Source organism: Myceligenerans crystallogenes, from assembly GCF_039529775.1.
Classification (GTDB): domain Bacteria; phylum Actinomycetota; class Actinomycetes; order Actinomycetales; family Cellulomonadaceae; genus Myceligenerans; species Myceligenerans crystallogenes.
The window spans coordinates 1-95,114 of sequence record NZ_BAAANL010000011.1 but is presented as its reverse complement, the minus strand read 5'-3'; the positions used below and the strand labels follow the sequence as shown (position 1 = coordinate 95,114).

Genomic DNA, 95,114 nt, shown 5'->3' with positions numbered 1-95,114 from the left:
CCGGTCGGCCGCGGCCCCCGCGCAGGGCCCGGCCGTGACCCCGCCCGCGGCGGCGCAGCCGCCGGCGTCCTCGCCCCCGGCGCCGGGCTACCCGGCCCCGGGAGGCCGGCCCGCCACGGGCGCCACGCCGTCGGGCAGGATGATGACGCGACGTGAACGGCGCCTGGCCGAGCAGGCCGGCCGGGGCAACACTGCCGCGCAGCCCGTGGTCCCGCCGCCCGTGCAGCCCGCCCCGGAGCAGCCGCAGCAGCCGGACCAGAGCCAGTCGGGCCGCGCCGCGGCCTGGCGCGCGGCCTGGGGGATCAAGGACGAGGACGGAGACGACCGATGAACCACCGCCGCAGTGTCACCGGCACCCGCGGGCGCCGGACGGCCCGCCGCGTGACGGCCGCCGTCGCCCCCGTCCTCGCCGCCGGGCTGCTGGCCGGCTGCGCCCAGGAGCTCCCGGTCCCCGAGGCCGAGCCCGCCGTCGTCGGCGCGGTCGTCACGGAGGAGCAGGAGAAGACGATCATCAGCCGCGTGGCCGAGTCCGTCGACAAGGCGTCGAAGGAGAAGGACGCCGGCGCGCTCGATCGCATGACCGGCCCCGCCAAGGAGCTGCGTACCAGCGAGATCGAGGTCGCCAGGATCCTGGGCAAGGAGGGCGAGGCGCAGCCCCTGCCGATGACGATGCAGTCGGTCGTGCTGCCGTCCGAGCCGACCTGGCCCCGCACGAGCTTCGCGGTCAGCACGCAGCCGAAGGACCTCACCCCGCCGGTGCTGTACGCGTTCACGCAGAACTCGGCGCGTTCCGACTACCAGATGTGGGCGTGGGCGGACCTGCTGCCCGGCGTGACGCTCCCGCAGTTCGCGTCCACGGACACCGGCACCGAACGCGTGGCGCCCGACGACGCCGACTCCCTGGTGATGTCCCCCCAGAAGGCCCTGGCGGCCTACGCGGACGTGATCGGCGAGGACAAGGACTCCAAGTACGCCAAGCAGGTCGAGGACGACGAGTTCCGCGCCTTCCTGCGCGACCAGGAGACGCGGCAGGAGAAGGCGGACGGCTGGAAGGAGGCCGAGGGCAAGTACTCCTTCAGCGCGTCGGCCGACGACGACCACGGCGTCGAGGGCATGCGCACGGTCGACGGCGGCGCGATCGTCATGGGCGCCGTCAACTCGATGCAGGTCATCCAGCTGCAGGACGGCGCGGAGGCCCCGCCGTCGAAGAGCCTGCCCACCCAGGTGGCGCTCTTCGGCGATCAGGACGTCACGAACGTGCAGCGCACCAAGTACTTCGACATCGTCGGCCTCTACATCCCGCCGGCGGGTTCCTCGGAGAAGGTGCGCCTGGTCGGCTTCGAGCACGTCGCGGTCTCGGTGTCCAACGAATGACCTGGTCCCATCACGCTGCGGGAGCGGGCGCCGTCGTGCTCACCGCCGCGCTCCTGCTGGCGGGCTGCACGACGGCGCTGCCGCGGCCCGAGGCGGAGCCGCCGGTGATCGGCGCCGTCGTGTCCGAGGACCAGGAGACCCAGATCATCGCGCGCGTGGCGGGCGCCGTCGGCCGGGCCACCACGGAGCGTGACGTCGCCGCGCTGGCCGCGCGGACCGCCGGGCCGGCCCGCCAGATGCGCACCAGCCAGATCGAGGTCGCCCGCCTGCGCGGCGACGACGAGCTGGTCACCAGCCTGCCGATGACGATGCAGGCCGTGATGCTCCCCTCCGACGCGGCCTGGCCGCGTACCAGCCTGGCGGTCAGCACGCCGTCGGACGACAAGCTGACACCCCTGCTGTACGCGTTCGAGCAGCGCTCGGCCCGCGAGGACTACAAGCTGTGGGGCTGGGTGCAGCTGCAGCCCGACGTGACGCTGCCGCGGTTCGCCTCGACGGACACCGGAGCCGGGAGCGTCCGGGCCGACGACGCGGAGACCCTCGCGATGTCGCCGAAGGCGGCCCTGGCCGCCTATGCCGCCGTGCTGTCCGACCCGGAGGGGAAGTTCGCGGACACGTTCGACGACGACGTCCTGCGGCAGTTCCTGCTGGAACAGGAGCGCGAGCAGACCTCGGACGAGAAGTTCACGGCGGCTGGGGGCCGGTACGACTACGACGCGAAGCCCGGCGCCGCGGGCCTGCGCGCGATGCGCACCGTGGACGGCGGGGCGATCGTGCTGGGCGCGCTCGACTCGGTTCTCGCCGTCGCCGTCGAGGAGTGCGGGAAGATCCGCGCGGAGAGCCTGGCCCCGTCGCAGCGGGCGCTGTTCGGCGACCAGGCCGAGAGCAACGTGCTGCGCACGCGGTACCTCGACACGGTGGCGCTGCACGTGCCCCCGGCGGGCTCCGGCTCGCGGGTTCGCCTGGTCGGTTTCGACCACGTGGCGGTGGCGGTGGAATCCGCGGGGGATACGTCCGGCTGCGGCGCCTGAGTTTCCCTAAGATTGAGGCCATGACCACGTCCGATCAGCCGACGCCCCCTCCTGCCAGCAATCCTGTGTTCGCCGGTGCGCGCGGCGCCGTCGACCTCTCCGCCCTGACCCGCCCGCAGGCACCGCCGCCGGGGGAGCCGGGCGGCGCGCCGGAGGCCGGCGGGTTCGTCCGGGACCTCACCGAGGCCAACTTCGAGCAGGTGGTCCGCGACTCGACGCAGTATCCGGTGGTGGTGCTGCTGTGGGCCCCCACGGACGCCGCGAACGCCGAGCTCGGCACCACGCTCGCGAAGCTCGCCGCCGACTACGCCGGGCGCTTCCTGCTGGGCCGGGTCGACGCCCACCAGTACCCGCAGATCGCCGCCGCCTTCCAGGTGCAGGGCGTGCCCGCGGTGGTCGCGGTGCTCCAGGGCCAGCCGCTCCCGCTCTTCGCCGGGAACGCGTCCGAGGAGCAGGTGCGCCAGGTGCTCGACCAGGTGCTCGCCGCCGCCGAGCAGAACGGCGTCACCGGCCGGGCGCCGTCGGCCGGCGGGAACGACGACGCCGCGGCCGCCCAGGAGCCGGCCGAGGAGCCCGAGAAGCCGCTCCCGCCCCTGCACCAGGAGGCGTACGACGCGATCGAGCGCGACGACCTCGACGCCGCCGTCGCCGCCTACGACAGGGCCATCAAGCAGGACCCGAAGGACGCCGACGCCTCGGCGGGCCTGGCGCAGGTCAAGCTCATGCAGCGCACGCGCGACGCCGACCTGGCGGCCGCCCGCAAGGCCGCCGCGGACGCGCCGTCCCACGTTCCGGCGCAGCTCGCCGTGGCCGACCTGGACGTGCTGGGCGGCAAGGTGGAGGACGCCTTCGCCCGCCTCCTGGACCTGCTGCCCGGGCTGGCGGCCGACGACAAGGAGACGGTCCGGGTCCGGCTGCTGGAGTACTTCGAGCTGATCGGCACCACGGACCCCCGCGTCAACAAGGCCAGGCAGCGGCTGGCGATCTCCCTGTACTGAGCCCCTACGGCCTGAGATCGCGCGGGGCAGCCAAGCGGTCGGCCGGTTGCCGGGGGAGATCGGTTCGATGTCGAGAAGTCGGCCCCTCGAGGGGCCGACCGCACCGACAGGAGGCCGACCGCCCGACGACGGGCCGACCGCCCGCGCGATCTCAGCGTTCCGGGGTGAGGATCAGGGCGCCCAGCGGGGGGACCCTCACCGCCGCCGAGTACGGGCGGGCGTAGTGGGGGATCGGTTCCGCCGTGACCCGGCCCAGGTTGCCCACGCCCGAGCCGCCGTACGCCTCCGCGTCGGTGTTGAGGGCCTCGCGCCAGACCTGGGCGGCGCCGGGGATCTCCGGGAGGGGGAGGCGGTAGCCCTCGTGGGGGACGCCCGCGAAGTTGACCACGACCACCGCCGGGTCGCCCGACGCCGAGCGGCGGACGTAGGCGAGCAGGTTGCCGTCCGCGTTGTCGGAGTCCAGCCACTCGAAGCCCTCGTGCGTGAAGTCCTTCTCCCACAGCGCGGGGGTCGCGCGGTAGAGCGCGTTCAGGTCGCGGACCAGGTGCTGGACGCCCGCGTGCAGGCCGTCGGCCAGCAGGTCCCAGCGTAGGCTGCCGCTCTCCGACCACTCCGAGTCCTGCGCGAACTCGCAGCCCATGAACAGCAGCTGCTTGCCCGGGTGCGTCCACTGGTACGCCAGCAGCGCCCGCACCTGCGCGAGCTGCTGCCAGCGGTCGCCCGGCATCTTGTGCGGCAGCGACCCCTTGCCGTGCACCACCTCGTCGTGGCTGATCGGCAGCACGAACTGCTCCGAGTACGCGTACACCATGGAGAACGTGAGCTCGCCGTGGTGGTACTTGCGGTGCACCGGGTCCTCGGCGAGGTAGCGGAGGGTGTCGTTCATCCAGCCCATGTTCCACTTCAGGCCGAACCCGAGGCCGTGCGACGACGTCGGCCGCGTGACGCCGTCGTACGCCGTCGACTCCTCGGCCATCATCATCACGCCGGGCGTGCGCCGGTACGACGTCGCGTTCGCCTCCTGCAGGAACGAGATCGCGTCGAGGTTCTCACGGCCCCCGAACTCGTTCGGGTGCCACTGCCCGGGTTCGCGCGAGTAGTCGAGGTAGAGCATGGAGGCCACGGCGTCCACGCGCAGCGCGTCGGCGTGGAACTCCTCGAACCAGTAGGTCGCGTTCGCGACGAGGAAGTTGCGCACCTCCCGGCGGCCGAAGTCGAAGATCAGCGTGCCCCAGTCCTGGTGCTCGCCGCGGGTGGGGTCGGGGTGCTCGTACATCGGCGTGCCGTCGAACCGCGCGAGCGCGAACTCGTCGCGCGGGAAGTGCGCCGGCACCCAGTCGATGACGACGCCGATCCCGGCCTGGTGCAGCCGGTCCACCAGGTGGCGGAACTCGTCGGGCGACCCGAAGCGCGAGGTGGGCGCGTAGTACGAGGTGACCTGGTACCCCCAGGACCCGCCGAACGGGTGCTCCGCCACCGGCATGAACTCCACGTGCGTGAAGCCCTGCTCGGCCACGTAGGCCGTGAGCTGCTCCGCGAGCTCGCGGTAGGACAGCCCGGGCCGCCACGAGCCGAGGTGCACCTCGTAGACGCTCATCGGGCCGGAGTGCGGGTCGGACGTGGTGCGCGCGGCGATCCAGGCGTCGTCGGACCACTCGTAGGCCGATTCGGTGACGATGCTCGCCGTGCCGGGCAGGCGCTCGGTCTCCCGGGCCATGGGGTCGGCCTTGGCCCGCCAGACGCCGTCGGCCCCGAGGACCTCGAACTTGTAGGCGGTGCCGGGCCCGACGCCCGGGACGAACAGCTCCCACACGCCCGTGGAGCCGAGGCTCCGCATCGGGTGCACGGGCGTCCAGAGGTTGTGGTCGCCGATCACGCGCACGCCGCGCGCGTTGGGGGCCCACACGGCGAAGCCGGTGCCCTCGATGTCGCCGCCGGGGCCGGGGTAGCGCCGGACGATCGCGCCGAGCGCCTTCCACAGCTCCTCGTGGCGGCCCTCGCCGATCAGGTGCAGGTCGATCTCGCCGAGCGACGGCAGGAAGCGGTACGGGTCGTCCGTGAGGGACTCCGTGCTCCCGTAGCGGGTCCGGACGCGGTAGTCGGGCGCGGTCCACGGGACGGCGGGCCGGCCGGGCGCGGTGGCGGCGCGGGCCGCGGACCGGCCGGGGGCCCCGGCGCCGGGCGCCGCGGAACGCTGCCGGGCGCCGGACTCCGCGGGACGAGGCGTGGTCGTGCCGGCCGTGCTCGCGCCGGGCGCGACCGGCGCGGGCGCCGGCGCGCCGCCGGGCGGCGGCACCACCGCGGCCCAGACGCCCGCGCCCTGGTGCTCGCACGGGTACTCGCCGTCGGCCGTGACCACGGTGACCTCCTCGGCGAGCGGGCGCAGGGCGCGCACCACCGAGAAGGGACTGTCGCCGTCCAGCGGGTGGGGCCCGAGCACGGAATGCGGATCGTGGTGGGTCCCTTGCGCGACGGCGGTGAGAGCCTCGAGGTCAACGGGGGGCAGGTCGGCCATGTCCTCACCCTTCCACGTTCGAGGTGTGGTTTGCGACACGTACGTTGCGACACGTACGACGAGTTTCGCGCGGATGGGCCCAGGTTGCCTGCCGGAACCGCGAGTCGGGGCGGCAACCGGTGCTGTTGGGTCATGATGTCCCTCATGGCCCGGATCACCATCGCCGACATCGCCCGCCGCGCGGGTGTCTCGACCGCTGCCGTCTCCTACGCCCTGAACGGGCGGCCGGGGGTCTCGGACACGACCCGCGAACTCGTGCTCCAGATCGCCGCGGAGCTCGGCTGGGCGCCGAGCTCGGCGGCGCGTTCGCTGTCCGGCGCCTACACCGAGACGGTCGGCCTCGTGCTCGCCCGCGCGCCCGAGACGCTCGGGTTCGAATCGTTCTACATGCAGTTCGTCGCGGGCATCGAGTCGGAGCTCGCCGCGCGTGACTACGGCCTGTTGCTGCAGGTGGCGCCCGACGTCGACGCCGAGCTGCGGACCTACCGCAAGTGGCGGGCGGCCCGGCGGGTCGACGGGATCGTCATGGTCGACCCCCGGGTGCCCGACCCGCGGCTCGACCTGCTGGTGGGGGAGGACGCGCTGCCCGCCGTCGTCGTCGGCGACCCGAGCTTGTCCGGCGGCCTGACGAGCGTGTACACGGACGACGCCGCCGCGGTCCGCTCGTGCGTCGCCTACCTCGCGGAGCTCGGGCACCGCGCCGTGGCGCACGTGACCGGGCCCGCCGAGTTCGGGCACACGCACATCCGCGACGACGCGTTCGCGCGGGAGGCCGCGGCCCGCGGGCTGACCGTCGAGGTGCGGCGTACCGACTACACGCCCGAGGCGGGCGTCACCGCGACGCGCGACCTGCTCGCGCGGGACCGGGGGGCGCCCGGGGGCGTGACCGCCGTCGTCTACGACAGCGACGCGACGGCGTTCGCGGGCCTGGGCGTGGCGGCGGAGCTGGGCCTGCGCGTGCCCGACGACGTCTCGCTGGTGGCCTGGGACGACTCGCCGCTGTGCCGCGCGGCGTTCCCCCAGCTGACGGCGCTGAGCCACGACGTCGCCAAGTACGGCGCCCACGTCGCCCGGCGCCTCTTCGAGCGCATGGCCGGCGAGCCGGCGGCGTCGTACCGCGACCAGACGCCCGAGCTCCGGATCCGCGCCAGCACCGCCCCGCCCGCCCTCGCCGGGTAGGGCCCCGCCGGCCGGAGCCGGCGCGTCCCCGGCAGGTCCCAGAACCGCTCATCGGCCCGTTGGCGCAGGCAGATCACAACTTGATCGCGCCGCGGGGAGCACGTTGACTTATGAATACTTAACCGCTTAATGTCTCGTGGTCCCCAGTCAACGACGACGGATCGAGATTCCGATGAACCACAAGCACCACGCGCGCGGCGCAGCGTTGCTCGCCGCGGGCGCCCTGGCACTGACCGCCTGCTCGGCCCCCGCGAGCGGCGGCGGCGAGGACGGCGAGATCGCCGGCGAGCTCACCGTGATCACCCAGCGCACCGACCTCGTCGACACGGTCTTCCAGGACTACAAGGCCGAGTTCGAGAAGAAGTACCCCGAGGTCACCGTGAACTTCGAGGCGATGACGGACTACGAGGGCGAGATCGCCGTCCGGATGAACACGAAGGACTACGGCGACGTCCTGCTCATCCCCAACAGCGTCAAGCCCGACCAGTTCGCGACCTTCTTCGAGCCGCTCGGCTCGGTGGACGAGATGGCCGAGGAGTACCGGCTCGTCGACGAGAAGGCCTACGACGGCCAGGTCTACGGCGTCTCGATCACGGTCAACACGCAGGGCCTCGTCTACAACAAGAAGGTGTGGGAAGAGGCCGGGATCACCGACCTGCCGACCACGCCGGACGAGTTCCTCGACGACCTGCGCGCGATCGACGAGCAGACCGAGGCGATCCCGTACTACACGAACTACGCCGACGGCTGGCCGCTGAGCCAGTGGGACGGCAACCGCGGCGCGATGGGGGACCCCGCCTACCAGAACACGCACGTCGCCCACTCCGACACGCCCTGGGCCGAGGACGAGTGGCACGGCATCTCCGACGGCCTGCTGTTCGACGTCGTCGCGGAGGGCCTGACCGAACAGGACCCGACCACCACGAACTGGGAGGAGTCCAAGACCCTGCTCGGCACGGGCGAGGTCGCCACGATGCTGCTCGGCTCGTGGGCGATCACCCAGATGCAGCAGGCGGCCGAGGACGCCGGCGGTTCCGCCGAGGACATCGGCTACATGCCGTTCCCGTACCAGGTGGACGGCACGTTCCACGCGCAGATCGCCGGCGACTACAAGAACGCGATCAACGTGAACAGCGACAACAAGGCCGCCGCGCGGGCCTGGATCGACTGGTTCGCGCAGGAGTCGGGCTACGCGTACGACGAGGGCGGCATCTCGCCGCTGGTGGACGGCCCGCAGCCGGAGACCCTGGGCGACTTCGAGGAGGCCGGCGTCGAGTACGTCGAGATGGAGCCGGCCACGGCAGGCGAGGAGTCGCTCGAGGCCGACGTCGTCGAGGCGTCCGAGATCGACCTGTACGGGCAGATCTACCGCCAGGAGCTGGTCGACGTCGCGCGCGGCGCGGCCGACGGCGACAAGGAGTCGTTCTTCGCCGACCTGAACACCCGCTGGGCCGAGGCCCGCGCCTCGATCGCGGAGTGACGGTCCCGAGATGACTTCCGAACTGCGTACCGCCACGGTCGCAGGTCGATCCGGATCCGCCGAGGCGGGAGGTTCCGCGCGGAACCTCCTGTCCCGGCGGGGCGGGCGGCCCGCCGCCCGCCGCGGCCGGGGCGGCGGCCACGGCCTGCCGGTCACCCCGTGGCTGTTCCTGATCGCGCCGCTGGGCCTGCTGATCCTGTTCACCTACGTGCCCGTGGCGAACATGCTCTGGTACAGCTTCACGTCCTGGGACGGGATCGACCCGGTCAAGGAGCCCGCGGGCCTGGAGAACTACGTCCGGATCTTCACCGACCCGGACATGTGGCAGGTCTTCCTCGTCAGCGTCTACTACCTGGCGGGCGCCGTCGTGCAGATGGTCCTGGCGCTGTACTTCGCGACGATCCTCAGCTTCAGCACCCGGTTCCGGAACCTGTTCAAGGGCATCCTGTTCTTCCCGTACCTCATCAACGGGGTCGCGATCGGGCTGGTGTTCCTGTTCCTGCTGCGGCCGGGCGGCACGCTGGACGCGCTGCTCGCCGTCGCCGGCGTCGCCGAACCGCCGCAGTGGCTCGGCGACCCGTCCATCGCGAACGTCTCCCTCGCGGCCACGAGCGTGTGGCGGTACATGGGGCTGAACTTCGTGCTGTTCCTCGGCGCGATCCAGTCCATCCCGACCGAGCTGTACGAGGCCGCGGACCTGGACGGCGCCACGAGCTGGCAGAAGTTCCGGTTCATCATCGCGCCGGCCATCCGGCCCATCATCGGGCTCACCACGATCCTGGCGATCTCCGGGTCCCTCTCGGTCTTCGAGATCCCCTGGATCATGACCAACGGCGCCAACGGCACGACGACGTTCGTGATCCAGACCGTCCAGCAGGCGTTCCAGTTCGGCAAGTTCGGCCTGGCCTCCGCCATGGCGGTGGTACTGCTGCTCATCGTCCTGCTCATCACCTGGGTCCAGCGGTGGCTGTTCCCCGAGGAGAGAACGGACCTGACATGACCCACTACGCCACGCCCCTGATGACGTCGACCACCCCGCCGCCCGCACCCGGGCGGCTGGAGTCGGCCCGGACGCGGCTCTCCCGGCGCCTGCGCGCCCTGAGCCCGCTCACGACGCCGATCGGCATGGCCCTGAAGTACACGAGCCTCGTCATCGCCGCCGCCTGCGCGGTGATCCCCCTGGCCACCGTGTTCATGGCGGCGTTCAAGACCAAGGAGGAGTTCGCGACGTCCGACCCGCTGGCGCCACCCGCCAGCTGGCTCCACCTGGAGAACTTCGCCGTCGCCTTCACCCGGGGCGGCATGTTGCAGGGCTTCCTCAACACGACGATCATCCTGGCCGTGTCCCTCATGGGCACGATCCTGATCGGCACCATGACCGCGTACGCCGTCGACCGGTTCGACTTCCGCGGGCGCAAGCTCGTCATGGGCGCGTTCCTGCTGGCCACGCTCGTGCCCGCGGTCACCACCCAGGTCGCCACGTTCCAGGTGGTCAACGGCCTCGGCCTGTTCAACACCCACTGGGCCGCGATCGTGCTGTTCATGGGCACCGACATCGTCTCGATCTACATCTTCCTGCAGTTCATGAGGTCGATCCCCAGATCGCTCGACGAGGCCGCCATGCTCGACGGCGCCAACCGCCTGACCATCTACGCGCGCGTCATCTTCCCCCTGCTGCGACCGGCCATCGCGACGGTCGTGATCATCAAGGGCATCGCGATCTACAACGAGTACTACATCCCGTTCCTGTACATGCCCTCGCGGGACCTCGGCGTGGTCTCCACCTCGCTGTTCCGCTTCATGGGCCCCTTCGGCGCGCAGTGGGAGATCATCTGCGCCGGCGCCGTGCTGGTCATCATCCCGACCCTCGTCGCCTTCCTTCTCCTGCAGCGCCAGATCTACAGCGGACTGACTTCCGGAGCGACCAAGTGACGAATCTTCTCCAAGCGGCAGACCTCCACACCGGCTGGACCGTCCGCTGTGCCGGCGGGCCCGTGCCCGCACATCTCGGCCCGGCGCTCACCACGGCGCTCGCGGCCGACGGCCCGGGCGTCCCCGCGACCGTCCCCGGCACCGTGCACACCGACCTGATGGCGGCCGGGCTGATCCCCGACCCGTACCTGGACGACAACGAGAACCTGCTCGCGTGGATCGGCCGGTGCGACTGGGAGTACCGCACCACGTTCGCGGGGCCCGCGGCCTCCGCGGCGTCCGGCCCGACCCGGCACGACCTGGCCTTCGACGGCCTCGACACGGTCGCGACCATCACCCTGAACGGCGCCGAGGTGGGCCGCACGGCCAACCAGCACCGTGCGTACCGCTTCGACGTGACGTCGCTGCTGCGCACCGGCGACAACGAGCTCACCATCCGCTTCGCGTCCCCGGTGCGCCACGCCGACGCCCAGTCCCTGGAGCTCGGCCAGCGCCCGCAGGTGAACCACCACCCGTTCAACGCCATCCGCAAGGCGGCGAGCAGCTTCGGCTGGGACTGGGGGATCGACACCGCCACGTCCGGCATCTGGCGTCCGGTCCGCCTCGAGTCGTGGTCGACGGCCCGTCTCGCGGCCGTCCGGCCGCTCGCCTCGGCGGACCTGTCGGGGCCGACGCCGGTCGGCGTGCTCGACGTGCACGTCGACGTCGAACGGGCCGACGACGCCGCGCGCCGGCCGCTGGAGGCCTCCGTCGTGGTGCGCCCGGGCGCGGGCACGTCGGCCGGCTCGCCCGCGGGCGCGACCGTCGTGATCGAGCCCGGCCGCACGTCCGGCGTCGTCCACCTGCGGCTGCACGACGCCGAGCTGTGGTGGCCGCGCGGGTACGGCGAGCAGCCGCTGTACGACGTCGAGGTGACGCTGGCGCCGGCCCCCACGGCAGCCGGGGTGCCGGGCACGTCGTCGCCGGGCCCGGCGTCGTCGGACACGTCGGCAGGCGCGGCGTCGTCGGACACGTCGCCAGGTGCGGCGTCGTCGGACGGCACGGCGGGGGAGAGCGAGCGGCCGCAGGCCGCGCTCGGTCGCTGGACCGGGCGGACGGGCTTCCGGAGCGTCTCCCTCGACATGTCGCCCGACGACGACGGGACGGCGTTCACCGTCGTGGTGAACGGGACGCCGGTGTGGGTCAAGGGCGCGAACTGGATCCCCGACGACGCGTTCTTCCACCGCGTGGACCGCGCGCGGATCGCGCGGCGGCTCGACCAGGGCGAGGTGGCGAACCTCAACCTGCTGCGGGTCTGGGGCGGCGGGCTGTACGAGTCCGACGACTTCTACGCCGAGTGCGACGAGCGCGGCCTGCTCGTGTGGCAGGACTTCGCGTTCGCGTGCGCGGCCTACAGCGAGGGCGAGCCGCTGCGCTCCGAGGTCGAGGCCGAGGCGCGCGACGCCGTCACCCGGCTCGCGCCGCACCCCGCCCTCGTGATGTGGAACGGCAGCAACGAGAACATCTGGGGCTACCACGACTGGGGCTGGGAGCTCCGGCTCGACGGGAAGAGCTGGGGCCTCGGCTACTACACCGAGCTGCTGCCCGCGGTCCTGGCCGAGCTCGACGGGACGCGGCCGTACACGCCCTCCAGCCCGTGGTCCGGCAGCCTGGAGATCCACCCGAACGACGTCGACCACGGGTCGATGCACTCGTGGGTGGTGTGGAACCAGACCGACTGGACGCGCTACCGCGACGACGTGCCGCGGTTCATGGCCGAGTTCGGCTGGCAGGCGCCGCCCGCATGGACCACGCTGCGGCGCTCGATCGGCGACGTGCCGCTCACGCCGGAGTCGCCCGGGATGCAGGTGCACCAGAAGGCGATGGAGGGCAACAAGAAGCTGTCCGCCGGCCTGCTGCCGCACGTCCCGCTGCCCGACGACATGGAGGACTGGCACTGGGCCATGCAGTGGAACCAGGCGGTCGCGGTCCGGACGGCCGTGGAGCACCTGCGGTCCTGGGCGCCGCGCTGCATGGGGTCCGTGGTGTGGCAGCTCAACGACTGCTGGCCGGTGACGTCGTGGGCGGCGGTCGACGGCGACGAACGGGCGAAGCCGCTGCTCTACGCGCTGGCCCACGCGCACGCCGACCGGATGGTGACGGTGCAGCCGCGCCGGACCGGGGTCGAGATCGGGGCCGACGGGGAGACCGGGCTGGCCGCCGTCGTCGTCAACGACACGGCCGAGCCGTGGACCGGCGAGCTGGTGCTCCGGCGCCTCGCCTACGACGGGTCCGAGCTGGCCGTGACCAAGGCGCAGTTCGACGCCGGCGCCCGCGGCGCGACGACGGTGAGCATCCCGCTCGACGTCGCGACGCCGGGGGACGCCGGGCGCGAGCTGGTCGTGGCGAGCATCGACGGGGTGCGGGGGACCTGGTTCTTCGCGGAGCCGCGGGACTCGGCGCTCGCGGCGGCGGAGCTGGAGACGGCTGTCGAGCCCCTCGGTGACGGCCGGGTCGCGGTCCGCGTGACGGCCGGGAACCTGGTCCGGGACCTGACCCTGCTGGCGGACAAGGCCCACCCGGACGCCGTCGCGAGTACCGCGCTCATCACGCTCCTGCCGGGCGAGAGCACGACGTTCGAGATCCGCCTCCCGGCGGGAACGACGCCGGCCACGGACCTGGACCCGTCCCTGCTGACGGCCCCGAGGATCCTCCGCTCCCTCAACCAGCTGGTCGGCTGACTGGGGCTGCCCGGGCGACCACGAGCTTTGCTGGTCGGCCACGAGCTTTCCGGCATCGGTTCCCGGCCGATGCTCGACAAGCTCGTGGCCGCCTACCGAACCTCGTGGTCAGCGGAAGGTGCCCTGGGCCACCGAGCCCTGGAGGCGGCGCTGGAACAGGACGTAGACCACCAGCACCGGGATGACGGTCATGACGACGCCCGCGTAGAGGGCGCCGAAGTCGATCTCGTAGCCCGCCTGGGACGAGAACTGGGCCATGCCCTGCGTCAGGACGTAGTTGTCCGTGTCCGTGTTCAGCGCGACCGGCAGCAGGAACTGGTTCCACAGACCCAGGAAGTTGAAGATCGCGACGGACGCCATCCCGGGCCGCGCCATCGGCAGCATGATCTGGAAGAACGTGCGCCACTCGCCCGCGCCGTCGACCTGCGCGGCCTCCCCGACCTCGTGCGGCAGGCTCCGGAAGAACGAGAACAGGAAGAACACGGTGAACGGGAAGGCGAACGCCACGTACGTGACGATCAGCCCGGGCAGCGTGTTCAGCAGCCCGGCGTTCCGCAGCACGAAGAACAGCGGCACGATCGCCAGGAACACCGGGAACGTCAGCCCCGCGAGCATCAGGTTGTAGATCAGCCGGTTGCCGGGGAAGTCGAACCGCGCCAGCACGTACGCCGTCAGCGCCCCGAGCAGCATCACGAGGATCAGCGCGCAGGTCACCACGACGAGCGTGTTCAGGAAGTACTTCCCGATCCCGGCGTCCGTCCACGCGTTGACGTAGTTCTCGATGCCGGGGTTCGCGGGCAGGGAGAACGGCGAGGCCAGGATCTCCTTCGTCGTCTTGAAGGACGACAGGAACACCCACAGGAACGGCACGACGACGAGCACCGCGCCGAACCCGAGCAGGACATGGCTGGTGACGGCGTGCGCCCGGTCACCGGTTCGCGTGCTCATGCGCGCCGCCCTTCGTCGCCGGCCCCGCCGGTCAGGCGGTCGACCAGGAACACGAGCCCCGCGAACAGCAGCGTGACCGCGGCCAGCACCACGCCCATCGCCGTCGCGTAGCCGAACTGACCCTTGGTGAACGCGGTCTGGTAGAGGTCCTGGCTGATGACGAACGTCGCGTAGCCGGGGCCGCCGCCGGGGTTCATCGCCTGCATGTAGACGAAGCAGTCGATCGCGGCGATGCCCAGATAGATCCAGGCGGTACGGACGTTGTCCCGGATCAGCGGGACCGTGATGGAGACGGCGGTGCGGAACCGCCCGGCGCCGTCGATCCGCGCGGCCTCGTAGATCTCGGCGGGGACGCCCTTGATCGCGGCCACGAACAGCACCGTGTAGAAGCCGACGAAGCTCCACACGATCACGAACATGGAGGCCGCCATGGCGGTCCGCGGATCGCCGAGCCAGGGGAAGTCGGCCATCCCCTCGAAGCCGAGTCCGACCAGGATGCCGTTGAGCAGGCCACGAGCCGGGTCGTAGACCTGCGCCCAGACGAGACCGACGACGATCGCGGGAACGCAGTACGGGAAGAACGAGATCACGCGGTAGAAGCCGGCGCCGCGGATGCCGCGCACGCCGCCCGTCGTCGGCCCGCCGACCGTGACCATCGAGGCCACGGCCAGCGCCAGCACGACGGTCACGGCGGGCACGACGAGGGCGAGCAGGACGCTGTTGGCCAGGGCGCGCAGGAACTTGTCGTCGCCGAGCAGCCTGGTGAAGTTGTCGAGGCCGACGAACGCCATCTCGGGCGTGAACCCGGTCCAGTCCGTCATGGCGAAGTAGACGGCCTGCGCGAACGGCGAGATGACGAAGACGACGTACACCGCGAGCGGCAGCAGCAGCGCGACGGCGAAGAAGCTCAGCCTGTCGAACGAGAGGCGGCGACGGCGACGGCGGCCCGAGGCCGGGCTGGCACCCGACGGCGGGGCGGCCGTCGCCGGGGACGACGACGTACGGGGGGAGGACATCGGTTCAGCTGACCTCGATCTTCTCGACCGAGTCGTCGGCGGCGATGTCGTCGCTGATCCGCTGCAGGCCCTGCGTGAGGCCCTTGGCGTCCAGGCCGCCGGAGAGGAACTCGTTCCAGACCACGAGCTGGTCGGGGTTCATCCCGTAGTAGTCCACGAACTGGTAGTTGAAGGTGTTCTCGCCCGCGGCGTCGAGCATCGCGGTCTGCGCGGCCAGCGCCGTGGAGCCGAAGCCGTCGGCCGGCACGGTGCCCTTGACGATCGTGGGTGCGAGCTTGGTCTCGGAGAAGTGGGTCGCCGCGGCCGTCGACAGCATGGCGCGCAGGATCTCCTTGCCGCCCGCCGGGTTCTTGGCCTGGCTCGGCACGATGAACGGCTCGCCGGAACCCGCGCGGACCGCCTCCAGGCCCAGGGCCGGGCTGTCCGAGGTGGCCGGGGTCGGGAAGCCGGTCATCTCGAAGCCCTCGGCCGTGGCGTCCTTCATCTCGTTCTCGATCCAGCCGCCCGACGGGTACAGCAGGGCGTCCTGGTCGTTGCTCCAGCGGGCCTGCGCGGCAGTGAACTGGGTGCCGGCGCCGCCGGGCACGAAGTAGCCCTTGGCGACGATCTCCTCCAGGGCCGTCAGCGTCTCCTGCATCGCGTCCTGCGACCAGGCGTTCGGCTCCAGGTTCTCCAGGGCCAGGCGCACCTCGTCGCCACCGGACTTGATCGCGGAGTCGAGCGCCATGGTCTGGTAGTAGGTGGCCGCCTCCTTGCCCCAGACGAAGAGCTTCTTGTCCGCCTTCTTCGCCTCCGCACCGAGGTCGATGGCCTCCTGCCAGGTGGCGGGCGGGGCCCAGCCGTTCTCCTCGAACAGGGACGCCGAGTACCACACGGCGTACAGCGTCATGACGTAGTTCAGGGCGACGAACCGGCCGTTGTACGTGCCGGTGTCCTGCACGCCGGGGTACAGCGTGTCGGCGATCCTGGTGCCCTCGTAGTTGTTCGCCTCGAAGACGTCGTCGAGCTCCTCGAGCTGGTCGGCGATGGTGTTGAAGCCGATCGCCCCGGCGCCGGAGTTGTCGACGAGGTCCGGCGGGGTGCCGCCCACGAACCGCGGCTGGAGCTCCTGGGCGATCTGGGTCGACGGCGCCACCTCGAAGGTCGCCTCCGGGAACAGCTTCCCGGCCTCGCCAGCGGCGAACTCGACGTAGTCGAAGCCGTAGCCGCCGTTGAAGATGACCGCCTCGACCTCGGCGTCGGACGCCAGGCCGAACGGGTTGTCGGCGCTGACCGCGCCGCCGGTGGCCGCTCCGCCACCGCCGCCGCTGGGGACCGCGCAGCCCGCGAGCGCGCCGCCGAGCGGCGCCAGCAGGGCGGTGGCGACGGCGCCGCGCACGAAGGTCCGACGGTCCAGCGCGGCCTGCGCCAGACGGGAATCGGTGAACTTGCTCGTGGACATCCAAGGCTCCTTCGGTTCGATCCACCGGTCGCACTGCCGTGTGCGTGTGTGCGCGTGTAACGGCCGTGTCACCGCGCAGGACGAATATGTTAGCCGTCCTACCACTTAGGGTGAACCTAGTCACAGCCCCACGGATCCGCAACCACCGGTCCATCACGGCTGCATAACGAGGTTCGGTCGGCGAGCACGAGGTTTCCGTCGAGCCCACTCGGGCGATGCACGCGAAGCTCGTGGTCGCCGACCTACCCTCGTCGGCGTCAGCGGGACAGGGTGCGGGAGACCGCCGTCAGGGGGATGGGGAGCCAGGCGGGGCGGTGGCGGGACTCGTAGACGGTCTCGTAGAGGGCCTTGTCCAGGGTCAGGGCGCGGAGCAGCAGGGAGGCCGTCGTGACGTCCAGGGCCGACGACGCCGGGGCGTCGCCCGCGGCCTCCCGGTAGCCCTCCAGGAACGAGAGCTGGGCGTCCCCCGACCAGTCCGGGTCCTTCGCCTCGCCCACCGCCGCCGCGTAGTCGAACGAGCGCAGCAGCCCGGCGACGTCGCGCAGCGGCAGGTCGGGGGCCGTGCGCTCGGCGACCGGGCGCTGCGGTTCGCCCTCGAAGTCGAGCACCTTCCACCCGTCGCGCGCGTGCAGCACCTGCCCGAGGTGCAGGTCCCCGTGGATCGCCTGCAGCGGGATCGGGCGCTCGGCGGTCACCGCCGACAGGCGGTCGCTGACCTCGTCGTAGAAGGCCGTGATGCCGCCGCGGTGCGGCGCCAGCTCCGTGACGTCGGCGATCGCCTCCGCCGCCCGCCGCCTCAGCACGCCCATGAAGCCGCTCGCGTCGAGGGTCGCGTCGGTCGGCCGCGCCACGGCCAGGGCCGCGTGCAGGTGCGCGACGGCGGCGCCGAGCGCGGCCGCCTGCTCGTCGAAGGCCACGCCCTCGCTGGCGTGCGCGCAGGCCAGCTCGAACCCGTCGTCGGCCTCGGTGATCAGCTCGGCCACGACGGCGAGGTGCGCGACGGGCGCGTCGTGCGGCTCCGCCGGGTTCTCGTGCGGCAGCTCGACGGCGCCCAGGTAGCGCGGGACGCCCTTCCAGCCGGCCCGGGTGAGCGCCTCGGGGACGACGACGTCCGGGTGCGGCCCGAGCGGCACCGTGCGCAGGATCTTGAGGATCACGCCGTCGGCCAGCTCGCCGGGGAACCCCGGGATCGGGGGCCGCAGGCCGGGCACCAGCACCGAGGAGTTCGACTGCTCGCCGCCGAGCGGGTGCGCCTCGGCGAGCTCGGCGTCGCTCGGGCCGGGGGTGTACTCCTCCGGCCCGCGTCCGGCGAGCGCCGCGGCGAGGTAGGCGCGCCAGGCCGCCGGGTCCGCACCGCCGTCGTACACGGACACGGGCCCGGCGGGCGTGTCGACGACGCCGATCAGGCCGGGCTCCTCGGCCGGCTCCCCGTCCGGCTCCTCCGGCGGAACCCCGGCGGAACCCCCTGCCGGTCGCCCGCCGGCCGGCCGGAGCACCAGCGGTACCTGGATGACCAGCGCGCCCTCGTCGGACGAGTCGGGCAGGCCGGGCCCCGTCAGCCGCAGGAGGGGGACGACGACGTCGGCCGGGGCGTCCGTCTCCGTCGTCGTCCCCGAGGCGAGGACCACCGTGCACCACGGCACGTGCCGGACGCCGTTGCCCGGGATCGGGTACCAGCGGCGTCCGGGCAGCCAGTCCTCGAGCAGGCGCAGGACCCCGCCGGGAAGGGGGCCGGTGCCCTCGTGGACGTCGACGTCTCGCGCCTGGCCGATGACCGTCACTCTCCTCCTGCGGACCGGTTCCGGGGCGTCGCCCGTTCGGACGACTCGACAGGCTCTCCCACCCGTGCCGCATCCGCCACCGCTGCCTGTGGTGCGGCCTGGGGCTTGACCCCGTTCTGCGCCAGTGAGAGCCAGTAGAAGTCGCGCGCCCCCCACGTCATGGTGACGGTGCCGCCGTCCCCGACGTCAGGGAACCCGGCCCCTGCGAACACGTCGGTGAGCGTCCAGCCCGTGTACCGCGGCAGCTTCAGCGTCGCGGAGCGGGCCGTCGCCGACAGGTTCGCCGCGACGAGGATGGTCTCCTCCTCGGTGGTGAGCGTGAACGCGATCACCGACTCGCTGTCGCAGTCCACCTGCTGGTACGCCCCCGTGCCGAACGCCGGGTGCAGCTTGCGCACCGCGAGCATGCCGTGCACCCAGTGCAGCAGCGACGTCGGCTGCGCGAGCTGCGCCTCGACGTTGACGTGCTGGTAGTGGTGCACCAGCGACTGCACGAGCGGCAGGTACAGCTTGCCCGGGTCCGCGTGCGAGAACCCTGCGTTGCGGTCCGGCGTCCACTGCATCGGCGTGCGCGAGGAATCGCGGTCCGGCAGCCAGATGTTGTCGCCCATGCCGATCTCGTCGCCGTAGTACAGGCACGGCGAACCGGGCAGGGACAGCAGCAGCGCGTGCGCGAGCTCGATCTCCTTGCGCGAGTTGTCCAGCAGCGGCGCGAGCCGCCGCCGGATGCCGACGTTGGCGCGCATCCGCGGGTCCGGCGCGTACCAGCCGTACATCGCGGCGCGCTCCTCGGTGGACACCATCTCCAGGGTGAGCTCGTCGTGGTTGCGCAGGAACGTGCTCCACTGCGCGCCCGCCGGGATGGCCGGGGTGTCGCTGAGGATCTCGTGCAGCCGGTTCGCGCGCTGGTCGCGGATCGAGTAGAAGATGCGCGGCATCACGGGGAAGTGGAAGCACATGTGGCACTCGGGCTCGTCCTCCGTGCCGAAGTACTCCACGACGTCCTGCGGCCACTGGTTCGCCTCCGCCAGCAGGATCCGGCCCGGGAACTCCGTGTCCACCATCTTGCGCATCTGGCGCAGGAAGCGGTGCGTCTCCGGGAGGTTCTCGCAGTTGGTGCCCTCGGCCTCGAACAGGTACGGGACGGCGTCGAGCCGGAAGCCGTCCACCCCGAGCTGCAGCCAGAACCGGGCGACGTCGTGCATCGCCTCCTGGACGCGCGGGTTCTCGAAGTTCAGGTCCGGCTGGTGGCTGAAGAACCGGTGCCAGAAGTACTGCCGGCGCACCGGGTCGAAGGTCCAGTTCGAGGTCTCCGTGTCCACGAAGATGATCCGGGCGTCCCGGTAGCGGTCCGGCTCCTCGCTCCACACGTAGAAGTCGCCGTACGGCCCGTCCGGGTCCGAGCGCGACGCCTGGAACCACGGGTGCTGGTCGCTCGTGTGGTTCATGACCAGGTCGATCACCACGCGGATGCCGCGCTCGTGCGCGGCGGCGACGAGGTCGCGGAAGTCGTCGATGCTCCCGTACTGGGGGGCGATCGCGGTGAAGTCGGCGACGTCGTACCCGCCGTCGCGCAGCGGCGACGGGAAGATCGGCGGGATCCACAGGGCGTCGATCCCGAGCCACTCGATGTAGTCGAGGCGGTCGATGAGGCCGCGCAGGTCACCCGTGCCGGTGTCGCCCGGGTCGGAGAACGCCCGCACGAGCACCTCGTAGAACACCGCCTTGCGGTACCACTCGGGATCCTGCGAGAGCCCGGGCCGCCGGGCCTCCACCCGCGGCTGCCGCCGCGCGGGCAGCGCCTGCACGGGGATCGGAGCGGTCGTGGGACGCGGCACGTCCCGCAGCCCGCTCTCGGTGCCCGACGGCGCCGGGCGGGGCGTGTCGGGCGGGCCGACGGCGGGGCCGCCGGGACCGAACGTCGTCATGAGATCCCTCCCGTTCCACCGCGGTCCATGCCGGCCGGCGTCACGTGCAGCACGTGGGCCACCCGGTGTGCCGGGTCAAGCCGTACGAACGGCGTGGCTCCCCAGCCGTAGGTCTCGTTCGAGAGCAGGTCGTGCGCCACGTAGAACGGGGCGTCGTCGTCGCCCGACGGCGGCGTCAGGCCGAGGGCTTCCAGGTCCAGGTGCACCAGCGACTCCTGTGAGTTCCAGGGATCAAGATTCACCACGACCACGATCACGTCGTCGTGAGAGGGGGTGGCGACGGACCCGGTTCCGGTGCCGCCTTCGGCACCGGCCGGTACTGCTCCCGCATTTCCCCCTGGCACCATCGTGCGCCCGTTCGAACCGTTTCGCAGGGTGGGCAGGAATTCTGCGCTGATCCGTCGCGAAAACGCCACGACCTGGTCGTTCGTGGTCGGGTGCACCGCAAGGTCGCGCAACTGACGCAACGCCGGGTGCTCGGCGCGAATCTGGTTCAGCCGCGTCACGAGCGCGCGCACGCCCAGCTGCTCCGCGCGGTCCCAGTCCCGCGGGCGGTACTCGTACTTCTCGTTGTCGATGTGCTCCTCGGCGCCCGGGCGCGGCACGTTCTCCACGAGCTCGTACCCCGAGTACAGGCCCCACGACGGCGAGCCCAGCGCCGCCAGCACCGCGCGGATCGCGTGCCCGGCCGCGCCGCCCTGCTGGACGTACGGCGTGAGGATGTCGTGGGTGGTGGGCCAGAAGTTCGGCCGCATGACCGAGCCGAGCGGCCCGGACACCTCGGCGAGGTACTCCTCGAGCTCCTCCTTGGTGTTGCGCCACGTGAAGTACGTGTACGACTGGTGGAACCCGATCCGCGCCAGCGTCTGCATCATCGCGGGCCTCGTGAACGCCTCGCTGAGGAAGATCACCTCGGGGTTGGTGCGGTGCACCTCCGCGAGCAGCCACTCCCAGAAGTTCAGCGGCTTGGTGTGCGGGTTGTCGACGCGGAACAGCGTGACGCCGCGGTCGATCCAGACGCGCAGCACGCGCAGGATCTCGTGGCTCAGGCCCACCGGGTCGCGGTCGAAGGCGAGCGGGTAGATGTCCTGGTACTTCTTCGGCGGGTTCTCCGCGTAGGCGATGGAGCCGTCGGCCCGGACGGTGAACCACTCCGGGTGCTCCGTGACCCAGGGGTGGTCCGGCGAGCACTGCAGCGCGATGTCGAGCGCCACCTCCAGGCCCTCGGCGCGCGCGGCGGCGACGAAGTCCCGGAAGTCGTCCTCGGTGCCGAGGTCGTGGTGGATCGCGTCGTGGCCGCCGTCGGGCGAGCCGATGGCGTACGGGCTGCCGGGATCGCCCGGCCGCGCCTCGAGCGTGTTGTTGCGTCCCTTGCGGAAGGTGGTGCCGATGGGGGAGACGGGCGTCAGGTAGACGACGTCGAACCCCATGCCGGCGATCTCCGGCAGGCGCTTCGCGGCGGTCGCGAACGTGCCCGAGACCCAGGTCCCGTCGGCCTTCTGGTACGCGCCCTCCGACCGCGGGAACAGCTCGTACCAGGCCCCCGCGAGCGCGAGCGGGCGCGAGACGCGCAGCCGGTAGGTGTCCGACGACGTCACCAGCTCGCGGTGCGGGGACCGGGCCAGCGCCTCCGTGACCTCGGGCGACGTCGCGGCGGCGAGGCGCGCGCCGGCCGGGCGCGTGTCGTCCTTGAGCGCGGCCAGGGTGCCGGCCAGGAGGCGGGAGTCCGCCGGGGTGCGGTCCGCGGCGACCAGGGTGTCGCGGTGCAGCGGGTTGAGGATGCGGGTGAAGAGCTTCGCGCCCTCGGCGAGCATGAGGTCGACGTCGATCCCCGCCTCGATCTTGATCGTGGCGTCGTGGACCCAGGTGGCGTACGGGTCGCTCCACGCCTCCACGCGGAACGACCAGTCGCCCTCGGCGTCGGGCTGCACGAAGCCCCGGAACCGGTCGAGGCCCGGCGCGACGTCGGTCATCGGCACCCAGGAGTGGTCCGTGCCGTCGGGGGCGACGAGCACGGCGGTCGCGGCGACGGCGTCGTGCCCCTCGCGGAAGACCGTCGCCTCGACGGGGATCACCTCGCCGACGGCGCCCTTGGCGGGCCAGCGCCCGCCCTCGACCACGGGGGACACCTGGATGACGGGAATCCGGCCGATTTCCTGCGGCGCGGCGGGCCCGGCGGCGTGCCGGGCGGAGGCGGGGCGGGCCGAGCCCGCACCCGTCGCCCGGCGAGCGGGATCAGGGGTCTTCTCGGCCCGGCGGTTGACGACTTTGGGGCGGCCCGTGCCGCCTTGAGGGATGCGCGCGCTGCTCACGGACCCACGCTATCCACGACCTGTCACCAGATGCACTACGGGCGTGTAACAGGTTCGCGCAAGCTTCACGCAGGGTCCATGTCCGCGAGCGCAACCGTGCGAGGGCGGCCCCCGGGGGGACCACCCTCGCACGGGGGCGTCCTCAGGCGTTGACCACCAGCCCGAGGTCGGCGACGTTCGTCTGGCCCGGGTGGCGGGGGACGATGCGGACGGTGTAGCCGAACGGGCCCGAGGAGTCGAGGGCGACCTCGCCCGCGAAGGCGTGGCGGCCGGCCTCGTAGGAGTCGGCGTGGGCGAGCGGGTCGGCCTGGAAGTCCTCGATGACGTCGGACTCGTTGACGTGGCCGTGGACCACCTGGACGTCGACGTCGTCGGGCGTGAGGGAGCCCAGCGAGACGTAGGCCTTGACCGCGAGCCGGTCGCCCACCTGGGCGGCGTCGGCGATGCCGCCCGACTCGACGTGGTCCACCCGCACGTGGTGCCAGCCCTCGCGGACCCGGGCCTTCCAGGTGGCGAGGTCCCGGGCGGAGCCGTAGCTGCCCGCCGCGAGGGTGCGCCCGGCCTCCGCCGCCGGGGCGTAGAGGCCGTGCACGTACTCGCCGACCATCCGGGTGGCCTGCACCTTGGGGCCGAGGGTGGCGAGGGTGTGGCGCACCATCTCGAGCCAGCGGCCCGGGACGCCCTCGGGCCCGCGGTCGTAGTAGAGCGGGGCGACCGTGGTCTCGACGAGGTCGTAGAGGGCGGCGGCCTCGAGGTCGTCGCGGCGGTCCGGGTCGTCGACGCCGTCGGCGGTCGGGATGCCCCAGCCGTTCTCGCCGTCGTACCACTCGGCCCACCAGCCGTCCTCGATGGACAGGTTGAGGCCGCCGTTCAGGGCGGACTTCATGCCGGACGTGCCGGACGCCTCCAGCGGCCGCAGCGGGTTGTTGAGCCAGACGTCGCAGCCCGGGTAGAGGGACTGGGCCATGCCGATGTCGTAGTTCGGGAGGAACACGATGCGGTGGCGGACCGCCGGGTCGTCGGCGAAGCGGACGAGCTGCTGGATGAGGCGCTTGCCCTGCTCGTCGGCGGGGTGGGACTTGCCGGCCACGACCAGCTGGACCGGGCGCTGGGGGTGCAGCAGCAGGGCGCGCAGCCGCGCCGGGTCCCGCAGCATCAGCGTCAGGCGCTTGTAGGTCGGCACGCGGCGGGCGAAGCCGATGGTCAGGACGTCGGGCGAGAAGACGTCGTCGATCCAGCCGAGCTCGGCCGGGGACGCCCCGCGCTCGCGCCAGGACTTGCGCACCCTCAGGCGCACCTCGTCCACGAGCTCGGACCGCAGCTCCGAGCGGATCGACCACAGGTCGGCGTCGGACACCTTGCCCGGGTCGAGCCATCCGGCCGACGCCTCCGGCGCGGTGAGCTGGTCCAGCCCGAGCCGCTCCTGCTGGAGGCGGACGAGCTGGGGGGCGACCCAGGTGGGCGAGTGCACGCCGTTGGTGACCGAGGTGATCGGCACCTCGCGCGCGTCGAAGCCGGGCCAGAGCCCCTCGAACATCTCGCGGGAGACCTGGCCGTGCAGCAGGGAGACGCCGTTGGCGCGGCCGCCGAGGCGCAGGCCCATGACGGCCATGTTGAAGACCGTCGGGTCACCGCCCTCGTAGTCCTCGGAGCCGAGCGCGAGCACCCGGTCCACCGGGACGCCGTCCATCTGGTTGTCGCCGCCGAAGTAGCCGCTCACCAGGTCCTTGCTGAACCGGTCGATCCCGGCCGGGACGGGCGTGTGCGTGGTGAAGACCGTGGCGGCGCGGACCGCCTCCAGGGCCTCGTCGACGCTCAGGCCGACGGACACGAGCTCGCGGATGCGCTCGACCCCGAGGAACCCGGCGTGGCCCTCGTTGGTGTGATAGACCTCGGGCTCCGGCGCGCCGGTCAGCCGCGACCAGATCCGCAGCGCGCGCACGCCGCCGACGCCGAGCAGCAGCTCCTGCTGCAGCCGGTGCTCGCCGCCGCCGCCGTAGAGGCGGTCGGTGACGGCGCGGGACGCCTCGTCGTTGGCCGGGATGTTCGAGTCGAGCAGCAGCAGGGGCACCCGGCCGACGGCGGCGACCCACACGTGCGCGTGCAGCCGGCGCCCGCCGGGCAGGCCGAGCGAGACCCGGGCGGGCGTGCCGTCCTCCTCGCGCAGCACGGCGAGCGGCAGGCCGTCCGGGTCGAGCAGCGGGTAGTTCTCCAGCTGCCAGCCGTCCCGCGTCAGGGACTGGCGGAAGTAGCCGGCCCCGTACAGGAGGCCCACCCCGACGATCGGCACGCCGAGGTCGGAGGCGGACTTCAGGTGGTCGCCCGCCAGGATCCCGAGGCCTCCGGAGTACTGCGGCAGCACCGAGGTGATGCCGAACTCGGGGGAGAAGTAGGCGATCCCGCGTGGCAGCTCGGCGCCCGTGGCGGAGCGCTGCTCCTGGTACCAGCGTGGGTCGTGGAGGTAGCGGTGCAGTTCGTCGGCGGCGGCACGGGTACGCCCCACGAAGCCCTCGTCGGCGGCCAGCGCCTGGAGGCGCTCCGAACCGAGGGCCGCGAGGAAGGCGACGGGGTCGCCCTTCACGTCGGCCCACAGCTCGCGGTCCACCCCGGCGAACAGCTCGCGCGTCGGGGCGTGCCAGGACCAGCGGAGGTTGTGGGACAGCTCGTCGAGTGCCGCGAGGGGCTCCGGAAGGACGGTGCGGACCGTGAATCGGCGGATCGCTCTCACCCGGAGAACCCTACGCACTTGTGGCCCGCGACACACCTGCTGACGAGTGTTCCTGCCGGACAGTGCGCACAGCCCTCACGATTCAGCCACGCACCGGCCGCGGCGGGACGGGTTTCACCGAGGTGATCAGCGCCGCCGCCACCACGATCTCCTCGGGTTCCCCGCGTCCGGGACGCGGGTCCGTGCGCAGCACGACGCCGTCGTCGGACACCGTGACCACGTGACCGATGACGTCCGTCCAGACCGCGCCACGGCGCTGCGCGCGGGCGGCGGCGGCCTCGCCGGGCGTCAGCCGGCGGCGGACGACGACGCGCGTGCCCGGCGGGATGCCGCGCCACACGGGCCGGCCTGCAATACCACGGTTCACGAGCTGCCCTCGCCGAGGAATGAGACGGAGTACACGACGATGCCGTCGCTGCTGGAATACTAGGGTCAGTCCGCCCGCGGCCCGCCAGTGATCAGCCAGTGATCCGCCGGTGAGCCGCGAGGACCGCATCAGGATTTCCCTCCCCGAGGAAGGCCCCGCAGTGACCTACGTGATCGCTCAGCCGTGCGTCGACGTCAAGGACAAGGCGTGCATCGAGGAGTGTCCCGTGGACTGCATCTACGAGGGCAAACGATCTCTGTACATCCACCCGGACGAGTGCGTCGACTGCGGCGCCTGCGAGCCGGTGTGCCCCGTCGAGGCCATCTACTACGAGGACGACGTCCCCGAGGAGTGGAAGGACTACTACCGGGCGAACGTCGAGTACTTCGACGACATCGGCTCCCCCGGCGGTGCCGCCAAGATGGGTCTCATCGACAAGGACGACCCGATGATCGCCGCGCTCCCGCCGCAGGCCTGACCGGCATACGGCGCATGGGGCTCGCAGACCTCTCCGGGATCGACTTTCCCTGGGACACGCTCGCCGGCCTCAAGGCCCGCGCGGCCAAGCATCCCGGCGGGCTGATCGACCTGTCGATGGGCACGCCCGTCGACCCCACGCCCGAGCTCGTCCGCGAGGCCCTGGTGGCCGCCGCCGACGCGCCGGGGTACCCGCTCACGGCGGGCACCCCGGCGCTGCGCGCCGCGATCGCGGAGTGGTTCGCCCGACGACGCCGCGTGCCCGGGCTCGAGCTCGACCAGGTGCTGCCCACGGTGGGCTCGAAGGAGCTCGTCGGGCTGCTGCCGTCCCTGCTGGGTGCGGGGCCCGGTGACGTCGTCGTCCATCCGCGGATCGCCTACCCGACGTACGCGGCCGGCGCCGCGGCGGCGGGCGCGACGGCGCTCGCGACCGACGACGTCGACGAGTGGGCGGGGCGCGACGACGTCCGCCTCGTCTGGGTGAACAGTCCCGCCAACCCGCACGGGCGGGTGCTCGGGGTCGAGGAGCTGCGGGGTGTGGTGGCGGCCGCGCGGGAGATCGGCGCCGTCGTCGTCTCCGACGAGTGCTACGCGGAGCTCGGCTGGGGGCAGTGGGGGCCGGACGACGCCGGCGCGGGCGTGCCGAGCATCCTTGATCCGCGGGTTTGTGACAATTCCCACGACGGTCTTCTGGCGGCGTACTCGCTGTCCAAGCAGTCGAACCTGGCGGGGTACCGCGCGGCGTTCGTGGCGGGCGACGGGCGCCTGATCGGGGACCTGCTGCAGCGGCGCAAGCACCTCGGGCTGATCGTCCCGGCGCCGGTGCAGGCCGCGATGGTCGCGGCGCTCTCCGACGACGCCCACGTGGCGGCCCAGCGGCGGCTTTACGCGGCCCGGCGGCGTGCGCTGACGGAGGCGCTGGCCCGCGCGGGCCTGGCCGTGGACCACTCCGAAGCGGGTCTTTACCTGTGGGTGCGCTCCGACCCGGAGTGGTTCGCGGACCGCGGCATCCTCGGCGCACCTGGTGCGCTCTACGGTCCGGCGGGTGCCGGGCACGTGCGGATAGCGCTCACCGCGACGGACGAGCGGATCGCCGACGCTGTGTTCCGCCTCACAAATTCTTGACCGATGAGTTGGAATCACAAAGCCTTGACACGATACGGTCTTGTCTAGGATCGACGCTGCGCTCCAGGTCGATGCCGCCCTGTTCCCCCACCAGGGGTAGCGCACCGCGTGCTTCAAGGAAGGAAGTCATGACGTCCACCACGCCGGCGAACGCCAGTCCCACCGTCGAACTCGTCGTCGACGGCACTGCCCGACCTCTGTCCGTCGTCGAAGCCAGTGACGGTGCCAGCGGCTTCAAGGTGAACACGCTTCTGCGGGACACCGGTCTCGTCACGCTCGATCCCGGGTTCACCAACACGGCGTCGTGCGAGTCGGCCATCACCTACATCGACGGCGACCAGGGGATCCTGCGGTACCGCGGGTACCCGATCGACCAGGTCGCCGAGGGGGCCACGTTCCTCGAGGTCGCCGCGCTGCTCATCGACGGCGAGCTGCCCGGCACCGAGGCGCTGGAGGCGCTGGAGAAGCGGGTCGCGGAGCACGCGCCGCTGCCCGGCGGCTTCGAGGCGTTCCTCGCGGCACTGCCCGCGCAGGCGCACCCGATGGCCACGCTCGCCGCCGCGGTCAACGCGCTCGCGGCCTGGTACCCCGAGGTCGTGGACCCGCGCGATCCGGAGCAGGTCGACACCGCCACGGCCATGCTGCTCGCCAAGACCAGCACCATCACCTCGGCGCTGCACCGCCGGCGGACGGGCCAGGCGCTCGTCGCGCCGGACGCGTCGCAGGGCTTCGTCGCGGACTTCCTGCGCCGCACGTTCGGCTCCGAGGGCGGCGAGTACGCCGCCGAGCCCGCCATCGTCGACGCGCTGGAGAAGCTGCTCATCCTGCACGCGGACCACGAGCAGAACTGCTCGACGTCCACCGTGCGCGTGGTGGGTTCCTCGAACGCGAACCTGTTCGCGTCGGTGGCAGCGGGCGTGAACGCGCTGTCCGGCCCGGCGCACGGCGGGGCCAACGAGGCCGTGCTCGTGATGCTGGAGAAGATCCGCTCCGGCGGCGAGACCGTCGAGACCTTCATGAACAAGGTGAAGAACAAGGAGGACGGCGTCCGCCTGATGGGCTTCGGGCACCGGGTCTACAAGGCGTACGACCCGCGCGCCGCGATCGTGAAGAAGTCCGCGGACGAGGTGCTGGAGAAGCTGGGCGCGAAGGACGAGCTGCTGGAGATCGCCCAGGGGCTGGAGCAGATCGCGCTGAGCGACGAGTACTTCGTGTCGCGGAACCTCTACCCGAACGTGGACTTCTACACGGGCCTGATCTACAAGGCGATGGGCTTCGAGCCGGCGATGTTCACGCCGCTGTTCGCGCTCGGGCGGATGCCGGGCTGGATCGCGCAGTGGCGCGAGATGGTGAACGACCCGTCCACGAAGATCGGGCGCCCGCGCCAGGTCTACACGGGCGCGACCGAACGCCGGTTCGTGCCGATCACCCAGCGCTGAGTTCTTTTCCGGGCCCGTGGGTCCCGGGGTACCACGGCCGAGGTGCCGCCCTTGCGGGGCGGTGCCTCGGCCGTCGTCGTGCCCGCCCGATCCGGTGCTCGGGGGTCGCCCGACGACGGCGCGACGGGGTGCGTGAACGTGATTCGGTAATGGGGCAAAAAGGGCGGACTGCGCCGATTTTCGGCGGTGGCGGATTGCCGCCAGGAGGTGGCAGGAATGGCGGCTTGCTGCCAATCCGCAGGTCACAGTACGGTCAAGAACCCAGGCTGGGCAGGAGAATCCTTGGTGGCACGTGTTTCATGGTGTTACGAAGGGATACCGAAACGGTCACGACCGCGGGCCTGCCGCTGTGAGGCACTCTCGGCGTCGCATTGTGGGCAGGTAATGTAACGGCCCACAGCCGGGCGCAACGCCGCGTCCGATGCAGCGCCGCAGGCAACCCGCGATGCGGCGTGACTCATACGATCCAGGAGGACACGTGACACCTCGTAAGCGACTTGTGGGAGTGGGAGCCGCTGTGCTCGCCACCGCCCTGGTGCTGTCTGCCTGCGGCGGAGGCTCCGGCGACGATCAGGGCGACGGCGCCACCCTGGTGACCGTCGGGAACGGCGAGCCTCAGAACCCGCTGATTCCGTCGATGACGAACGAGACCTTCGGATCGAAGGTCGTCTCGAACATCTTCTCCGGCCTCGTCTACTACGACGCAGAGGGTGTCGTCCACAACGAGGTCGCGAAGTCGATCGAGTCCGAGGACCAGAAGGTCTGGAACATCACCCTCAACGAGGGCTGGACGTTCAGCGACGGCACGCCGGTCACGGCACAGAGCTTCGTGGACGCGTGGAACTGGGGCGCCTATGGGCCGAACGCGACGAACCTGTCGTACTTCTTCGAGCCGATCGACGGCTTCACGGACCTGCAGTTCGCCGAGGACCAGCTGGACAAGGAAGGTGCGCCCAAGGAGGGCGAGGAGCCTGCCGAGGAGGCCATGAAGGGTCTCGAGGTCGTCTCCGACACCGAGTTCACGGTCACGCTCGCGCAGCCGGAGACCGACTTCCCGGTCCGCCTGGGCTACGCGGCGTTCTTCCCGCTGCCGGAGTCGTTCTTCGAGGACCCCGAGGCGTTCGGCGAGAAGCCGGTCGGCAACGGCCCGTACATGCTGACCGACTGGCAGCACGACAAGTCGATCACGATCGAGCCCTTCGCCGAGTACATCGGCGAGCGCAAGGCGCAGAACGACGGCGTCGAGTTCATCGCCTACACCGACGAGGACTCGCAGTACAACGATCTGCTCGACAACAACCTGGACATCGTGACGAACGTCCCGGCCTCTGCCTTCGCGACGTTCGAGGACGAGCTGGGGGACCGCGCCGTGAACCAGCCGGCAGCGCTCACGCAGGTGATCAACGTCCCGGAGTACGTCAAGGACTTCGAGGGCGAGGCCGGCCTCCTGCGTCGCAAGGCGATCTCGATGGCGATCGACCGCGACGCCATCACCTCGACGGTGTACAACAACACCCGCACCACGGCGAGCGACTTCACCAACCCGATCATCGGCGGCTGGAGCGAGGACGTCCCGGGCAACGAGGTTCTCGCCTACGACCCCGAGGAAGCCAAGAAGCTCTGGGACGAGGCCGAGGAGATGGACCCGGTCGGTGAGGACTTCACGCTGCTCATCGCCTCCAACGCGGACTCCGACCACCAGTCGTGGATCGACCCGGCGTGCAACACGATCCGTCAGGCGCTGGAGATCGAGTGCGAGTTCGACGCCTACCCGACGTTCGACGAGTTCCTCGACGCCCGTGACAACGAGACGATCAAGGGCCTGTACCGCGGTGGCTGGCAGGCGGACTACCCGTCCATGAGCAACTACCTCGGCCCGATCTACGGCACCAACGCCGGCTCGAACGACATGGGCTACTCGAACAAGGAGTTCGACGAGCTCCTGAAGAAGGGCAACGGCGCCGCGACGGTGGAGGAGGCCAACGAGTTCTACACCCAGGCCGAGACCGTCCTGTTCGAGGACATGGCGGGTATCCCGCTCTGGTACTACAACGTCACCGCCGGCTTCAGCGAGAACGTCGAGAACGTCGTGTTCGGCTGGGACAGCGACCCGATCCTGTATCAGGTGACCCTGGCCGAGTGAGCGTGATCACGTCCGGTTCGCCGGACCGACCACGCCACCCCAGGTGAGAGGCGGGGCACGCGCGCACGCGTGCCCCGCCTCCCCTGTGCCGCTTCATGCACACCGGGCGATGTCCGGGAGAATGGGCGGCGGTAATCGACAAGGAGACCACAATGCTCTGGTACATCGGACGCCGGCTGTTGCAGGTGATCCCTGTATTCTTCGGCGCCACGCTGCTCGTGTACGGAATGGTGTTCCTGCGTCCGGGCGACCCGGTCGCGGCGCTCGGTGGCGATCGCGGCCTTCCCCCCGTCGTGGAGGCGCAGATCCGGGAACAGTTCCATCTGAACGAGCCGTTCATCATGCAGTACCTGTACTTCCTCAAGGGAATCTTCACCCTGGACCTCGGGCCCGACTTCACCGGTCAGCCGGTGATGGACACGGTCGTCAACGCCTTCCCGGTGACCTTCCAGCTGTCGATCATGGCGCTCGCCATCGAGACGGTCTTCGGCATCGGTTTCGGCCTCGTCGCCGGAATGCGCAAGGGCAAGTTCTTCGACTCCACCGTGCTCGTGTGGAGCCTGCTGCTGATCGCCGTCCCGACCTTCGTCATGGGCTTCGTGATGCAGATCGTGCTGGGTGTGCAGCTCGACTGGCTGCCCGTGACGGCCGGGCGAAACCCTGATTTCGAGAGCCTGCTGATGCCGGCAATGGTGCTGGCCGGTGTGTCGATGGCCTACATCCTCCGCCTGACACGGACGTCGGTGGCGGAGACACTGACAGCGGACCACGTGCGCACGGCGCGGGCCAAGGGACTCTCCGGCGGACAGGTCACGACCCGCCACGTACTGCGCAACTCCCTGATTCCTGTCGTCACCTTCATCGGCGCGGACCTGGGCAACCTCATGGCCGGATCGATCGTCACCGAGGGCATCTTCAACATCAACGGTGTGGGCGGGACGCTCTTCGAGTCGATCGTCCGCGGCGAGAACGTCACGGTCGTCGCGATCACGACCATTCTCGTGGTCGTCTACATCGCCGCCAACCTGATCGTGGACCTGCTCTACGCGGTCCTGGACCCGAGGATCCGCTATGCCTGAGAACCGCTACGAGAAGGGCCCGCGACCGGGCCAGGACCGTTACGTCGCCCCGCCGGAGAAAGTCAAGGTCGGTGCGATCGACGCGATCGCCGAGGACGAGGCGCCCTCCAGCCTGTGGGGGGACGCCTGGCGGGAGATGCGCAGCCGGCCGCTGTTCTGGGTCGCGCTCACGATCATCACCGCCGCCTTGTTCGTGTCGTTCTTCCCCGGACTCGTCGCCACGCAGGAGCCACGGAACTGCGACCTGGGGGAATCGCTGCTCCCGCCAGGACCGGACCACTTCTTCGGTACCACGAAGGACGGCTGCGACATCTACTCGCGGGTGATCTTCGGGGCGCGGGCATCCGTCACGGTGGGCGTCCTGGCGACTGCCTTCGTCGTGATCCTGGGCGGCGCGATCGGTGCGGTCGCCGGGTACGTCGGCGGATGGGTCGACACGATCCTGTCGCGGCTGACCGACATCTTCTTCGCGCTGCCGTTCGTGCTGGCCGCGATCGTGATCCTGAGCCTGCTGCCGGACCGCAACTCGTTCGCCGTGGCGCTTGTTCTGGCCAGCTTCGGCTGGACGTCGATCGCGCGCATCACCCGCGGTTCGGTGCTGAGCGTGAAGAACAACGAGTTCGTGACCGCGGCCAAGGCGCTCGGCATGGGCAAGATCGGGATCCTGCTGAAGCATGCGCTGCCGAATGCCGCCGCGCCGATCATCGTCTACGCGACGGTCGCTCTCGGTACGTTCGTCGTCGCCGAGGCGACGCTGACGTTCCTCGGCATCGGTCTGCCGCCCGGCGTGGTCTCGTGGGGCGGTGACCTGTCGAACGGCCAGCAGTCGATCCGGCAGGCGCCCGAGGTCCTGATCTATCCGGGAGCCGCGCTGGCCCTCACCGTGCTCGGCTTCATCATGATGGGCGACGTCGTGCGCGACGCCCTTGACCCGAAGGCTCGGAAGCGATGACGACGACGATCAAACTGACCGACGAGGCGCCGTTGGGCGCCGAGCAGGCCGACGCCGAGTTCGACGCGAACGTGCCGCTCCTCGAGATCAAGGACCTGCGGATCTCGTTCACCACGGGTTCCGGCGTCGTCGAGGCGGTGCGCGGCGTCGACTTGTCCGTGTACCCGGGTCAGTCCGTGGCGATCGTCGGTGAATCAGGTTCCGGCAAGTCCACCACCGCGCACGCGATCATCAACCTGCTGCCGGGCACCGGCCAGGTGACCGGGGGATCGATCAAGTTCGGCGGACGCGAGCTCGTCGGGCTGAACCGCAGGTCCACGGAGCACCTCCGCGGGCGGGAGATCGGCATGGTCCCGCAGGACCCGATGTCGAACCTCAACCCGGTCTGGAAGATCGGCACGCAGATCGAGGAGGCCCTGGTCGCCAACGGCTTCCAGGGGACCAAGGCGGAGCGCCGGGCGCGCGTCGTCGGGCTCCTCGGAGAGGCCGGCCTGCCCGACGGCGAACGCCGGGCGCGCCAGTACCCGCACGAGTTCTCCGGCGGCATGCGCCAGCGCGCACTGATCGCCATCGGTCTCGCGTCGCGTCCGAAGCTGCTCATCGCGGACGAGCCGACGTCGGCGCTCGACGTGACCGTGCAGAAGAAGATCCTCGACCATCTCGACGGGCTGACGAGCGAACTCGGCACGGCCGTCCTGTTCATCACGCACGACCTGGGCCTGGCCGCCGAGCGTGCCGAGCACCTCGTGGTCATGTACAAGGGCAAGGTCGTCGAGTCCGGCCCCGCGCTGCAGATCCTCAAGGACCCGCAGCACGAGTACACCAAGCGGCTGGTCGCCTCGGCGCCGTCGCTGGCGTCGCGTCGCATCCAGTCCGCCCACGAGGCGGGGATCGAGGCCGAGGAGCTGATCGCGGGCCAGGAGGTGAAGGTCGACAAGGCGGCGCCCCAGGATGTCGTCGTCGCCAAGAACCTCACCAAGGTGTTCCGGATCCGCGGCTCGCGCCCGGGGACGCACACCGACTTCACCGCCGTGGACGGCATCGACTTCGTGCTGCCGCGCGGGAAGACGCTGGCGCTGGTGGGCGAGTCCGGGTCCGGCAAGTCCACCGCGGCCAACATGGTGCTGGGGCTGCTGGAGCCGACGTCGGGCACGGTGGTGTTCGACGGCAAGGACACCGCGAAGCTGTCCGGCAAGGAGCAGTTCGCGATGCGCCGCCGCGTGCAGCCGGTGTTCCAGAACCCGTACGGGTCGCTGGACCCGATGTTCTCGGTGTTCAACTCCATCGAGGAGCCGCTGCGGCTGCACCGCGTGGGGTCGAGGAAGGAGCGCGAGCAGCGCGTGCGGGACCTGCTGGACATGGTGGCGCTGCCGGCGTCGACCATGCGGCGGTTCCCGAACGAGTTGTCCGGCGGGCAGCGGCAGCGCATCGCCGTGGCGCGTGCGCTGGCGCTGAACCCCGAGGTCATCGTGCTGGACGAGGCGGTGTCCGCGCTCGACGTGCTGGTCCAGGCGCAGATCCTGCAGCTGCTCGGTGACCTGCAGAGCGAGCTGGGGCTGTCGTACCTGTTCATCACGCACGACCTCGCCGTCGTGCGGCAGATCGCCGACCTGGTCGCGGTCATGAAGGACGGCCGCATCGTCGAGCACGCGACCACCGACGAGGTGTTCGACGACCCGCAGCAGGACTACACGAAGGACCTGCTGGCCGCGATCCCGGGCGCGACCCTGGAGATCGGCGGGGCCTGACCGGCCCCGAAGCAGTACCGGCGCCGGGGTGGTGGCTTCCCTGTGGAAGACACCACCTCGGCGCTTCGCCGTCCCCGGTAGACTGGGCCCCAGCGCGTCGACGGCGACCGTCCGCGCCGCCCCTTCGTCTTCCGAAATGAGTCCAGCCGTGCCCAACTCCGCCGCGACGTCCCTCGGCGTCCGCTCCGATCTGCGCAACGTGGCGATCGTCGCCCACGTCGACCACGGCAAGACCACCCTTGTGGACGCCATGCTGAAGCAGGCCGGCGCCTTCGCCGACCACAAGGAGATGGACGACCGGGTCATGGACTCGGGCGACCTGGAGCGTGAGAAGGGCATCACGATCCTCGCGAAGAACACCGCGGTCCGGTACGCCGGCCCCGCGGCCGCCGCCGCCGGGCAGCCCGACGGCATCACCATCAACGTCATCGACACCCCCGGTCACGCCGACTTCGGCGGCGAGGTCGAGCGCGGCCTGTCGATGGTCGACGGCGTCGTGCTGCTGGTGGACGCCTCGGAGGGCCCGCTGCCCCAGACGCGTTTCGTGCTCCGCAAGGCGCTCGCCGCGAAGCTCCCGGTGATCGTGGTCGTCAACAAGGTCGACCGGCCGGACTCCCGCATCGAGGAGGTCGTGGGAGAGACCACCGACCTGCTGCTCGGCCTGGCCAGCGACCTGGCGGACGAGGTCCCGGACCTCGACCTGGACTCCATCCTCGACGTCCCCGTCGTGTACGCGGCCGCCAAGGTCGGCGCGGCGTCGGTGAACCAGCCGGCCGACGGCGGCCTGCCGGACAACGACAACCTCGAGCCGCTGTTCGCCACGATCCTCGAGAAGATCCCGGCGCCGACGTTCGACGAGGCGATGCCGCTGCAGGCCCACGTGACGAACCTGGACGCCTCGCCGTTCCTGGGCCGCCTGGCGCTGCTGCGCATCCACAACGGCGAGCTCCGCAAGGGCCAGCAGGTCGCCTGGGCGCGCCACGACGGCTCGCTGACCACCGTCAAGATCACCGAGCTGCTGGAGACCAAGGCCCTCGACCGCGTCCCGGCCGAGAAGGCGGGCCCCGGCGACATCGTGGCCGTGGCGGGCATCGCGGACATCATGATCGGCGAGACCCTCACCGACCTCGAGGACCCGCGCCCGCTGCCGCTCATCACCGTCGACGACCCGGCGATCTCGATGACCATCGGGATCAACACCTCGCCGCTGGCGGGCAAGGGCGGCAAGGGCCACAAGGTCACCGCGCGCCAGGTCAAGGACCGCCTCGACTCCGAGCTCATCGGCAACGTCTCGCTCAAGGTGCTCCCCACCGAGCGCCCCGACGCGTGGGAGGTGCAGGGCCGCGGTGAGCTGGCCCTGGCCATCCTCGTCGAGCAGATGCGCCGCGAGGGCTTCGAGCTGACCGTCGGCAAGCCGCAGGTCGTCACGCGGACGATCGACGGCAAGGTGCACGAGCCGATGGAGCGCATGACGATCGACGTCCCCGAGGACTACCTCGGCGCCGTCACCCAGCTCCTGGCCCAGCGCAAGGGCCGCATGGACACGATGACGAACCACGGCACCGGCTGGGTCCGCATGGAGTTCATGGTCCCGGCGCGCGGTCTCATCGGCTTCCGCACGCGGTTCCTCACCGAGACCCGCGGCACGGGCATCGCGGCCTCCATCTCCGAGGGCTACGAGCCGTGGGCGGGCCCCATCGAGTCGCGCATGACGGGCTCGCTGGTCGCGGACCGCGCCGGCAAGGTGACGCCGTTCGCCATGATCAACCTGCAGGAGCGCGGCTCCTTCTTCGTGGACCCCACGCAGGAGGTGTACCAGGGCATGATCGTCGGCGAGAACTCGCGCAACGAGGACATGGACGTCAACATCACCAAGGAGAAGAAGCTGACGAACATGCGGTCCTCGACCGCCGACAACTTCGAGAACCTCATCCCGCCGCGCAAGCTCACGCTCGAGGAGTGCCTGGAGTTCGCGCAGGAGGACGAGTGCGTCGAGGTCACCCCGGAGATCGTCCGCATCCGCAAGGTCGAGCTGGACGCGACGCTGCGCGCCCGCGCGGCATCGCGCGCCAAGAAGGGCTGATCCCGGTGGGGCCGCGGGGGTCGTCCCGTCGATGATGCCCGACGACGCCGGCGGCCTGCTGGCCGTCCACGCCCATCCGGACGACGAGACCCTCTGGACCGGTGGCCTGCTCGCGACGTGGGCGGCCGCCGGGCGGCGGGTCACGGTCGTGACCTGCACCCGCGGCGAACGCGGCGAGGTGATCGCCCTGCCGGGCACGACGTCGGCGGGGCTGGCGCACCTGGAGGGCGACGGCCCGGCTCTCGGCGCGTACCGGGAGCGCGAGCTCGCGGCCGCGGCCGCCGCGCTGGGCGTGGACCAGGTCTTCCTGGACGAGATCCCTCGTGGCCCGGCGCAGGACGGCCCGGCCGGCCGCGTCGGATCGCTGGCGCCGGACGGGCTCTCGCGGTACGAGGATTCCGGGATGCGGTGGGTGCGGCCGGGAGTGGCCGGGCCCGCGGAGGATTCGCCTGCGTCGGCCTTCGCGCGGGTCGAGCTCGACGAGCCCGCCGGGCGGCTGGCCGGGCTGCTCCGGGAACTGCGCCCGGCCGTCGTCGTGACCTATGAACCAAGCGGCGGGTACGGGCACCCGGACCACATCCGTGCCCACGACGTGACGGTCCGCGCGCTGCGGCTCCTGGAGGAGTCGCGCGGCCCGGCATCGGCCGGCACGGGCGTCGCCGGCGCCGCGCGCCCCGGGCCCCCGGAGCTGTGGCAGGCCGTCGTGCCCGCCCGGGAACTCCGTGCCGCGCGGCGCGAGCTGGCCCGGCTCGACGAGGCGCGCGCCGTCGTCGTCGGACATGGGCTGACGCTTCCTGATCCCGACGAGGCACTGCCGCCCTACGCACGCGAGGATCTGCCGGGACCGTCCGGCGGCGCCGCCGGCGGCGACCGGCTGGAGCGGGTGGAGGTCGCGCCCGTGCTGGACCGGGTGCTCGCCGCGATGCGGGCGCACGCCACGCAGGTCCAGCACGTGACGCGCGCGCCCGCGCCGGGCATGCTCGGGTACTACGCGCTGAGCAACGGCGTCCTGGCGCCGCTGCCGCGCCACGAGACGTATCTCGTCAGCGCGCCTGCAGGGCGTCCAGGCCGACCGCCATCGCGATGACCAGGCGGCGGTCCAGGTGCGGCTGCTGGATCGTGACGGTGTACTTGTCGCGCAGCGCCCACTGCCGCACCACCGAGAACGCGGGCTGGCCGCCGAGCTCGAAGTCGAAGTGGTAGGGCAGCCAGTCCAGGCTCTCGACGAGGCGCCGCAGCACCGCGACCCACATGCTCCGCTCCTGGCCCGTGGCCTCGCCCAGGCCCGGCTGCTCGACGTGCCAGGTGGACCGCAGGAACGACTTGCCGAAGTTCTTGCGGAACAGCCCGATCGGCGTGCCGGACGCGTCCAGGACGTCGTACGTCGCGCCGAGGTCCATGACCTGCCGCGCCTTGAACGAGAGCACCGGCACGGACTTCGTGTCGTCCGTGTAGAGCGTGACCTGCTCGCGGAACGCCATCCGCTTCTGCTGTGCGAACGCGAGCACCTCGCCCTCGGAGCCGTCGGGGTTCGCGACGCGCACCTCGTACTGGTTGACCATGAGCCGCACCTTCTGCCGCACGTAGAGCGTCGTCAGCGACTGAAGCGTCTGGGCGTCCATCTGTTGCCTCCGTTATCGGGCGTCGCGAGGGGGGAGCGACGCCGTTCGAGCGGGAGTCTGGCACAACATCCACCCGGCACCCAGAAAAGTGGGCGATGATGGACCGATGAACGAGCTACCCGACCGCAACGCCCCTGGCGGCCTGGGCCCGGTGGTCGTGCGCGTCCTGCTCGCGGTGGCGCTGGGCCTGGTGATCGGTGCGCTCGGCACCGTGGTCCACCGGTACGGCGACGACCTGTGGTGGTTCCCCGGGGCGGTGCTGGCGCTGGTGCTCACCGCGGCCGCCGCGATCATGTGCCGGGCCTGGTCCGGCTACGGTGTCCTGCTCGCGTTCGCGGGGGGCTGGGTGGTGGCGGTCCAGTGGATGTCGCTGCGCGGTTCCGGCGGCGACGTGCTGGTCCCGGCCGGGACGCTGGGGCTCGTCTGGACGTACGCGGGCGTGCTGGTCCTGGGCGCGGCGGCGTTCCTGCCGGCCTCGTGGTTCAGCGAGGTTCCGGTGCATCGCGAGGGGTCTGACCGCGAGGTGAATAATCTTCCCGGCGGCCTCGTGACCAGCACAGAACCTCCACGCGGAGCGAACTGAAACCCGCCCGGGGCGTACGGACCGGCCAAGTAGTATGCGCTCCGGGGACGGCCGCGCGTACCTTGCGCGACGGTGTCTGGCGGTGCGGAGAGCCCGCGCCGAACAAGGTTCCACGGAGCAACTGAATGGGCCAGCCGACCGACAACGACAAGCCGTCCGTGCCGACCGGTCAGAACGATCCGAACAGCACCGACCAGGCCGTGCCGCCGCTCCTGGCGACCCGTCCGGGCCCCGCCGGCGCGGCGGCGATGCCGCCGTCGATCCGGCCCGCTGCGCGTCCCCCGGCCCGGCCCTCCCGCGAGGGTTCGGCGGTCACGCCGCCGGCGTCGGGGCCGACGGCGGCCGCTGGTGCCGGTCCTGTTCCGGGGCCGGCGGCGCCTGCCGGTGCCGGTTCCGCACAGGGGCCGACGACGCCGCCGGGCTCGGGTTCGACGCCGCCCGCGCCGGCTGGCTCCGGGCCTACGGTGCCTCCGGGTTCCGGCCCCGGTTCCGGGCCGACGCCGTTCCCCGGCTCCGGTTCGACGCCGCCGGCTGGTCCGCAGCAGCCGCAGGCTCCGGGTCAGCCCGCGCGATCCGGTGGCGCGCCCGTTGCGCCCGCTCCTGGTCCCGGCGGGCAGGCGCCCTCGGGTGCGCCGGTCGCCGGGCCGTCGTCGTCCGGCCCGGTGTCAGGAGGCCCCGCGCAGGCAGGCCCTGCGCAGGCAGGCCCCGCGCAGGCAGGCTCGACCGGAGGCCCTGCGCCCACAGGTCCGTCGTCGTCCGGGACCCCGGCATCGGGTGACGAGCCGGGCGATCAGGCCGCGCTGCTGCAGTCCGTCGTCGACAACCTTCGCCCCGAGCAGTCCGCTGCCCGGCCCGAGGCGGCGGGCGGCTACCAGCCGCGCGTGTTCGCCTTCGACGACGCCGACCGCGATCCCGGCTCCGGCAACGGCGCGCCCCGCCAGGAGGCGGCCCGGCCTGCTGCCGCTGCGGCGTCCGGCCCGGCATCGCCCGCTTCGGCGGCGCCCGCCTCGCCGTCGCCGGCCGCCGCGCAGGCATCCGTGCCGCCGGCGGACGCCTCGGCGCCGCCTGCCTCGATGCCCCCGGCCCGGCAAACGCCCGCTCCCGCCTCGGCTGCCGCGGCGGCGCCCGCCTCCGGAACGCCTGCCTCGGTGCCGCCTCCGGCCGGGGCGCCCACGGTTCCGCCCGCGGGGGAGCCCGCCACCATCGTTCCCCCCTCTCCGGGTTCGCCGGGCGAGATCCCGGCCGCGGCGCCTCCCGCGGACGCGCCGCGCTTCAGCGGGACGGCGCCGGTGAGCGCCCTGCGCGCCGGCCAGTCGGGCGGCACCCAGCCGCTCGGCGGCCCGCAGACGGGGCAGCCGCCGTTCGGGCAGCCCGGCGGTGGCCCGCAGACGGGGCAGCCGCCCTTCGGGCAGCCCGGCGGCGGCCCGCAGGCCGGGCAGCCGCCCTTCGGGCAGTCCGGTGGCCGGCCCGCCGGCGCTCCGGGCGCGGCGTCGTCCCCGAACGCCCTTCCGCACGGCGTGCGGCCCCCGGGCGGCCCGTACGGGGCCCCGGGCCCGCAGGCCGGCGCACCCGGCAGCGCCGCGCCCGGCCAGATCCTGCCGCCCCCGAACTTCCCGGGATCCTTCGGGCCCCAGGGCGGTGCCGGGGCTCCGAAGCGCCGCGCCCCGGTCAAGACGCTGCTGGCGGTCGGGCTGGGCGTGGTGGCCGTCGTCGCCGCGTTCGCGATCCTCGCGGGCGTGCAGGCGGGCGCGGTGCCGGGCGGCACCACGGTCGCCGGGATCGACATCGGCGGCAAGTCCCGTGACGAGGCGGTCGCGGCCCTGGACGAGGGCCTCGCGAAGCGCTCGAAGAAGTCCCTCGTGCTGGTGGCGGGTGAGACCGAGTCGAAGCTCGACCCGGCCAAGTCGGGCCTGGCGTACGACGCCGAGGCGACGGTCGACGGCCTCACCGGCTTCTCGCTCGACCCCGTGCGCATGTGGCAGCACCTCTCCGGCAGCGGCGGCGAGGAGGACCTCGTCCTCGCCGTCGACGACAAGTTGCTCAAGGGCGCCGTCGAGAGCCTGTCCGAGAACATGACCGTCAAGCCGGCCGACGGCGCGGTCGAGTTCACCGACGGCGTCCCGCGCGCGACCGACGCGCGGAAGGGCTCGACCCTCGACGCCCAGGGCGCGACGGCGGTCATCACCGAGAACTGGCTGGTGTCCCAGTCGCCGTACACGCTCCCGACCAAGGAGACCGAGGCCGACATCACCCAGGCCGAGGTCGACGCCGCGATGACCCAGGCGGAGAAGGTCATCTCCGCGTCCGTCGAGGTCCGGGTCGAGGGCTACAGCGTGGAGCTCACGCCCGCGGACCTCGCCGCGAACGCCTCGTTCGCGCCGGACGAGGGCACGCTGAAGCTGCGGTTCGATCGTGACGCGCTCGTGGACACCATCGGCGAGCGGGCGCAGGGTCTCCTGACGATCCCCGAGGACGCGCACTTCGAGTTCCAGGGCGGGCGGCCCGTCGTCGTCGGCGGCGGTGCTGGCACGACGCTCGACGCCAAGGAGGTCGGCGAGCGGGTGAACGCCGCGGCGCGCGGCGACGACCGCGTCGCGGAGGTCAAGCTCCACGAGCAGGACCCGGAGGACACGAAGAAGGCGCTCGAGGAGCTCGGCGTGAACGAGATCGTGTCGGAGTTCTCGACCCCGCTGACCGACGACAACGTCCGCACGCAGAACCTGATCCGCGGCGCCGAGATGATCACCGGGAACCTCGTCAAGCCGGGCGAGACCTTCTCCCTGATCGAGGCGCTGTCGCCGATCACCGAGGCGAACGGGTACGTGTCGTCCGGCATCGTCAGCGAGGGCAAGCACGTCGAGGGCGTGGGCGGCGGCCTCTCGCAGATGGCCACGACCAGCTACAACGCGGGCTACTTCGCCGGGTACGACGACGTCGAGCACCGCCAGCACAGCTTCTGGTTCCCGCGCTACCCGGCCGGGCGCGAGGCGACGATCTACGTCGGCGCGCTCGACATGAAGTTCACGAACGACACGCCCTACGGCGCCGTGCTGGAGTCCTTCGTGAGCGGCGGCCAGCTGACCGTCCGGCTCTGGAGCACCAAGCACTACACGGTGCAGACCAGCGACACCGGCCAGCAGGCCGTCGTCAAGACGTCGCCCGTCAAGAGCAACGACCCCGAGTGCGTCGCCTACCCGGGTGGCGAGAACGGCTTCACGATCACCAACTTCCGCAAGGTCTCCCTGAACGGCGAACTGGTCAAGGACGAGCAGTACACCTGGACCTACAAGCCGGACAACCCGGTGGAGTGCACCAAGGGCGGCGGCGGTGACGGCGGCGACTGACCGAGGAAGCCTCTGACCGGGAGCTGACGCCCTCCGCTCCGTCGGTAGCTCTCCCATCGCAGTACGGCGCCGCAAGGCCCGCGGTAGTGCCCCTCGAAGGCACCACCGCGGGCCTTCTGCTGTTGCTGTGCCCTGACCTTCGCCCCACCTGCGCCATCGCGCAAAATCTTGCGTAGCAATACTTGCTTTACAAGCCTTGCTACACAAGGTTAGGGTCGGTCCCGTGAACGACGTACGGATCGCGACGAACCTCCGTAAGGGAGTGCTCGAGTACTGCGTGCTCGCGCTGCTGGCCCAGGGCGAGAAGTACGGCCTCGAGCTCGCCGACGACCTCGTCCGGCGCGAGCTGATCGCGAGCGAGGGCAGCCTCTACCCCTTGCTGGCCCGGATGCGGGAGAACGGCCTCGTCGAGCCTCGGGCGGTGACGTCCGGGGCCGGGCGTCCCCGCCGCTACTACGCCATCACGGAGCGCGGCTCCGAGCAGCTCACCGCCTTCGCGCAGGTCTGGGCCCCCCTCAGCGCGCAGGTCGACACCCTGCTGGGGGAAGCACGACGACGAGAGGAACCGCGATGACCCCTGACACCGAACGTTCCTGCCCGCACGACGCCGGCAGGACGCCGCGCCGGCTCCTGTCCGGTGGTACGCACGGCACCACGACCTTCGCCCGAGAAAGTGACTCCCTCGCATGATCTCCACGACCCCGGACATCGAGCGCTCGTACCTGCGTGACGTCGGCAAGCGGCTGCGCGGCCTCGCGCCCGGCCAGCGTGATGCCGTCCTCGATGATCTCCGCGCCCACTTCGCCGAGGCCACCGAGGCGGGCCGCACCCCCGAGCAGGCGGCGAAAAGCCTCGGCAGCCCGGAGCACTTCACCGGACGGATCCTTGCCGAGCTCGACGACGATCGTGCCGAGGCACGGCGGCCGCGGCCCTCCGTGGTGCTCGTCGCTCTTCTCGTCGCCGCCCTCGCGATCGGCGCCGTCAGCGGCTACCTCGCCGTCGGCGCGGTCGCCGGGTCCACGAAGGCCACGCAGCTGGCCGACGCCGTCGGCGTCCTCGAGGTCCAGGACGACCTCATGACCGCGCTGGCCCAGGAGCGCGCGCTCGTCGTGACCGCGTCGGGGCCGTGCACGACGGCGCCGTGTGCCGCCGAGCTGGCTCGGACGGCGCTGCTGCGCGGCGTACCCGGGACGGATGACGGCAAGCCGCTGAGGCAAGGCGGCGCGACCGTCCGCCGGGCGCCCTCGGCACAAGCGCGGACGACGGCCCTGCTGGCCGAGCGGGACGAGCTCGTCACCGATCTCGACATGAGCGCGCTCCCGAAAGAGGTGACGTCTGCCTTCGATCAGGTGGTGTACGACGGCGTGGACATCCAGGCGGTCCAGAAGCACGTCGCCAAGGGCGGCATGGCGCCGCAGACGGTCACCAAGGCGTACGACCTCTTCCTGGCGGACAGCGCCGATGTCTCGCACCAGCTCTCCCGGGCCACCGATGACCGCGGGCTGGCGGATCACCTCGCCGCACACCAGGCGGCGAACGAAGTGCTCCTGGCAGGCGCCGTCGACCGGTCGCTGATCCCGGTCGTGATCGCGACCGGTGCCGCCGGCTCCGGCCACGTCGAGGCCGTCGAACAGATCAGCACCGGCAACGATCTGTTCGGGGCGGCCGACCGCGCGCTCGACCAGCTTCCGGGCGAACTGCAGATGCCGGCTCCCGACGGCGCCTTCGGGACGGTGCGAGACCTGACCCTGCAGGGCGACCTGGCGGGCGCGACCCCGGAGCTGCAGGAGCAGTTCGTCGCCGAGTCGCGGCAGTGGACCGAGGAAGCACGCGCCGTCCGTGACAGCCTCCGGGCCGGCGCCGTGGACCGTGCGGAATCGAACGCGACGGCCGCGCAGGCCAAGCTCCTGACCGCGGCAGCCAGCACCGGCGTCGCGTTGCTGGCCGCGCTGGTGCTGGGCGTCGCCGTCGTCGTGCAGGCGGCTCGCCGGCGTTCGTGACGGGCGCCGGGCGGCGGTGTCAGGTGAGGACGGCCGTGTCGTGTTCCAGCTTGACGACGACGGCGCCCGCCGCGCAGCGGTCCAGGAGGGTGGCGGGCCAGTCGCCCTCCAGGGTGATCAGTTCCTGGGCCGGGGGCTCGGCCTGGCGCCGCGGGATCTGCCGCACGCCGTTCGTGGCGGACGACGGCGCCGTCGTGCCCCGGGGCCGGCGGTCCGCGCGTACCGGCTCGGGGCGGTCGAAGAACCATCCGGCCGGGGCGTTCGCGTCCAGCGCGTCCGCGAGCATCTCCAGGTCGCGGGCCGCGAGCCGCAGTGCCGGGGCGACCCAGGCGGCGTTCTGCGTCACCATCGCCTCGGTGCGCCGCGGGTCGCCGTAGGCCACCCGCGTCCCGTCCCGGAACGACCCGGCCGCGAGCCCCAGGGCCACGTCCCGGACGGGTGCGCCCGCGACCAACCCGAGCAGTTCTCCCGCCAGCACGTGCGGCACGTGGGACACGAGGGCCGCCGCCTCGTCGTGGGCGTCGTCGGTCAGCACGGCGGCCGAACCGCCCAGCGGCCCGGTGATCAGCCGCAACAGGGCTTCCAGCCGGTCCGCCGCGGATCGCCTCGGGCCCGGCGCCGCGAGCGGCCCCCCGGCTCCGCCTCCCGGCACCCCGCCGTGCCCGGCAGCGCCGCCTCCCGGCACCCCGCCGTGCCCGGCGCCGCCGTCCGCCACGATCGTCACCGCCCAGCGGATCCCGCGCAGCAGGTCCGGGAACGACGCGTCGAAGCCGCTGTGCTCCGTGCCCGCCATCGGGTGCGCGCCCACGTAGCGCGCCCCCAGCCCGGCGTCCTGGACGGCGTCGCGCACCGGCCCCTTCACCGAGCCGACGTCCGTCACCGTCGGATCCCACCCGGGCTCGGCGGCCAGCGCGTCCGCGACCTCACCGGCCACCGCGCGCATCGCCCGCAGCGGCACCGCGAGCACCACGAGGTCCGGCCGGTTCCCGCACAGGTCGGCGACGTCGTCGGACACCTGCAGGCCGACCGCTCGTGCGGCCGCCCGGGCGGTCGGAGCAGGATCCGTCGCGACGACGGGCACGCCGCCCGCCACGAGCGCCCGCGCGAGCGACCCGCCGATCAGCCCGAGCCCGACGACGCCGACGGTCGCCACGGAAACATTCGGCATCTCGCAAGCTCACCTCTGCTCGACACGGGACTCAACACCGGGACCAACGCCTATAGGCGACCGAGGTGACAGTAGCACGCCGGCACCGCGGACGCGCGGGCCGCCGAGCAGGTCAGGCCCGGTCGGCGGCCCCGGTGAGTGGCGCCCGGCAGGCGTCGTCGGCTCCGGCGCGACGCGAGCCGCTCAGATCACCACAGCAGCCCGGCGGCCAGGTCCGCGGCGGCCGCGTCGCCGGACACGGAGCCGATCGGCACGTGGTCCGGGTCGAGCGTGCCGCCCAGGTCCCGGTCGGGGGCGGGGAACACGCCGAGCGTCTTGAGGGAGTCGCCGGCGGCCAGCAGCTCCGCGAGCACGTCGCGCGCACCCGGCTCCCAGGGGGCCTGGTCCAGGGTCACGACGAACACGTACTTCCCCTCCTGCGCCTTGAGGGGCCGGGTGATCAGGCTCGACATGTTCACCCGCCGCCCGGCGAAGGCCGCGGTGATCCGGGCGAGCACCCCGGGCCCCGTGACCACGGGGGTGACGGCCACCATCGCGCGCCAGGCCGCGGCGCCCGTCGTGCGCGCTGCGTCCAGGTACGCGCCCGCCTCGCCGCGCCGGGCGAGCACCAGGAACCGGGTGCGCCCGCCGCGCAGGTCCTCGACCGCACGGGCGCGCGTCTCCAGCCCGTAGAGGTCGCCGCAGACCGCGGGCCCGAGCGCGATCGTGTGCGGGCCGGCGTCACGGCAGGCCGCCGCGTTGGACGACGCCGGTACCGGCGTCAGCCCCGAGTCCGCGACGAACCGGGCGCACTGCGCCAGCCCGTGGGGATGCGCGCTCACCTCGCGCAGCTCGCCGTGATCCGGCCGGACGAACGCGTCGAAGGACACGTCCAGCACCACCTCGTCCACGGCCACCACGTCGGGGCTCCCGATCAGGGCGTCCAGCGACGGCACGACGTAGCCCTCGACGGAGCTCTCGATCGCCACGACCCCGACGTCGCAGGCGCGCGCGGCCACCGCGTCATGGACGTGCGGCACGGTCGCGAGGGGTTCGACGACGGACGCCGTGGCGTCGTCGTCCCCCTTGCCGCGCAGGGCGATCCACTCGAGGGCCGCCTGGTGGGTGAACGTGCCCTCCGGGCCGAGATAGGCGGCGCGCAGCGGGGCGCTCACAGCTCACCGGACCACTGCGGCGTGGCGCGGTCCGGGCCCGGCTCGAACGCGGCGCCCGGCAGGACGGCGAGGACGCGGTGGGCGATGCCGCTGGTGTCGAGCTCGTTCACGAGCGCGGCCAGGACGGCGGAGCTCGGGCACGAGAAGGACGTGAAGAAGACGTGCGGGCCCGTGACCGACGCCTGGCTGCGCAGGTGCTGCAGGTCGATCCCGGCGTCGGCGATGACCGACAGGGTGGGCTGCAGGGAGCCGCGGTGGTCGTCGTAGGGGCCGAACGCGAGCCAGACCTGCGCGGGCGTGGTGAACTCCGGCGCGTCGGCGCGGGACTGGAGCAGGCCGTACCAGACCGGGCCGCGCTCGGCGAGGACGGCGCTGTCGGGCAGCTCGGCGAAGCCCGCGGGCATGCGGGACCGCTCCACGACGAGGGAGCCGTCCGGCCCGGCGAGGGCGATCCGCTCGGCGATCGGGGTGCGCGTCGGGACGAGCCGCGGGTGGATGCCCAGGCCGCGCAGGATGCCGGCGCAGTCGCGCAGCCCCGCCTCGTCGACGACCACCTGCCCGCCGGAGCTGCCGGGCCCCGCGACCCAGACCCACTCCGGCAGCACCGCGACCGCGGCGGTCAGGGTGAGCGACGGCGCGCCCTCCAGCAGCGCGCGCTCCAGCCCCGGCGACGGTTGCTCGGGATGCCCGAGGTGCACGACGGCGGCGAGGCCGTCGAGGCTCGCGACCGTCGCCAGGGTGTCGGCGATGGTGCCCAGGTCAAGAAGTTCCACGGGTTCGGCCGACCAGCCCTGCGCGCGCGCCGCGAGCAGGGCGTGGGCGGAAGACTCTCGTTCGTCGCGTCCCAGCATGGGTCCGAACCTACTGCCCCGGCTCGCCGCGTGCGTCACCTGTCCGCCCGGCGGGGCCGCCGAATTCCGCCGTGGTGGCGGCCGGCCGCAGCCCTGGACGCCGGGCCGGGTCCGGTCGCGGGCCGCCCAGGTCCGGCCACTGACCCAGGTCCGGTCACCGGCCCGGCTCCGGTCACCGGCCCCGGGCCGGCGACCGGCCGCAGCCCCGGTCAGAGGGATCCGGCGATCGCCCGCCCCGTGGTCCGCCCGGTGAAGAGGCACCCGCCCAGGAACGTGCCCTCCAGCGCCCGGTGGCCGTGGACGCCGCCGCCGCCGAAGCCCGCGGCCTCGCCGGCCGCCCACAGGCCCTCGACCACCTCGCCCGCCGGGTCCAGGACCCGCCCCGCGGCGTCGCACCACAGGCCGCCGAGGGTCTTGCGGGTCAGCACCGAGAGCCGCACCGCGAGCATCGGGCCGTCCGCCGGGTCGGTGAGCGCGCGGGCGGGCGCGACGCGGATCCTGCGGTCCACCCAGAACGCGCGCGCCGCGCGCGTCGCCACCACCTGCGGGTCCTTGCCCAGGCCGGACAGCACCTGGGCGTCGCGCGCGGCGATCAGCCGGTCGAGCTCCTCCGCGTCGATGTGCCCGCGCGAACCGGGGGTCGCCGAGGTCAGCGCGTTCATCCCCGCCGCCAGCTCCGCCGCCGTCGACCCCCACACGAACTCCGGCGACTGCTCCGCGAAAGTGCGCACCGGGACCGCCCGCCCGCGCACGCGGTCGAGGAGCTGCGGCACCGACCGGCCCGTCAGGTCCGGGTTCTGCTCCGAGCCCGACAGCGCGAACTCCTTCTCCATGATCGTCTTGTTCAGCACGAACCAGGAGTGGTCGTCGCCGCGGCTCGTGATGTGCCGCAGCGCGCCGAGCGCGTCGAAGCCGGGGTACAGCGGCGCGGGCAGCCGCCCGCCGTCGGCGTCGAGCCAGAGCGACGACGGCCCGGGCAGGATCCGGATCCCGTGGTCGGTCCAGACGGGGGAGTGGTTCGCGATCCCCTCGGGGTAGTGCCACATCCGGTCCTCGTGGACGACGGCGCCCCCGGCGTCGCGCGCGATCCCGATCATCAGCCCGTCGGTGGAGTCCGGCACCCCCGACAGCATCCGTTCCGGCAGCCGCCCGGCCGACTCCGGCCAGCGGGCCCGCGCGACCGCGTGGTTCGCCCCGATCCCGCCCGACGCGACGACGACGGCCTGCGCGCGCAGCTCCACCTCGCCGGTCACCTCGCGGGACGACGGCGCCCCGCGCCCCGCGAAGGGTGCGCGGCCCGGGGCGGCGTCGTCGGCCAGCACCTGCGCGCGCACACCGGTCACGGCGCCGCCGGACGTCAGCACCTCCACGACGCGATGCCGGAACCGGATCTCCAGCCGCCCGGCGCGGTGCGCCTCGCGCGCGGCCGCGACGAACGGCGCGAGGATCCCCGGCCCGGTGCCCCAGGTGACATGGAACCGCGGCACGGAGTTGCCGTGCGCGATCTGCCCGGGGGCAGTGCCGCGGCCCTCGGCAGCTTGATCGCCGACGACGCCGCCGGGCGCCGAGCCGCCGGGAGCGCTCGCCCCCGGTGCGTCGACGATCCCCGTCCCCGCCGGATAGCCGCCGCGCTCCGCCCACTGGACCAGCGGGAACCAGCTCACGCCCTTGGATCGCAGCCATGGACGCATCTCGCCCGCGGCGAACTCGACGAAGCCCTTGGCCCAGTCGTACCCGTACCGATCCGGCCCTACGCCGCGGTCCGCCCCGGCGGCGAACTGCGCCGAGCCCAGCCAGTCCGCGAACGCGAGTTCCGCGCTGTCGCGCACGCCGAGGCGGCGCTGCTCCGGCGAGTCCACGAGGAACAGCCCGCCGAACGACCACCACGCCTGCCCGCCGAGGGAAGGCTGCGGCTCCTGGTCCAGCACGATCACCCGTTTGCCCGCGGCCGCGAGCTCCGTGGCGGTCACGAGGCCGGACAGGCCGGCCCCGATCACGACGACGTCGGCCTCGGCGGCACCCCTGCCGGCCGGGCCGTTGTTGAAGTCGGCGTCAGGCATGCGGGAAGCGTAACCGCGCGCACCGTCCGTGGATAGATCCGAAGTGATGCTGCTTGCGGGCCGCGGGTTTGCCACGATGGGACCATGGCGCCCGAACGGAAGTCCCCGCCCGTCACAGCCACACCCCAGCGTTTCCCCGGAGATCCCGAGCCGCGGCCCGTCGTCCGGCCGCTCAAGCGTCCCACCCGGCACCGCAGCCACGTGCCGCCGCTGGGCGTGCACCCCACGCGGGACGGCGGCATCGACGTCGCCGTCCTCGCGTCGCACGCCACCGCGATGGACCTGTGCCTCATCGACGTCGTGAACCCCGGCCTGCCCGAGACCGACCCGGCCCGGTACGGCGAGCGCCGCATCGAGCTCGAGGGCCCGGTCTACGGCGTCTGGCACACCCACGTCCCGGGCGTCCAGCCCGGTCAGCGGTACGGGTTCCGCGCCTACGGGCCCTGGGACCCGCGGGCCGGGCTGCGGTACAACCCCGCCAAGCTCCTCGTGGACCCGTACGCCCGGGGCCTGGTCGGCAGGGTCACCTACGCGCCCGAGGTGCTCGGCTCGCCGTCGGCCCCCGGCAGCGACGCCCTCGTCGCCGATCCCTACGGGCCTGCCGACCCGCGGGACTCGATCGCGCACGTGCCGCACGGCGTCGTCGTCGGCCCGCTGCCGCCGCCGCCACCCCTGACCAGGCCGCGCGTGCCCTGGGCGGACACCGTCGTCTACGAGGCGCACGTGCGCGGGCTGACCATGCTGCACGACGGGATCCCCGAGGAACTGCGCGGCACCTACGCCGGGGTCGCGCACCCCGCGACCATCGAGCACCTCAAGGCGCTCGGCGTCACCACCCTCGAGCTCCTGCCGATCCACGCGAGCGCCACCGAGCCCTGGCTCGCCACCAAGGGCCGCACCAACTACTGGGGCTACAACACCCTCGGGTTCTTCGCGCCCAACACCGCCTACGCGACCCGCGCCGCGCAGCGCCGCGGCGCCGAGGCCGTGCTCGACGAGGTGCGCGGCATGGTGCACCTGCTGCACGAGGCCGGCATCGAGGTGCTGCTGGACGTCGTCTACAACCACACCTGCGAGGGCGGGCAGGACAGCCTGCACCTGTCCTGGCGCGGCCTCGACAACCCCGTCTACTACCTGCACGACGGCGCGTCGCCCGCGGCGCTCGCGGACGTCACCGGCTGCGGCAACTCCCTGGACTTCCGGCGCACGCGGGTGGTGCAGCTCGCGCTGGACTCGCTGCGGTACTGGGCCACCACGATCGGCGTGGACGGGTTCCGGTTCGACCTGATGACCACGCTCGGGCGGGGCAACTACGGGTTCGACCCCGACCACCCGTTCCTGGTGGCGCTGCAGACCGACCCGCTGCTGTCCGGGCTGAAGCTCGTGGCCGAGCCGTGGGACGTGGGGCCCGGCGGCTGGCAGACCGGGCAGTTCCCGCCGCCGATCGCCGAGTGGAACGACAGGTTCCGCGACGCGGTGCGCGGGTTCTGGCTGGACGCCCCCAAGCACGGGTCGCACGGCGGCGAGATGCGCGGGCTACGGGACCTCGCCACGCGGCTCGCGGGCTCGGCGGACCTGTTCGGCCCGGGGGACCCGCCGCTGGTGCGCGGGCCGGTCGCGTCGGTGAACTACGTGACCGCGCACGACGGCTTCACGCTCGCGGACCTGGTCGCCTACGAGCACAAGCGCAACCACGCCAACGGCGAGGACAACCGCGACGGCACCGACAACAACCTCTCCTGGAACCACGGCCTGGAGGGGCACACCCCGCAGGGCGACGACGCCTACGAGGAGCCGTGGGAGGCCATCGTGCCGCTGCGGCGCAGGTCGCAGCGCAACCTGCTCGCGATGCTGCTGCTCGGCGCCGGGACGCCGATGATCACGGCCGGCGACGAGTCGGGGCGCTCGCAGGGCGGCAACAACAACGCCTACGTGCAGGACAACGAGACCTCCTGGGTGCCGTGGAAGCTCGACGCGGCGGGCGAGGACCTGCTGGCCACGACGCGGTTCCTCGCCCGGCTGCGGCACGAGCACGCCGCGCTGCGCGCGGACTCGTTCTTCCTCGGGACGCCGCGGCCGCACGAGCCCGACCCGGACCTGCTGTGGTACGCCGGCACCGGCGAGCAGATGGACGGCGGGAAGTGGGGCACGCCGGGGTTGCGGGTGCTGCAGATGCTGCGCTCGGGGCCGGGGGACGCCGACGCGGACGTGCTGGTGGTGCTCAACGGAGGGTTGTCCGACGTCGTCGTCCGCCTCGCGCCCGTCCCCGGCACGGGAGCGGCCGCGGCCGCGGCCGCGGCCGCGGCCGGCGCCGCTGTGCCCGACGGCGCCGTGCCCGACGGCGCCGTGCCCGACGGCGTCGCGCCCGACGGCGTCGCGCCCGACGACACCGCGCCCGACGACACCGCGCCCGACGACGCCGCTTCCGGCAGCGCTTCCGGCACCGCCGCGCCCGCCCGGCGCTGGAACCGCGTCTGGGACTCGGCCTGGGACCGTCCCGAGCCCCCGGACGAGGAGGAGCGCCGGTGCGACGGCACCACCACGCTCGACGCCCTCTCGATCCAGGTCTTCGTCACGACGGGCTAGCCGGGTGGTCGCGCGGCCACCCGGCAGGCCGCCGGGTGTCCGCCGGCCGGCCGCCACGGGTAGCGCTTTCCGGATCGGTCTGGACACGGTCGGCCGCCTCATGCATGATGGGCTCCGAGCGAATGAAACCTTTCAATGGCCGAAGGGTTTCGCCCGCCCGTTCCCAGCGCTCCGACGACGGAGCGCCGCAGCTCGACGAAGAGACCGCGAGGTGAGCCCCCGTGCCCTTTGCCTTTCCCCGAGAAGTCCGGCGTCGCCGTGCCGTGGCGATTGCCGCGGCGCTGGCGCTGCCGGCCGGCGTCGTCACCGCCGTCGCCGCCAGCGCGGCCCCTGCCGCACCGACCTCGGTGCGCGTCGCCCACGCCACCGGCGACTCCCTGACCATGCGCTGGAACGCCGTCACCGGCGCCACCGGCTACACCCTGGAGCGCGCGGACAGCCCGGACGGCCCGTGGGCCCCGGTCGCCACCACCGGCGAGCGCACGGTGTTCGCCACCGACTCCGGCATCGACACCGGCACGGTGCACTACTACCGCGCCACCGCGACCGACACCTCCGGTGCGAGCGCGCCCAGCGCGGCCGCCGTCGGCTCCCTCGTCGGCGCCGCCGACGTCGAGGTCCCGGGCACCGGCCTCCGGCTGGACCTCGGCTCCGGCGCGGTGGCCGACGGCGCCACCGCCGTCCGCGCCTCGACCGCCTACACCGCGGAGTCCCGCCTCGGCTTCGTGGACCCGTCCGCGGTCACCGAGACGGACCGCGGCACCGACGACGCCCTGAGGTCGGACTTCGTCACCGTCGGCGACACCGAGCTCGTCGCCGACCTGCCGAACCGCGACTACACGGTCACGGTCGTCGCGGGCGACGCGGCGGGTGACACCGACATCGCGATCACCGCGGAGCAGATGCCCAAGGTCGCTGCCTCGCAGGCGGGCCCCGGCGAGTACGTCGAGACCTCGTTCGACATCGCCCTCGTGGACGGCCAGCTCAACCTGGAGTTCTCCGGCACCGCCCCCAAGCTCGCGGCCCTCACGATCACCCCGAAGGCGCAGCGCGAGGCGGGCGCCAGGCCGACCGCCTGGGTCACCGGCGACTCGACGGTCCAGACGTACGACCCGTACTGGGTCCCGCAGGCGGGCTGGGGCCAGATGATCGACCGCTACCTGTCCGACGACGTCGTCGTCGTGAACCGGGCGATCGGCGGCCGGTCCACCAAGAACTTCATCAGCCAGGGCCGCCTCGACGGCGTGCTGACGCAGATCCGCCCGGGCGACGTGCTGTACGCGCAGTTCGGCCACAACGACAACAGCTACGGCGTCGACGACCGCTTCGCGGCCCCGGCCGACTACCGCAACTACCTGCGTACCTTCGTCGAGGGCGCGCGGCAGCGCGGCGCCACGCCGATCGTCGTCACGCCGGTCTCCCGGCGCTCGTTCGACGCCGCCACGGGCGAGGCGAACGTCTCGTTCCCCGAGTACGTGCAGCAGGCGCGCGAGCTCGCCGCCGAGCTGGACGTGCCGCTGGTCGACCTGTCGGCGAGCAGCCGCGCCTACCTCACCGAGATCGGCGCGGAGGAGGCCAGGTCGGTGTTCCTGCACGTCCCGGCCGGGGTCTACCCGAACCGCCCCAACGGCACCACGGACGACACCCACTTCCAGGAGTACGGCGCCATCCAGATGGCGCGCCTGGTCGCCACGGGCACGAAGGAGGCCTCGACGCCGATCTCGGGCGAGGTCGTCGCCGTCGACCCGCCCGCCGCGGTGCCCGCCGCCCCGACGGGCCTGGCCACCAGCGCGGTCTCCAGCTCCAGCGTCCGCCTGACCTGGGACACGACCGAGAGCGCCGACATCTACAAGGTGTACAGGCGCGAGTCCGGGGCGGCGGACTGGGCCCTGGCCACGACCTCGACCGTCGCGGTCGCGGACGTCACCGGCCTGGCCGAGGGCACCGGCTACGACCTGCGCGTCGTCGCCAAGAACGGCAGGGGTGACTCCGCCCCGTCGGAGGCCGTCTCGTTCACCACCAAGAAGCCGCTGTACCAGTTCGACCTCCAGCTCGCGGGCAACGTGACGATGGCGGGCTGGACCGCCGTCGACCAGAACACCCTGTACGCCACGGGCGACGGCTACGGGTGGACCAGCACCGCCGGCCCCGGCGGCCGCGACCGCGGCACGAACTACACCCCGCCGCCGGACGACATGGAGCGCGACTTCTCGCTCCCGTCCGCGACCACCCCGTTCGCCGTCGACGTCGCTCCCGGCAGCTACGCGGTCACCGCGTACTGGGGCGACATGATCGGCACCGCCAGCCTCGACCTGACCCTCGAGGGCAAGAACTACGGCTCCGCCAACGCGGGCCGCGGCACGGTGACCAGCAAGACGGTCCAGCCGGTCGAGGTCACCGACGGCACGCTCGACGTCGTCGCCAAGGGCTGGCTCAACGGCCTGACGATCACGCCGCTGGAGGTGGGCGTCGGCGACGTCGCCGCGGGCGACGTGACGTTCGACGGCGACGCCACGGCGTCCGTCCCGCTCACGTGGGACGGGGTCGACGACGCCGCCGGCTACCGGATCTACCGCCAGGCCGAGGGCTCGGCGCAGAAGGAGAAGGTCGCCGACGTCACCGGGACGAGCCACACGGACACCACCGCCCTGGTGGGCCTGACGCACACCTACACGGTCGCCAAGCTCACGGCGTCCGGCGCCGAGGGCCTGTCCAGCGCGCCGCTGCGGGTCTCCACGACCGACGACGGCGTCACCGTCCCGGCCGCCCCCGGCGGGGCCAGGCTCGGCACGGTCGCGAAGAACTCGGTGTCGCTCGGCTGGGACGCCGTCGACGGCGCGGCCTACTACCGCGTGTTCCGCGCGGAGTCCGCGGACGGGGAGCAGGTCGCGATCGGGACGACGTCGTCGACCGGCTTCGAGGACACGGACGTGCTCACCACGGTGCCCTTTTACTACACCGTGGTGGCGATGAACGCGGGCGGCCCCTCGGCGTCGTCGGACACGATCACCTCCACGGCGGACACGCTGCTGGCGCGGCAGGCCGAGCGGATCGACCGCGCGCCCGTCGCGGCGGCGCTGCCGTCGGGCGGTGTCTACCTGGGCTGGCGCCTGCTGGGCGACGACCCCGGGTCGATCAGGTTCTACGTGTACCGGGACGGGAAGCGGATCACGCGGACCCCGGTGAAGGGCTCGACCAACGTCACCGACCCGGCGGGCACGGCCGGCTCGAGGTACCGCATCTCCGCGGTGACCGGCAGCGACGCGACCGAACGGTGGGTCACCGGGACCTTCACGCCGTGGGACGGCCAGGCGAAGGACCTCCCGCTCGACAAGCCGGCGGGCGGCGTCACGCCGGACGGCGGCACGTACGCCTACAGCGCGAACGACGCCTCCGCGGCGGATCTCGACGGCGACGGGACGTACGAGGTCGTCGTGAAGTGGAACCCGTCCAACGCGAAGGACAACTCGCAGGCGGGCTACACCGGCAACGTGTACCTCGACGCGTACGAGATGGACGGGACCCGGCTCTGGCGGATCGACCTGGGCCGGAACATCCGGGCCGGCGCGCACTACACCCAGTTCCAGGTGTTCGACTACGACGGCGACGGCAGGGCCGAGCTGATGGCCAAGACGTCCGACGGCACGAGGGACGGCGCGGGCACGGTCATCGGTGACGCAGGGGCGGACTACCGCAACTCCTCGGGCTACGTGCTCACCGGCCCGGAGTACCTCACGGTGTTCGACGGCGTCACGGGCGCGGCGCTCGACACGGCGGACTACGTCCCGCCGCGCGGGAACGTCGGCGACTGGGGCGACACCTACGGCAACCGGGTCGACCGGTTCCTCGCGGGCACGGCGTACCTGGACGGGGAGACGCCGTCGGCGATCTTCTCCCGCGGGTACTACACCCGCACGGTCGTGGCCGCCTACGACTGGGACGGCGAGGACCTGCGGCGGCGCTGGACGTTCGACTCGAACGAGGCCGGGAAGCAGTGGACCGGCCAGGGCAACCACCAGCTGTCCGTCGCGGACGTCGACGGTGACCAGAAGGACGAGATCGTCTTCGGCGCGATGGTCGTGGACGACGACGGCGAGGGCCTCTACGCCACGGGCCTCGGCCACGGCGACGCGCTGCACGTCAGCGACTTCGACCCGGCCACCGACGGGCTCGAGGTGTACACGCCGCACGAGTCGATGGGCGCGTCCGGCAACAAGGGCAGCTCGTTCCGGTCCGCCGGGTCGGGCGAGGTGCGCTGGACGACGGACGCCGTCCAGGACACCGGCCGTGCCGCGGCCGGCGACGTCGACCCGGCGCACCCGGGCGCCGAGGCGTGGGTGATCGGCGGGGACTACGCCTGGAACTCGCGGACCGGCGGGATGTACACGGCCGCGGGCGAGAAGATCTCGGACAAGATCCCGGCCGCCAACTTCGTGACGTGGTGGGACGGCGACCTCCTGCGGGAGATCGGCGACCACGACTACTCGATGGCGACGGCGTCGGGCGTCCCGACGATCGCGAAGTGGGACCCGGCGGCGCAGGCCGAGAACGTGCTCTACCGCGCCGCGGGGACGCTGACGAGCAACACGACGAAGGGCAACGTGGCGCTCCAGGCGGACCTGTTCGGTGACTGGCGCGAGGAGATCGTCACCCGCACGGAGGACTCGACGGCGCTGCGGATCGCCACCACGGTGGACCCGACGCGGCACCGGCTCCGCACCCTCATGTCGGACTCCCAGTACCGCCTGGCGGTGGCCTGGCAGAACACGGGGTACAACCAGCCCCCGCACGTCTCCTACTACCTCGGCGAGGGCATGGAGACCCCGGAGGCTCCCCGCCTCAAGTACACGACGAAGCCGCTACCGGCCCCGCGCGTGCACTGACCCGGGACGGCTCCGCCCCGGCCCGCGAGCAGGACTCGCGGGCCGGGGCGGAGCCGTCTCTCAGCCCTTGTGCCTGCGGATCTCCTCCGCGGCCTGGGGGAGGACGTCGGCGAGCTCGCCGATGACCGCGAAGTCGCAGATCTCGAAGATCGGGGCCTCCGGATCGCTGTTCACCGCGACGATGTGCTGCGAGGCCTGCATGCCGCCGCGGTGGTGCGGGGCGCCGGAGATGCCCGCGCCGATGTAGACCCGCGGGGCGACCGTCACGCCCGTCTGGCCCACGTACGTGTCCCACCAGCCCTCGAACACCGCGTCGCGGGACGCGCCCACGGCCGCGCCCAGCGCGTCGGCGAGCTCCACGACGGGCGCGAAGTCGCCGTCGGTGCCGCGCCCGCCGGCGACGACGATCGCGGCCTCCTCCAGCGGCGGCCGGTCACCCACGCGGGGCTTGACCTCGCGCGACGTCAGCGTGACGGCGGATTCCGGCACGTCGACGGCCAGGGGCTCGGTCTCGGTGTTCACCGGCGCGTCCGCCGGCACGGGGACGACGGCGTTCGCGCGCATCGTCAGCACCGCGACGGGGGTGGTCACCGCGCAGGCCGTGTCCCACGACCCGGCGAACACGCGCTTCGATCCCACGACCCGGCCGTCGGCGCCCTCGGCCACCCCGGCCGCGTCGATGATCAGCCCGGCACCGAGCGCGTGGGCGGTCAGTGCGGCCGCCTCCTTCGCGGCGAAGCTGCTGGGCAGCAGGACGACGTCGGCGTCGGCCCGGCGCACGGCCGCCGTCAGCGCCGCGGCGACGAGCGCGGGCAGGTGCCGCTCGTCGCCCTTGACGACGCCGCCGCCCGCGGCGGAGAACTCCGCCTGCCGTACGGTCTCGACGCCGTACGCGCCGAGCTGGGCGAGCACCTCGACGGTGGGCGCCTCCAGGGCGACCGCCTCGACGGTGCCGAGCCCGCGGGCGACGGTGAACAGCTCCAGCACGCTGGAGCGGACCTCGGTGGCCGGGTCGAGCAGGACCAGAACAGTGCGGTTCGTCATCTCGGGGATCCCTCTCAGACCAGGTCGTTCTCGATGAGGTAAGCGGCCAGGGCCTTGCCGCCCTCGCCCTTGTCGGTGACGAGCTGCACCTCGGGGCGCTCGGGGCGCGGCCCGGCGCTCAGCGTCTCCGTGCGCGCGGCGGGCGCCGCCAGCCCGATGTCGGATCCTGTCCACTCCTCGGCCTTCTTGCTCCGCGCGGCCATGATCAGCTTGAAGTTCGGCAGGCGCGGCGTGTTCGCCGTGTCGGTCACCGACAGCACGGCGGGCAGCGGCGCGGAGAGTTCCTCGGTGACGTCGTCGTGCTCGCGGACGACGGCGAGCACGCCGTCGGCGACCGTCACCTTCTTGGCGAGCGTGAGCGCCGGGCGGCCGAGCTCGGCCGCGAGCAGCGTCGGGATGACGGAGCCGAGCCCGTCGAGGGCGGCCATGCCGGTGACCACCAGGTCCACGGGGCCGTCTTCCTCGAGCTTGCGGACGGCGGCGGCCAGCGCCGCGGCGGTGCCGAAGTAGTCGGCGCCCGCCAGGGCGTCGTCGGACACGCGGATGCCGCGGTCGACGCCGAGCTGGAACGCCTTGCGGAGCGCGGGATCGCCGTCGGGCGGCGCGACGGTCAGGGCGATGACCTCGCCCTCGCCCGCGGCCTTGACGAGCTGGAGCGCGGCCTCGACCGCGTTCTCGTCGAGTTCGTTCAGCGTGCCCTCGTCGGGGGTGCGGCGGACCCGGCGATCCTCGAAGCCCCGGTCCGTGTTGATGTCCGGGACGTACTTCACGGTGACGACGATGCGCATGGCAGAACCCTAACCGCCGTCCGGCCGGCGGCACCCGTGGGTACCGCCGTCCGGACGGCGGATCGGAGTCGGTCCGGGCTCAGGCCCGGAGCACGATCAGCGGCGCTTCTTGTACACCTGGATCGTGGACGGCCGCGGGCCGCGCCAGTCACCGGCCGCGGGCGTGGCGCCTTCGGCGACGTAGTCCGGGAAGAACGACGTCTGCGCGGCGAACGAGCCGTCGTCGCCCGGGTGCTGGACGTTGACGTAGACCATCTGGTCGCGCAGGTCGACGAGCGGGCCGCAGGCCTCCGAGCTGCGCGGCGTGGCCAGGAACTGCTCCACCTTGCCCCGCTCGGCGCCGGTCAGCGTCACCCGGAACAGGCCGTCGCACTTCGCGATCGACGACGGCTGGCCGTCCGTCGAGATCCACAAGTTGCCCTTGAGGTCGAACGCCACGTTGTCCGGGCAGGAGATCGGCGACACCTTGTCCTTCGGGTAACCCGAGAAGTAGGTGCTGCCGTTCACGCTCGGGTCGCCCGCCACCAGCAGCAGGTTCCAGGTGAACTCCGTGCCGGTCTGCTCGTCGCCCTCCACGATCTCCACGATGTGCCCGTCGCGGTTCTGGTTGCGCGGGTTCATCTCGGTCGCCGCCTCCTTGGCGCCTGTGTTGCCGCGGCTCGAGTTGTTCGTGCAGGCCACGTACACGTTGCCGGTGAACGGGCTCGGCTCGACGTCCTCGGGACGGTCCATCTTGGTGGCGCCCACGGCGTCGCCGGCGAGCCGGGTGAAGGTCAGGACCTCCGCCACGGACATGCCCGGGACGTGCGACACGCCGTCGACCACGAGCGGCAGCCACTGGCCGGTGCCGTCGAACGCGCCGTCCGACGGGACGGTCGCCCTGCCGTCGATCTCCGCGGCGGGGGAGTCGCCCGCGAACCGGGCGACGTACAGGTCGCCCTCGCTCAGCAGCGTCTTGTTGAACGCGCGCGAGCGGCGGTCGTCGCCCGGCTTCATCTTGTTCCGCGAGACGAACTTGTAGACGTAGTCGAACGCCTCGTCGTCGCCCATGTAGGCCACGACGCGGCCGTCCGGCGCCACGATGATGTTCGCGCCCTCGTGCTTGAAGCGGCCCATCGCGGTGTGCTTCACGGGGGCGGCCTGCGGGTCGTACGGGTCGAGCTCGACGACCCAGCCGAAGCGGTGGGGCTCGTTCTCGTAGCCCGGCGTGGTGGCGTCGAAGCGCGGGTCGTCGAGCTCCCAGCCGTAGCGGGTGGCCGCGGTGCCGATGCCGTAGCGCTGCGAGCGCGGGTTGCCGGCCGCCACCTTGAAGTAGCCGTTCCAGTTCTCCTCGCCCGACAGCACCGTGCCCCACGGCGTCGTGCCGCCGGCGCAGTTGTTCAGCGTGCCGCGCACCCTGGTGCCCGTGGGGTCCTCGACCGTCTTGAGCAGGTCGTTGCCGGCCACCGGGCCGTCGACGACGAACTCGGTCTCCATGTGGATCCGGCGGTTGCGCGGGGCGACGCGCAGGTAGCTCCACGGCTGGCCCTCGCGGCGGCGGGCGACCTCGACCACCGACATGCCGTGCGCGGCGCGCTCGATGGCGCGGCCCTTGGCGGCGTCCATCTCCGCCGGGAACATGATCTCGCGGTTGGTGTACTCGTGGTTCGTCACGAGCAGGCCCCGCGTGCCGCGGCGGGTCTCGACCATGTTCTTCTGGTCGCGCGGGTCCGAGGGCAGGATGTCGAGGTAGTCGACGTTGTAGCCGAACTGCAGCTTCTGCTGCTCGGGCGACTGGTTCGCGGCGTCGAACGACCGGCCGCCGGGCAGGATCGGGTCGCCCCAGCGGACGATCGCCGACCACTCGTAGCCCTCGGGGACGGTGAACGCGTCGACGGCGGCGTCCTGCGTCTGGATCGGGCCGAACGAGAGGCCCTTCACCTGGCCGCCGGGGCCGCCGTGGCCGGGCCAGCGGCCGCCGTGCTCGCCGAGCGTGGTGGCCTGGGCGGCGCCGTCCTGGTCCAGGACGGTCGCGCCGACGACGACGGCGCTCGCGGCGACCGCGGCACCGCCGAGCAGGACGCGGCGCGACATGGCCTTGGAGGCGATGTCGCGGAAGTACTCGTTCGCGCTCTTGTTCGGCACCGGGTGCGAGCAGGCGTCGGCGCACTTCCAGTAGCAGGTGGCCGCGACGCGCTTGCCGCGTGCGTGGCTGGGCTTGGTCGCGACGGGCAGCAGCTGCCGCGACTCGGGGGTGAGCGTCATCGGTGTGACTCCGGATCTACCTGGGCGTGGGGGGACGGTCGTCGATGACGCTAGGAGTGAGCCGTGTCCCCTTGCCCACGCCATACCGAAGCGCCGGTGAACAGCAGGTGACCTGAGGGGTCCACCCGGCGCCATCCCAGGTCCCGCAGGAGGGCCGTGGCGCCGCGTGACCGCAGGCCACGCTCGCAGACGACGACCACGGGGGCGTCCACCGGGTGAACTTCGAGTGCATGGGGCAATTCTCCGGCGGCGAGTGCCTCGAGGTCGACCCGTACGGCGGATACGCCGTCGGGCAACCGCGCGGGAAACCGCCCGACGTCGACGACGAGCGCGCCGTCGGGCAGCCGCGACGCGTCGTCCGGGCGACCGTCGCTATCGCTATCGCCATCGCTATCGCCGTCGGCGGCGGCGACGACGACGGGCGGGGCGCTCCCTGCCGCGGCCCGTTGCGCGCCGGAGTTCGGCCGTCCGCCGCCGTCGCCGGCCGTGGTGTCGCCGACGGTGCCGTGCCGCTCGCCGGTCATCTCGGCGTCGTCGCCCGACGACGGCGCCGCGAGCGGGATCGTCTCCCAGCCGGAGGTCCGCGCGTCGTAGACGAGGAGCCGCCCGAGCGCGACGTCGCCCGTCCCGGTGAGGAGCTTCACCGCCTCGACCGCCATCGCCGACCCGACGGCGCCGCACGCCGGGCCCAGCACGCCGACCGTCTCGCACGAGTCCCCCTCGGGCGGCTGCGGCCCGAAGACGTCGGGGTACGTGATCGCGCGCCCGCCCGGCGCCGCCGACCACCACACCGAGACCTGCCCGTCCCACCCGAGCACCGTGCCCCACACCACCGGGATCCCGAGCGAGGCGGCGGCGTCGGACAGGGCGTACCGCGTGGCGAACGTGTCGGACCCGTCGACGACGACGTCGTACCCGGCGAACACCGCGGCGGCGTTGCCCGCGTCCAGCCGGACCCGGTGCTCCACGACCTCCAGCCCGTCCCCGCGCATCGCGCGCAGGGTGTCGGCCGCCGACGCCGTCTTGGCCCGCCCGACGTCGTCGGCCCGGTGTACGACCTGCCGCTGCAGGTTAGACGGCGCGACGTCGTCGTCGTCCACGATCCCCAGCGTCCCGACGCCGGCCGCGGCCAGGTACTGCAGCACCGGCGACCCGAGCCCGCCGGCCCCGACGACGACGACCCGCGCCCCGGCCAGCCGAGCCTGCGCGTCGGGCCCGAACCCGCCCAGCAGGAGCTGCCGGGCAGCCCGCCGCCGCTCCCCGGGCGACAACGACTCGCGAACGGGTACCAGCGGCGGAAGCGAGGCCATGCCCCCATTCTGCGCCGTCCGAGGTGGCGATCGTAGTCGCCACGGAGGTCGATCTCGGCTGTGGTGGCGATCGTGATCGCCACTGCGGGAGGTCGCATCAACCCGACGGCTACTGAGTCGTCGGGCCGGTGAGACCCGCAGGTCAAGCTCGCCGGGCGTGCGTGACCGTGGCCTGGCCGAGGACCCGGGTGCCGGCGTAGGCGACGACCGACTGGCCCGCGGCCACGCCGCGCAGGGGGGTGCCCGTCAGCTCGATCTCCATCTCGGACGGCGCCGCGGTGGACGCGTGCTTCGCGCGGATGCGGGCCGGGACCGGGGCGCCGTGGGCGCGGATCTGGATCTCCGTGTCGAACCAGCCGTCCGCGTCGGTCGCGATCCTGCCCAGGACGCCGTCGAACCAGATCGCCTTGTCGCCCTCGATGCGGTTGACGCTCAGGAGCTCGGCCGGGCCCACCACCACGGTGTTCGTGGAGGTCTGCACGTCCACGACGTAGCGGGCCCGGCCGTCGGCGGCCGGGCGGCCGAGGGCGAGGCCCTTGCGCTGGCCCACCGTGAACGCGTACGCGCCGTCGTGCTCGCCGACCACCTCGCCGGACGTGTCGACGACGGCGCCCGGGCGGGAGCCGAGCCGGTCGCGCAGGAAGCCGCGGGTGTCGCCGTCGGCCACGAAGCAGATGTCGTAGGAGTCCGGCTTCGCGGAGACCGAGAGGCCGCGGGCCGCGGCCTCCGCGCGGACCTCGTCCTTCGACGCGTAGCCGCCCAGCGGGAACATGGCGCGGGCGAGCCGCTCCGGGCCCATCACCGCGAGCACGTAGGACTGGTCCTTGGCGTCGTTCGGGGAGCGGTGCAGCTCACGCGTGAGGGTGTCGGCGCCGTCGGGCCCCGTCGTCGTGGTCATCTCGATGCGTGCGTAGTGGCCCGTCGCGACGGCGTCGAAACCGAGCGCCGTGGCCTTGTCGAGGAGCGCCTCGAACTTGATGTGCTCGTTGCAGCGCACGCACGGGTTGGGTGTGCGGCCCGCCTCGTACTCGGAGAGGAAGTCGGCGACGACCGTCTCCTCGAACGTCTCCGACAGGTCCCACACGTAGTACGGGATGCCGAGCATGTCGGCGGCGCGGCGGGCGTCGCCGGCGTCCTCGATGGAGCAGCAGCCGCGCGAGCTGTTGCGGAACCGGTCGCGGTTACGGCTCAGCGCCATGTGGACGCCGACGACGTCGTGGCCGGCCTCGACCGCCAGGGCGGCTGCGACGGCGGAGTCGACGCCGCCGGACATCGCTGCGAGGACCTTCATGCGGGGTGCTCCTTCGACGACGACGACGGGCGAGCGGAGGGTGAGGGCCGAGGGACGAGGCCGTCGCCCGTAGCGGAGCTCGAGGAGCCGTCGGAGTGAACTGCTGGCGGCGACGACGGGTGAGTGGAGGGTGAGGGCCGAGGGACGAGGCCGTCGTTGGCGGGCCCGTGCTCCGCGGTCTTCCTCGCGCCGCGGTTCGTGCCCGCGAGCCCGGCGGCCTGGGCGCGCTCCACGACCTGGGGCAGCGCGGCGATCAGGCGGTCGACGTCGTCGGCGGTCGACGTCGGGCCGAGGGAGAACCGCAGCGCGCCGCGCGCGGCGTCCTCGGCCACCCCCATCGCGAGCAGCACGTGCGAGGGCTGGGGGATGCCGGCCTGGCAGGCCGAGCCGGTGGAGGCCTGCACCCCGGCGGAGTCCAGGAGGTAGAGCAGGGAGTCGCCCTCGGCGCCCGGGAACGCGAAGTGCGCGTTGGCGGGCAGCCGCAGCTCGGGGTCGGTGCGCGGGTCGGGGCCGCAGAGGACGGCGTCGGGCGCGGCGTCGTGCACGCGCTCGATGAGCCCGTCCCGGAGGGCCGCCACACGGGCGGCGTAGGCCGCGCGCCCGGCGACGGCGTCGCGCACCGCGACGGCGAACGCCGCGATGGCGGGCACGTCGAGCGTGCCGGACCGGACGCCGCGCTCCTGCCCGCCGCCGTGCAGGACGGCGTCGAGCGGCAGGTCACGGCGTGCGAGCAGCGCGCCGACCCCGGCAGGGCCGCCGAGCTTGTGACCGCTGACCGTGAGGGCGTCGGCGCCGGAGGCGGCGAAGTCGACCTCCAGCTGGCCCACCGCCTGGACCGCGTCCACGTGCACGGGGATGCCGTAGGGCCGGGCGGCGCGGACGACGTCGCGCACGGGCTGGATCGTGCCGACCTCGTTGTTCGCCCACATGACCGAGACGAGCGCGGTGTCCTGCGGGTGGTCGGCGAGCTCGGCGCGCAGCGTGTCGACGTCGACGCGCCCCTCGGCGTCAACCGGCAGCAGCACCACCTGCGCGCCCGCGTGCCCCGCCAGCCAGAACGCCGGGTCGAGCACCGCGTGGTGCTCCACGGCCGAGACCAGGATCCGCGTGCGCCGTTTGTCCTGGGCGCGCCGCCCCCAGAAGATCCCCTTGATCGCGAGGTTGTCGGCCTCGGTGCCGCCGGCGGTGAAGATCACCTCGCTGGGCCGCGCGCCCAGCGACCGCGCCACCACTTCCCGCGACTCCTCGACGGTCCGCCGTGCGGCCCGTCCTGCGGAGTGCAGCGACGACGCGTTCCCGGTGTGCCGCGCGTGCTCGGCGAACGCCGCCAGCGCCGCCGACGTCATGGGCGTCGTGGCGGCGTGGTCGAGGTAGGCACCGGTGTCCGGCGACGGCGCGGGCGCGCCGGCGGACTCGGCCAGGGAGGCGGTCACGTCCATCAAGTCTACGAACCGCACGGCCGACCGATTCCATCCCGCCGCGAGACGGCCCCTTCGGCCCGTTGTCGAGGAGTCGGTTGGCTGTCAGTGCGGTCGGCCCCTCGGGGGGCCGACTTCTCGACATCGGAACGACCTCCTCCGACTACCGGCCGACCGCATTGCCTAGGCGGGGGGCGAAGGGGCGTCGTTTCCAGGGGTCAGGCGGTTCCAGAGGAAGGTCCAGTGGGTGGCCGCCATGTGGGCCGCCTGGGCGTTGTCCGCGGCGCCGCCGTGGCCGCCCTCGATGTTCTCGTAGTAGGTGACGTCCTTGCCGTGCGCCAGCATGAGGGCCGCCAGCTTGCGGGCGTGGCCCGGGTGGACGCGGTCGTCCTTGGTCGACGTCGTGAACAGGACGGGCGGGTAGGCGCGCGCGCCGTCGAACAGGTGGTAGGGGGAGTAGCGCCGCAGGAACTCCCAGTCGTCGGTGTCCGGGTCGCCGTACTCGGCCGCCCAGCTCGCGCCGGCCAGCAGATGCGTGTACCGCTTCATGTCCAGCAGCGGGACGCCCACGATGATCGCGCCGAACAGCTCCGGGTACTGCGTGAGCATGTTGCCCGCCAGCAGCCCGCCGTTGGAGCGGCCCTCCATGCCGAGTCGCGCCGGCGTGGTGACGCCCGAGGCGACCAGGTCGCGCGCGACGGCCGCGAAGTCCTCGTACGCGCGGTGCCGGTGCTCCCGCAGGGCGGCCTGGTGCCAGGCGGGGCCGTACTCGCCGCCGCCGCGGATGTTCGCCACCGCGTACACGCCGCCGCGTTCCAGCCAGGCCCGGCCGATCCCCCCGGAGTACCCGGGCGTGAGCGAGATCTCGAACCCGCCGTAGCCGTACAGCATCGTGGGGGCGTCGCCGCGGTCCAGCACGTCCGCGCGGCCCACGAGGAAGTACGGCACCCGCGTCCCGTCGTCGGACGTCGTGAAACGCTGCCGCGCGACCATGCCGGCGCTCTCGAAGCGCGCGGGCGCCGCCTTCAGCGGCACCGGCGGCGCGGGCTCGGCGTCCGGGCCGACGACGGTCGCCCGGCTCAGCGTGGGCGGCGTGAGGAAGCCCGTGGTGGTCACCCAGACGTCGTCGGAGTCGACGACGTCGACCGCGCCCGTGCCGACCGCCAGCAGCTCGCCGGAGACCGGGAACTCCGACCGGACCCACGGTCGCCCGGCGGCAGCGTCGTCGCCCGCGGGCGCGGCGCCGCCGCCCGCGGCCCCGGCAGTCTTGCCGGCGGCGCCCGCGGCGTCGTCCGTGCCGCCTGCGAGCTCCGGCGGCGTGAGCACGTGCAGCCGGTTCGTGACGTCCTCCAGGACGTTCACCACCAGGTGGTGCCGGGTCCAGGTGGTCCCCGCGAGGGACGACGTCGGCGTCGGCTCGAACAGCACCGTCAGGCGGCGCGAACCGGCCAGGAACGCGTCGAACGGCGCGGCGAGCAGCGAGCCCGCGCGGTAGGTCACGGGTGCCCCGCCGAATTCCGGCGGGGTCCAGTCCTCCCGCAGCCGCACCAGCAGCCACTCGCGGTGGAACCCGACGTTCGCGGAGTCGGGCACGTCGATCCGCACGAGCTCCTGGTCCGGCGTCCCGGCGTCGCGCACGAGCCACGTCTCGCTGGTGAAGAACGACGGCGTGCGCACCACGATGTCCCGCTCGAAGCCCGGCGTCCGCGACCGGTAGGCCGAGACCGCGACGTCGGACTCCTGGCCCTCGAACACCGTCACGGCGTCGGACATCGGGGTTCCTCGCCGCCAGAGCCGCGCGATCCGCGGGTAGCCCGACGTCGTCGTGGTCCCCTCCCCGAGATCCGTCGTGAGGAACACCGTGTCCTCGTCGGCCCAGCCCACCGACCCCTTGGCGGCGGGCCGGACGAACCCGCCCTCCTGCGCGGGCACGAAGCGCTTCTCGACCAGGTCGAACTCGCGCGTCACGTCCGCGTCCGACCCGCCCGGGGACAGGTCCACCAGCGCGCGCCGCCACGGCACGCCCGCCGCGACCTCCTCCGGCGACGGCCGCAGCACCGACGCGCCGTGCCACACCCAGCTCTCGCCCTCCGCCTCGGCGAGGGCGTCCAGGTCCAGGACGGTCTCCCAGTCGGGCCGGTCGCTCGTGTACGACGACGGCGTCGTGCGCCGCCAGATCCCGCGCACGTGCCGCGCGTCCCGCCAGAAGTTGTAGTAGTACCCGCCGATCTGCGCGACGTGCGGGATCTTGTCCTGCGCGTCGAGCACCTCGCGGACCTGCTCCTCGATCGCGGTGAACAGGTCGCCGCCGAGCGCCCGGGCGGACAGGGCGTTGCGCTCGCGGACCCAGCCCAGGGCCCGGTCGCCGGAGACGTCCTCGAGCCACCCGAAAGGATCTGCGAAGACGTCGCCCGCCGGGTCGGAGCCGGGGTCGAGCGGGGTGCGCGGGGGTGCGGCCATGGAGGAACCCTAACTTCGGCGGATTCGCGTATCGCGCCTCGAGTGGCGAGATCCCAGGGCTTCCGGAGAAAATTCCTGATCGGACCACGTTCGAGGGGTACCGCCGGGAATTACTCCTGTGGTAGAACTCAGGCTCGAAGGGCACTTCGCCCTCAGTTGTGCCCGGGGCCTCGACGCGGCCCCGGCGACGACATCCGACGTGACGAAATCCGACATAGGGGGACCGGCTCTGTGAGCTCGACGTCTTCTACACCGCCGAGCAGGCTTCGCCAGGTCGCGCCCTGGGTCAGTGTCGCCGGCGTGGCCGCCTTCGTACTGGTGGCGCCCGTACTCTTCAGCCCGGTCACGGGGGGCAGGGCGCTCGGCTGGACGGTCGGCGCCGCCGCCATCGCCCTCTCGGTCGTGGCCGCCGTCGTCGCGCAGCGCAGCGCCGTGACCGACTCGACGGAGGGGCAGATCTACGCCCACCGGGCGCACGCCTTCGAGAAGATCGCCGAGGAGCGCCGCGCCGCGCTGGACGCCCTCGTGACGCAGCAGCTGCCCGCGTTCCTTGCGAACGACCCGGTGCCGCCGCTGCCCCGGATCGACGACGACCACTCGCTCAAGCGCCTCGAGGAGGCGGGCATCTCGCTGACCCAGGTCCAGGAGGAGCGCGTGGCGCGCCGCGACGCGGTGCAGGTCGCCGTCGTCTCCCTGGGCCGCAAGGTGCAGGCCTCCGCCCACCGGATCCAGGAGGAGGCGTCGCGCATGGTGCAGCGGCACTCCACCGACCCGGACATCCTGCAGACCTCGATGCGCGTCGACCACGCGGCCGCCCAGCAGGCGCGCCAGGCCCAGAGCCTCGCCGCGCTGTGCGGGGAATGGCCGGGCCAGCAGTGGAACGAGCCGCTCGCGCTGCCCGACGTCGTGCAGGGCGCGGCCGGGCGCATCACGGCGTTCCACCGCGTCGAGGTCTCGGGTGACCCCGGCGTGGCCGTCTCCGCCCGGATCGTCGAGCCGCTCATCCACCTCGTGGCCGAGCTCCTGGCCAACGCGACGCAGTCCTCGCCGCCCACGACGCAGGTGCTCGTGGCGCTGCGGCAGGTGCAGCGCGGCGCGGTCATCGAGATCGACGACTGCGGCGTCGGCCTCGACGCGAAGCAGCTCGACCAGGCGCGCGACATCGCCTCCGGCAAGAAGCAGGTCAGCATCACCGACCTGGGCGAGATCCCGCAGACCGGCCTCGCCGTCGTCGGCACCTACGCGCGCCGCCACGGCTTCCGCGTCGACATCACCGAATCGGTCTACGGCGGCCTGCGCGCGATCGTGATGATCCCCGGCGAGCTGACCGAGCCGGTCGCGCCGTCGACGGCCGGCACGGGCGAGCACGTCCGCGTCCCGTCCGTGCCGCCGTCGGGGAGCCTGCCGACCCGCGGGCCGGCGGAGCCGGCCGCGATGCCCGCGGGTTCCGCCGCCACGGCGATCGCCGAGGCCTCGGCGCCGAGCGAGTACTCGGGGTCGAACGAGTACTCGGCCCGCCTGACGCCCCAGGACGCCGGATCCGACACCACCCGGGAGATCTTGCCCGTGACGCCGTCGGCCGCGCCGTTCGAGCAGGAATCGCCGTTCGAGCTGGCCGAGCTCGCCCCGTCCGCGGACGACCTCACCCGGGACGCGGACACCGCCGACCCGAAGGAGTCCACGGTGAGCGACGAACTCTGGCCGGTCCCGCCCGCCTCGACGACGACGGCCCCGGCGCCGTCGGAGCTGACGACGACCACCAGGCCGTCCGGCGCCGCGCCGGGCCCGACGGGCTCGGACGACGACGAGTTCCCGGAGCCGATCGCCCTGCCGCAGCGGCGCTCCCGCCGCGGGGAGGCGGCCGCCATGGACACCGTAGGACCCGGAGCGAGCAACAACGCTCCCAGCAGGCCCGTCCGGCAACAGACTGCTGAGGAGGCCGGTCAGTGGATGGGCGCCTTCTTCAGCGTGGACCCCAAGCCCGCGAACCTTTCTGACAGCAGCGATCCGTCGGCGGACGCCGGCGCGACCCCGGAGGACCGATGACCACGCAGGCCGAAGGCATGACCCAAGCCGACGAGAACAGCTGGATGCTCGAGCTCATCAGTGGAGTGCGCGGAGTGCGGCACGTCGTTGTTCTCACCTCGGACGGCCTGATGAAGGTGCGGACCGACCAGACCCCGGTCGACGTCGCGGACAAGGTGTCGGCGGCCTGCGCCGGTCTTGCCGCCCTCGGTATCGGTATGAGCCGGGAGTTCGGCACCGGGGACTCGATCCGGCAGGTGGTCGTCGAGTTCGAGGGCGGCTTCCTGTTCGTGCGCGGGGCGGGCGACGGCTCGCGGCTGGCCGTGGTCACCGACGCGAACATCGACCCGGCGCTGGTCGCGCAGCAGATGCAGGCCCAGGTCCTCATGATCGGGGAACGCACGCTGCGCACCGAGGCGCTGGAGAACTAAGGCGTCAACGGGAATCTGACCACACTTCCCAGGTGAGAGGCGGGGATCTGCATGTCTCAGGGAGACGAGTACCGGGACCATCCGGTCCGTTCCTATGTGCTGACCTCCGGGCGCGCGCACCCGACCCGCAACACCCTGCGCCCGGAGACACTGCTGGTCGCGGTCGACGGGCGCCCGGCGCCGTCGAACGCGACGCGGCAGCAGCGTGACCTGGTGCGGCTGTGCCGGGGTACGCTCGCCCTCGCCGAGGTGGCGGCGTACCTGGCCCTGCCCGTGAGCCTTGTCGCGGTACTTGTCTCGGACCTGGTGGACTCCGGCCACCTGACGATCCGATCCAACCACCAGGCCCATGTCTTGCCTGGCCGGGACATCCTGGAGAAGGTGCTCGATGGACTCCGCAACATCTGAATCGACCTCTGCCGGCCAGCACCTCGCGCCCAGCGTGGCGCGGTCGGTGAAGGTCTTGGTGGTGGGTGCCTTCGGCGTGGGCAAGACGACGCTGATCGGCTCGGTCAGCGAGATCGAGCCGCTGCGTACCGAGGAGCAGATCACCACGGCGAGCGTCGGGATCGACCCGGGGCGGCCCGAGAAGTCGACGACGACGGTCGCGCTCGACTTCGGCCGCCTCACGGTGTCGTCGGAGATCGCGCTGTACATGTTCGGCACGCCCGGGCAGCGGCGGTTCTGGGACCTGTGGGCGGGTCTGGCCGACGGCGCCGTGGGAGCCCTGGTGATGGTCGACACCCGCAGCATCGAGTCGTCGTTCGAGGTGCTGGACCAGCTCGAGCTGCGCACGAAGATGCCGTTCGCGGTCGTCATCAACCAGTTCCCGGACTCGCCGCAGTACCCGGTCGAGCGGATCCGGGCGGCCCTGGACCTGCTGCCGACGACTCCGATCGTGCGCTGCGACGCACGCAACAAGACCTCGGCGGCGCAGGCGCTCGTCCAGCTGGTCGAGCACGCGCTGACGTATCCGGCGTTCGCCGAAGCACCTGCGTGACGAGGTGCGCCACAGGGGGCAGGGGGACGGAATGCAATCCAGGAGGCTGACGGTGGGCCCCGATCGCACGAGGCTCGAGGACATTCCCGGCAGGCCCGCCCTGCTGGGGACGCAGGACGTGCTCGACCCGTACGACGACTACGAGGGCCTGCGGGCGCGCTGGGGTGCGCTCGCGCCGGTCGACATGGTTCCCGGGGTGCCGGTCTGGCTGGTGCTGGGCTACGAGGAGACCGCCTCGGTGCTGCGCAGCGAGATGATGTTCTCGCGGGACCCGAACAACTGGCGGTACGCGCGGGAGCGCACGCTCCCGCCGGGCCTGCTGGCGGTCATGGCGCCGCGCGAGAACGCCTACTACGTCGACGGGCCCCGGCACCGCCGGCTGCGCGCGCCCATCGACGACGCGTTCGCCGCGATCGACGAGACGCGCCTGCGCCTGTCGGTCGAGGTGGCCTGCGACGCGATCCTGGACGGCCTGGCCGGGCGCGGGGCGGCCGATCTGGTCGAGGACTTCGTGGTGCCGCTGTGCGTGCAGGTGCTGGGCGAGCTGCTCGGGCTGAGCCATTCCGGCGCGCAGCGGATGAGCGTCCTGACCCGGGACATCTACGCCGCCGGCGACGCCGCGGTGGAGGCCTCCGGGGAGGCCATGCAGATCATGATGGAGCACGTCGCCGCGCACCGGCTCGAGCCGGGCGGCGACCTCACCACGGCGATGACCGGGCACTCCGCCATGGCCAACGACGTCGAGGTGATGACGGCGCTCACCGAGATGTTCGTCATCGCGCACGACGCCGAGGTGGCCTGGGTGGCGGGCGGCCTGCACATGCTGCTGACGGACGGGCGCTTCGCCGCCCGGCTCTACGGGGGCCGGCTGGACGTGAGCGACGCGGTCGACGAGGTGTCGCGCGTGCGCCCGCCCGTGGTGAACGTGCTGCCGCGGTTCGCCCGGCAGGACTGCGAGCTGGGCGGCCGGTTCGTCGCGGCCGGCGACGCCCTGGTCCCGGCGATCGCGGCGGCGAACGCGGATCCGGCCCTCGCGATCGACGACCCGCTGTCCGACGCCGGCGGCAGGTACCACCTCACCTGGGGGGTGGGGCCGCACAGCTGCCCGGCGCAGCGCGTCGCGTCGATCATCGGCCGCACCGCGATCTCCGCGGTCGTCCACCGGATTCCCCAGATGCAGCTGCTCGTGGCTCCCGAGGGCATCCCCATGGTGCGTTCGCTGTGGACGCGTTACCCGGCGGCGCTCCCGGTGCGCTTCCTCGAGCCCGTGCAGACCAGCCGCTGGTGAACCGCGGACGGGCTGCTGGCCGGCCTGTTGCCGGGCAGGTCATACCACTGTTGCCCGTTCGGAAGATTTCCGTTTGAGGGGCTGTTCCGGGCCCCCGGATGGCGCTACGATTCGACCGGATTGTCGATGAAAGAACTTTTCCGGTCGAAGAAGCGGGGGAAAACGTGAGGATCGCGGTTGTCGGAGCGGGGTTCGCGGGACTGGCCCATGCCAAGGTGCTCAAGGAGCTGGGGCACGAGGTCACGGTCTACGAGAAGGCCCCCGATGTCGGTGGCGTGTGGAGCATCACGCGGCGGTACACCGGCCTGCGCACCCAGAACAACCGTGACTCGTACGCGTTCTCCGACCTGCCCATGCCCCGGGAGTACCCGGAGTGGCCGACGGGCGCCCAGGTCCAGGCCTACCTCGAGCGGTACGTGCGGACGTTCGACCTGAAGTCCGCGCTGCGCCTGTCGACCGAGGTGGTCCGTGCCGAGCCGACGCCCGGCCAGGACGGCTGGCTGGTCACCGCCCGCCCGGCCGGCGCGCCGCTGCGCGCGCCCGAGCGCTTCGACCACCTGGTGATCGCCAACGGCATCTTCTCCGACCCGGTGCTGCCCCGCTACGCGGGTTACCCCGACCTGGTGCGCGCCGGCGGCCGCCTCGTGGCCTCCAGCCAGCTGAACGACATCGAGTCGGTGCGGGACAAGCACGTCGTCGTCGTCGGCTACGGCAAGTCGGCGTGCGACGTCGCCGCCGAGATCGGGCAGGTCGCCGCGAGCACCACCGTCGTGGCCCGGCACCTGCTGTGGAAGATGCCGAAGCTGATCGGCGGCGCGCTCAACATGAAGTACCTGCTGCTGACGCGGTTCGGCGAGAACCTGTTCCGGTACCAGACGCAGTCCACGGGGATGGAGAAGTTCCTGCACGGCCCCGGGAACCCGGTGCGGCAGGGGATGCTCGACTCGCTCGGCGCGTTCGTCGGCAGGCAGCTCGGCCTGAAGAAGCTCGGCCTGGTGCCGGACGGCGAGTTCGCCGACATCGCCAGCAGCACGGTCTCCCTGGCGACCGACGGGTTCTACGAGCAGGTCGCGGCCGGGACGATCACGGTGCACCGCGACACGGAGATCTCGCGGTTCGTGGTCACGGCCGACGGGCGCACGCACGCGGAGCTGTCCGACGGCGCCACGGTGCGGGCCGACGTCGTCGTCTGCGGCACCGGCTTCCACCAGCGCATCCCGTTCCTGGACGACGTGATCACCAGGCGGCTGCAGGACGAGGAGGGCAACTTCCAGCTCTGGCACCAGATCCTCCCGCACGACGTGGAGAACCTGACCTTCGCGGGCTACAACTCCTCGTTCTTCAGCCCGTTGTCGGCCGAGGTGGGCGCCATGTGGATCGGGGCGTACCTGGCGGGGACGATCGACCTGCCGCCGGTGGCCGAGCGGCGGGCCCAGGTGGCCGAGCGCGTGCGCTGGATGGAGCAGCGGACCAAGGGCAAGCACGCCCGGGGCACGAACGTCATCCCGTTCTCGCTGCACAACGTGGACGAGACGCTGGCCGACCTCGGCCTCGACATCACGACCGGCCAGAAGCTCAAGCAGTGGCTGCTGCCCGTGGAGCCGAAGGCGTACGCGGGGCTGCTCCCGAAGCTGAAGGAGAAGATCGCGAACGCGGCGGTACGAGTCGGCGGCTGACCCATCGCGGCTGCCATGGCCTGACCCGGCGCGGATACCGACGCCCGCTGCGTCGATGTCAGAGCCTTCTCTGCCATCTCCTCGGGTTCGGCTCCGGGCGAGTGCCTCGTTCCTCGGCCCTCACCCTCCGCCTCACCCGTCGTCGATGTCAGACAGTCGGGCCATGATGGTTCCGTGAGCGAGCGGAAGATCAAGCCCCAGTCCGTCGTCCTGGAGGACGCACCCGTCGAGGCCCCGGTCGGTGAGGCGGAAGCCGAGTCGATCGGGGCGCAGCGTCGCTGGGCGGACCTCGCCGAGCGGATCGAGGGCGCGCGCGAGGCGTACTACCAGAACGACGCCCCGGCGGTGTCCGACGCCGAGTACGACGGCTGGATGCGCGAGCTGGAGGCCCTCGAGGCGGAGTTCCCGGGCCTGGTCACGCCCGATTCGCCGACCCAGACCGTCGGCGGGACGGCGGCGGCCGGTTTCGTGACCGTCGCGCACGTCGAGCGGATGCTGTCGCTCGACAACGTGTTCGGCACGGACGAGCTCGCCGAATGGGCGGCCAAGGTGCACCGCGACCTGCACCTGGAGGAGGGCGCGGCGCCGGGGTTCCTCTGCGAGGTCAAGATCGACGGGCTCGCCATCTCCCTGGTCTACGAGCGGGGCAGGCTGGTACGGGGCGTGACGCGCGGGGACGGTCGCGAGGGCGAGGACGTCACCCGCAACGTGCTGCGGATCGCCGGCATCCCGCAGCAGCTCGCGGGCGACGGCCACCCCGACCTCGTCGAGGTGCGCGGCGAGGTGTTCATCCCCGTGGCCACCTTCGCGCGGCTCAACGAACTGCAGGAGCAGTTCCGCGAGCGGGTCGTGGCCGACGCGCGGGAGCGCGCCGCGGCCCACTCCGCGGGCCGGGAGTTCGACGAGGAGAAGGCGCGCCTCGCCGCGCTGCGCCGGTTCCCCCAGTTCGCCAACCCGCGCAACGCCGCGGCCGGCGGGCTGCGGCAGCTCCTGGAGCAGAAGGACGGGCTCAACCTGGAGGCCGGGCTCGCCCGCCTGGAGGGCCTGCGGATGTACGCCCACGGCGTCGGCGCGCTGCAGTGGACCACGGGCGAGCACGCCGAGCTCGTCCGCCAGTCCGACGCCTACGCGCTCTTCGAGCAGTGGGGCATCCCGGTCTCGCCGCACAACCGGGTGGTCGAGGGCCTGCCGGGAGCGCTCGACATGATCGAGTACTTCGCCGAGCACCGGCACGACATCGAGCACGAGCTCGACGGCATCGTCGTCAAGGTCGACGACCGTGCCCAGCAGCTCGGCCTCGGCACCACCAGCCGCGCGCCGCGCTGGGCCATCGCGTACAAGTACCCGCCCGAGGAGGTCAACACCCGCCTGCTCGCGATCCAGATCGGCGTCGGCCGCACCGGCCGTGCCACGCCGTACGCCGTGATGGAACCCGTGACCGTGGCGGGCTCCACCGTCCGCCAGGCCACGCTGCACAACCAGGACGTCGTCAAGGCGAAGGGCGTGCGCATCGGCGACGTCGTCGTGCTGCGCAAGGCCGGCGACGTCATCCCCGAGATCCTCGGCCCCGTCACGGCGCTGGCCGACGACGGCTACCCGCGCGAGGACTTCGTCATGCCCGCCGAGTGTCCCGAGTGCGGCACCGCGCTGCGGCCCATGAAGGAGGCCGACGTCGACCTGCGCTGCCCCAACGCCGAGTCCTGCCCCGCCCAGGTGCGCGGCCGCGTGGAACACATCGGCTCCCGCGGCGGCCTCGACATCGAGGCCCTCGGCGAGGTCACCGCCGCCGCCCTCACCCAGCCGCAGGTCCCCGCGACGCCCCCGCTGCGCACCGAGGCCGGGCTGTTCTCCCTCACCCTGGAGGACCTGGTGCCCATCGAGGTCGTCGTCCGCGACCCGGAGACGGGCGCGCCCAAGGTGGACGACGACGGCGTCGCCCGGGTGCGCACCCCCTTCCGCAAGAAGCGCAAGCTGAACAAGGCCGAGGAACGCGCCGCCATCGAGGCGGGGGAGTCCCTGGACGAACCGTCGTCGGGCGCGCACACGCTGCTCAACGAGCTGGAGCTCGCCAAGACGAAGGATCTCTGGCGGCAGATCGTCTCCCTCAACATCCGGCACGTGGGACCGGTCGCGGCCCGGGCGCTCGCGGACTGGTTCGGGTCGCTGGACGCGATCCGCGCCGCGCGGCAGGAGGACCTGGCCGCGGTGGAGGGCGTCGGCCCCGTGATCGCGGACGAGGTCATCGCCTGGTTCGAGGTCCCGTGGCACCAGGAGATCGTCGAGGCCTGGGCGGCGGCCGGGGTCCGGTTCGCGACGCCCGGTCACCCGGGTCCGGAGGCGATGGCGGCGCAGGCCGCCGAGGGCCTGGAGCCGCAGGGCCCGCTGGCGGGCCTGACCGTCGTGGTCACGGGCGGCCTGGAGGACTTCACCCGGGACGGCGCCAAGGAGGCGATCATCGCCGCGGGCGGCAAGTCCGCGGGCTCGGTCTCCAGGAAGACCGACTACGTCGTCGTCGGCGAGAACGCGGGCTCCAAGGCCGCCAAGGCCGAGGAACTGGGCCTGACGATCCTCGACGAGGACGGCTTCAAGAAGCTCCTGGAAGGCGGCCCCGATGCGTTCTGACGGCCAGGGACGAAGTTTCATTCACCAACATGCGTACTTTTGCTTGACGTCTGGCAGAAGTCCTCGTAGTTTCTGACCCGTAAGGTCAAGGACGACCGAGGAGTGCGCGTGAGAACGACCCGTCCCTTCCGGCGCGCGGCCGCAGCTGCGGCCGCCATCACCACGACGGCGCTGCTGTCGGCGGGGGCGCTCGTCGCCCCGCCGGCTTCCGCCGAGGATCCACCACCCCAGGAACCCGGCGTCACCCTGCGGACCTACGACATGGCGCGTGACCTGGACGCGCTGTGCACGCTCCGCTCGGGTCAGACGCCCAACGTCGACCGGCTCACCGGCACCATCGACTACCGCGACGCGGACTTCGGCCTGGGTGACCGCTTCATCACCCAGGCCCTCGCCAACCTCCGGGTGCCGGCCGACGGCACCTACGAGTTCCGTCTCACCAGCGACGACGGCTCGCGTCTCCTCCTGGACGACCTCGTCGTCGTGGACAACGACGGGCTGCACGGCGAGGAGTCCGTGACCGGCAGCGCCGAGCTCACCGCCGGGTACCACGAGCTGCGGGCCGAGCACTTCGACAACGCGTACGGCGCCGTGCTGCGCCTGGAGTGGCGCCCGCCGGGCGCGGCGGAGTTCGCCGTCGTCCCGTCGTCGGTCCTGAGCACGGAGGCCGGCGTCGTGCGCGTGACGGCGCCCGGCACCAAGTACTGCGAGGGCCAGGGCGACACCGCGGGCGACGGGATGCGGCTGGACGCGGTCCACCCCGGCTACACGCTCACCGACCTGCGGCCCGAGGGCTTCGAGCCCATGGTCGCGGCCCTGGACTGGATGGGCGACCGCCTCGTCGTGGCCACCTCCGGTTCGGTCAGCCCCGGTGGCTGGGTGGAGAACCCCGAACCCGGCGAGATCTTCCTCCTGGACAACGTGACCGGGGCGACGTCGAGGGACGACGTCACGGTGCGGAAGGTCGCCACGGACCTGTTCAACCCGATGGGCGTGGCGGTGATCGGCGGGTCGATCTACGTCTCCGAGCGCGACCGGCTCACCGAGCTCACCGACCCGGACGGCGACGGCTTCTACGACCGGCACCGCACGGTGGCCGAGTGGCCGTTCGGCGGCAACTTCCACGAGTTCGCCTTCGGCCTGCTGCACGACGACGACGCGTTCTACGTCAACCTGTCGGTCGCGATCAACAACGGCGGCGCCACCACGGACCCGCAGCCGGCCGGGAACCGCGGCACCGCGATCCGCGTCGACCGCGACACCGGTGCGATCACCTATGTCGCCGGCGGCCTGCGGACCCCGAACGGCATGGTGCGCGGGCCCGACGGCGAACTGTTCGTCATGGACAACCAGGGCGCCTGGCTGCCCAGCTCGAAGCTCGTGCACGTGAAGCAGGGCAGGTTCTTCAACCACTTCACCAACCCGGCAGGTCCGTTCGACGACGTCCCCGTCTCGGCTCCCGCGCTGTGGGTGCCGCAGAACGAGATCGGCAACTCCCCGAGCGCGCCGGTCCAGCTGACCGAGGGCCCGTACGCCGGCCAGCTGCTCTTCGGCGACGTCACCTACGGCGGCCTGCAGCGCGGCTTCCTGGAGAAGGTCGGCGGCGAGTACCAGGGCGCGGTGTTCCGTCACTCCGCGGGTCTGGAGGCCGGGGTGAACCGGACCGTCGTCGGGCCTGACGGCGCGATCTACGTCGGCGGGATCGGTGAGGGCGGCAACTGGAGCGAGCCCGACAAGCTGCGCTACGGCCTGCAGAAGCTCACGCCGAACGGCGCAGCCGCGTTCGACATGACCGAGCTGCGGGCCACCGGCGACGGGTTCGAGGTCGGCTACACCCAGCCGCTGTCCGGCGAGACGGTGGCGAGGATCGCCGAGGACCCGAACGCGGCGTTCCGCCTGGACCACTGGCGCTACGTGCCGCGGCCCACCTACGGCGGCCCGAAGATCGACGAGCGACCGCTGGTCGTGACGCACGCAGAGGTCTCGGCCGACCGCACGAGCGTCCGGCTCACCGTGGACGGGCTGGAACCCGGCCGCGTGGTGCACCTGCGCAGCCCGCGCCCGTTCACCGACGCCGGGGGCCGGGAGCTGTGGAACACCGAGGCCTGGTACACGCTGAACGAGATCCCGGGCTACCGGGCCCCCGCGGATCGCGGCTACCACGAGGCGGAGGAGGCGACCCTGCGGGGCTCCGCCGACGTCGACGCCGAGCACTCGGGTTACTCGGGCTCGGGTTTCGTCGACGGCCTCGGTGAGGTGGGCGCCTCCGTCCGGTTCATGACGACGGTCGCCCGCCGGGGCACCTACCCGGTGCGGCTGCGGTACGCGAACGGCCCGCACCCGTTCGAGGGCGCCAAGAAGATCTCGGTGCTGGTCAACGGCCAGGAGATCGAGCCCTGGACCCTGGAGCCCACCGGGAACTGGGAGACCTGGGACACCGCCACCCGGTCGATGCGGCTGCGCGCGGGCGTCAACACGATCACCCTGCGCCACGAGGCGGACGACGACGGCCACGTCAACCTCGACCTCCTCACCGTCGGCGGCAAGCCCGACATCTGCGGGGCCGAGGACTACGAGGAGGGTTCGACGGCGCTCTTCGACGGCACGCTGGAGTCCCTGGACGGCTGGCGGATGGCGGGTCCCGGCTCGTTCGGCCGCCACGGCGACTGCTCGCTGCGCACCACCGGAGGCCTGGGCCTGCTCTGGCACCCGACCGAGCTGGGGGCCTACAGCCTCAAGCTCGACTGGAAGCTGGTCGCGGACCACAACGGCGGCGTCTTCGTCGGTTTCCCGGACCCGGGCGACGACCCGTGGGTCGCGGTCGACCAGGGCTACGAGATCCAGATCGACGCGTCCGACGAGCCCGACCGCACCACCGGCTCGGTCTACGGCTTCCAGGGCGCCGACCGCGACGCCGTCGCGGGCGCCCTGAACCCGCCGGGATCGTGGAACTCCTACGAGCTCCGCGTCGTGGGCCAGACCGTCCAGGTCTTCCTCAACGGCGTCCTGGTCAACGAGTTCACGGGTACCGACCCCGCCCGTGACCTCGCCCAGGGCTTCGTCGGCCTGCAGAACCACGGCGGCGGGGAGACGGTCTTCTACCGGGACGTGCGGGTGAAGGACCTGCCGGACGCCGGCTGAGGCCGGTGCGGGAACGGCGACGCCCGGGACACGGTGGTGTCCCGGGCGTCGCCGCGTTCCGCCGGAGCGCGGCGGACGGGGAGCGGATCCTGCGGCTACTGCCCCGGACGCGCCGCCCAGAGCAGCCCGCGCGTGATGATCCGCTGGATCGCCGGGTGCTCGAGCTCCTCGACGCCGTGGCCGACGGTGCACGCGAAGACCCGTCCCTTGCCCCAGCGGCGGGTCCAGGCCACCGGCACGGTGACGGGCTCGTGCCACGGGGTGTCCGGGCGGGGCTCGTGCGTGGTCGTCAGCAGGACGTCGCACGCCGGGTCGTGCTGCACCCAGTACTGCTCGGTGCGCAGCCGGACCGGCGACTCGAGGCCCTCCACGACCGGGTGGCCGGAGCGCTCGGGCCGCACCACGATCTCGTGGTCCACGAAGTCACCGGGGTGGGCGACGAACTGGCCGCCGACGATGTGCTGGTAGTCGGTCGCGTTCCGGAAGGCGTCGAGCAGGCCGCCGTGCCAGCCCGCGAGGCCGGTGCCGTTCTCGACCGCGACCCGCAGCCCGTGCATCTCCTCGACGAGGATGTCGCCCATCGTCCAGGACTGGAGGACGAGGTCGGTCCGCGCCATCGCCTCCTCGTCGGCGTAGATCTCCAGCGAGTCCTCGACGACGACGTCGAAACCGGCGTCCTTCAGGATCGGGACGAACAGATCGGTGGTCCGGACCGGGTCATGGCCCTCCCATCCTCCCCGGACGACCAGTGCGGTACGCGTGTTCACATGACCTCCTTGGCAGTGATGAGCGTCTCTACGGACGATGGCGCAAGGTACTGCTCGGTGACAAGGGTCGCGGCCCCGACGACGCCGGCCGGGGCGCCCGCCTCCGACGGCGTGATCCGCAGGTCCCGCGTGGCCAGCGGCAGCGAGCGCTGGTAGACCACCTCGCGGATGCCGGCCATGAGGTGTTCCCCGGCTCCGGCGAGGATGCCGCCGACGACGATCCGGGCGGGGTTCAGCAGGCTGACGGACGCGGCGAGCACGCTGCCGATGTCGCGCCCGGCCTGCCGGACCGCCTGACCGGCCGCCACGTCGCCGGACCGGACGAGGTCGACGATGTCCTGGGTGGTCTCGACCGCGATGCCCTGCTGCCGGAGCCGGGCCGCGATCGCGCCACCCCCCGCGACCGCCTCGAGGCAGCCGGTGTTGCCGCACCGGCAGGGGATGTCGGCGGGGCCCGGCACGGCGATGTGCCCGAGGTCGCCCGCGGCACCCTGCGCTCCCCGGCGCAGGTGCCCGTCCATGATGACGCCCGCGCCGATGCCGGTCGCCACCTTCACGAACAACAGGTCGTCCACGTCGGGCGCCGTGGTGCGGTGCTCGCCGAGCGCCATGATGTTGACGTCGTTGTCCACCATGACGGGCGCCCCGAGCCGCGCGAACAGCTCGGCCGGGACGTCGGAGTCGCCCCAGCCCGGCATGATCGGGGGGTTGACGGGCCTGCCCGTGCGGTGGTCGACGGGACCGGGGAGCCCGATGCCGATGCCGACGAGATCCTCCATCTCGCGCCCGGTCTGGGCGACGAGCTTCCGGCCGGTCTCGGCGACCCAGGTCAGGACGCGGTCGGGGCCGTCGGCGATCGCGAGCGGCTCGTCGATCATCGTGATCGGCTCCGCCGCGAGGTCCGTGACGGCGATGCGCGCGTGGGTGGCCCCGAGGTCGACCCCCATCGCCAGGTGCGACGCGGGGTCGAAGGCGAAGGTCGACGGCGGCCTGCCGCCGGTGCTGGTGGCTTCCCCGGCGGGGGCGAGCAGGCCGATGGACCGCAGGGCGTCGATGCGCGCGGCGACGGTGGACCGGGACTGGCCCGTCTCGGTCACCAGGGAGGCGCGTGTTCGCGGAGCCCCGTCCCTGAACAGCTGAAACATGTCGCCGGCCCCCGTTGGCCTCGGCGGGAACTTCGCCAACCCTTCCATGAGCACAGTGAATCATGCCCCCTTCCTCGTCACTCCTACGCCTGCCGTTCCCGTCACGGGAAGGTCACGATCCAAAAGTACCCGAACTTTTGATTGACAGTTGTCATAAGTGCCTCCTACTGTCGGCGTATGGTCATCGAGGATCAGGCAGCACCGCTGCTGCAGATGCAAGGCATCGTCAAGCACTTCCCGGGCGCCAAGGCGCTCGACGGTGTCGACCTCGACGTGCTGCCCGGCGAGGTCCACTGCCTCCTGGGGCAGAACGGCGCGGGCAAGTCGACACTGATCAAGGTCCTCGCCGGAGCGCATCAGCCCACCGCCGGGACGATCCGGCTGCACGGCGAGGAGATCCGGATCGCGCACCCCGTCGCCGCCCTGGAGCACGGCATCGCGACGATGTACCAGGAGCTCGACGTCGTCGACGGGCTCACCGTCGCCGAGAACATCTACCTCGGCCACGAGCTGGCGTCCGCCGGATTCACGCAGCGGCGCGCGGTCGCCGCCCGCACCCGCGCACTCATGCAGCGCCTCGGGCACCCGGAGATCGGTCCGCACCGCGAGGTCGGCACGCTGTCGGCGGCCGGCAAGCAGATCGTCTCCATGGCACGCGCCCTGTCGCGGGACGCGCGGGTGATCGTCATGGACGAGCCCTCGGCCGTCCTCGACTCCGGCGAGGTGGACAACCTGTTCCGCGTCGTGGACGAGCTCACCGCGCAGGGCATCGCGATCATCTACATCTCGCACCGGCTCGAGGAGATCCGCAGGATCGGCGACCGGATCACCGTCATCAAGGACGGGGTCACCGTCAGCCGCAACCTCGACGTGGCCACGACGCCGACCGCGGACCTCATCAAGCTCATGACGGGAAAGTCCGTCGAGCACGCCTTCCCGGACCGCCCGGGCGTCCCCGGCGACGCCGAGACGCGGCTGGAGGTGAGCGGCCTGTCGCTCGCGGGCGTCTTCCACGACGTGTCGCTGCGGGTCCGCGCCGGTGAGATCGTCGGTCTCGCCGGGCTGGTCGGCTCCGGACGCTCGGAGATCCTCGAGACGATCTACGGCGCACGGCGCTCGTCGTCGGGCACGGTGACGCTCGACGGCGTGACGCTGCGGCCCGGCTCCGTGTCCGGCGCCGTCGGCGCCGGCATCGGCCTGGCGCCGGAGGAACGCAAGAGCCAGGGCCTCGTGCTCGACGAGCCCGTCTACCGCAACATCACGTTGTCGTCGTTCGCCAGGATCGCCCGCGCGGGCTGGCTCGACGAGACGGCCGAGAAGGCGGCGGCGGCCGAGCAGGCCGCGGCCCTGGACCTGCGCCCGCCGGACGTGAACCGTGCCATCCGCACGCTGTCGGGCGGCAACCAGCAGAAGGCCATGCTCGCCCGCTGGCTCGTGCACGGCTGCAAGGTGCTGCTCCTCGACGAGCCGACCCGCGGCGTCGACGTCGGGGCCCGGTCCGAGATCTACGCGCTCGTACGGCGCCTCGCGGACGCCGGGACCGCCGTCCTGGTCGTCTCCAGCGAGATCCCCGAGGTCCTCGGCCTCGCCGATCGCGTCCTGGTGGTCTCCGACGGACAGGTCGTGCGCGAAGGACCCGCCGACTCGATTTCCGAGCACGACGTGCTCGACATGGTCATGGAAGGAAGTGTCGCGTGAGCGAGCAAGTGAAGTCGCAGGGCCCGGCGGCCCCCGCCCCGAGGACCCCGGCCGGAGGCGCTCGCGGTCTCGCGCGCCTCTCCGGCACCACGGTCCGCAACCTGGGGCTGGTGGTCGCCCTGCTCCTGCTGTGCCTGGTCGGTTTCCTCACGGGCGGCGAGCGGTTCGCGAGCCTCACGAACCTGACCATCATCCTGAGCCTGGCCTCGGTGATCGGGGTCATGAGCATCGGGATGACCTTCGTCATCACCACCGGCGGCATCGACCTGTCGGTCGGCTCCGTGCTCGGCCTGACGACCGTGTGGGCCTCGACCCTGTCGACGCAGACGATGGCCGGGCAGTACGGCTGGATCGTCATGGTCATGTGCGCGCTCCTGGTCGGGCTCGCCGCCGGTCTGGTCAACGGCGTGATCATCGCGTTCGGCAACGTCGTCGCGTTCATCGCGACCCTCGCCATGCTGGTGGCGGCGCGCGGCCTGGCCGAGCTCATCGCGAACCGCCGCACCCAGATCGTCGACGTCCCGTCGTTCGAGGGCGCGTTCCAGGGCGACCTGCTGGGGGTGCCGAAGATCGTGTGGATCTTCGCGCTCGTCGTCGTCGCCGGCTGGTTCCTGCTCAACCGCACGACGTTCGGCCGCCGGACGGTCGCCATCGGCGGCAACCCGGAGGCCGCCCGCCTCGCGGGCATCAAGGTGAAGCGGCACATGATGTACGTCTACGGGCTCGCCGGGCTCACGGTCGGCATCGGCGGCGTGATGATGCTCGCCCGCACCGGCGCGGGCTCCTCGACGAACGGCATGCTCATCGAGCTCGACGTGATCGCGGCGGTCGTCGTCGGCGGCACGCTCCTGGCCGGGGGCCGCGGCACCATCATCGGCACGGTCATCGGCGTCCTCATCTTCGCCACGCTGCAGAACGTCTTCATCATCAACAACCTCGACAGCTCGGTGCAGCAGATCGCCAAGGGCGCGATCATCGTCGCCGCCGTGCTGCTCCAGCAGCGGATCTCGGCGCCGTCGAGATCGAGCTGACACCGCCCACCCCAGAACCCCCCCTTCACCGACCCCTACCCACGCTGGACCGAATCGAGGAAGATCTCATGTCCACAGGTTTGAACCACCGGCGCCGTTTGCTCGGCGTCCCCGTCGTCCTCGCCGCCTCGGCGCTCCTGGTGACGGGCTGCGTCAGCAACGAGCCGCCCGCCCAGGAGAACCAGACCGAGGCCCAGGCCGGCGCCGTCTCGGACAACGACGAGCCCGGCGAGAAGGTCGTCATCGGCTTCTCCGCCCCCGCGGCCGACCACGGCTGGATGGGCGCGATCACGACCGCGGCCGAGGCCGAGGCCGAGAAGTACGAGGACGTCGAGCTGCGCGTCGCCGAGGGCACCAACGACGTCAACGTGCAGATCAGCCAGATCGAGGGCTTCATCGCCGACGGCGTGGACGCGATCGTGCTCCTGCCGTTCGACGGCGCGGCGCTCACCGACGTGGCCATGGAGGCCATGGAGGCCGGCATCCCCGTGATCAACGTCGACCGTGAGTTCTCCGACCCGTTCGCCGCGCGCGCCACGGTGCTCGGCGACAACTACGGCATGGGCGTCTCGGCCGGCCAGTACATCTGCGAGCAGCTCGGCGACAAGCCCGACGCGGTGGTCGCGGAGATCGCGGGCATCGACTCGCTGCCGCTCACGCAGGACCGGAGCAAGGGCTTCGCCGACGCGCTCGACGAGTGCGGCCTGGACGTCGACAACCGGGTCGCGGCCGAGTTCACCGTGCAGAGCGGTGAGTCGGTGACGGCGAACCTGCTGCAGGCGGCCCCCGAGATCGACGCCATCTGGAACCACGACGACGACCAGGGCGTCGGCGTCCTCCAGGCGATCGAGAACGCCGGGCGCGACGAGTTCTTCCTCGTGGGCGGCGCGGGCTCGGCCAACGTGATGCGCGAGATCCAGGAGGGCGACTCCGTGGTGCAGGCCACCGTCGTCTACCCGTCCACCCAGGCGGCGGACGGCGTGAAGCTGGCCCGGATGGTCGCCCAGGAGAAGAACCTCAGCGACCTCGCGTCGTCGGGCGTACCGCGCACCATCCAGCTCTTCGCGCCCGTCGTGACGGCGGACAACGTCGAGCAGTACCTGCCCAACGCGTTCGAGTCCTGACCGACGCGTCCCACGACCCGGCGGCGGGCCCCGAGCCCGCCGCCGCGGCCCCGGCTGCCCGCGAACGGGTCCGGGCCCCACGACGGAAGGACCACACTCATGGGTGACGCAGACCGGTCGCGCCTCGGCGTCGGAATGGTCGGCTACTCGTTCATGGGCGCCGCGCACTCCCACGCGTGGCGCACCGCCCCCCGCTTCTTCGGCCTGCCCTGGGACCTCGAGATGCGGGTCGTCGCCGGACGCTCGGCCGACGGCGTCCGCGCCGCGGCCGACCGGCTCGGCTGGCAGGACGCGACGACCGACTGGCGCACGCTGCTCGACCGGGACGACGTCGGCCTCGTCGACGTGTGCACCCCCGGCGACACCCATGCCGAGATCGCGATCGCGGCGCTGGAGGCCGGCAAGCACGTGCTGTGCGAGAAGCCGCTGGCCAACTCCGTGGCCGAGGCCGAGCGGATGGTCGCGGCGGCCGAGCGCGCCGCCGAGCGCGGCGTGCTGGCGATGGTGGGCTTCACCTACCGGCGCGTCCCCGCCGTCCAGCTCGCCCGGCAGCTCGTCGCCGACGGCCGCCTCGGCCAGATCCGGCACGTGCGCGCGCAGTACCTGCAGGACTGGCTCTCGGACCCGGCCACGCCGCTGAACTGGCGGCTGGACAAGGAGAAGGCCGGCTCGGGCGCGCTCGGCGACATCGGCGCCCACATCGTCGACCTGACGCAGTTCATCACCGGCGAGCAGCTCACCGGGATCTCCGGCACGCTCGAGACCTTCGTGACCGAGCGCCCCGTGGCGACGGAGTTCTCCGGGCTGTCCGGGACGGCCGGGACGGAGACCGGGCCCGTCACCGTGGACGACGCCGCCGTGTTCTTCGGCCGGATGACGGGCGGCGCCCTGGCCACCTACGAGGCCACGCGCTTCGCGGCGGGCCGCAAGAACGCGATCCGGATCGAGGTCAACGGGTCCGGCGGCTCGATCGCGTTCGACTTCGAGGACATGAACGTCCTGCACTTCCACGACGCGTCCGAGCCGGCGGCCACCGCGGGCTTCCGCCGCATCGTGGTCACCGAGCCGGAGCACCGCTACGTCGGGGCCTGGTGGCCCCCGGGCCACGGCCTCGGCTACGAGCACGCGTTCACCCACCAGGTCGTCGACCTCGTGGAGGACCTGGCCGCGGGCCGGCAGCCGCGGCCGTCGTTCGCCGACGGCCTGGCCGTGCAGCGGGTCCTGGACGCCGTGGAGCGCAGCTCGCAGCAGGGCGGCGGCTGGATCGCCCTGACCTGAACCACCGGAACCACCCGGCGAGAAAGAGGAGGCCGGCCCGTGACCCGGGCCTGGTCCCCGTGACCGACCACCCGGTGTCCGACCCCGTCAGGGCCGACGGATCGGATCCCCGGAGCGCGACAAGACCGTTCGACGACGAAGGAGTTCTTGGTGAGAAACCTGCTCTGGGGAGCACCGCGTACGGGCAGACGGCTGGCAGCCGTCGTCGCCTCCCTCGCGGTCGCCGCTCCCATGACCCTGGCCGGCACGCTGCCGGCCCAGGCGGCCGCCCAGTCCGTCCCATCCACGATGTCCTCGGCCGTACAGGCGGCCGCGGCACCGGCCGCGGCCGAGGCCGACCCGTTCAGCGTGCTCGTCTTCTCGAAGACGGCCGGATTCCGGCACGGATCGATCCCCGCGGGCATCGCGGCGATCGAGCAGCTCGGCGTCGACAACGGTTTCGCCGTCGACACCACCGAGGACGCCGGCGCGTTCACCGACGAGAACCTGGCGAAGTACGACGTCGTCGCCTGGCTCTCCACGACCGGTGACGTGCTGAACGCCGACCAGCAGGCCGCCTTCGAGCGCTACATCCAGAGCGGCGGCGGCTACGCCGGGATCCACGCGGCCTCGGACACCGAGTACGACTGGCCCTGGTACGGCGAGCTGGTGGGCGCGTACTTCGCCTCCCACCCGCAGAACCAGGACGCCACGGTCAAGGTCGAGGACCACGACCACGCCTCGACCGAGCACCTGCCGGACCGGTGGAACCGGTACGACGAGTGGTACAACTTCCGCTCGAACCCCCGCGACGACGTGCACGTCCTGGCCTCGCTGGACGAGTCCAGCTACGCGGCGGGGAGCGGCGCCATGGGCGCCGAGCACCCGATCGCCTGGTGCCAGGCCTACGACGGCGGCCGCTCCTGGTACACCGGCGGCGGCCACACGGACGCCTCGTTCGCCGAGCCGGAGTTCCTGCAGCACCTCCTGGGCGGCCTGCGGACGGCGGCGGGTGTCGTCGACTCGGACTGCGCGGCCACGCAGAGCGACAGCTACGAGATGGTGCCGCTCGACGAGGACACCGCCAACCCGATGATGCTGGACGTGGCCCCCGACGGCACCGTCTTCTACGTCGAGCGGGACGGGCGCGTCCAGACCATCGACCCGGCGACGGACACCACGAGCACGGCGATGAAGCTGTCGGTGACGCAGTCGAACGAGGACGGGCTGACCGGCGTCGTCCTCGACCCGGACTTCGCCGCCAACGGCTGGATCTACCTGTTCTGGTCCCCGCAGGACGTCGGCGCCGACGGCCCGCACAACCGGGTGTCGCGCTTCGACTACGACGCCGCGTCGGGCACGATCGACCCAGCCACGCAGAAGGCCGTGCTGAAGATCCCGACGCAGCGCCAGACGTGCTGCCACGCGGGTGGTGACATGGTGTTCGACACCGCCGGCAACCTCTACGTGGCCACCGGCGACAACACGAACCCGTTCGAGTCCCAGGGCTACGCGCCGCTCGACGAGCGGTCCGGCCGGGAGAACTACGACTCGCAGCGCACAGCGGCCAACAGCAACGACCTGCGCGGCAAGATCCTGCGGATCACGCCGCAGGACGACGGCACGTACACGATCCCCGAGGGCAACATGTTCGCCCCCGGGACGGCCAAGACCCTGCCCGAGATCTACGCGATGGGCTTCCGCAACCCGTTCCGGATCGGCGTCGACCCGGCCAACGACAACGTGCTGGTCGCCGACTACGGGCCGGACGCCGGATCGGCGAACCCGGACCGCGGCCCCGCGGGCACCGTCGAGTGGAACGTCGTGAGCGAGCCGGGCTTCTACGGCTGGCCGTACTGCGCGGGCGCGAACAGCGCCTACCGCGACCACGACTTCGCCACGGGTCAGTCCGGCGCGGCCTACGACTGCGACGGCGGCCCGGTGAACGAGTCGCCGAACAACACCGGCATCACCCAGCTGCCGCCCGCCGTCGAGGCCGAGGTCTGGTACGGGTACGCCGCCAACCCGCTGTTCCCGGAGATCGGCGGCGGTGGCGCCCCGATGGGCGGCCCGGTCTACATCTACGACCCGGCCCTGCAGTCGGACGTGAAGTGGCCGGCCTACTGGGACGGCAAGGCGCTGTTCGGCGAGTGGAACCAGGGACGGATGTACTCGTTCCAGCTCGCGGGCGAGCAGCGTGACGACCTGGTGGACATCAACCGCGTCCTGCCCGGGAAGTTCGACCCGGGGGCGGGCTTCGACCGGCCGATGGACTTCGACTTCGGCCCGGACGGCGCGCTCTACGTCGTGGACTGGGGCTCGGGCTTCGGCGGCAACAACGACAGCTCGGGCGTGTACCGGGTGGACTACGTCCAGGGCGACGCGGGGCCGATCGCCCAGGCGTCGGCCGACGTGACCGACGGCCTGGCGCCGCTGGCCGTCCAGTTCTCCTCCGAGGGCACGCGGCACCCCAGCGGGGAGCCGATCTCGCTCCAGTGGACCTTCGGCGACGGCTCCGAGCCGAGCACCGAGGCGAACCCGAGCCACACCTACACCGAGAACGGCCGCTACACGGCCCAGCTCGTCGCGACCGACGCCGCGGGCAACTCCGGCGTCGCGAACGTGACGATCGTGGTCGGCAACGTCGCCCCGGAGGTGTCGATCACCTTCCCGGAGAACGGCGGCTTCTTCGAGTGGGGCGACCAGGTGCGCTACGAGGTCGAGGTCACCGACCCCGACGGCGAGGTGACCTGTGACGACGTCACCCTGTTCACGTCGCTCGGGCACGAGTCGCACGCCCACCCGTTCGAGGAGCTGAGCGGCTGCTCGGGCGTCATCCAGACCGCCCGCGACGAGGGCCACGGCATCGACGCGAACATCTTCTGGGTGATCGAGGCGTTCTACACCGACGACGGCGGTGCGGCCGGCGTCCCGCTGACCAGGACCGACCTGCAGGTGCTCCAGCCGAAGCTGGTCCAGTCCGAGTTCTTCACGGAGACGGGACGCGCCGACGGCATCGGCGACGGATCCGGTGACCCGGGTGTGCGGGCCGAGGAGACCGGCGACACCGCCGGCGGCGGCCAGAACATCGGGTTCATCGAACCGGGCGACTACTGGGCGCACGAGCCGGTGGGCCTGACGGGCGTCGACTCGATCTCGCTGCGAGCCGCCTCGGAGGTGGGCGGCGGTGAGGTGTCGCTGCGCTGGGACGCCCCGGACGGCCCGGAACTGGGCCGCATCACGGTGCCCGACACCGGTGGCTGGCAGCAGTACACCGACGTCGGGACGGCGCTGAGCAACGTCCCGTCCGGCTCGGGCACGCTCTACTTCGTCCTGCTGTCCGGCGGGATCAACGTCAACTGGATGGAGATCGACGGCCGCGGGGCGAGCGACAACCAGCGGCCGGAGGTCGAGCTGACGGTCGACCCCGTCGCCGGTGACGCCCCTCTGACGGTGACCGCCACCGCGGAGGCCACCGATCCCGACGGGACCGGCCCGCTCACGTACGCGTGGGACGCCGGGCTGGGCGACGGATTCGTCGACGGCACGGCCTCGTTCGAGCACACCTACGACCGGACGGGCACCTACCGGCTCCAGGTCCGGGTGACGGACGAGCGCGGCGCCTATTCCGTGGAGTACGCGACGGTCGAGGTCACCGGCACCACGCCGGAACCGACCCCGTGCCTCTCGGGGCGGTCGGACGACTTCCTCGGTGCCGAGCTCGACCCGGAGCGCTGGACGGTGCTCGACCGCAACCAGGACCTGCAGGTCGCCGACGGGGTCCTGACGATCCCGGCGACGGTCACGGACTTCTACGGCACCGGCAACGTCACCGTGCCGAACATCGTCCTGCAGGACCTGCCGGACGGCCCGTTCACGGCGACCGCCAAGGTGACGATCCCGGCCCACGCGCAGTACCAGCAGGCCGGGCTCGTGATCTACGGCGACGCCGACAACTACGCCAAGATGGTGCTCCAGGGCCGTTCGGCACCCGCCGACGCGGCCACCCGGATCTTCCAGTACATCCGCGAGGAGGCGGGCGCACCCAACGAGGTCGGCGACTCCAACACGGCGGCTCTCGGCGCGGCGTACCCCGACACGGTGTATGTGCGACTGGCCAGCAGCGACGGTGACGACCTCACCGCGTCGTACTCGGCCGACGGCGTGGACTTCACGGCCATGCCGCAGACCAAGTCGCTGGCCGGCATCGAGAACCCGCGGATCGGGCTCGTGGCGCTCGCCGGTACCGGCTCGGCCGCGGAGGTCGTGGACGCCCGGTTCGACTGGTTCCACATCACCCCGGACGACACCGCCGCGGCTCCCGGGCCCGACGACCAGTTCGACGGGGACGCTCTCGACGGCTGCCGCTGGGACGTCGTCCGGGAGGACCCGACGGGCTACCGGGTGACCGGTGGCGCGCTGGAGATCGACACGACGGCCACGGACATCTACACCGGCGACAACACCGGCACGCCGAACATCGTCGTGCAGGACCTGCCCGACGGTGACTGGACCGTGGAGACCCTGGTGGACGGGTCGGACTTCGACCAGCAGTACCAGCAGGGTGGTCTCATCGCGTACGGCGACGACGACAACTACGTCAAGCTCGACGTCGTGACCGACAACGCGCCGGGCAGCGCCGTCACGCAGCGCATCGAGCTGCGTAGCGAGGTCGGCGCCGTGATCCAGGAACCGCAGCCGGGCGCCAGCGGCCTGGACTCGCGCGTGTGGCACCTGCGGCTGTCCAAGGCCGGGAGCACCTTCACCGGCGAGTACAGCGCGGACGGTGAGGAGTGGACGCCCCTCGCCGAACCGGTGACGCACGACGGGCTGCAGGACGCCCGGGTGGGTCTGTTCGCCCTCGGCGGCCCCCAGCAGTCGGCCGCCACCGCGTCGTTCGCCCACTTCCGGCAGGTGGGCGCCACCGAACCGCTCGCGGTGACCGGGACGGTGTCGCCGGCGGAGCCGGACGGCCCTGACGGGCAGTGGCTCGGACCGGTCACGGTGACGGTCGAGACCACCGGCGGAGCGGACGGTGTCCAGGTCTACCGGGAGGTCGACGTCGACGACGGCGGGTGGGTCGAGTACACCGCCCCGCTGGAGATCTCGGCACCGGGTGCCCACACCGTCCAGGTGCGGGCGTCGTCCGGGGACGAGACCGTCACCGGTGACACCCTCACGTTCACCATCGCCGAGCCCGACCTCCTCGAGGCGGAACCCGCGGTCGAGGTGATCCAGCCGACGTGCGCGTACGACAGCTCGGGGGCCGAGGTCGTCACGGGTGGTTCGCTGGTCCCGGCGGACGTGACGGGCGTGAGGTCCTACGTCGTGCGGGAGTGGGTCGACGGCGCCGCCGGCGACCTCGTGACCGACCTGGACGACATGGCCGTGGGGTCCTACCGGATTGCGGCACGGCCGGCCGACGGGTACGCCCTGGTCGGCACGGGCGACTGGAAGGTGCGGAGCAACGGGATCGCCGTGCTCTTCGTGACGCTCGAGCAGCCGGAGTGCCCCGACCCGAACACGCCGGACGTCGTCGTGACGCAGGCGACGTGCGACGCCGGCGGTTCGATCGCACCGGTCGTGCTCCCGGGGGTGCGCGGTTACGAGGTGCACCGCTGGGTCGACGGCAAGCCGAAGGGGAAGGTCCGCGACCTCGCGAACCTCGCCCCGGGTGCGTACCAGGTCGTCGCCACGCCGGCGCGCGGCACCGTCCTGACGCCGACTGGGGACTGGGAACTCGCCAGGACCGGCAAGGCAACCCTCGTCGTGACCATCGAGGAGGAGTGCGACTGAGATACCTGGGGCGTGCGCCGTCCTGACGGCGCACGCCCCGTCAGCCGCCGTCGGCCGCCACCGCGCTGACCCCGGGACCGACCCTGGCCCAGGGTCCCCGGGGTGCGGTGGAAGCCGGCGGCAGGGCCCGGTGACCATCACCGGCCCACCCTCGGCACGGGGCGGACGCGCTCCGGCCCCGTGCCGAGACCCTGCGGGGCGAGAGCCCCCGAGTCGGAGAGGAACGGACATGCGCAAGCTGACACGCCTGGGACCGGCGCTCGCGCTGGCGCTCGGCCTCGCCGCCGGACCGGCCGCCGCCCTTCCGGCGGCGGCCCACGGCGGCGAGATCGACGTCGAGCTCGGCACGGACGGCGGCGGCCGGATCTCCGCGGCCCTGACCTGGGCCGGGGACGGGCATCCCGTCGAGGAGTCGGCCGTCGTGGTCGTCCGGGCGGTCTCCGCCTCCGGCGACGAGGCCGGCCCGGTCACGCTCGTCTCGGCGCCCGAGGGCGTCGGCTGGTATCTCTCGGAGAAGGTGCTGCTCGACGAGGGGCACTGGACCCTGACCGCGCGGGTGAAGGAACCGGGCACGGCGAAGGTCGAGACCGAGGTCGACGTCGTCGCGCCGCCGGAGGCGCCCGACGACGCCGCGCCGGCGGGCTCGGACGAGAGCGGGTCCGGGGACGAGAGGTCCGGGGACGAGAGGTCCGGGGACGACGGGTCCGCGGACGGGAGTTCCGGGCAGGAGGACCCGGGCGAGGACGCCGCCGGTCCGGAGGGAGCCGAGGCGGGACCCGTCGCCGGGGACGGCTCGGCCCAGGCCTCCGGCGAAGCCACGGCCGGCCTTCCTGGCTGGTCGGGATGGGTGCTGGCGGCGCTCGTCGTCGTCGGCGGCGCGGTGACCGCCGTCGTCCTGCGACGGCGTGCCTCCTGACCGCCGGCCCGACGCACGAATCAGACGTACGAAGGAGAGAACGATGACACGACCGATCACCCTGTTCACGGGCCAGTGGGCCGACCTGCCGCTGGAGGAGGTGGCGCGCCTCGCCGCGGGCTGGGGCTACGACGGCCTCGAGATCGCCTGCTGGGGCGATCACCTGGACCCGTGGCGCTGGGACGACGACGAGTACGTGGCCGGGCGCCTCGAGCTCCTGGAGCGGCACGGGCTCAAGGTGTACGCGATCAGCAACCACCTCAAGGGCCAGGCCGTGTGCGACGACCCGATCGACCAGCGGCACCGGGACATCCTGTCCGACGTCGTCTGGGGTGACGGCGATCCCGAGGGCGTGCGGCGGCGCGCGGCCGAGGAGATGAAGCACACGGCCCGGCTCGCGGCGAAGCTCGGCGTCGACACGGTGGTGGGCTTCACGGGTTCGTCGATCTGGAAGTACGTGGCGATGTTCCCGCCGGCCTCGGCCGAGATGATCGAGGCGGGCTACCGCGACTTCGCGGACCGGTGGAACCCGATCCTCGACGTGTTCGACGAGGTGGGGGTGCGGTTCGCGCACGAGGTGCACCCGAGCGAGATCGCGTACGACTACTGGACCACGCGGGCGACGCTGGAGGCGATCGGGCACCGGGCGGCGTTCGGGCTGAACTGGGACCCGTCGCACATGGTGTGGCAGGACCTGGACCCGGTGTCGTTCCTCTGGGACTTCCAGGACCGCATCTACCACGTGGACTGCAAGGACACGAAGAAGCGGATGACCAACGGCCGCAACGGCCGGCTCGGGTCGCACCTGCCGTGGGCGGACCCGCGGCGCGGCTGGGACTTCGTCTCGACCGGGCACGGCGACGTCCCCTGGGAGGACGCGTTCCGCATGCTCAACACCATCGGCTACGCCGGCCCGATCTCGGTGGAGTGGGAGGACGCGGGCATGGACCGGCTGTCCGGCGCCCCCGAGGCCCTGGAGTTCGTGCGCCGCCTCGCGTTCGACGCCCCCACCGCGGCCTTCGACGCGGCGTTCTCGACGAAGTAGGCACGGCCGGAGCCGGCCCCCGGGACCTTCGCGGACAAAGCTGGGCCGGGTTGGTCCCGGGGACGGGTCGGGTCGCGGTCATGGGATCGGCGGGAAACAGCCGGCGGACACGGGGTGGTGGCGGCCGTCACAAGGGACGGTGCGCTCCGGGTACAGCGGGGCCAAAATGCTTGCGGACCAGCGGGGATGCCGTGTGGCGGGGGTCACTGCCCGCGAGTTGGCATGCGGCGTCGGGTGTGTGTAATGTTCTCGACGTCAGCCCGACGGGCAGGCGGACGGACGGGAACCGAGAGGTGAACGTCCGGCCGAGCCGGGGACTGGCGAATCTCCTCCGAGACTCACGGCTCGCGGCCGTCTCAATGTGGACTCTTTGATCGAAAAGATCGCCGAGTTTGCGGGACGGAATGAGTGGTGATAGGTTGAAGAGGTTGCCCCGGATTTGGATTCAGACCAATCGGTCTGAGCACGGGACGGTGTGCGTCGGTTGTTTGAGAACTCAACAGTGTGCTTGATAGTCAATGCCAAATTTATCCTCGTTATGGGGATGTTG

Annotated in this window: 62 protein-coding genes and 1 pseudogene; 39 read left to right on the top strand and 24 right to left on the bottom strand. The window is 72.3% G+C overall.

The genetic code is table 11. From position 1 onward, the window contains the following. From ABD208_RS19805 to ABD208_RS19790, 4 genes and pseudogenes are all read left to right on the top strand, one after another. Nucleotides 1-331: pseudogene (locus tag ABD208_RS19805) on the top strand (hypothetical protein); the annotation flags it as partial. Next, entirely contained in the window at nt 328-1,374 is a 1,047-nt protein-coding gene (locus tag ABD208_RS19800) for a DUF8094 domain-containing protein (protein WP_344106408.1), read from the top strand. The pseudogene ABD208_RS19805 and the gene ABD208_RS19800, both read left to right, overlap by 4 nt. Beyond that, complete coding sequence (locus tag ABD208_RS19795) at nt 1,371-2,405, top strand: DUF8094 domain-containing protein (protein WP_344106405.1); 1,035 nt, start codon at nt 1,371-1,373, stop codon at nt 2,403-2,405. The genes ABD208_RS19800 and ABD208_RS19795 overlap by 4 nt, the downstream gene beginning before the upstream one ends. A gap of 20 nt (nt 2,406-2,425) precedes the next feature. After that, complete coding sequence (locus ABD208_RS19790; protein ID WP_344106403.1) at nt 2,426-3,403, top strand: tetratricopeptide repeat protein; 978 nt, start codon at nt 2,426-2,428, stop codon at nt 3,401-3,403. Between the two features lie 151 nt (nt 3,404-3,554). On the opposite strand, the gene glgB is transcribed toward ABD208_RS19790, so the two are convergent. Next, the gene (gene glgB / locus ABD208_RS19785) at nt 3,555-5,918 is read right to left on the bottom strand and encodes a 1,4-alpha-glucan branching protein GlgB (RefSeq protein ID WP_344106401.1); all 2,364 of its coding nucleotides are present in this window, start codon (nt 5,916-5,918) and stop codon (nt 3,555-3,557) included. A 144-nt stretch (nt 5,919-6,062) separates the two neighbouring features. Here glgB and ABD208_RS19780 point away from each other — a divergent pair, with 144 nt between their 5' ends. From ABD208_RS19780 to ABD208_RS19760, 5 genes are all read left to right on the top strand, one after another. Next, on the top strand, nt 6,063-7,097 hold the full coding sequence (locus ABD208_RS19780; RefSeq protein ID WP_344106399.1) for a LacI family DNA-binding transcriptional regulator: 1,035 nt from the start codon (nt 6,063-6,065) through the stop codon (nt 7,095-7,097). A gap of 172 nt (nt 7,098-7,269) precedes the next feature. Beyond that, nucleotides 7,270-8,577: an ABC transporter substrate-binding protein gene (locus ABD208_RS19775; protein ID WP_344106397.1), complete on the top strand. Its 1,308-nt coding sequence runs from the start codon at nt 7,270-7,272 to the stop codon at nt 8,575-8,577. Between the two features lie 10 nt (nt 8,578-8,587). Then, nucleotides 8,588-9,577: a carbohydrate ABC transporter permease gene (locus tag ABD208_RS19770; protein WP_344106395.1), complete on the top strand. Its 990-nt coding sequence runs from the start codon at nt 8,588-8,590 to the stop codon at nt 9,575-9,577. Continuing rightward, nucleotides 9,574-10,509 carry a carbohydrate ABC transporter permease gene (locus ABD208_RS19765; RefSeq protein ID WP_425561138.1) on the top strand — a complete coding sequence of 312 codons (936 nt, stop codon included), beginning with the start codon at nt 9,574-9,576 and terminating at the stop codon, nt 10,507-10,509. Before ABD208_RS19770 ends, ABD208_RS19765 begins: the two co-directional genes overlap by 4 nt. Continuing rightward, nucleotides 10,506-13,229 carry a glycoside hydrolase family 2 protein gene (locus ABD208_RS19760; protein ID WP_344106393.1) on the top strand — a complete coding sequence of 908 codons (2,724 nt, stop codon included), beginning with the start codon at nt 10,506-10,508 and terminating at the stop codon, nt 13,227-13,229. Before ABD208_RS19765 ends, ABD208_RS19760 begins: the two co-directional genes overlap by 4 nt. 108 nt (nt 13,230-13,337) lie before the next feature. On the opposite strand, the gene ABD208_RS19755 is transcribed toward ABD208_RS19760, so the two are convergent. The 8 genes from ABD208_RS19755 to ABD208_RS19720 form a co-directional block, all read right to left on the bottom strand. Continuing rightward, nucleotides 13,338-14,177, bottom strand: coding sequence for a carbohydrate ABC transporter permease (locus tag ABD208_RS19755; RefSeq protein WP_344106392.1), 840 nt, complete (start codon nt 14,175-14,177; stop codon nt 13,338-13,340). After that, entirely contained in the window at nt 14,174-15,193 is a 1,020-nt protein-coding gene (locus tag ABD208_RS19750) for a carbohydrate ABC transporter permease (protein ID WP_344106390.1), read from the bottom strand. The genes ABD208_RS19755 and ABD208_RS19750 overlap by 4 nt, the downstream gene beginning before the upstream one ends. Before the next feature lie 4 nt (nt 15,194-15,197). Next, nucleotides 15,198-16,634 carry an N-acetylglucosamine/diacetylchitobiose ABC transporter substrate-binding protein gene (gene ngcE / locus ABD208_RS19745; RefSeq protein ID WP_344106387.1) on the bottom strand — a complete coding sequence of 479 codons (1,437 nt, stop codon included), beginning with the start codon at nt 16,632-16,634 and terminating at the stop codon, nt 15,198-15,200. 257 nt (nt 16,635-16,891) lie between these two features. Further along, nucleotides 16,892-18,415, bottom strand: a complete 1,524-nt coding sequence (locus tag ABD208_RS19740; RefSeq protein WP_344106385.1) for an aminoglycoside phosphotransferase — start codon at nt 18,413-18,415, stop codon at nt 16,892-16,894. After that, the gene (gene treS, locus ABD208_RS19735; protein WP_344106382.1) at nt 18,412-20,343 is read right to left on the bottom strand and encodes a maltose alpha-D-glucosyltransferase; all 1,932 of its coding nucleotides are present in this window, start codon (nt 20,341-20,343) and stop codon (nt 18,412-18,414) included. Before treS ends, ABD208_RS19740 begins: the two co-directional genes overlap by 4 nt. After that, nucleotides 20,340-22,655, bottom strand: coding sequence for an alpha-1,4-glucan--maltose-1-phosphate maltosyltransferase (locus tag ABD208_RS19730; RefSeq protein WP_425561137.1), 2,316 nt, complete (start codon nt 22,653-22,655; stop codon nt 20,340-20,342). The genes treS and ABD208_RS19730 overlap by 4 nt, the downstream gene beginning before the upstream one ends. A gap of 142 nt (nt 22,656-22,797) precedes the next feature. After that, nucleotides 22,798-25,383, bottom strand: coding sequence for an alpha-glucan family phosphorylase (gene glgP, locus ABD208_RS19725; RefSeq protein ID WP_344106380.1), 2,586 nt, complete (start codon nt 25,381-25,383; stop codon nt 22,798-22,800). An 82-nt stretch (nt 25,384-25,465) separates the two neighbouring features. Then, nucleotides 25,466-25,750 carry a DUF6725 family protein gene (locus ABD208_RS19720; RefSeq protein WP_344106378.1) on the bottom strand — a complete coding sequence of 95 codons (285 nt, stop codon included), beginning with the start codon at nt 25,748-25,750 and terminating at the stop codon, nt 25,466-25,468. A gap of 160 nt (nt 25,751-25,910) precedes the next feature. On the opposite strand from ABD208_RS19720, the gene fdxA reads away from it, so the two are divergent. The 9 genes from fdxA (at nt 25,911) to ABD208_RS19675 (ending at nt 37,883) form a co-directional block, all read left to right on the top strand. After that, complete coding sequence (fdxA, locus tag ABD208_RS19715; protein WP_344106376.1) at nt 25,911-26,228, top strand: ferredoxin; 318 nt, start codon at nt 25,911-25,913, stop codon at nt 26,226-26,228. A gap of 14 nt (nt 26,229-26,242) precedes the next feature. Further along, on the top strand, nt 26,243-27,352 hold the full coding sequence (gene dapC, locus ABD208_RS19710; RefSeq protein WP_344106374.1) for a succinyldiaminopimelate transaminase: 1,110 nt from the start codon (nt 26,243-26,245) through the stop codon (nt 27,350-27,352). Between the two features lie 128 nt (nt 27,353-27,480). Next, the gene (locus tag ABD208_RS19705; protein ID WP_344106371.1) at nt 27,481-28,791 is read left to right on the top strand and encodes a citrate synthase; all 1,311 of its coding nucleotides are present in this window, start codon (nt 27,481-27,483) and stop codon (nt 28,789-28,791) included. Between the two features lie 517 nt (nt 28,792-29,308). Continuing rightward, nucleotides 29,309-30,934, top strand: coding sequence for a peptide ABC transporter substrate-binding protein (locus ABD208_RS19700; RefSeq protein WP_344106368.1), 1,626 nt, complete (start codon nt 29,309-29,311; stop codon nt 30,932-30,934). Between the two features lie 152 nt (nt 30,935-31,086). Beyond that, nucleotides 31,087-32,013 carry an ABC transporter permease gene (locus tag ABD208_RS19695; protein WP_344106365.1) on the top strand — a complete coding sequence of 309 codons (927 nt, stop codon included), beginning with the start codon at nt 31,087-31,089 and terminating at the stop codon, nt 32,011-32,013. After that, the gene (locus ABD208_RS19690; protein ID WP_344106363.1) at nt 32,006-32,965 is read left to right on the top strand and encodes an ABC transporter permease; all 960 of its coding nucleotides are present in this window, start codon (nt 32,006-32,008) and stop codon (nt 32,963-32,965) included. The genes ABD208_RS19695 and ABD208_RS19690 overlap by 8 nt, the downstream gene beginning before the upstream one ends. Continuing rightward, nucleotides 32,962-34,713, top strand: a complete 1,752-nt coding sequence (locus ABD208_RS19685) for a dipeptide ABC transporter ATP-binding protein (RefSeq protein ID WP_344106361.1) — start codon at nt 32,962-32,964, stop codon at nt 34,711-34,713. The genes ABD208_RS19690 and ABD208_RS19685 overlap by 4 nt, the downstream gene beginning before the upstream one ends. 148 nt (nt 34,714-34,861) lie before the next feature. Next, a complete protein-coding gene (gene typA / locus ABD208_RS19680; protein WP_344106359.1) occupies nt 34,862-36,796 on the top strand; it encodes a translational GTPase TypA in 1,935 nt (644 codons plus the stop codon). A gap of 31 nt (nt 36,797-36,827) precedes the next feature. After that, nucleotides 36,828-37,883 carry a PIG-L family deacetylase gene (locus tag ABD208_RS19675; RefSeq protein WP_344106357.1) on the top strand — a complete coding sequence of 352 codons (1,056 nt, stop codon included), beginning with the start codon at nt 36,828-36,830 and terminating at the stop codon, nt 37,881-37,883. On the opposite strand, the gene ABD208_RS19670 is transcribed toward ABD208_RS19675, so the two are convergent. Further along, nucleotides 37,840-38,418: an LURP-one-related family protein gene (locus tag ABD208_RS19670; protein WP_344106355.1), complete on the bottom strand. Its 579-nt coding sequence runs from the start codon at nt 38,416-38,418 to the stop codon at nt 37,840-37,842. The two genes, ABD208_RS19675 and ABD208_RS19670, sit on opposite strands and share 44 nt — an antisense overlap. A 106-nt stretch (nt 38,419-38,524) precedes the next feature. On the opposite strand from ABD208_RS19670, the gene ABD208_RS19665 reads away from it, so the two are divergent. Continuing rightward, a complete protein-coding gene (locus ABD208_RS19665) occupies nt 38,525-39,001 on the top strand; it encodes a hypothetical protein (RefSeq protein WP_344106353.1) in 477 nt (158 codons plus the stop codon). Nucleotides 39,002-39,170: 169 nt separating this feature from the next. Here ABD208_RS19665 and ABD208_RS19660 read toward each other — a convergent pair whose 3' ends face one another. Next, a complete protein-coding gene (locus ABD208_RS19660; protein WP_344106350.1) occupies nt 39,171-39,317 on the bottom strand; it encodes a hypothetical protein in 147 nt (48 codons plus the stop codon). Nucleotides 39,318-39,663: 346 nt separating this feature from the next. Here ABD208_RS19660 and ABD208_RS19655 point away from each other — a divergent pair, with 346 nt between their 5' ends. The 3 genes from ABD208_RS19655 (at nt 39,664) to ABD208_RS19645 (ending at nt 44,345) form a co-directional block, all read left to right on the top strand. Further along, entirely contained in the window at nt 39,664-42,345 is a 2,682-nt protein-coding gene (locus ABD208_RS19655; protein WP_344106348.1) for a VanW family protein, read from the top strand. A gap of 223 nt (nt 42,346-42,568) precedes the next feature. Continuing rightward, the gene (locus ABD208_RS19650; RefSeq protein ID WP_344106346.1) at nt 42,569-42,919 is read left to right on the top strand and encodes a PadR family transcriptional regulator; all 351 of its coding nucleotides are present in this window, start codon (nt 42,569-42,571) and stop codon (nt 42,917-42,919) included. A 112-nt stretch (nt 42,920-43,031) separates the two neighbouring features. Beyond that, a complete protein-coding gene (locus ABD208_RS19645; protein WP_344106344.1) occupies nt 43,032-44,345 on the top strand; it encodes a DUF1700 domain-containing protein in 1,314 nt (437 codons plus the stop codon). Nucleotides 44,346-44,364: 19 nt separating this feature from the next. Here the strand turns inward: ABD208_RS19645 and ABD208_RS19640 are convergent, their stop codons facing one another. From ABD208_RS19640 to ABD208_RS19625, 4 genes are all read right to left on the bottom strand, one after another. Beyond that, complete coding sequence (locus tag ABD208_RS19640; protein WP_344106341.1) at nt 44,365-45,513, bottom strand: prephenate dehydrogenase; 1,149 nt, start codon at nt 45,511-45,513, stop codon at nt 44,365-44,367. Between the two features lie 188 nt (nt 45,514-45,701). Further along, nucleotides 45,702-46,667, bottom strand: coding sequence for a prephenate dehydratase (locus ABD208_RS19635; protein ID WP_344106338.1), 966 nt, complete (start codon nt 46,665-46,667; stop codon nt 45,702-45,704). Then, nucleotides 46,664-47,518, bottom strand: coding sequence for a hypothetical protein (locus ABD208_RS19630; RefSeq protein ID WP_344106335.1), 855 nt, complete (start codon nt 47,516-47,518; stop codon nt 46,664-46,666). The genes ABD208_RS19635 and ABD208_RS19630 overlap by 4 nt, the downstream gene beginning before the upstream one ends. Nucleotides 47,519-47,727: 209 nt before the next feature. After that, nucleotides 47,728-49,578, bottom strand: a complete 1,851-nt coding sequence (locus tag ABD208_RS19625; protein ID WP_344106332.1) for an FAD-binding dehydrogenase — start codon at nt 49,576-49,578, stop codon at nt 47,728-47,730. A gap of 84 nt (nt 49,579-49,662) precedes the next feature. On the opposite strand from ABD208_RS19625, the gene glgX reads away from it, so the two are divergent. Both glgX and ABD208_RS19615 read left to right on the top strand, forming a co-directional pair. Continuing rightward, a complete protein-coding gene (gene glgX, locus ABD208_RS19620) occupies nt 49,663-52,164 on the top strand; it encodes a glycogen debranching protein GlgX (RefSeq protein WP_344106329.1) in 2,502 nt (833 codons plus the stop codon). 221 nt (nt 52,165-52,385) lie between these two features. Next, nucleotides 52,386-57,047 carry a rhamnogalacturonan lyase family protein gene (locus tag ABD208_RS19615; RefSeq protein WP_344106327.1) on the top strand — a complete coding sequence of 1,554 codons (4,662 nt, stop codon included), beginning with the start codon at nt 52,386-52,388 and terminating at the stop codon, nt 57,045-57,047. 60 nt (nt 57,048-57,107) lie between these two features. Here ABD208_RS19615 and ABD208_RS19610 read toward each other — a convergent pair whose 3' ends face one another. The 7 genes from ABD208_RS19610 to ABD208_RS19580 all read right to left on the bottom strand — a co-directional run bounded on the left by ABD208_RS19610 (nt 57,108) and on the right by ABD208_RS19580 (nt 67,602). Then, entirely contained in the window at nt 57,108-58,091 is a 984-nt protein-coding gene (locus ABD208_RS19610) for an electron transfer flavoprotein subunit alpha/FixB family protein (protein ID WP_344106325.1), read from the bottom strand. Between the two features lie 14 nt (nt 58,092-58,105). After that, nucleotides 58,106-58,879, bottom strand: a complete 774-nt coding sequence (locus ABD208_RS19605) for an electron transfer flavoprotein subunit beta/FixA family protein (protein WP_344106323.1) — start codon at nt 58,877-58,879, stop codon at nt 58,106-58,108. A gap of 96 nt (nt 58,880-58,975) precedes the next feature. Beyond that, on the bottom strand, nt 58,976-61,123 hold the full coding sequence (locus ABD208_RS19600; protein ID WP_344106320.1) for a PhoX family protein: 2,148 nt from the start codon (nt 61,121-61,123) through the stop codon (nt 58,976-58,978). Nucleotides 61,124-61,173: 50 nt separating this feature from the next. Further along, a complete protein-coding gene (locus tag ABD208_RS19595) occupies nt 61,174-62,433 on the bottom strand; it encodes a ThiF family adenylyltransferase (RefSeq protein ID WP_344106318.1) in 1,260 nt (419 codons plus the stop codon). 142 nt (nt 62,434-62,575) lie between these two features. Further along, entirely contained in the window at nt 62,576-63,724 is a 1,149-nt protein-coding gene (mnmA, locus tag ABD208_RS19590) for a tRNA 2-thiouridine(34) synthase MnmA (protein WP_344106316.1), read from the bottom strand. Further along, nucleotides 63,721-65,157 (bottom strand): cysteine desulfurase family protein, encoded by a 1,437-nt coding sequence (locus ABD208_RS19585; RefSeq protein WP_344106314.1) that lies wholly within the window; start codon nt 65,155-65,157, stop codon nt 63,721-63,723. Before ABD208_RS19585 ends, mnmA begins: the two co-directional genes overlap by 4 nt. Before the next feature lie 168 nt (nt 65,158-65,325). Beyond that, complete coding sequence (locus tag ABD208_RS19580; protein ID WP_344106312.1) at nt 65,326-67,602, bottom strand: prolyl oligopeptidase family serine peptidase; 2,277 nt, start codon at nt 67,600-67,602, stop codon at nt 65,326-65,328. 300 nt (nt 67,603-67,902) lie between these two features. Between ABD208_RS19580 and ABD208_RS19575 the strand changes: the two genes are divergently transcribed. The 8 genes from ABD208_RS19575 to ABD208_RS19540 all read left to right on the top strand — a co-directional run bounded on the left by ABD208_RS19575 (nt 67,903) and on the right by ABD208_RS19540 (nt 79,785). Beyond that, nucleotides 67,903-69,648: an ATP-binding protein gene (locus tag ABD208_RS19575; protein WP_344106311.1), complete on the top strand. Its 1,746-nt coding sequence runs from the start codon at nt 67,903-67,905 to the stop codon at nt 69,646-69,648. Beyond that, entirely contained in the window at nt 69,645-70,058 is a 414-nt protein-coding gene (locus ABD208_RS19570; protein ID WP_344106309.1) for a roadblock/LC7 domain-containing protein, read from the top strand. Before ABD208_RS19575 ends, ABD208_RS19570 begins: the two co-directional genes overlap by 4 nt. 51 nt (nt 70,059-70,109) lie before the next feature. Beyond that, a complete protein-coding gene (locus ABD208_RS19565) occupies nt 70,110-70,466 on the top strand; it encodes a DUF742 domain-containing protein (protein WP_344106307.1) in 357 nt (118 codons plus the stop codon). Then, complete coding sequence (locus tag ABD208_RS19560) at nt 70,447-71,058, top strand: GTP-binding protein (RefSeq protein ID WP_344106305.1); 612 nt, start codon at nt 70,447-70,449, stop codon at nt 71,056-71,058. Before ABD208_RS19565 ends, ABD208_RS19560 begins: the two co-directional genes overlap by 20 nt. A gap of 52 nt (nt 71,059-71,110) precedes the next feature. Continuing rightward, entirely contained in the window at nt 71,111-72,346 is a 1,236-nt protein-coding gene (locus ABD208_RS19555; protein ID WP_344106303.1) for a cytochrome P450 family protein, read from the top strand. 164 nt (nt 72,347-72,510) lie between these two features. Beyond that, nucleotides 72,511-74,022: a flavin-containing monooxygenase gene (locus ABD208_RS19550; RefSeq protein ID WP_344106301.1), complete on the top strand. Its 1,512-nt coding sequence runs from the start codon at nt 72,511-72,513 to the stop codon at nt 74,020-74,022. 210 nt (nt 74,023-74,232) lie between these two features. Next, nucleotides 74,233-76,644, top strand: a complete 2,412-nt coding sequence (gene ligA / locus ABD208_RS19545) for an NAD-dependent DNA ligase LigA (protein ID WP_425561139.1) — start codon at nt 74,233-74,235, stop codon at nt 76,642-76,644. 108 nt (nt 76,645-76,752) lie between these two features. Further along, a complete protein-coding gene (locus ABD208_RS19540; RefSeq protein WP_344106299.1) occupies nt 76,753-79,785 on the top strand; it encodes a 3-keto-alpha-glucoside-1,2-lyase-like domain-containing protein in 3,033 nt (1,010 codons plus the stop codon). Nucleotides 79,786-79,880: 95 nt separating this feature from the next. On the opposite strand, the gene ABD208_RS19535 is transcribed toward ABD208_RS19540, so the two are convergent. Together ABD208_RS19535 and ABD208_RS19530 are read right to left on the bottom strand one after the other, a co-directional pair. After that, entirely contained in the window at nt 79,881-80,552 is a 672-nt protein-coding gene (locus ABD208_RS19535) for a ThuA domain-containing protein (RefSeq protein ID WP_344106297.1), read from the bottom strand. Further along, a complete protein-coding gene (locus tag ABD208_RS19530) occupies nt 80,549-81,745 on the bottom strand; it encodes an ROK family protein (protein WP_344106295.1) in 1,197 nt (398 codons plus the stop codon). Before ABD208_RS19530 ends, ABD208_RS19535 begins: the two co-directional genes overlap by 4 nt. 129 nt (nt 81,746-81,874) lie before the next feature. Here ABD208_RS19530 and ABD208_RS19525 point away from each other — a divergent pair, with 129 nt between their 5' ends. The 7 genes from ABD208_RS19525 to ABD208_RS19495 all read left to right on the top strand — a co-directional run bounded on the left by ABD208_RS19525 (nt 81,875) and on the right by ABD208_RS19495 (nt 94,564). Then, nucleotides 81,875-83,395, top strand: a complete 1,521-nt coding sequence (locus ABD208_RS19525; RefSeq protein ID WP_344106293.1) for a sugar ABC transporter ATP-binding protein — start codon at nt 81,875-81,877, stop codon at nt 83,393-83,395. Next, a complete protein-coding gene (locus tag ABD208_RS19520) occupies nt 83,392-84,426 on the top strand; it encodes an ABC transporter permease (RefSeq protein WP_425561136.1) in 1,035 nt (344 codons plus the stop codon). The genes ABD208_RS19525 and ABD208_RS19520 overlap by 4 nt, the downstream gene beginning before the upstream one ends. 68 nt (nt 84,427-84,494) lie before the next feature. Then, entirely contained in the window at nt 84,495-85,550 is a 1,056-nt protein-coding gene (locus ABD208_RS19515) for a substrate-binding domain-containing protein (protein ID WP_344106292.1), read from the top strand. 99 nt (nt 85,551-85,649) lie between these two features. Beyond that, the gene (locus ABD208_RS19510; protein ID WP_344106289.1) at nt 85,650-86,828 is read left to right on the top strand and encodes a Gfo/Idh/MocA family protein; all 1,179 of its coding nucleotides are present in this window, start codon (nt 85,650-85,652) and stop codon (nt 86,826-86,828) included. A gap of 150 nt (nt 86,829-86,978) precedes the next feature. Continuing rightward, a complete protein-coding gene (locus ABD208_RS19505; RefSeq protein ID WP_344106287.1) occupies nt 86,979-92,603 on the top strand; it encodes a ThuA domain-containing protein in 5,625 nt (1,874 codons plus the stop codon). Between the two features lie 229 nt (nt 92,604-92,832). Continuing rightward, nucleotides 92,833-93,519 (top strand): ICP22 family protein, encoded by a 687-nt coding sequence (locus ABD208_RS19500; protein WP_344106285.1) that lies wholly within the window; start codon nt 92,833-92,835, stop codon nt 93,517-93,519. Nucleotides 93,520-93,562: 43 nt separating this feature from the next. After that, complete coding sequence (locus ABD208_RS19495) at nt 93,563-94,564, top strand: sugar phosphate isomerase/epimerase family protein (RefSeq protein ID WP_344106283.1); 1,002 nt, start codon at nt 93,563-93,565, stop codon at nt 94,562-94,564. Nucleotides 94,565-95,114: the final 550 nt, after the last annotated feature.

Coding starts and splice junctions, on each gene's coding strand:
- ABD208_RS19800 (WP_344106408.1), top strand. CDS start 328: ATGAACCACCGCCGCAGTGTCACCGGCACCCGCGGGCGCCGGACGGCC.
- ABD208_RS19795 (WP_344106405.1), top strand. CDS start 1,371: ATGACCTGGTCCCATCACGCTGCGGGAGCGGGCGCCGTCGTGCTCACC.
- ABD208_RS19790 (WP_344106403.1), top strand. CDS start 2,426: ATGACCACGTCCGATCAGCCGACGCCCCCTCCTGCCAGCAATCCTGTG.
- glgB (WP_344106401.1), bottom strand. CDS start 5,918: ATGGCCGACCTGCCCCCCGTTGACCTCGAGGCTCTCACCGCCGTCGCG.
- ABD208_RS19780 (WP_344106399.1), top strand. CDS start 6,063: ATGGCCCGGATCACCATCGCCGACATCGCCCGCCGCGCGGGTGTCTCG.
- ABD208_RS19775 (WP_344106397.1), top strand. CDS start 7,270: ATGAACCACAAGCACCACGCGCGCGGCGCAGCGTTGCTCGCCGCGGGC.
- ABD208_RS19770 (WP_344106395.1), top strand. CDS start 8,588: ATGACTTCCGAACTGCGTACCGCCACGGTCGCAGGTCGATCCGGATCC.
- ABD208_RS19765 (WP_425561138.1), top strand. CDS start 9,574: ATGACCCACTACGCCACGCCCCTGATGACGTCGACCACCCCGCCGCCC.
- ABD208_RS19755 (WP_344106392.1), bottom strand. CDS start 14,177: ATGAGCACGCGAACCGGTGACCGGGCGCACGCCGTCACCAGCCATGTC.
- ABD208_RS19750 (WP_344106390.1), bottom strand. CDS start 15,193: ATGTCCTCCCCCCGTACGTCGTCGTCCCCGGCGACGGCCGCCCCGCCG.
- ngcE (WP_344106387.1), bottom strand. CDS start 16,634: ATGTCCACGAGCAAGTTCACCGATTCCCGTCTGGCGCAGGCCGCGCTG.
- treS (WP_344106382.1), bottom strand. CDS start 20,343: ATGACGACGTTCGGTCCCGGCGGCCCCGCCGTCGGCCCGCCCGACACG.
- dapC (WP_344106374.1), top strand. CDS start 26,243: ATGGGGCTCGCAGACCTCTCCGGGATCGACTTTCCCTGGGACACGCTC.
- ABD208_RS19705 (WP_344106371.1), top strand. CDS start 27,481: ATGACGTCCACCACGCCGGCGAACGCCAGTCCCACCGTCGAACTCGTC.
- ABD208_RS19695 (WP_344106365.1), top strand. CDS start 31,087: ATGCTCTGGTACATCGGACGCCGGCTGTTGCAGGTGATCCCTGTATTC.
- ABD208_RS19690 (WP_344106363.1), top strand. CDS start 32,006: ATGCCTGAGAACCGCTACGAGAAGGGCCCGCGACCGGGCCAGGACCGT.
- ABD208_RS19685 (WP_344106361.1), top strand. CDS start 32,962: ATGACGACGACGATCAAACTGACCGACGAGGCGCCGTTGGGCGCCGAG.
- ABD208_RS19675 (WP_344106357.1), top strand. CDS start 36,828: ATGATGCCCGACGACGCCGGCGGCCTGCTGGCCGTCCACGCCCATCCG.
- ABD208_RS19670 (WP_344106355.1), bottom strand. CDS start 38,418: ATGGACGCCCAGACGCTTCAGTCGCTGACGACGCTCTACGTGCGGCAG.
- ABD208_RS19665 (WP_344106353.1), top strand. CDS start 38,525: ATGAACGAGCTACCCGACCGCAACGCCCCTGGCGGCCTGGGCCCGGTG.
- ABD208_RS19645 (WP_344106344.1), top strand. CDS start 43,032: ATGATCTCCACGACCCCGGACATCGAGCGCTCGTACCTGCGTGACGTC.
- ABD208_RS19640 (WP_344106341.1), bottom strand. CDS start 45,513: ATGCCGAATGTTTCCGTGGCGACCGTCGGCGTCGTCGGGCTCGGGCTG.
- ABD208_RS19630 (WP_344106335.1), bottom strand. CDS start 47,518: ATGCTGGGACGCGACGAACGAGAGTCTTCCGCCCACGCCCTGCTCGCG.
- ABD208_RS19625 (WP_344106332.1), bottom strand. CDS start 49,578: ATGCCTGACGCCGACTTCAACAACGGCCCGGCCGGCAGGGGTGCCGCC.
- glgX (WP_344106329.1), top strand. CDS start 49,663: ATGGCGCCCGAACGGAAGTCCCCGCCCGTCACAGCCACACCCCAGCGT.
- ABD208_RS19610 (WP_344106325.1), bottom strand. CDS start 58,091: ATGACGAACCGCACTGTTCTGGTCCTGCTCGACCCGGCCACCGAGGTC.
- ABD208_RS19605 (WP_344106323.1), bottom strand. CDS start 58,879: ATGCGCATCGTCGTCACCGTGAAGTACGTCCCGGACATCAACACGGAC.
- ABD208_RS19600 (WP_344106320.1), bottom strand. CDS start 61,123: ATGACGCTCACCCCCGAGTCGCGGCAGCTGCTGCCCGTCGCGACCAAG.
- ABD208_RS19595 (WP_344106318.1), bottom strand. CDS start 62,433: ATGGCCTCGCTTCCGCCGCTGGTACCCGTTCGCGAGTCGTTGTCGCCC.
- mnmA (WP_344106316.1), bottom strand. CDS start 63,724: ATGAAGGTCCTCGCAGCGATGTCCGGCGGCGTCGACTCCGCCGTCGCA.
- ABD208_RS19580 (WP_344106312.1), bottom strand. CDS start 67,602: ATGGCCGCACCCCCGCGCACCCCGCTCGACCCCGGCTCCGACCCGGCG.
- ABD208_RS19570 (WP_344106309.1), top strand. CDS start 69,645: ATGACCACGCAGGCCGAAGGCATGACCCAAGCCGACGAGAACAGCTGG.
- ABD208_RS19565 (WP_344106307.1), top strand. CDS start 70,110: ATGTCTCAGGGAGACGAGTACCGGGACCATCCGGTCCGTTCCTATGTG.
- ABD208_RS19560 (WP_344106305.1), top strand. CDS start 70,447: ATGGACTCCGCAACATCTGAATCGACCTCTGCCGGCCAGCACCTCGCG.
- ABD208_RS19530 (WP_344106295.1), bottom strand. CDS start 81,745: ATGGAAGGGTTGGCGAAGTTCCCGCCGAGGCCAACGGGGGCCGGCGAC.
- ABD208_RS19525 (WP_344106293.1), top strand. CDS start 81,875: ATGGTCATCGAGGATCAGGCAGCACCGCTGCTGCAGATGCAAGGCATC.
- ABD208_RS19515 (WP_344106292.1), top strand. CDS start 84,495: ATGTCCACAGGTTTGAACCACCGGCGCCGTTTGCTCGGCGTCCCCGTC.
- ABD208_RS19510 (WP_344106289.1), top strand. CDS start 85,650: ATGGGTGACGCAGACCGGTCGCGCCTCGGCGTCGGAATGGTCGGCTAC.
- ABD208_RS19500 (WP_344106285.1), top strand. CDS start 92,833: ATGCGCAAGCTGACACGCCTGGGACCGGCGCTCGCGCTGGCGCTCGGC.
- ABD208_RS19495 (WP_344106283.1), top strand. CDS start 93,563: ATGACACGACCGATCACCCTGTTCACGGGCCAGTGGGCCGACCTGCCG.